115 protein-coding genes, 4 tRNA genes and 3 pseudogenes (2 of these 122 cut by a window edge) are annotated in these 107,625 nt (G+C 66.0%); 72 read left to right on the top strand and 50 right to left on the bottom strand.

What is annotated here, in order from left to right; translation table 11 throughout:
* The 5 genes from XarjCFBP7645_RS17415 to XarjCFBP7645_RS17395 all read right to left on the bottom strand — a co-directional run.
* Positions 1-661 carry the 5' portion of an ABC transporter ATP-binding protein gene (locus XarjCFBP7645_RS17415; RefSeq protein ID WP_104538486.1) on the bottom strand. The gene continues 179 nt to the left of window position 1, outside the view, so 661 of the gene's 840 nt are visible here — the first part of the coding sequence; the start codon lies at positions 659-661; its stop codon lies off the left edge, out of view.
* A gap of 3 nt (positions 662-664) precedes the next feature.
* The gene (locus XarjCFBP7645_RS17410; protein WP_104538485.1) at positions 665-1,708 is read right to left on the bottom strand and encodes an ABC transporter substrate-binding protein; all 1,044 of its coding nucleotides are present in this window, start codon (positions 1,706-1,708) and stop codon (positions 665-667) included.
* A gap of 86 nt (positions 1,709-1,794) precedes the next feature.
* Entirely contained in the window at positions 1,795-2,712 is a 918-nt protein-coding gene (locus XarjCFBP7645_RS17405; protein WP_104538484.1) for a TauD/TfdA dioxygenase family protein, read from the bottom strand.
* Positions 2,713-2,912: 200 nt separating this feature from the next.
* On the bottom strand, positions 2,913-5,396 hold the full coding sequence (locus XarjCFBP7645_RS17400) for an ABC transporter permease (RefSeq protein ID WP_104538483.1): 2,484 nt from the start codon (positions 5,394-5,396) through the stop codon (positions 2,913-2,915).
* Complete coding sequence (locus XarjCFBP7645_RS17395; protein ID WP_258079592.1) at positions 5,393-6,010, bottom strand: ABC transporter ATP-binding protein; 618 nt, start codon at positions 6,008-6,010, stop codon at positions 5,393-5,395. The genes XarjCFBP7645_RS17400 and XarjCFBP7645_RS17395 overlap by 4 nt, the downstream gene beginning before the upstream one ends.
* Positions 6,011-6,101: 91 nt before the next feature.
* Between XarjCFBP7645_RS17395 and XarjCFBP7645_RS17390 the strand changes: the two genes are divergently transcribed.
* The 3 genes from XarjCFBP7645_RS17390 to XarjCFBP7645_RS17380 all read left to right on the top strand — a co-directional run bounded on the left by XarjCFBP7645_RS17390 (position 6,102) and on the right by XarjCFBP7645_RS17380 (position 9,004).
* Positions 6,102-6,770, top strand: coding sequence for an arylesterase (locus XarjCFBP7645_RS17390; RefSeq protein WP_181126369.1), 669 nt, complete (start codon positions 6,102-6,104; stop codon positions 6,768-6,770).
* Positions 6,771-6,874: 104 nt separating this feature from the next.
* The gene (locus XarjCFBP7645_RS17385) at positions 6,875-7,588 is read left to right on the top strand and encodes a response regulator transcription factor (protein ID WP_002811889.1); all 714 of its coding nucleotides are present in this window, start codon (positions 6,875-6,877) and stop codon (positions 7,586-7,588) included.
* Between the two features lie 144 nt (positions 7,589-7,732).
* The gene (locus XarjCFBP7645_RS17380) at positions 7,733-9,004 is read left to right on the top strand and encodes a sensor histidine kinase (RefSeq protein WP_104538480.1); all 1,272 of its coding nucleotides are present in this window, start codon (positions 7,733-7,735) and stop codon (positions 9,002-9,004) included.
* A 235-nt stretch (positions 9,005-9,239) separates the two neighbouring features.
* Here XarjCFBP7645_RS17380 and XarjCFBP7645_RS17375 read toward each other — a convergent pair whose 3' ends face one another.
* On the bottom strand, positions 9,240-9,941 hold the full coding sequence (locus XarjCFBP7645_RS17375) for an SGNH/GDSL hydrolase family protein (protein WP_104538479.1): 702 nt from the start codon (positions 9,939-9,941) through the stop codon (positions 9,240-9,242).
* Between the two features lie 318 nt (positions 9,942-10,259).
* Between XarjCFBP7645_RS17375 and XarjCFBP7645_RS17370 the strand changes: the two genes are divergently transcribed.
* The 7 genes from XarjCFBP7645_RS17370 (at position 10,260) to XarjCFBP7645_RS17340 (ending at position 15,400) form a co-directional block, all read left to right on the top strand.
* Positions 10,260-10,640: a diacylglycerol kinase gene (locus XarjCFBP7645_RS17370; RefSeq protein WP_046345747.1), complete on the top strand. Its 381-nt coding sequence runs from the start codon at positions 10,260-10,262 to the stop codon at positions 10,638-10,640.
* Between the two features lie 263 nt (positions 10,641-10,903).
* On the top strand, positions 10,904-11,527 hold the full coding sequence (locus XarjCFBP7645_RS17365; RefSeq protein WP_104538478.1) for a LemA family protein: 624 nt from the start codon (positions 10,904-10,906) through the stop codon (positions 11,525-11,527).
* Positions 11,528-11,719: 192 nt separating this feature from the next.
* The gene (locus XarjCFBP7645_RS17360) at positions 11,720-12,616 is read left to right on the top strand and encodes a TPM domain-containing protein (RefSeq protein ID WP_104538477.1); all 897 of its coding nucleotides are present in this window, start codon (positions 11,720-11,722) and stop codon (positions 12,614-12,616) included.
* Positions 12,616-13,107, top strand: a complete 492-nt coding sequence (locus tag XarjCFBP7645_RS17355) for a TPM domain-containing protein (RefSeq protein ID WP_104538476.1) — start codon at positions 12,616-12,618, stop codon at positions 13,105-13,107. The genes XarjCFBP7645_RS17360 and XarjCFBP7645_RS17355 overlap by 1 nt, the downstream gene beginning before the upstream one ends.
* A 54-nt stretch (positions 13,108-13,161) precedes the next feature.
* Positions 13,162-14,052: a prolipoprotein diacylglyceryl transferase gene (gene lgt, locus XarjCFBP7645_RS17350; protein ID WP_104538475.1), complete on the top strand. Its 891-nt coding sequence runs from the start codon at positions 13,162-13,164 to the stop codon at positions 14,050-14,052.
* A complete protein-coding gene (locus tag XarjCFBP7645_RS17345; protein WP_104538474.1) occupies positions 14,049-14,843 on the top strand; it encodes a thymidylate synthase in 795 nt (264 codons plus the stop codon). The genes lgt and XarjCFBP7645_RS17345 overlap by 4 nt, the downstream gene beginning before the upstream one ends.
* A gap of 62 nt (positions 14,844-14,905) precedes the next feature.
* Positions 14,906-15,400: a dihydrofolate reductase gene (locus tag XarjCFBP7645_RS17340; RefSeq protein ID WP_104538473.1), complete on the top strand. Its 495-nt coding sequence runs from the start codon at positions 14,906-14,908 to the stop codon at positions 15,398-15,400.
* 207 nt (positions 15,401-15,607) lie between these two features.
* On the opposite strand, the gene XarjCFBP7645_RS17335 is transcribed toward XarjCFBP7645_RS17340, so the two are convergent.
* From XarjCFBP7645_RS17335 to XarjCFBP7645_RS17295, 9 genes are all read right to left on the bottom strand, one after another.
* On the bottom strand, positions 15,608-16,567 hold the full coding sequence (locus XarjCFBP7645_RS17335; RefSeq protein ID WP_104538472.1) for a symmetrical bis(5'-nucleosyl)-tetraphosphatase: 960 nt from the start codon (positions 16,565-16,567) through the stop codon (positions 15,608-15,610).
* 28 nt (positions 16,568-16,595) lie between these two features.
* Positions 16,596-16,979: a Co2+/Mg2+ efflux protein ApaG gene (gene apaG / locus XarjCFBP7645_RS17330; RefSeq protein WP_104538471.1), complete on the bottom strand. Its 384-nt coding sequence runs from the start codon at positions 16,977-16,979 to the stop codon at positions 16,596-16,598.
* Positions 16,980-17,015: 36 nt separating this feature from the next.
* Positions 17,016-17,804 carry a 16S rRNA (adenine(1518)-N(6)/adenine(1519)-N(6))-dimethyltransferase RsmA gene (gene rsmA, locus XarjCFBP7645_RS17325; protein WP_104538470.1) on the bottom strand — a complete coding sequence of 263 codons (789 nt, stop codon included), beginning with the start codon at positions 17,802-17,804 and terminating at the stop codon, positions 17,016-17,018.
* A gap of 115 nt (positions 17,805-17,919) precedes the next feature.
* Entirely contained in the window at positions 17,920-18,888 is a 969-nt protein-coding gene (pdxA, locus tag XarjCFBP7645_RS17320; RefSeq protein WP_104538469.1) for a 4-hydroxythreonine-4-phosphate dehydrogenase PdxA, read from the bottom strand.
* 4 nt (positions 18,889-18,892) lie between these two features.
* A complete protein-coding gene (locus XarjCFBP7645_RS17315; RefSeq protein ID WP_104538468.1) occupies positions 18,893-20,293 on the bottom strand; it encodes a peptidylprolyl isomerase in 1,401 nt (466 codons plus the stop codon).
* The gene (gene lptD, locus XarjCFBP7645_RS17310) at positions 20,290-22,722 is read right to left on the bottom strand and encodes an LPS-assembly protein LptD (RefSeq protein WP_104538467.1); all 2,433 of its coding nucleotides are present in this window, start codon (positions 22,720-22,722) and stop codon (positions 20,290-20,292) included. Before lptD ends, XarjCFBP7645_RS17315 begins: the two co-directional genes overlap by 4 nt.
* A 125-nt stretch (positions 22,723-22,847) precedes the next feature.
* Complete coding sequence (locus XarjCFBP7645_RS17305) at positions 22,848-23,756, bottom strand: histone deacetylase family protein (RefSeq protein WP_104538466.1); 909 nt, start codon at positions 23,754-23,756, stop codon at positions 22,848-22,850.
* A 37-nt stretch (positions 23,757-23,793) separates the two neighbouring features.
* Positions 23,794-24,351: a cob(I)yrinic acid a,c-diamide adenosyltransferase gene (locus XarjCFBP7645_RS17300; protein WP_039515447.1), complete on the bottom strand. Its 558-nt coding sequence runs from the start codon at positions 24,349-24,351 to the stop codon at positions 23,794-23,796.
* A 1-nt stretch (position 24,352) separates the two neighbouring features.
* The gene (locus XarjCFBP7645_RS17295; RefSeq protein ID WP_039515445.1) at positions 24,353-24,931 is read right to left on the bottom strand and encodes a hypothetical protein; all 579 of its coding nucleotides are present in this window, start codon (positions 24,929-24,931) and stop codon (positions 24,353-24,355) included.
* A gap of 284 nt (positions 24,932-25,215) precedes the next feature.
* On the opposite strand from XarjCFBP7645_RS17295, the gene ubiH reads away from it, so the two are divergent.
* The 5 genes and pseudogenes from ubiH (at position 25,216) to XarjCFBP7645_RS17270 (ending at position 30,118) form a co-directional block, all read left to right on the top strand.
* On the top strand, positions 25,216-26,424 hold the full coding sequence (ubiH, locus tag XarjCFBP7645_RS17290) for a 2-octaprenyl-6-methoxyphenyl hydroxylase (protein WP_104538465.1): 1,209 nt from the start codon (positions 25,216-25,218) through the stop codon (positions 26,422-26,424).
* Complete coding sequence (locus XarjCFBP7645_RS17285) at positions 26,421-27,602, top strand: UbiH/UbiF family hydroxylase (RefSeq protein ID WP_104538464.1); 1,182 nt, start codon at positions 26,421-26,423, stop codon at positions 27,600-27,602. The genes ubiH and XarjCFBP7645_RS17285 overlap by 4 nt, the downstream gene beginning before the upstream one ends.
* Before the next feature lie 537 nt (positions 27,603-28,139).
* A pseudogene (locus tag XarjCFBP7645_RS17280) lies at positions 28,140-28,670 on the top strand (protocatechuate 3,4-dioxygenase); the annotation flags it as partial.
* Positions 28,671-28,713: 43 nt separating this feature from the next.
* Positions 28,714-29,051: pseudogene (locus tag XarjCFBP7645_RS17275) on the top strand (protocatechuate 3,4-dioxygenase).
* 65 nt (positions 29,052-29,116) lie between these two features.
* A complete protein-coding gene (locus XarjCFBP7645_RS17270; RefSeq protein WP_104538463.1) occupies positions 29,117-30,118 on the top strand; it encodes a LysR substrate-binding domain-containing protein in 1,002 nt (333 codons plus the stop codon).
* Positions 30,119-30,309: 191 nt separating this feature from the next.
* On the opposite strand, the gene XarjCFBP7645_RS17265 is transcribed toward XarjCFBP7645_RS17270, so the two are convergent.
* The 6 genes from XarjCFBP7645_RS17265 to XarjCFBP7645_RS17240 all read right to left on the bottom strand — a co-directional run bounded on the left by XarjCFBP7645_RS17265 (position 30,310) and on the right by XarjCFBP7645_RS17240 (position 36,021).
* Positions 30,310-31,788: an AMP-binding protein gene (locus XarjCFBP7645_RS17265; protein WP_104538462.1), complete on the bottom strand. Its 1,479-nt coding sequence runs from the start codon at positions 31,786-31,788 to the stop codon at positions 30,310-30,312.
* A gap of 438 nt (positions 31,789-32,226) precedes the next feature.
* Positions 32,227-33,054, bottom strand: coding sequence for a p-hydroxycinnamoyl CoA hydratase/lyase (locus tag XarjCFBP7645_RS17260; protein WP_104538461.1), 828 nt, complete (start codon positions 33,052-33,054; stop codon positions 32,227-32,229).
* A 34-nt stretch (positions 33,055-33,088) separates the two neighbouring features.
* Entirely contained in the window at positions 33,089-33,562 is a 474-nt protein-coding gene (locus XarjCFBP7645_RS17255; protein WP_104538840.1) for a MarR family winged helix-turn-helix transcriptional regulator, read from the bottom strand.
* Between the two features lie 144 nt (positions 33,563-33,706).
* A complete protein-coding gene (locus XarjCFBP7645_RS17250; protein ID WP_104538460.1) occupies positions 33,707-34,102 on the bottom strand; it encodes a hypothetical protein in 396 nt (131 codons plus the stop codon).
* 212 nt (positions 34,103-34,314) lie between these two features.
* A complete protein-coding gene (locus XarjCFBP7645_RS17245) occupies positions 34,315-35,037 on the bottom strand; it encodes a hypothetical protein (protein WP_104538459.1) in 723 nt (240 codons plus the stop codon).
* An 81-nt stretch (positions 35,038-35,118) separates the two neighbouring features.
* A complete protein-coding gene (locus XarjCFBP7645_RS17240) occupies positions 35,119-36,021 on the bottom strand; it encodes an SMP-30/gluconolactonase/LRE family protein (RefSeq protein WP_104538458.1) in 903 nt (300 codons plus the stop codon).
* A gap of 265 nt (positions 36,022-36,286) precedes the next feature.
* Here XarjCFBP7645_RS17240 and XarjCFBP7645_RS17235 point away from each other — a divergent pair, with 265 nt between their 5' ends.
* Complete coding sequence (locus XarjCFBP7645_RS17235; RefSeq protein WP_104538457.1) at positions 36,287-37,396, top strand: Gfo/Idh/MocA family protein; 1,110 nt, start codon at positions 36,287-36,289, stop codon at positions 37,394-37,396.
* A 271-nt stretch (positions 37,397-37,667) separates the two neighbouring features.
* Here XarjCFBP7645_RS17235 and rlmM read toward each other — a convergent pair whose 3' ends face one another.
* From rlmM to XarjCFBP7645_RS17210, 5 genes are all read right to left on the bottom strand, one after another.
* Positions 37,668-38,711: a 23S rRNA (cytidine(2498)-2'-O)-methyltransferase RlmM gene (gene rlmM / locus XarjCFBP7645_RS17230; RefSeq protein WP_104538456.1), complete on the bottom strand. Its 1,044-nt coding sequence runs from the start codon at positions 38,709-38,711 to the stop codon at positions 37,668-37,670.
* 36 nt (positions 38,712-38,747) lie between these two features.
* The gene (locus XarjCFBP7645_RS17225) at positions 38,748-39,308 is read right to left on the bottom strand and encodes a nucleoside deaminase (RefSeq protein ID WP_024938261.1); all 561 of its coding nucleotides are present in this window, start codon (positions 39,306-39,308) and stop codon (positions 38,748-38,750) included.
* Entirely contained in the window at positions 39,308-39,724 is a 417-nt protein-coding gene (locus tag XarjCFBP7645_RS17220) for a hypothetical protein (RefSeq protein WP_104538455.1), read from the bottom strand. The genes XarjCFBP7645_RS17225 and XarjCFBP7645_RS17220 overlap by 1 nt, the downstream gene beginning before the upstream one ends.
* A 233-nt stretch (positions 39,725-39,957) precedes the next feature.
* Complete coding sequence (locus tag XarjCFBP7645_RS17215) at positions 39,958-40,887, bottom strand: DMT family transporter (RefSeq protein ID WP_104538454.1); 930 nt, start codon at positions 40,885-40,887, stop codon at positions 39,958-39,960.
* Between the two features lie 224 nt (positions 40,888-41,111).
* On the bottom strand, positions 41,112-42,851 hold the full coding sequence (locus XarjCFBP7645_RS17210; protein WP_104538453.1) for a glutamine--tRNA ligase/YqeY domain fusion protein: 1,740 nt from the start codon (positions 42,849-42,851) through the stop codon (positions 41,112-41,114).
* A 243-nt stretch (positions 42,852-43,094) separates the two neighbouring features.
* On the opposite strand from XarjCFBP7645_RS17210, the gene XarjCFBP7645_RS17205 reads away from it, so the two are divergent.
* Together XarjCFBP7645_RS17205 and XarjCFBP7645_RS17200 are read left to right on the top strand one after the other, a co-directional pair.
* On the top strand, positions 43,095-43,736 hold the full coding sequence (locus XarjCFBP7645_RS17205) for a glutathione S-transferase family protein (protein ID WP_104538839.1): 642 nt from the start codon (positions 43,095-43,097) through the stop codon (positions 43,734-43,736).
* Between the two features lies 1 nt (position 43,737).
* A complete protein-coding gene (locus XarjCFBP7645_RS17200; protein WP_039409981.1) occupies positions 43,738-43,968 on the top strand; it encodes a DUF2007 domain-containing protein in 231 nt (76 codons plus the stop codon).
* Positions 43,969-44,260: 292 nt separating this feature from the next.
* Here the strand turns inward: XarjCFBP7645_RS17200 and XarjCFBP7645_RS17195 are convergent, their stop codons facing one another.
* A complete protein-coding gene (locus XarjCFBP7645_RS17195; protein WP_104538452.1) occupies positions 44,261-44,968 on the bottom strand; it encodes a helix-turn-helix transcriptional regulator in 708 nt (235 codons plus the stop codon).
* A gap of 180 nt (positions 44,969-45,148) precedes the next feature.
* Between XarjCFBP7645_RS17195 and msrA the strand changes: the two genes are divergently transcribed.
* Positions 45,149-45,799 carry a peptide-methionine (S)-S-oxide reductase MsrA gene (gene msrA / locus XarjCFBP7645_RS17190; RefSeq protein WP_104538451.1) on the top strand — a complete coding sequence of 217 codons (651 nt, stop codon included), beginning with the start codon at positions 45,149-45,151 and terminating at the stop codon, positions 45,797-45,799.
* A 329-nt stretch (positions 45,800-46,128) separates the two neighbouring features.
* Here msrA and XarjCFBP7645_RS17185 read toward each other — a convergent pair whose 3' ends face one another.
* The 6 genes from XarjCFBP7645_RS17185 to ahpC form a co-directional block, all read right to left on the bottom strand.
* Positions 46,129-46,698, bottom strand: coding sequence for a type 1 glutamine amidotransferase family protein (locus tag XarjCFBP7645_RS17185; protein ID WP_016900730.1), 570 nt, complete (start codon positions 46,696-46,698; stop codon positions 46,129-46,131).
* 341 nt (positions 46,699-47,039) lie between these two features.
* Positions 47,040-48,008: a transaldolase gene (gene tal / locus XarjCFBP7645_RS17180; RefSeq protein ID WP_104538450.1), complete on the bottom strand. Its 969-nt coding sequence runs from the start codon at positions 48,006-48,008 to the stop codon at positions 47,040-47,042.
* Between the two features lie 75 nt (positions 48,009-48,083).
* Entirely contained in the window at positions 48,084-48,506 is a 423-nt protein-coding gene (rnk, locus tag XarjCFBP7645_RS17175) for a nucleoside diphosphate kinase regulator (protein ID WP_104538449.1), read from the bottom strand.
* A gap of 425 nt (positions 48,507-48,931) precedes the next feature.
* Positions 48,932-49,873: a LysR substrate-binding domain-containing protein gene (locus XarjCFBP7645_RS17170; protein ID WP_104538448.1), complete on the bottom strand. Its 942-nt coding sequence runs from the start codon at positions 49,871-49,873 to the stop codon at positions 48,932-48,934.
* Positions 49,874-49,952: 79 nt separating this feature from the next.
* Positions 49,953-51,545 (bottom strand): alkyl hydroperoxide reductase subunit F, encoded by a 1,593-nt coding sequence (gene ahpF, locus XarjCFBP7645_RS17165; RefSeq protein WP_104538447.1) that lies wholly within the window; start codon positions 51,543-51,545, stop codon positions 49,953-49,955.
* A 215-nt stretch (positions 51,546-51,760) separates the two neighbouring features.
* Complete coding sequence (gene ahpC, locus XarjCFBP7645_RS17160; RefSeq protein WP_016900725.1) at positions 51,761-52,324, bottom strand: alkyl hydroperoxide reductase subunit C; 564 nt, start codon at positions 52,322-52,324, stop codon at positions 51,761-51,763.
* Between the two features lie 200 nt (positions 52,325-52,524).
* On the opposite strand from ahpC, the gene prmC reads away from it, so the two are divergent.
* Positions 52,525-53,376, top strand: coding sequence for a peptide chain release factor N(5)-glutamine methyltransferase (gene prmC / locus XarjCFBP7645_RS17155; protein ID WP_104538446.1), 852 nt, complete (start codon positions 52,525-52,527; stop codon positions 53,374-53,376).
* Between the two features lie 97 nt (positions 53,377-53,473).
* The gene (pip, locus tag XarjCFBP7645_RS17150; protein WP_104538445.1) at positions 53,474-54,415 is read left to right on the top strand and encodes a prolyl aminopeptidase; all 942 of its coding nucleotides are present in this window, start codon (positions 53,474-53,476) and stop codon (positions 54,413-54,415) included.
* A 127-nt stretch (positions 54,416-54,542) separates the two neighbouring features.
* On the opposite strand, the gene XarjCFBP7645_RS17145 is transcribed toward pip, so the two are convergent.
* Genes XarjCFBP7645_RS17145 through XarjCFBP7645_RS17130 form a run of 4 tightly spaced genes read right to left on the bottom strand, consistent with a single transcriptional unit; the run spans position 54,543 to position 57,427 of the window.
* Positions 54,543-55,328, bottom strand: coding sequence for an N-formylglutamate amidohydrolase (locus XarjCFBP7645_RS17145; protein WP_104538444.1), 786 nt, complete (start codon positions 55,326-55,328; stop codon positions 54,543-54,545).
* A complete protein-coding gene (locus XarjCFBP7645_RS17140; protein ID WP_047125938.1) occupies positions 55,321-55,872 on the bottom strand; it encodes an NUDIX hydrolase in 552 nt (183 codons plus the stop codon). The genes XarjCFBP7645_RS17145 and XarjCFBP7645_RS17140 overlap by 8 nt, the downstream gene beginning before the upstream one ends.
* Entirely contained in the window at positions 55,869-56,855 is a 987-nt protein-coding gene (locus XarjCFBP7645_RS17135) for a 5'-3' exonuclease (RefSeq protein WP_104538443.1), read from the bottom strand. Before XarjCFBP7645_RS17135 ends, XarjCFBP7645_RS17140 begins: the two co-directional genes overlap by 4 nt.
* A complete protein-coding gene (locus XarjCFBP7645_RS17130) occupies positions 56,852-57,427 on the bottom strand; it encodes a nitroreductase family protein (RefSeq protein WP_104538442.1) in 576 nt (191 codons plus the stop codon). Before XarjCFBP7645_RS17130 ends, XarjCFBP7645_RS17135 begins: the two co-directional genes overlap by 4 nt.
* Before the next feature lie 130 nt (positions 57,428-57,557).
* Between XarjCFBP7645_RS17130 and XarjCFBP7645_RS17125 the strand changes: the two genes are divergently transcribed.
* The 3 genes from XarjCFBP7645_RS17125 to XarjCFBP7645_RS17115 all read left to right on the top strand — a co-directional run bounded on the left by XarjCFBP7645_RS17125 (position 57,558) and on the right by XarjCFBP7645_RS17115 (position 63,817).
* Complete coding sequence (locus XarjCFBP7645_RS17125) at positions 57,558-59,804, top strand: DUF1631 domain-containing protein (protein ID WP_104538441.1); 2,247 nt, start codon at positions 57,558-57,560, stop codon at positions 59,802-59,804.
* 220 nt (positions 59,805-60,024) lie between these two features.
* A complete protein-coding gene (locus XarjCFBP7645_RS17120; protein ID WP_104538440.1) occupies positions 60,025-62,379 on the top strand; it encodes a DUF1631 domain-containing protein in 2,355 nt (784 codons plus the stop codon).
* A 346-nt stretch (positions 62,380-62,725) separates the two neighbouring features.
* Positions 62,726-63,817, top strand: a complete 1,092-nt coding sequence (locus tag XarjCFBP7645_RS17115) for an NAD(P) transhydrogenase subunit alpha (RefSeq protein ID WP_104538439.1) — start codon at positions 62,726-62,728, stop codon at positions 63,815-63,817.
* Positions 63,818-63,989: 172 nt separating this feature from the next.
* Here XarjCFBP7645_RS17115 and XarjCFBP7645_RS17110 read toward each other — a convergent pair whose 3' ends face one another.
* Genes XarjCFBP7645_RS17110 through XarjCFBP7645_RS17100 form a run of 3 tightly spaced genes read right to left on the bottom strand, consistent with a single transcriptional unit; the run spans position 63,990 to position 65,388 of the window.
* Positions 63,990-64,478, bottom strand: coding sequence for a DUF3106 domain-containing protein (locus tag XarjCFBP7645_RS17110; protein ID WP_104538438.1), 489 nt, complete (start codon positions 64,476-64,478; stop codon positions 63,990-63,992).
* Between the two features lie 5 nt (positions 64,479-64,483).
* Positions 64,484-64,828 carry a hypothetical protein gene (locus XarjCFBP7645_RS17105; RefSeq protein WP_104538437.1) on the bottom strand — a complete coding sequence of 115 codons (345 nt, stop codon included), beginning with the start codon at positions 64,826-64,828 and terminating at the stop codon, positions 64,484-64,486.
* On the bottom strand, positions 64,825-65,388 hold the full coding sequence (locus tag XarjCFBP7645_RS17100) for an RNA polymerase sigma factor (protein WP_104538436.1): 564 nt from the start codon (positions 65,386-65,388) through the stop codon (positions 64,825-64,827). The genes XarjCFBP7645_RS17105 and XarjCFBP7645_RS17100 overlap by 4 nt, the downstream gene beginning before the upstream one ends.
* A 123-nt stretch (positions 65,389-65,511) precedes the next feature.
* Here XarjCFBP7645_RS17100 and XarjCFBP7645_RS17095 point away from each other — a divergent pair, with 123 nt between their 5' ends.
* Together XarjCFBP7645_RS17095 and XarjCFBP7645_RS17090 are read left to right on the top strand one after the other, a co-directional pair.
* Positions 65,512-65,817, top strand: coding sequence for an NAD(P) transhydrogenase subunit alpha (locus XarjCFBP7645_RS17095; RefSeq protein WP_104538838.1), 306 nt, complete (start codon positions 65,512-65,514; stop codon positions 65,815-65,817).
* Entirely contained in the window at positions 65,814-67,271 is a 1,458-nt protein-coding gene (locus XarjCFBP7645_RS17090) for an NAD(P)(+) transhydrogenase (Re/Si-specific) subunit beta (protein ID WP_104538435.1), read from the top strand. The genes XarjCFBP7645_RS17095 and XarjCFBP7645_RS17090 overlap by 4 nt, the downstream gene beginning before the upstream one ends.
* Positions 67,272-68,041: 770 nt before the next feature.
* Here XarjCFBP7645_RS17090 and XarjCFBP7645_RS17085 read toward each other — a convergent pair.
* Positions 68,042-68,461 carry a hypothetical protein gene (locus XarjCFBP7645_RS17085; RefSeq protein WP_024940819.1) on the bottom strand — a complete coding sequence of 140 codons (420 nt, stop codon included), beginning with the start codon at positions 68,459-68,461 and terminating at the stop codon, positions 68,042-68,044.
* A gap of 174 nt (positions 68,462-68,635) precedes the next feature.
* On the opposite strand from XarjCFBP7645_RS17085, the gene sufT reads away from it, so the two are divergent.
* From sufT to XarjCFBP7645_RS17060, 5 genes and pseudogenes are all read left to right on the top strand, one after another.
* Positions 68,636-69,190 (top strand): putative Fe-S cluster assembly protein SufT, encoded by a 555-nt coding sequence (gene sufT, locus XarjCFBP7645_RS17080; protein ID WP_017156958.1) that lies wholly within the window; start codon positions 68,636-68,638, stop codon positions 69,188-69,190.
* A 64-nt stretch (positions 69,191-69,254) separates the two neighbouring features.
* Positions 69,255-70,340 (top strand): branched-chain amino acid aminotransferase, encoded by a 1,086-nt coding sequence (locus tag XarjCFBP7645_RS17075; RefSeq protein WP_104538434.1) that lies wholly within the window; start codon positions 69,255-69,257, stop codon positions 70,338-70,340.
* A gap of 314 nt (positions 70,341-70,654) precedes the next feature.
* Complete coding sequence (locus tag XarjCFBP7645_RS17070) at positions 70,655-72,400, top strand: S8 family peptidase (protein ID WP_104538433.1); 1,746 nt, start codon at positions 70,655-70,657, stop codon at positions 72,398-72,400.
* Positions 72,401-72,660: 260 nt separating this feature from the next.
* The gene (locus XarjCFBP7645_RS17065; protein ID WP_181126368.1) at positions 72,661-74,070 is read left to right on the top strand and encodes a S8 family peptidase; all 1,410 of its coding nucleotides are present in this window, start codon (positions 72,661-72,663) and stop codon (positions 74,068-74,070) included.
* 129 nt (positions 74,071-74,199) lie between these two features.
* A pseudogene (locus tag XarjCFBP7645_RS17060) lies at positions 74,200-74,745 on the top strand (S8 family serine peptidase); the annotation flags it as partial.
* A gap of 52 nt (positions 74,746-74,797) precedes the next feature.
* Here the strand turns inward: XarjCFBP7645_RS17060 and ybaK are convergent.
* From ybaK to wrbA, 4 genes are all read right to left on the bottom strand, one after another.
* Positions 74,798-75,271, bottom strand: coding sequence for a Cys-tRNA(Pro) deacylase (gene ybaK / locus XarjCFBP7645_RS17055; protein WP_104538431.1), 474 nt, complete (start codon positions 75,269-75,271; stop codon positions 74,798-74,800).
* Between the two features lie 4 nt (positions 75,272-75,275).
* Positions 75,276-75,761, bottom strand: a complete 486-nt coding sequence (locus XarjCFBP7645_RS17050; protein ID WP_104538430.1) for an asparaginase domain-containing protein — start codon at positions 75,759-75,761, stop codon at positions 75,276-75,278.
* A gap of 85 nt (positions 75,762-75,846) precedes the next feature.
* A complete protein-coding gene (locus tag XarjCFBP7645_RS17045) occupies positions 75,847-76,191 on the bottom strand; it encodes a DUF2069 domain-containing protein (protein WP_104538429.1) in 345 nt (114 codons plus the stop codon).
* The gene (gene wrbA, locus XarjCFBP7645_RS17040) at positions 76,188-76,784 is read right to left on the bottom strand and encodes an NAD(P)H:quinone oxidoreductase (RefSeq protein WP_016900701.1); all 597 of its coding nucleotides are present in this window, start codon (positions 76,782-76,784) and stop codon (positions 76,188-76,190) included. The genes XarjCFBP7645_RS17045 and wrbA overlap by 4 nt, the downstream gene beginning before the upstream one ends.
* 112 nt (positions 76,785-76,896) lie before the next feature.
* On the opposite strand from wrbA, the gene XarjCFBP7645_RS17035 reads away from it, so the two are divergent.
* From XarjCFBP7645_RS17035 to XarjCFBP7645_RS17020, 4 genes are all read left to right on the top strand, one after another.
* Positions 76,897-78,174 carry a YihY family inner membrane protein gene (locus XarjCFBP7645_RS17035; protein ID WP_104538428.1) on the top strand — a complete coding sequence of 426 codons (1,278 nt, stop codon included), beginning with the start codon at positions 76,897-76,899 and terminating at the stop codon, positions 78,172-78,174.
* On the top strand, positions 78,171-78,779 hold the full coding sequence (locus XarjCFBP7645_RS17030) for a TlpA family protein disulfide reductase (protein ID WP_104538427.1): 609 nt from the start codon (positions 78,171-78,173) through the stop codon (positions 78,777-78,779). The genes XarjCFBP7645_RS17035 and XarjCFBP7645_RS17030 overlap by 4 nt, the downstream gene beginning before the upstream one ends.
* Positions 78,779-79,045, top strand: coding sequence for an acylphosphatase (locus XarjCFBP7645_RS17025; RefSeq protein ID WP_104538426.1), 267 nt, complete (start codon positions 78,779-78,781; stop codon positions 79,043-79,045). The genes XarjCFBP7645_RS17030 and XarjCFBP7645_RS17025 overlap by 1 nt, the downstream gene beginning before the upstream one ends.
* 84 nt (positions 79,046-79,129) lie before the next feature.
* Complete coding sequence (locus XarjCFBP7645_RS17020; RefSeq protein WP_104538425.1) at positions 79,130-80,356, top strand: hypothetical protein; 1,227 nt, start codon at positions 79,130-79,132, stop codon at positions 80,354-80,356.
* Here XarjCFBP7645_RS17020 and ppk2 read toward each other — a convergent pair.
* The 5 genes from ppk2 to hemA all read right to left on the bottom strand — a co-directional run bounded on the left by ppk2 (position 80,338) and on the right by hemA (position 85,894).
* Positions 80,338-81,120 carry a polyphosphate kinase 2 gene (gene ppk2 / locus XarjCFBP7645_RS17015; protein ID WP_104538424.1) on the bottom strand — a complete coding sequence of 261 codons (783 nt, stop codon included), beginning with the start codon at positions 81,118-81,120 and terminating at the stop codon, positions 80,338-80,340. The two genes, XarjCFBP7645_RS17020 and ppk2, sit on opposite strands and share 19 nt — an antisense overlap.
* A 32-nt stretch (positions 81,121-81,152) precedes the next feature.
* Positions 81,153-81,671 (bottom strand): molybdenum cofactor biosynthesis protein B, encoded by a 519-nt coding sequence (moaB, locus tag XarjCFBP7645_RS17010; protein WP_104538423.1) that lies wholly within the window; start codon positions 81,669-81,671, stop codon positions 81,153-81,155.
* A 158-nt stretch (positions 81,672-81,829) separates the two neighbouring features.
* Positions 81,830-83,536 carry a tetratricopeptide repeat protein gene (locus XarjCFBP7645_RS17005; RefSeq protein WP_104538422.1) on the bottom strand — a complete coding sequence of 569 codons (1,707 nt, stop codon included), beginning with the start codon at positions 83,534-83,536 and terminating at the stop codon, positions 81,830-81,832.
* Entirely contained in the window at positions 83,533-84,618 is a 1,086-nt protein-coding gene (gene prfA / locus XarjCFBP7645_RS17000) for a peptide chain release factor 1 (RefSeq protein WP_104538421.1), read from the bottom strand. The genes XarjCFBP7645_RS17005 and prfA overlap by 4 nt, the downstream gene beginning before the upstream one ends.
* The gene (hemA, locus tag XarjCFBP7645_RS16995; RefSeq protein ID WP_104538420.1) at positions 84,596-85,894 is read right to left on the bottom strand and encodes a glutamyl-tRNA reductase; all 1,299 of its coding nucleotides are present in this window, start codon (positions 85,892-85,894) and stop codon (positions 84,596-84,598) included. The genes prfA and hemA overlap by 23 nt, the downstream gene beginning before the upstream one ends.
* Before the next feature lie 65 nt (positions 85,895-85,959).
* Between hemA and XarjCFBP7645_RS16990 the strand changes: the two genes are divergently transcribed.
* From XarjCFBP7645_RS16990 to rpsD, 37 genes are all read left to right on the top strand, one after another.
* Complete coding sequence (locus XarjCFBP7645_RS16990; protein ID WP_104538419.1) at positions 85,960-87,648, top strand: tetratricopeptide repeat protein; 1,689 nt, start codon at positions 85,960-85,962, stop codon at positions 87,646-87,648.
* Positions 87,645-88,298 carry a lipoprotein insertase outer membrane protein LolB gene (gene lolB / locus XarjCFBP7645_RS16985; protein WP_104538418.1) on the top strand — a complete coding sequence of 218 codons (654 nt, stop codon included), beginning with the start codon at positions 87,645-87,647 and terminating at the stop codon, positions 88,296-88,298. Before XarjCFBP7645_RS16990 ends, lolB begins: the two co-directional genes overlap by 4 nt.
* Positions 88,280-89,167: a 4-(cytidine 5'-diphospho)-2-C-methyl-D-erythritol kinase gene (gene ispE, locus XarjCFBP7645_RS16980; protein WP_104538417.1), complete on the top strand. Its 888-nt coding sequence runs from the start codon at positions 88,280-88,282 to the stop codon at positions 89,165-89,167. Before lolB ends, ispE begins: the two co-directional genes overlap by 19 nt.
* A gap of 3 nt (positions 89,168-89,170) precedes the next feature.
* Positions 89,171-89,247, top strand: a tRNA-Gln gene (locus XarjCFBP7645_RS16975).
* A gap of 185 nt (positions 89,248-89,432) precedes the next feature.
* Entirely contained in the window at positions 89,433-90,392 is a 960-nt protein-coding gene (locus tag XarjCFBP7645_RS16970) for a ribose-phosphate diphosphokinase (RefSeq protein WP_002811729.1), read from the top strand.
* Between the two features lie 109 nt (positions 90,393-90,501).
* Complete coding sequence (locus XarjCFBP7645_RS16965; protein ID WP_016900688.1) at positions 90,502-91,137, top strand: 50S ribosomal protein L25/general stress protein Ctc; 636 nt, start codon at positions 90,502-90,504, stop codon at positions 91,135-91,137.
* 49 nt (positions 91,138-91,186) lie between these two features.
* Positions 91,187-91,765 (top strand): aminoacyl-tRNA hydrolase, encoded by a 579-nt coding sequence (pth, locus tag XarjCFBP7645_RS16960; protein WP_104538416.1) that lies wholly within the window; start codon positions 91,187-91,189, stop codon positions 91,763-91,765.
* A 77-nt stretch (positions 91,766-91,842) separates the two neighbouring features.
* Positions 91,843-92,934: a redox-regulated ATPase YchF gene (gene ychF, locus XarjCFBP7645_RS16955; protein WP_104538415.1), complete on the top strand. Its 1,092-nt coding sequence runs from the start codon at positions 91,843-91,845 to the stop codon at positions 92,932-92,934.
* A 154-nt stretch (positions 92,935-93,088) separates the two neighbouring features.
* Positions 93,089-93,174: transfer RNA gene (locus tag XarjCFBP7645_RS16950), tRNA-Tyr, on the top strand.
* Between the two features lie 29 nt (positions 93,175-93,203).
* A tRNA-Gly gene (locus tag XarjCFBP7645_RS16945) sits at positions 93,204-93,277 on the top strand.
* Between the two features lie 33 nt (positions 93,278-93,310).
* Positions 93,311-93,386: transfer RNA gene (locus tag XarjCFBP7645_RS16940), tRNA-Thr, on the top strand.
* A 46-nt stretch (positions 93,387-93,432) separates the two neighbouring features.
* On the top strand, positions 93,433-94,623 hold the full coding sequence (gene tuf, locus XarjCFBP7645_RS16935; RefSeq protein WP_104538414.1) for an elongation factor Tu: 1,191 nt from the start codon (positions 93,433-93,435) through the stop codon (positions 94,621-94,623).
* 458 nt (positions 94,624-95,081) lie between these two features.
* Positions 95,082-95,393 carry a 30S ribosomal protein S10 gene (rpsJ, locus tag XarjCFBP7645_RS16930; RefSeq protein ID WP_003486723.1) on the top strand — a complete coding sequence of 104 codons (312 nt, stop codon included), beginning with the start codon at positions 95,082-95,084 and terminating at the stop codon, positions 95,391-95,393.
* An 11-nt stretch (positions 95,394-95,404) separates the two neighbouring features.
* Complete coding sequence (rplC, locus tag XarjCFBP7645_RS16925) at positions 95,405-96,055, top strand: 50S ribosomal protein L3 (protein WP_006450633.1); 651 nt, start codon at positions 95,405-95,407, stop codon at positions 96,053-96,055.
* Between the two features lie 12 nt (positions 96,056-96,067).
* The gene (gene rplD / locus XarjCFBP7645_RS16920) at positions 96,068-96,673 is read left to right on the top strand and encodes a 50S ribosomal protein L4 (protein ID WP_016900669.1); all 606 of its coding nucleotides are present in this window, start codon (positions 96,068-96,070) and stop codon (positions 96,671-96,673) included.
* On the top strand, positions 96,670-96,969 hold the full coding sequence (rplW, locus tag XarjCFBP7645_RS16915) for a 50S ribosomal protein L23 (RefSeq protein ID WP_002811694.1): 300 nt from the start codon (positions 96,670-96,672) through the stop codon (positions 96,967-96,969). Before rplD ends, rplW begins: the two co-directional genes overlap by 4 nt.
* 10 nt (positions 96,970-96,979) lie before the next feature.
* Positions 96,980-97,807 (top strand): 50S ribosomal protein L2, encoded by an 828-nt coding sequence (gene rplB / locus XarjCFBP7645_RS16910; protein ID WP_003486715.1) that lies wholly within the window; start codon positions 96,980-96,982, stop codon positions 97,805-97,807.
* Between the two features lie 6 nt (positions 97,808-97,813).
* Complete coding sequence (rpsS, locus tag XarjCFBP7645_RS16905) at positions 97,814-98,083, top strand: 30S ribosomal protein S19 (RefSeq protein ID WP_005993369.1); 270 nt, start codon at positions 97,814-97,816, stop codon at positions 98,081-98,083.
* A gap of 12 nt (positions 98,084-98,095) precedes the next feature.
* Positions 98,096-98,431 (top strand): 50S ribosomal protein L22, encoded by a 336-nt coding sequence (gene rplV / locus XarjCFBP7645_RS16900; protein WP_002811686.1) that lies wholly within the window; start codon positions 98,096-98,098, stop codon positions 98,429-98,431.
* A 17-nt stretch (positions 98,432-98,448) separates the two neighbouring features.
* The gene (gene rpsC / locus XarjCFBP7645_RS16895; RefSeq protein WP_024938565.1) at positions 98,449-99,183 is read left to right on the top strand and encodes a 30S ribosomal protein S3; all 735 of its coding nucleotides are present in this window, start codon (positions 98,449-98,451) and stop codon (positions 99,181-99,183) included.
* 5 nt (positions 99,184-99,188) lie between these two features.
* On the top strand, positions 99,189-99,602 hold the full coding sequence (gene rplP, locus XarjCFBP7645_RS16890; RefSeq protein WP_011036127.1) for a 50S ribosomal protein L16: 414 nt from the start codon (positions 99,189-99,191) through the stop codon (positions 99,600-99,602).
* Positions 99,602-99,787, top strand: a complete 186-nt coding sequence (gene rpmC / locus XarjCFBP7645_RS16885; protein ID WP_006450638.1) for a 50S ribosomal protein L29 — start codon at positions 99,602-99,604, stop codon at positions 99,785-99,787. The genes rplP and rpmC overlap by 1 nt, the downstream gene beginning before the upstream one ends.
* 11 nt (positions 99,788-99,798) lie before the next feature.
* Positions 99,799-100,068 carry a 30S ribosomal protein S17 gene (rpsQ, locus tag XarjCFBP7645_RS16880; protein WP_016900663.1) on the top strand — a complete coding sequence of 90 codons (270 nt, stop codon included), beginning with the start codon at positions 99,799-99,801 and terminating at the stop codon, positions 100,066-100,068.
* A gap of 14 nt (positions 100,069-100,082) precedes the next feature.
* Positions 100,083-100,451: a 50S ribosomal protein L14 gene (gene rplN, locus XarjCFBP7645_RS16875; RefSeq protein WP_003486699.1), complete on the top strand. Its 369-nt coding sequence runs from the start codon at positions 100,083-100,085 to the stop codon at positions 100,449-100,451.
* Positions 100,452-100,466: 15 nt separating this feature from the next.
* The gene (gene rplX / locus XarjCFBP7645_RS16870) at positions 100,467-100,784 is read left to right on the top strand and encodes a 50S ribosomal protein L24 (RefSeq protein WP_003486696.1); all 318 of its coding nucleotides are present in this window, start codon (positions 100,467-100,469) and stop codon (positions 100,782-100,784) included.
* Positions 100,785-100,795: 11 nt separating this feature from the next.
* Positions 100,796-101,338 carry a 50S ribosomal protein L5 gene (rplE, locus tag XarjCFBP7645_RS16865; protein WP_010371090.1) on the top strand — a complete coding sequence of 181 codons (543 nt, stop codon included), beginning with the start codon at positions 100,796-100,798 and terminating at the stop codon, positions 101,336-101,338.
* 18 nt (positions 101,339-101,356) lie between these two features.
* Entirely contained in the window at positions 101,357-101,662 is a 306-nt protein-coding gene (gene rpsN, locus XarjCFBP7645_RS16860; protein ID WP_005917137.1) for a 30S ribosomal protein S14, read from the top strand.
* A gap of 205 nt (positions 101,663-101,867) precedes the next feature.
* On the top strand, positions 101,868-102,266 hold the full coding sequence (gene rpsH / locus XarjCFBP7645_RS16855) for a 30S ribosomal protein S8 (protein WP_010371096.1): 399 nt from the start codon (positions 101,868-101,870) through the stop codon (positions 102,264-102,266).
* 15 nt (positions 102,267-102,281) lie between these two features.
* Entirely contained in the window at positions 102,282-102,809 is a 528-nt protein-coding gene (gene rplF, locus XarjCFBP7645_RS16850) for a 50S ribosomal protein L6 (RefSeq protein ID WP_016900656.1), read from the top strand.
* Between the two features lie 88 nt (positions 102,810-102,897).
* Positions 102,898-103,257: a 50S ribosomal protein L18 gene (rplR, locus tag XarjCFBP7645_RS16845; protein ID WP_016900655.1), complete on the top strand. Its 360-nt coding sequence runs from the start codon at positions 102,898-102,900 to the stop codon at positions 103,255-103,257.
* 159 nt (positions 103,258-103,416) lie between these two features.
* The gene (gene rpsE, locus XarjCFBP7645_RS16840) at positions 103,417-103,959 is read left to right on the top strand and encodes a 30S ribosomal protein S5 (protein WP_003486682.1); all 543 of its coding nucleotides are present in this window, start codon (positions 103,417-103,419) and stop codon (positions 103,957-103,959) included.
* Positions 103,952-104,143, top strand: a complete 192-nt coding sequence (gene rpmD / locus XarjCFBP7645_RS16835; protein WP_024938563.1) for a 50S ribosomal protein L30 — start codon at positions 103,952-103,954, stop codon at positions 104,141-104,143. Before rpsE ends, rpmD begins: the two co-directional genes overlap by 8 nt.
* A 4-nt stretch (positions 104,144-104,147) precedes the next feature.
* Positions 104,148-104,591, top strand: coding sequence for a 50S ribosomal protein L15 (rplO, locus tag XarjCFBP7645_RS16830; RefSeq protein WP_016900650.1), 444 nt, complete (start codon positions 104,148-104,150; stop codon positions 104,589-104,591).
* A gap of 7 nt (positions 104,592-104,598) precedes the next feature.
* Positions 104,599-105,966 carry a preprotein translocase subunit SecY gene (secY, locus tag XarjCFBP7645_RS16825; RefSeq protein ID WP_016900648.1) on the top strand — a complete coding sequence of 456 codons (1,368 nt, stop codon included), beginning with the start codon at positions 104,599-104,601 and terminating at the stop codon, positions 105,964-105,966.
* Positions 105,967-106,298: 332 nt separating this feature from the next.
* Complete coding sequence (rpsM, locus tag XarjCFBP7645_RS16820; protein WP_003486672.1) at positions 106,299-106,655, top strand: 30S ribosomal protein S13; 357 nt, start codon at positions 106,299-106,301, stop codon at positions 106,653-106,655.
* Positions 106,656-106,665: 10 nt separating this feature from the next.
* A complete protein-coding gene (gene rpsK / locus XarjCFBP7645_RS16815) occupies positions 106,666-107,058 on the top strand; it encodes a 30S ribosomal protein S11 (protein WP_003486671.1) in 393 nt (130 codons plus the stop codon).
* 15 nt (positions 107,059-107,073) lie between these two features.
* On the top strand, positions 107,074-107,625 hold the 5' portion of the coding sequence (gene rpsD, locus XarjCFBP7645_RS16810; RefSeq protein ID WP_002811641.1) for a 30S ribosomal protein S4. It continues 75 nt past the right edge of the window; 552 of the gene's 627 nt are visible here — the first part of the coding sequence; it begins with the start codon at positions 107,074-107,076; its stop codon lies off the right edge, out of view.

The raw sequence follows: 107,625 nt of genomic DNA, 5'->3' as shown, positions 1-107,625 counted from the left end.
CCTGGCCCGGATGCGGCGACAACAGCAGCACGCGATTACCGACCACCAGCGCCTCCTCGATCGAATGAGTGACGAACAACAAGGTGAAGCGCAATTGCTCCCACAACTCCAGCACCTGCTCCTGCATGCGCGAACGCGTCAATGCATCGAGTGCGGCGAACGGTTCGTCCATCAACAACACGCGTGGGCGCATCGCCAATGCACGCGCAATCGCCACGCGTTGTTTCATGCCGCCGGACAAGGTGTGCGGGTAAGCCCCGGCGAACGCGCTCAGCCCGACCTGGGCCAGGCTGTCGTCGGCACGTTCGCGCGCCTCGGCACGCGACAGCTTGCGGGCTGCGCGCAGGCCGAACACCACGTTCTCGCGCACGGTCTTCCACGGCGCCAGCTGGTCGAATTCCTGGAAGACGACCACCCGGTCCGGCCCCGGCCCGGTGACCGCGTTGCCATCCAGACGGATCTGCCCCTCGCGCGGGGTGACGAAGCCGGCCACCGCCTTGAGCAGGGTGGATTTGCCGCAACCCGACGGCCCCAGCAGCACGAAGCGATCGGCTTCGTGCACATCGAAGCGCACGCGGTGGGTGGCGCGCACCACGCGTTGCGCGGAGGCATATTCCAGGCTGACGTGATCGACCTGCAGCAATGGTGTGGACGGACTCATCGCTCAGCTCCCACCGGCAATCAGCGGATCGTCGAAGAAGTAGTCGCTCAGCTTGCTCGGGGTCTGCTTGATCGCGCCGCTGTGCTGCATGAACTTGCCCAGTCCCAGCGTGTTCTGCGGTACCACGGTGAACTGCACTTTCGGGTCCTTGAGGATCTGCAACACCAGTGCGCGATCGATGCTCGAGCCATTGCGACGCAGAAAGATATCCGCCGCCTGTTCCGGATGCGCGGTGACGAAGCGTGCGGCCTGATCCAGCGCCGCGACGAAGGCGCGATAGGTCTTGGGATTGTCGCGGCGGAATGTCTCGGTGGCATACAGCACGGTGGCCGACGAGGGGCCGCCTTCGATCTCGTAGGAGCTGGTCACGATGTGTGCGGCCGGATTGCGCGCCAGTTCCTGCTCCTGGAATGGCGGGCTGGCGAAATGCGCGGTGATCTCGGTGCGGCCACGGATGATTGCGGCGGCCGCGTCCGGGTGCGGTAACGCGACCTGCAGTGGATCCAGTTGATGGGTGCCCTTGTCGCCCCAGCGTTGTTGCGAAGCATGCTGCAGGAAACGCGACTGCACCGACACGCCGGTGGCCGGCACCGCAATGCGGTCCTGCGGAGTGAAATCGCCGATGCTCTTGATGCGCGGATTGTTGCTGATCAGGTAGTACGGGAAGTTGCCCAGCGAGGCCACACCGCGCACATTCTGGCGGCCATGCGTACGGTCCCAGATGGTGAACAACGGCCCGACACCGGCGCCGGCGATATCGATCGAACCGGTCAGCAGGGCATCGTTGACTGCCGCACCACCGGACAACTGCAGAAACTGCACGTCGATGTCCACGCCGGCCGCCTTGCCCTGCTGCTCGATCAGCTTCTGATCCTGTGCCACGTCCAGCAACAGATAGACGATGCCGAACTGCTTGGCGACGCGCAGCTTTCCTTCGGCCTGCGCATGCGCGCTGTGCAGCAACGGCAATGCGGCCAGGAGCAGCAGCGCGACACGTCGGGAAAAACGTCCGCGCGGACGTGCGTGAGAGGTAACGGTCAAACGCATGCGGCGCTCCAGTCGAGGGGGGGAGGAAGAGGGCGCGTTTCCCAGCGCACTACGTGCTGCCAGACGCGCGCAAGGCAGCACCTTGGCTAGAACGGCGCATCGCCTTCGATGGTGGTGCGGTTGAGCCGACGGCGCAGGTGATCGGGCGTGCCGGCGGCCAGATGTATGACCGAGCGGTTGTCCCAGAACACCATGTCGTGCGGCTGCCAGCGGTGCCGATACACCAGGGCACTGCCGGTGCTGTGTGCGAACAGGGCCTGCAGCAGTGCATCACTTTCGTAGTCGGGCAAGCCGACGATACGGGTGGTGAAATGCTCGCTGACGAACAACGCTTTCTGCCCGGTTTCCGGGTGTGTGCGCACGATCGGATGCTGCACGGGTTTCACTTCGGCGATCTGTTCAGGCGTCAGCGCCGGGCGCCACGGATTGCGCGCACGCAGTTCTTCGTACTTGGCCAGATAGCTGTGCTCGGCACGTAGATCCTGTACCGTGTGCTTGAGCGCGTCGGGCAGGGTCTGCCAGGCCAGGTGCTGATTGGCGAACAAGGTGTCGCCGCCCTCGCTGGGCAGTTCCTGCGCATGCAGCAACGAGCCCAGGCTGGGCGTGTCCTTGTACGACAGGTCCGAATGCCAGTAGTGCCCGGCATCGCCCAGACCGATCGGCTCGCCGTGCTCCTTGATGTTGGACACCACCAGCACTTCCGGATGTCCGCGCAGCTGGAAGTTACGCAGCACATGGATCTGCAGCGGGCCGAAGCGACGGCTGAAAGCGACCTGCTGCGCCGGCGTGATGCGTTGCTCGCGGAACACGAGCACGTGGTGGTCCAGATGCGCCTGATGGATGCGCGCAAAGGTATCCGCATCCAGAGGCTGCGACAGATCCAGACCGATCACTTCGGCGCCCAGCGGGGCATCGAACGGCACGATCCGGACACCGGAAGGGTGCTCTGTGGAAATCGCATCGCGCGGCGGTTGCGCACGCGCAGCGGAAGTGACGCTGGCCATGACGGTGGCACCTCGACGGCAACGAATGGCCGCCTTGGCCGGCAGCCGGACATATCACTGTAGGCAGTCCGGTCGCGGCTGCGAACGTACGATTGGCAAGGTGCTTATGCGCTGCCGGTATATGCGGCAGCGCGACGGAACGCGAACGGGCGACGCCTGCGCGCCGCCCGTTCGCGGGTTGAACCGATCGGGATCGGGCCTTACTCGGTGCGCAGCGCCAACGCCGGCGGCGTGGACAGGATGCGTCGCGTGCCCGACCAGCCGGCCAGCAGACTCAACACCAGGCCAAACGTGCCACCGATCAGCAGGCGCGGCCAATCCGGCGTCAACGCGATCTCGAAGGCTTTTTGCCCGACCACCGCTCCGATCACCGCGGCGGCGGTCACCGCCAGCGTTGCCGCCAACAGGCCGAGCGCGCCGAATTCCACCAGCACCGCGCCACGCAACTGCCCGCGACGCGCGCCCAGCGTGCGCAGCACCGCACTGTCATAGCGACGCTCGCCGGCGGTGGCCTGCAAGGCCGCCAGCAGCACCAGCACGCCGGCCAGCAGGCTGAAACCCATGACCAGTTGCACCGCCTGCGCCACCTGGTCGATCACCTCGCGCACGCGGCCGAGGATCGCATCGATGTCCAGCACCGAAATGTTGGGGTAGTCGCGGCTCAGCGACGCCAGCCTGGGCGCGTTGCCGGGCGGCAGATGGAAGCTGGAAATCAGGTTGTACGGTGCATCGCCGACCGAGCCCTGATTGAGCAGCAGGAAGAAATTGACCCGGAACGAATCCCAGTCGGCCTTGCGGATGCTGGTGACGGTGAAGCTGCGCTGCTGCTCGCCCAGCAGCAGGGTGATGCGGTCGCCCAGTTTGAGCTGGTACCGTTGCGCCCAGCCTTCTTCCACCGAGGCCTCCGGCGCAGTACTGTCGGCCGCCCAGAATCTGCCTTCCAGCAGGGTGTTTGCCGGCGGAAATGCATGCCGCCAGGAGAAATTGACCGGGCGGTTGTCGCCATCGCCATCGTCGGCCGGATCGCGGTCGCCGCGTAGTGGCGGCCTGTCGTTGATCGCCACCAGGCGCCCGGTCGAAAACGGCTCCACGGCCGCATCCTCCACGCCCAGGCCGCGCAGCGTCTGCAGCACCGGCTCGGTCTGCTCGGGCTGGATGTTCATCAGGAAATAGTTGGGCGTGTCCGCCGGCAGGCGGTTGCGCCACTGCCCGAGCAGGCCGGGGCCGACCACCGCCAGCAGCAGCAGCGCGCACAACGACAGCGACAGCCCGACCAACTGCACCACGCTCAGCCCGCGTCGCCGCGTGAGCGAGGCCAGGCCCAGCTTCCAGGCGCCGCGCAGGCGGTGCTGGATCGGCCGCAGCAAGGCCAGCAGGCCCAGTCCCAGCGCCATCGCCACCAGCGCCAGTGCGGCCAGGCCGCCCAGGACCCAGCCGGCCAGCACCAGGTTGCCGGTCGCGTACAAGGTCAGCGCCAGCGTGGCCGCCAACGCCGCGGCGTAGACCAGCAAGGAACTCGGCGGCACCGCGGCAAAGCTGCGGTTGAGCACGCGCATCGGCGGCACGTTGCGCAGCCGCAGCAACGGCGGTAGGCCGAAGCCCAGCAACAGCACCAGGCCGATGCCTGCACCGGCCAGCGCAGGGGTGGCCTGCGGCAACGGCAGCCGGTTCGGGATCAGGCTACCCAGCGCCTGCACCAGGCCTTCCTGGGCCAGCATGCCCAGCCCGATCCCGACCAGGCAGGCCGGAATCGCGGTCAGCAGCAGTTGCAGCGACAGCATCGCCAGGATGTCGCGCTGGCGTGCGCCCAGGCAGCGCAACACCGCCACCGTGTCGATCCGGCGCATCGCAAAGCGGTTGGCTGCCAAGGCAGTGGCCACACCTGACAACAGCACCGCCAGCAACGCCGACAGGGCCAGGAAACGGCCCGCGCGATCGAACGCCGCACGCATGCCGCGCTGGGTGTCCTCGATGCCGACCAGGCGGTATTCGCTGGCGCGCGGTTTCAGCCACGCACGCAAGTCGGCGATGGCATCGGGCGCGCCGGAGAACATCAGCCGGTACGAGGCGCGGCTGCCCGGGCCGAGCAGGCCGGCACCATCGATATCGGCGCGATTGACCAGCAGCGGCGGCGACAGCTGCATCAGCTCACCGGACGCATCCGGTTCGGCACGCAACACGCCGGTGATGGTGAGATGGCCGGCGCCGAATTCCAGCTGTTCGCCCACGCGCAGGCCCAGGGCCTCCAGCAGGCGGGGATCGGCATAGGCCTGGCCCGGCGGTGGTGCGCCCGCCGGCTTGCCCTGCATGCCGGCACTGTCCGTGGACACCAGCAATTGCCCACGCAATGGGTAGCCCGCGCCGACCCCGCGGATATTGGCCATCTGGCTGGCGTCGCCATGAAACAGGACGCTGGGGAAGCTGACCATGCGCGTGCTCCGCAAGCCACGCCGCTGCGCTTCTTCGGCGAAGTCGGCCGGGATCTCCTGGCGGCCGGTCACGCCCAGATCGCCACCGAGCACTTCGGCCGCGCTGGAGGTCAGCGCCAGGGTCACCCGATCGACCAGCGTGCCGACCGCCGTCATCACCGCCACGCCCAGCACCAGCGCGGCGAACACGGTCAGCAGGTCGCCGGCCAGGAATTCGCGGCGCACGGCGCGCGCGGCTTGACGCAGTACGTTCATGCGGCCGAACCGGGCTGGGCGTGCAGGCGGCCGCTGTCGATGCGGTAGACGTGATTGCAGCGCTGCGCCAGCGTCGTGTCGTGAGTCACCAGCACCAGCGTGGTGTCGCTGGTGGCATTGAGCGCGAACAGCAGGTCGCTGATCTGCGCACCGGTGGTCTGGTCCAGGCTGCCGGTGGGCTCGTCCGCAAACAGGATGCGCGGTTTGGCCACGAACGCGCGTGCCAGCGCCACACGTTGCTGCTCGCCGCCGGACAGCTGGCGCGGGTAGTGGCGCGCGCGCGCGCTCAGGCCGACCGCTTCCAGCACCTCGCGCACCCGCGCCGCATCCTCGCGTCCGGCCAGTTCCAGCGGCAGCGCGATGTTTTCTTCGGCGGTGAGCGCCGGCAGCAGATGGAAGCTCTGGAACACGAAGCCCACCTCGCGCGCGCGCAAGGCGGCGCGGGCTTCCTCGTCCAGCTGGCCCAGATCCTGCCCGGACAACGCGATGCTGCCGCGGCTGGGCAGGTCCAGGCCGGCAAGCAGTCCGAGCAGGGTGGTCTTGCCCGAGCCGGACGCGCCGACGATGGCGATACTGTCGCCTTCACCGACCGTCAAGCTGACGTTGTCGAGGATGTGGAGCGTTCCCTCCGGTCCATTGACGGATTTACCGACCTCGCGGACGTCGATGGCGGTGCGGGTGCTGGAGCGGGGGGCCAGACTGTCGATGAGGAATCTCCGAATGCGTGAAAGAACACTGCGATATGGCGCGCTAGTCCTGTGGCTGCTGACACTGTCCCTGCTTGCGCCAGGAATTGCCTCTGCCAAAAGTCCGGTGGCGACTGCACCGATCCTGGTGGTCGGCGACAGCCTGAGCGCTGCACACAACATCCCGGTGCAGTCCGGTTGGGTCAACTTGCTGGACCAACGTCTCAAGCGTGACATGGCGACGCCACCGGCGGTCGTCAATGCCAGCATCAGCGGCGAAACCACATCCGGTGCGTTGACACGGCTGCCCGGCCTGCTGCAGAAGCATCGCCCCGGTGTGATAGTGATCGAACTCGGCGGCAACGATGCGCTGCGCGGCCTGACCCCGGCCCAGCTCAAGGGTAATCTGGAAAAGATGATCCGGCTCAGCCAGCAGGCCGGCGCGAAGGTGCTGTTGCTCGGCATCGACGTGCCGCCGAATTACGGCCCCGCCTACCGCGAGCGCCTGAAGGCGGCCTACGCCGATCTGTCCGGGCAGTACAAGACGGCGCTGGTGCCGTTCTTCCTCGAAAAGGTCGCACTGCAGCCAGGCCTGATGCAGGCCGACGGCCTGCATCCCACTGCCGCAGCCCAGCCCAAGGTGCTGGAAACGGTGTGGCCGGCGCTACGCCCCTTGCTCGGGCGTTGACGGCCGGCAGCGCCCGCATGCCGTTACAAAGCGTTATTTGATCTTCACGCCCTTTCCACTGCCGATCCGGCATGTTTCACAAAGCTGAAGACCGAGGAAAGTCCATGCGTCAGACCAAGGAAACGTCCGGCCTCGTGCTGGTCGTCGAAGACAACCGCAATATTTCTGAAATGATCGGCGAGTACCTAGAAGGCCGTGGCTTCGAGGTCGACTATGCACAGGACGGACTCGACGGCTATCGTCTGGCCGCCGAGAACAGCTACGACGTGGTCGTGCTGGATCTCATGCTGCCACGTCTGGACGGCATCGAAGTGTGTCGTCGCCTGCGTAACGATGCACGCAAGTCCACCCCGGTGCTGATGTTGACCGCCCGCGACACGCTCGACGACAAGCTTACCGGCTTGGGTTTCGGTGCGGATGACTACCTGACCAAGCCGTTTGCGATCCAGGAACTGGAAGCGCGCCTGCGTGCCCTGATCCGCCGCGAGCGCCGCCAGGTCGGCTCGGAAGTGCTCAAGGTCGCCGACCTGGTGCTCGATCCGGTCAGCATGCGCGCCACCCGCGCCGGCACCGAGCTGCAGCTCTCGCCGATCGGCCTGCGCCTGCTCACCATCCTGATGCGCGAGTCGCCGCGTGTGGTCACCCGCCAGGAAATCGAGCGCGAGATCTGGGGCAACGGGTTGCCGGATTCGGACACCTTGCGCAGCCATCTATACAACCTGCGCAAGATCATCGACAAGCCGTTCGACCGCCCGCTGCTGCACACCGTGCAGAGCGCCGGCTACCGCATTGCCGACATCGCTCAGCCGATGGCCTGATGTCACCGGCCGGCCGCCGTTCTGGCGGTCGGTCACCTCCTGTAGGCGCCCACGCGCCTGTCGCTTCCGCGTGCTGCCGTCTGGCTGCACGACGGGCTTACGGAAGCGTTGCCTATAATCCGGCGCTCTCCCCTGGATGCAGCAATGCCGCACGGGCTTTCACGAAAAATACGTCTGGCCTTTCTTCTGCAGGTCGCTCTGGCGGGCCTGGCGATCGTGCTGGGCGGCTATCTGCTGTCCTTCGTCATCAAGTACAGCCTGGTGCGGACCGTGCTTGCCGACGAGGCAGTGCATTTCTGGCGCCTGCACAAGAGCGCGCCGAGCAATCCGCCGCCGAATACACGCAACATCCAGGGCTATTTTTCGCCCGCCGGCCAGGGCCGCGATCCTGCGCCCGCGGCGTTGCGGCAGTTGTCGCCGGGCTTCAGCGAAGTGGCCGCCGCCGACGCCCTGGTGTATGTCGATCAACGTCCGGAAGGGCGCTTGCACCTGGTGTTCCCACGCTCGCGTGCGGCGCACCTGACACTCTGGTTCGGGGTGGTGCCGGCGATGCTGGTGCTGCTGGCGATCTATGGCGTGTTCTGGGTGACCTACCGGATTTCCAAGCGGCTGGTCTCGCCGGTCAGCTGGCTGGCGCGGCGCGTGTCGCAGTGGGATCCGCGCAATCCCGATGTCGACGAACTGGCGCCGGAGCGGTTGCCTGCCGATCTGCAGGGTGAGACGCGGCAATTGGCCGCCGCGCTGCATGCGCTGGGGCAGAGGGTCAGCGACCATGTCGCACGGGAGCGCAATTTCACCCGCGATGCCAGCCATGAGCTGCGCACACCGTTGACGGTGATCCGGGTGGCCAGCGACATGGCGCTGGCCGACGACGAACTGTCGCAGCGCACCCAGCGCAGCCTGCGCCGGATCCAGCGTGCCGGCCGCGACATGGAAGCGGTGATCGACGCCTTCCTGATCCTGGCGCGCGAGGCCGAGATCGACCCGCAAAGCGAAACCTTCGATGCCGCCGAACTGGCCAGCGAGGAAGTCGACAGCGCCCGCGAACTGCTGGGCGACAAGCCGGTGTCCTTGACGATGGTCGGCGACCGCAGCCTGCAGATGTTCGCCCCGCCGCGGGTGATGCGGGTGGTGCTCAGCAACCTGCTGCGCAATGCCTGCGCCTATACCGACACCGGCAGCATCGAAGTGGAAGTCGCCCAGGACCGCATCATCGTGCGCGACACCGGCATCGGCATGAGCGAGGAAGCGCGCGCGCGCGCATTCGAGCCGTTCTTCCGCGCCGATCCCACCCGCCCGCAGGGCACCGGTCTGGGCCTGTCGATCGTGCGCCGCCTGTGCGATCGCTTCGGCTGGCGGATCGAGCTGCATAGCGAGTCCGGTGTCGGCACCTCGGTTGCAGTGGTGGTGGCCTGAGGTCGTGGTGGCGTTAGCGACATGCGGGTCGCCTGGAATCGTCTGCTGACGAGGCAGGCGCGCTGCATGCGCCTGGGGCGCCATTTGCGGTTGCGATGATGGTGTTTTCGACTGCGCTGCATTGATCCCGCGCGCTGTGGCGATCCACCGCAGAGGCCAGCTGCATCTGCAGGATCGCTTGCCGCAATTGATCGACCGATCTGGCAAGCACCTCGCCAGATCGATCCGCAGGGCGCTACTTCTGCTCCAACACCGGGGCCACCGCCTTGCGCCAGATGGCATAGCCATCGGCGGTCATATGCAGCATGTCCTGGCGAAACAGCTCGGCGCGCGGTTTGCCGTCGGCGTCGAGCATCGGCGTGTAGACGTCCACGTAGTCCACGCGCGGCAGCGGCGCGAGTGCGTCCTTGATCAGGCGGTTGGCATTGACGATCGAAGGCAGCAGATGCGCGCGCGACGGGCTGGGTTTGATCGACAGATAGCTGATGCGCGCGGTGGGCAGATCACGGCGGATGCGCTGCACGAATGCCAGCACGTCATCGCGCACCTGCTGCGGCGTGCGGCCGCTGTTGAGATCGTTGTCGCCGGCATACAGCACCACCTGGCGCGGCGCATACGGGATCACGATGCGGTCGGCGTACCAGGTGCTGTCGCGCACCTCCGAACCGCCGAAGCCGCGATTGATCACCGGCATGCCGGGGAAATCCTGGGTCAGCGTGTCCCAGAAACGGATCGACGAACTGCCGACGAAGACGATGCCGTGCTTGGGCGGCGGTTGTTGCGCATCACTGTCGGAAAAGCGCCGCATGTCGTCTTCCCAGGCGGGATTGGACACCTGCGCCGGTATCTGTGGTGCGGTGTGCGGGGCGGCGGCGTGGACGTGGCCGGACAACAAGGCAAGTGCGCACAGCAGCGTGCGCAAGGGATGTTTGGTCATGCGAAAGAACCTGCGACAGTGAAGCGGACCACCATGGTGCGACAGGCTGGAAGCCGAGGGCAAACCGGCGGGCGTCCAGCGCCTGCCACGGGTTGCTCGCAGAGCCTGCCGCCGGGCCTGCACCGGCAATGTGGAAAAGATTGCGCCATGCGGCAGCATCTGACGGCCTTGCAGGCCCAACGCCAGCTGTTGCGGCACCTGGTCACGCCCTGGCGGCGCGCTGCACGACGGTGCAAGATTCGCACTTTCCCCAGCAGTGACCACGCCATGCGTTCGAGCCGTCCCCAGATATGCCCTTGCGGCCGGAAGCACTGACGCATGGCCGATCAACTGGGACACGTGCCACGCGGTCCGCGCCGCATGCTCAAGGCAGCGGTCTGGTCATGGCAGGGCCTGCGCGCGGCATGGCTGCACGAATCCTCGTTTCGGCTGGAGGTGTGCCTGGCGGTAGTGCTGCTGCCGCTGGGGCTGTGGCTTGGCCAGTCCGGCCTGGAACGCATTGCGCTGATCGCGCCGTTGCTGATCGTGCTGGCCGCCGAACTGCTGAACTCGGCCATCGAGGCGGTGATCGAACGTTACGGCCCCGAGCACCACGTGCTGGCCGGCCGCGCCAAGGACATGGGCTCGGCTGCGGTGTTCCTGCTGCTGATCAATGTGCTGCTGTGCTGGGGACTGATCCTGCTGCCGCGCTTGCTCTGAAGAGTGTGGTCTGCGCGACGCGCAGCTGCCAGTCGGCTTCTGTAGGCGACTGGATTGGCAGATGCATGGAGACCTTCGTTGCGATGGGACGCACCGGATCGCGCCAGCTGACGTATCAACCTGTCACGCGGCATGCAGCGACTGCTTCTGCCGATGGCCGGGCGTCATCGTGCCTGGTCGAATCGCCTGCCAGGCGCACGCGTGCATGCCGGCTTGACTCGCCGCGTGGCATGCTGCGGCTCTCTTTCAACGGAATCGCCTGCATGCCCGTCCTGATTCGCGCCCTGGTGTTGCTGATCCTGACCGTCTCGCTGTCCGGTTGCGGCTACAACGCGATCCAGCAGAAGGAAGAAGGCGTCAAGGCAGGTTGGTCGGAGGTGCTGAATCAGTATCAGCGTCGCGCCGACCTGATTCCCAATCTGGTGCGCACCGTGCAGGGCTATGCCCAGCAGGAGCGCCAGGTGCTGACCGAGGTGACCAATGCGCGCTCGCGGGTCGGGCAGATCCAGGTCAATGCCGACGACGAAGCCTCGCTCAAGCAGTTCCAGCAGGCGCAGGGCGAACTCGGCAGCGCACTGTCGCGCCTGTTGGTGGTCAGCGAAAACTATCCGCAGCTGAAATCCGACCAGTCGTTCCGCGATCTGCAGGTGCAGCTGGAAGGCACCGAAAACCGCATCACCGTGGCGCGCGGTCGCTACATCCAGACGGTGCAGGAGTACAACACCTACATCCGTTCGTTTCCGCAGGTGATCACCGCCAAGATCTTCGGCTACCAGCCCAAGCCCAATTTCAGCGTGGAAAACGAGGCGCAGATTTCGCGCGCACCGCAGGTGGATTTCGGCAATCAGCAGGCGCCGCAGCAATCGCAGCCGCAACCTGCGCAGTAAGCCATCGCAACCTGCGCATCGTTAAGAGGAGTTGGGGTGAGGGGACGGGGCGAAGCCTTTGGGTTGTCCAATGACACAAGGCTTGGCTCGTCCCCTCATCCGCCCCTTCGGGGCAGCTTCTCCCGCAGGTAGAAGGGTCAACCAAGTGCCAGTGCCTATGAAGCGCCAGTGCTCATCAGGTAGGAGTTGCGAATGCGGAAGAACTACATGCGGGTGTTCTGGATGGTGGCGCTGTTGCTGCTGCCGGCCTCGCTCCTGGCGCAGGATCTGGCAGCCATTCCGCCACTGCGCTCGCCCGTGGTCGACACCACCGGCACCTTGGATGCCTCGCAGACCCAACAACTCGAGCAGCAGGCGCTGGCCTTGCAGCAGCGCAAGGGCGCGCAGTTGCAGGTCCTGATCGTGCCGACCACGCAGCCGGAGGCGATCGAGCAGTACACCCAGCGCGTGTTCGACCAGTGGAAGATCGGCCGCAAGGGCGTGGACGACGGCGTGTTGCTGCTGGTGGCCAAGGACGACCGCCGGGTGCGGATCCAGCCGGGCTATGGCCTGGAAGGTGCGATCCCCGACATCACGGCCAACCGCATCATCCAGGAGTACCTGGCGCCGCGCTTCCGTGAAGGCGACTACGCCGGCGGCATCAGTGCGGCGACTGCGACGCTGGCCGGCCTGATCGAAGGCGAGGCCCTGCCGGCGCCGGTCAGCGGGCACGCCGATGGCGGCGCCGGTAATGGCTCGGGTGGCGGCGGCTGGATCATGGCCTTGTTCATCGGTTTTGTGGTCGCGATGGTGGCGCGCGGCATTCTCGGTGCTTTGCCACGGCCGCTGCGCGCGCTGCTGACCGGCGTCGCCGCCGGTGGCGCCGCCCTGCTGTTTACCTCGCTGCTGTTCGCCAGCGCCGGCGCTGCGGTGATCGGGCTGCTGGCAGGCCTGGCGTCCGGTTCGCCGGGGCGCTTTGTCGGCGGCGGTGGCTGGGGCGGTGGCGGATTCGGTGGCTTTGGAGGCGGTGGCCGCGGCGGTTTCGGTGGCGGCGGCTGGGGTGGTGGTGGCGGATCATCGGGAGGCGGTGGCGCCTCGGGGAGCTGGTAATGCGGTGGCTCAGGCATGTCTTCGCGCCCTCGGCGCAGCGCAGTTTTCCCGCCAGCTGCATGGACGCGATCGCCGCGGCGGTTGCCGCCAGCGAGCGCACCCATACCGGCCAGGTCATGGTGGCAGTGGAAGCCGACCTGCCGCTGGACGCGCTATGGCGCGGGCACACCGCGCGCCAGCGCGCCGAGCAGGCCTTCGCGCAATTGCGCACCTGGGACACCGAAGCCAACAACGGGGTGCTGCTGTATCTGCTGCTGGCCGACCACGCCATCGAAGTGGTCGCCGACCGCGGGCTGCGCAGCCGGGTGCCGGAAGCGCAGTGGGCCGAGGTGTGCCGGCGCATGCAGCAGTTCCTGCGCGAGGGCGAGCACGAGGCGGCGGTGCTGGCCGGGATCGAGGCGGTAACCGAGCTGTTGACCGAGCATTTTCCTGCCGCTGCCGGCTCCCAGCATGAAGATGAGCTGCCCGATCGTCCCCAGCTCTTAGGCTGAACGCGTGCGAGGTGTCAGAATAGACGCCTCGCTTTTTCGTGATCCGCGGTCCGCATGATCTATCTGCACGCCATCGACCCCATCGCCTTCTCGCTTGGACCGGTGCAGGTGCACTGGTACGGGTTGATGTACCTGGCCGCGTTCTTCTCTGCCTGGGCACTGGGGCGCTCGCATATCCTGCGCGGCCGCCTGCCTGGCGTGGACATGGACGGATTTTCCGACCTGCTGTTCTACGGCATGCTCGGCGTGGTGCTGGGCGGGCGCATCGGCTACATGCTGTTCTATGCGTTCGACAGCCTGCTGGCCAACCCGTTGATCCTGTTCAAGGTGTGGCAGGGCGGCATGAGCTTCCACGGCGGCCTGCTGGGCGTGCTGATTGCCTGCGGGCTGTGGGCGCGCAAGCACCGGCTGCACTTCTTCGACGTGATGGATTTCGTGGCGCCGCTGGTGCCGCTGGGCCTGGGCTTCGGGAGGCTCGGCAATTTCGTCGGCGGCGAGTTGTGGGGCAAGTTCACCGACGCTGGCTGGGGCGTGATCTTCCCGCTTGCGCCGGAACTGGCCGGGAAGTTGCCGGCAGAACTCCAGGCGCAGTACGCCGCCGGTGCATTGAACCAGTTTGCGCGGCATCCTTCGCAACTCTACGAGGCGGCGCTGGAAGGGGTGGTGATGTTCGTGGTGCTGTGGACCTTCTCGATGAAGCCGCGCGCACGCTATGCGGTGTCGGGGATGTTCGCGCTGCTGTACGGCGTGTTCCGTTTCATCGTGGAATTCGTGCGCGTGCCGGATGCACCGATCGGCTACCTGGCCTTCAACTGGCTGACGATGGGGCAGATCCTGAGCCTGCCGTTGATCATCGGCGGCCTGGTGTTGCTGGCGATGTCGCGCCGCGCGCCGGTGTTGCAGCCGGTACTGGTGCAGACCGCGGGCGCGGAGGCGGCCAAGTGAAGCCCTATCTGGACCTGCTGCAGCATGTGCTGGACCATGGCGCCGAGAAGTCCGATCGCACCGGCACCGGCACGCGCAGCGTGTTCGGCTGGCAGATGCGCTTCGACCTCAACGACGGTTTTCCGCTGGTGACCACCAAGAAGCTGCACCTGCGCTCGATCATCCACGAGCTGCTGTGGTTCCTGCAGGGCGACACCAACATCGGCTATCTCAAGGACCACCAGGTTCGGATCTGGGACGAATGGGCCGACCACAACGGCGATCTCGGCCCTGTGTACGGCAAGCAATGGCGGCGCTGGACCGGCCCGGACGGCGTCGAGATCGACCAGATGCAATGGCTGGTGGACGAGATCAAGCGCAACCCGGATTCGCGCCGGCTGGTGATCAGCGCCTGGAACGTCGGCGAGCTGCCGCAGATGGCCCTGATGCCGTGTCACAGCCTGTTCCAGTTCTATGTGGTGAACGGCAAGCTCAGCTGCCAGCTGTATCAGCGCAGCGGCGACATCTTTCTCGGCGTGCCGTTCAATATCGCCAGCTACGCACTGCTGACGCACATGGTGGCGCAGGCCACCGGCCTGGGCGTGGGCGACTTCGTGCATACGCTGGGCGATGCGCACCTGTATTCGAATCACTTCGCGCAGGCACGCGAGCAACTGGCGCGCAGCGCGCGTGCGCTGCCGACCTTGCGCCTGAATCCTGCCGTGACCGACCTGTTTGCATTCCGCTTCGAGGACATCGCCATCGAGGGTTACGACCCGCATCCGGCGATCAAGGCGCCGGTGGCGGTGTAAGCGTCGCTTCGCTGAGTGATGCCACACGTGGATTTGATGTTCGAAGGGATACTGTCGGCCGTATGAAACTGACCCTGATCGTCGCCTTCGACCGCAACAATGCCATCGGCTGCGACAACGCATTGCCGTGGAAGTTGCCGGACGATCTCAAGCGCTTCAAGGCGCTGACCTTGGGCAAGCCGATCCTGATGGGGCGCAAGACCGCGCAGTCGCTGGGGCGTGCCTTGCCGGGGCGAGTGAACCTGGTGCTGACGCGTTCGGGGCAGGTGCCGTTCGCGGACATGCAGGCGGTGGTGTCGCTCGATGAGGCGATTGCGCAGGCCGAGGCGGCCGGTGCACAGGAGCTGTGCGTGATCGGTGGTGGCGAGGTCTATCGCCTGACCATGGAGCGTGCGGACCTGCTGGCCGTCACCGAAGTGGACACCACCGTGGAACGGGCCGACACCTACTTTCCGCCGATCGACCCGGCCGTGTGGGAGCCGGTGCAACGCGAGTCGCACGCGGTCGATGCGCGGCATGCCTTCGCATTCGATTACGTGGACTATCGGCGGCGCTGAACTCAGTTAGCCGCGCATGCACGATGGTGCTGCCGAGTGCATGCAGTCCGGCGGTTTTGAGGCAGCGATGCGAATCAGTGCGTTCGCATGCCGGAAGGCCCAATGTGCAAGCGTGCCAGTCGCGTGGCGGATGCACGATCGGGCTGATCGCAAGCGCCGAGGCACTGCCTCGGCATGCTGCAGCAGTGCGCCGACCGCGCCCGTTATTCAGTCCGCAGCGGCAGCGGGCGGAGCGGCACCGGGTGCGGTGGAACCGGCGTTCGCATTCGCATTGTCCCCGCCACCGCCGCGCTGGCGTTGTCGACGGCGCGGCGACCGGCTACGTTGCGCGGTCTGCGATGGCTGCGTGATCGGGATTCCCGGCACCTGCACCACGCGCAGTTCGTCGGTATCCAGCTGCAGGGCGGTGAGTTTGCCGCCCCATACCGCACCGGTATCGATGGCGTGCACGCCCTGGGTGATGGTCAGCCCGAGTGCGGACCAATGCCCGCACACGATCTTGAGATCGCGCTCGACCCGGCCCGGTACTTCGAACCACGGATACAGGCCCTGCGCCTGCGTGCCCGGCGTGCCCTTGTCGTCGGTGGCGATGCGCCCGCGTGGGGTGCAATAGCGCATACGCGTGAACAGGTTGATGATCGCACGGCTGCGGTCGTACCCGCTCAGGCCCGGCGACCAGCCCGGCTGATCGCCGTACATGTTGCGCAACAGCTTGCGATAGCCGCCGCCCTGCAGCTGCTGCTCGACCTCGCGCGCATGTTTCTCGGCCATCTGCGTGGTCCACTTCGGCGCCAGCCCGGCGTGGATCATCATCCAGCCCAGTTCGCGGTCCAGGTGTGCCAGCTTCTGCATCCGTAGCCAGTCGAGCAGCAGGTCGCGGTCTTCGGCCAGCACGATGCGCAGCAGATCCGGATTGACCTTGCGCTGCTCTTCTTCAGAACGCGCGCCGATCGCCAGCAGCGACAGATCGTGGTTGCCCAGCACCACCACGCTATGTGCGCGCAGCGAATGCACCAGGCGCAGCGTTTCCAGCGACTGGCCGCCCCGGTTGACCAGGTCGCCGCAGAACCACAACGTGTCCTGCGCGGGATCGAAGTTGATTTTTTCCAGCAGGCGCTGGGTGATGTCGTAACACCCCTGCAGATCGCCAATCGCCCAGACGCTCATCGCTTGCGCTCCATCAGTCCAGCATCCATCAGTGCAGCGTCCTGGGTACGCTCAGCACGAAGGCGGCGATCGGGGCGGTGAATTCGGTGCCATCGTCGGCCACCATGTCGTAATGACCTTGCATCTGTCCCTGCTCGGTCTCAAGCAGCACGCCAGAGGTATAGCTGAATGCCTCGCCGGGGCGTAGCCAGGGTTGCTCGCCGACCACGCCTTCGCCATCCACTCGTTCGGTGCGTCCGTTGGCGTCGGTGATCTGCCAATGACGTGCGATCAGGCGCGCAGGCACGACGCCCGCGTTGTGGATGCGGATGCTGTAGGCGAAGGCGTAGCGGCCTTCGTCGGGGGTCGATTGATGGGCGAGGAAGCGGGGCGACACCTCGACCTCGACCCGGTAGCGCGGATCATCGTGCATGCGGAAAGTCTAAATAAAACCGTGTGGGAGCGGCGCTCAAGCCAGCTCGACATTGGCCAGACGGACAAAATCCGCGACCTCGAGTTGTTCGGCGCGCGCATCCGGGCGCACCTGCGCGGCCTCGAAATGGGCGGGCTCGCAGACGTTGGACAAGGCATTGCGCAGGGTCTTGCGGCGCTGACCGAAACCGGCGCGCACCACGTCGGCAAAGCGACGCCGGTCCCTGATCAGCACCGTGGCCGGATCGCGCGGCACCAGCCGTACCACCGCCGAGTCCACCTTCGGCGGCGGCCGGAATGCGCCCGGCGGTACCACGAACAGTGCGGTGACCTCGCAATAGGCCTGCAGCATCACGCTCAGGCGCCCGTATACCTTGCTGCCGGGGCCGGCGGCCATGCGGTCGACCACTTCCTTTTGCAGCATGAAGTGCATGTCGGCCAGCGCGCCGGCATGGTCCAGCGCATGGAACAGGATCGGCGAAGAGATGTTGTAGGGCAGGTTGCCGACCAGCCGGATCGGCGTGCCATCGGCCAGCGCGGTGAAATCCACGCCAAGCACATCGCGATGGATGATGCTCAGCGCGCCGAGCGGTGCAGCGGCGTCGGTCAATGGTGCGATCAGGTCGCGGTCGAACTCGATCACGGTCAGTGCGCCGTGCTTGCGCAGCAGCGGAAAGGTGATCGCGCCCTGGCCGGGGCCGATTTCGACCAGGTGCTGGCCGGCGCGCGGGTCCACTGCCTGCACGATGCGGTCGATGTAATACCGGTCGGCAAGAAAGTGCTGGCCAAGCGACTTCTTGGCCGGTGCGCTGAAAGAATGATTCATGCGCGCAGTTTAACGTGGCAGCGCCTGCACGCGGTGCCGGTCCTGCACCTGGGAGACGCGGCAGATGGGATGCGTGCACGATGCGCATCGTCCAACGCAGGCAATCGCCTCTCGCTCAGCGGCGTGCTGCCAGACGCGCGCACAGGTCGGTCGCCGCCATCAGGCTGGACGGGTCGGCGATACCGCGCCCGGCCAGCTCCAGTGCAGTGCCGTGATCGACCGCCACGCGCGGGTAGGGCAGGCCGAGCGTGATGTTGACCGCTTGTTCGAAGCCGCTGTACTTGAGCACCGGCAGGCCCTGGTCGTGATACATCGCCACCACCGCATCGAAGCCGGTGAGTTTCTGCGGTAAGAATGCAGTGTCGGCCGGTAGCGGGCCGATCAGCTGCATGCCGTCGCCGCGTAGCTGCTCCAGTACCGGGATGATGATGTCCAGTTCCTCGCGGCCCAGGTGCCCGTCTTCGCCGGCATGCGGGTTGAGGCCAAGCACCGCGATGCGCGGGCGTTCCAGGCCGAAGTCGCGTCGCATCGCGGCATCGGTAATGCGCAGGCAGCGCGTCACCGCGTCGGCGGTGATCGCATCGGCGACTGCGCGCAATGGCAAATGGGTTGTCACCAGGGCGACGCGCACGACGGCATTTGCCAGCATCATCACCACCGGGCAGCCCGCCTGTTCGGCCAGCAGCTCGGTGGTGCCGGTGTAGGGAATGCCACCGGCATTGATCGCTGCCTTGTGTACCGGGCCGGTGACGATGCCCTGCAGCTTGCCGGACAGGCAGTCGCCGGCAGCGCCACGCAGGCCGGCAATGACCGCTGCCGCATTGGCGGGATCAGGTGTCCCGAAGTGGGTAGGCACGGCTTGGCGGATCGGATGCAGCGGCAAGTCGCCGGGCGCGCGCGCGCGCTGGTCCGGATCGAGCAGCCGCACAGACAAAGACAGCGCCTTTGCGGCGCTGTGCAGGGTGTCCGGATCGGCGTAGGCGATCAGGTGGGCGTCCGAGCGCGGCCGTTGGGCGAGCCGGACGCACAGCTCCGGCCCGATCCCGGCCGGCTCGCCTGGCACCAGCGCGAGCGACGGGAGCATCGAATCAGCGCGTCGGCCGCGCCGGCGGCGGTGTCGGTGCGGCAGGCGCCGCAGGGTCGGCCGGCTTGGCTGGAGCGGCGGTGGCATCGCCGTCGGCGCGGTCGCCGGTACGGAAGCTCACATACGCTTCGCCACGCAGCTCCTGCAGATAGCGGTTGTACTCTTCTTCCAGCTTGCGACGGCCGATCGTTTCACGGATCTGCGCACGCTGGCTTTCGGCACTGACGTCGGTCTGACGGCTACCCACGCGTTGCACGATGTGCCAACCCGCCTGGGTGCGGAACGGTTCGGACACCGCGCCGTCGGCCAGGCCTTCGACCTGCTTGCCGAAGTCAGGGCCGAACGCATCGGCCGGGAACCAGCCCAGATCGCCACCCTGGCCACGGCTGTTGGTATCTTCGGAAGATTCCTTCGCGGTGGCCTGAAAGTCGGCGCCGCCAGTGATGCGCGCACGTAGCGTGTCGATCTTGGCCTTGGCCTGCGCCTCGGTCTGGCTGTCGTTGATGCGCACCAGGATGTGGCGTGCGTTGTATTCGGTGACCAGCTTCTTCTCGCCGCCGGCATTGGCGTCGCGCATTTCCACCAGCTTGAGCAACTGGAAACCGCTGGGACCACGCAGCGGACCGGCGACCTGGCCAGGCTGCATGTCACGGATCAGCTGGGCGAATGCGTTGGGGATTTCGTCCAGGCTGCGCCAGCCCAGATCGCCGCCTTCCAGCGCGTTCGGGCTGTCGGAATACCGCACTGCCGCTGCCGAGAAGTCCAGCTCGCCTTTGTCGATCAATGCCTTCACGCCATCGACCTTTTTCTGGCCAGTGGCGATCTGGTCGGCCGTCGCACCTTCCGGCAGGCCAACCAAAATGTGCGCCAGGTGATATTGGCTGCCGGTGGTGGCCTGCTGTGCCAGCGCAGTGTCCACTTCGCCTTCGCTCACGCTGATGCGGCTCTGCGCAAAGCTCTGACGCAGGCGCTGCACGATGATTTCGTCACGCACCGAAGCGCGGAAATCGCCATAGCCCATGCCGTCGGCTGCCAGTTTCTGGCGCAGACCATCGACAGTGGTGCCGTTCTGCTGAGCGATGCTGGCAATTGCCCGGTTGAGTTCCTCGTCGCTGACGCGGATACCGCTGCCATCGGCACGACCGACCTGCAATTTGACCAGGACCAGACGCTCGAGCACCTGGCGCTGCAGGACATCGTCCGGCGGCAGCTGGTTTTCCCGGCCGGCGTACTGCGACTTGACGTTGCGTACGGCGCGATCGAGCTCGCTCTGCAGCACCACGTCTTCATCGACGATGGCGGCAATGCGATCCAGCGGCTGGGATTGCTGTGCCGAGGCCAACGGCGAGAGCGTGCTGGTGAGTACCAGCAGCGAGGCAAGAACAACAGAGAAAGGCTTGGTCATGGAATCAAGTTCGGATCGTAATCGTCCGGATTAGTCGTGGTATTGCTGGGCGGGACCAGATACAGGTCGTCGCGGTAATAGCCGAGAATAGCACGGCGCAAAGTGCGGTCCGTGTTCTGCCCGAACGAGCTCAGGCCCTTCAGCACGAACTCCACCTGGATGGAGTTGTCCATCTCGCCATTGCGGTTGCGCACGAACCGGCGCACCAGCGCGCGCACCGCCAGGCAGCAGCTGTCCCATTGCACGCCACCGATGATTTCCAGTGGCTTGCGGTCCAGCAGCGAGTAGTAATAACGGCCGACCGCACTCCAGCTGGGGTTGATCGGGTACAGGAAGGAGAAGTCGGCCTGCTTGAGCTGGTCGCTGTCATCGATCAGGTTGCGACGGTAGCGATACGCCAGATTGATGATGCCGTCGTTGTTGAGCAGGTAGCGCGTCCGCAGGCTGGCCAGATCTTCCTTGCGCGAATTCGGGTTCCATTGATAGGTGGCGCCCATCGACCAGCGGTCGTTGATCATGTAGTTGGCGTCGGCCACCCAGGCGGACTTGCCCTGCTCGATCGGCTGCTCGCTGCCGCCAGTGGCAGTGTTGGTGCTGTTGTTGATGGTGACTAGTGAGTCGTTGAAGTACAGGATCTGCCCCGCACTCAGCGACAGTTTCTCGCGGCCATCGTCCTGGCGCAGCCAGCGCGAGGTCACTGCCAGGGTCAGCTGGTTGGCATCGTTCTGACGGTCCGCACCGGTATAACGCGAGTCACGAAACAACTGGCCATAGCTGAAGGTGAACGGGCGGGTATCGAAGACCGGCAGGTCGTCCTGGTCGCGGTACGGCACGTACAAATAGTACAGGCGCGGCTCCAACGTATTGAGATAGTTGGTGCCGAATACCGAAGTCTCGCGGTCGAAGTACAGGCCGGCATCCAGCGAGGCGATCGGCAGGCTGCGTGAGGGGGAACGGTCACCGGTCAGCGGCGCGGTGTTGGCCAGCGTCGAATCCAGCTGATACGCGGTGTAGCGCCATGCCACGGTCGGAGTGAAGAACCAGGCTGCGCCGGACAGCGGCATCGAGATATAGGGCTTGATGTCAAAGCGCGAACCGCTGCCGTATTCCTTGTTGCGGATGTTGGTGCGCACGTAATCATCGCCGTCGTCACCGTTGGTGTTCCCGTCGGTTGGAGGCCTGACAAAGTAAGAGTCGTCGTGGTTGAAGCGCACCGCTTCGGCGTACACGCCGGCCTCGAAGATGCCGAATGGCTTGTCCCAGGTGAAATAGGCGCGCGGCTGGCGGTTGTAGGGCAGCGCCTGCTCGTCCAGCGTGTAGTCGGTCAGCTGCCAGCGATCGGCCATCAGGCCGGCGGTCCAGGTTTCGCCGGTACCGTAGATGCCCACGGTACTCTGCAGGCTGGAGGCCGAGCCCATGCCGTTCAGGCGGCTGGTGAAGTCTTCCACATAGCGGGTGTCGCTGACCCAGGAGATGCTGGCACGCGCCTGCCAGTACTTGTTGACGTTGTGGTAGCCGCTGTAGAAGACGCTGCCGCGGTCCTTGTCGCGCAACTTGTCGTTGGGCAGATAGTTGCCTGTGATCTCGCCGCGACCGCCTTCGTACAGATAGCGGAACTCGGTGCCGAACATGAAACCGCGCTTGCTCATGTAGCGTGGCAGCAGGGTCGCGTCGTAGTTCGGCGCCAGGTTCAGGTAGATCGGCTGCAGGTAGTCGAAGCCATTGCGACCGGACAGGCCGAACTGCGGGAACAGCAGGCCGGTCTGGCGACGGTCGTCGATCGGGAACTTGAACCAGGGGAAATACAGCACCGGCACCTTGCCGATCTGCAGCACGGCGTTGCGGGCGGTGCCGAAGCCTTCTTCGTTGTCGACGTCGATCTCCGGCGCGCGCACGCGCCAGATCGGCTGCGAGGGATCGCAGGTGGTATAGGTCGAGCGGTGCATCTGCCCGACCTGGCCCTGCAGGTCCACCGACTCGGCCGCGCCGTTGCCGCGCCGGTCCACCAGCTGGTACTGGATGTTGGTGACCTTGTGGGCGTCGGTGTCCTGATTGCCTTCGGCGCGGTCGGCGACCATGCGGAAGGAGGTGTCCTGGTAGCGGACATGGCCTTCGGCGATGTAGTTGCCGGTCTCGGTGTCCATGCGCAGGTTGTCGGCGCCCAGGAACTGGTCGCCGCGCTTGAGCGCCACATTGCCCTGGTACTGCGGGGTGGTGCTGGTGCCGGACAGCTGGTCGCCTTCGATGTCGGTCGGCAACTGCTGGCGCATTTCGGCGGCCTTGGCATCTGCGGCGGGCGCGCCGTCAAAGCCTGGCAGCGGATCCACGGCCGGGCACAGTCCCCAGTTCAACGGCTTGTCGGCAGCCATGGCCGGGAGGCAAATGGCGATGCTCAAAGGCAGGGGCAGCAGGCGGAGAACTCGGCGCACGCGTGATTCAACCAATAAAATGGCGACTAGCTTGCCGCATACCCCGCATAGGGGCAATGAAGAGCTCCCTGGTCGGGAGGGCGAGGTTCATCGCGATGGGGGCGCGAGCAAGGCGCTGGTAGGGTTCAACGCAGCGCGGCCACGTGCGCTACGCTGCTTTCGCGCAAGGCCTGCAGGTCGTAGCCGCCTTCCAGCATGGATACCACCCGGCCACGGGCATGCCGCTCGGCCAGGGTGCGCAGCGCGCCGGTCAGCCAGGCGAAGTCGTCGGCATCGAGCATCAGATCGGCCAGCGGATCGCGCAGATGCGCATCGAAGCCGGCCGAGATCAGGATCAGCTGCGGGCGGAAGGCATCCACCAGCGGCAGCATCTCGTCTTCCCACGCGTTGCGGAAGCGCAGCCCGTCGCTGCCTGGTTGCAGTAGCAGGTTGTGAATGTTGCCGATGCCGCGCTCGTAAACGCTGCCCGAGTGCGGATAAAGCCCGGACTGGTGGGTGCTGAGATACTGCACGCTCGGGTCGCGCTCGAAGATCGCCTGCGTGCCGTTGCCGTGGTGGACGTCGAAATCCACGATGCTGATCCGTTCCAGCCCATGCCGGTCGCGCGCATGCGCGGCGGCCACGGCAATGTTGTTGAACAGGCAAAAGCCCATCGACACCTGCGCGGTGGCATGGTGCCCGGGTGGGCGCACGGCGCAGAAGGCGGTGCGGGTGGCGTCCTGCATCACCGCGTCCACCGCGGCGATGCCGGCACCTGCCGCGCGCAATGCTGCCGCGCGCGAGCCGGGAGACATCACGGTGTCCACGTCGAGCCGATGGTGGCCTTCGAAGGCGGTTTCCAGCACCGCGTCGACCTGTTCGCGCTCATGCACCCGGCACAGGTCGCCGAGCTTGGCCAGCGGCGCCTCGCGCCAGTCCAGGTCCGGGAACGCGTCGCGCAGGGCCCCCACCACCGCTTCCAGGCGGGCGGGGCTCTCGGGGTGCTCGGGGCCGGCGTCGTGCCCGAGGCAGGCGGGATGGGTAAAGACCAACATGGGGCAAATCTAGCCTGTCCGCCGTGCCATGTGCAGGTCAGCCGCGCCGGCGGTCGTGCCGCCACAGCACTTCCTGCTGGCCATCGGCGCGCGCCAGCACGCGCGCCAGCACGAACAGCAGGTCGGACAGCCGGTTCAGGTAACCGATCGCCTCGCTGCGCACGGTCTCCTGGCGCGATAGCGCAACGGTCTCGCGCTCGGCCCGACGCACGATGGTGCGGGCCAGGTGGCAGCGCGCAGCGGCCTCGCCTCCGGCCGGCAGAATGAACTCCTTCAGCGGGGGCAGCGTGTCGTTGAAAAGGTCCAGCTGGCGCTCCAGCGCATCGATATCGGCGCTATCGATGGCGGCGTGGCCGGGGATGCACAGCTCGCCGCCCAGATCGAACAACTGGTGCTGGACGGTGGTCAGCAGCTCGGCGATCGGTTCCGGCACGCCGGGAGCGGCCAGCAGCACGCCGATGGCCGAATTGGCCTCGTCCACGGTGCCGTAGGCGTTGACCCGCAGCGCGTCCTTGCCGGTACGGCTGCCGTCGCCCAGCCCGGTGCTGCCGTCGTCGCCGGTGCGCGTATAGATCCGCGAGAGCCGGTTGCCCATCTCAGCCGGCCTGGGTCTGGCCGGGCGCGCTGGTCAGGCGCTCGGCGGCCACCTGGATTGCCGCGGCAGCGGCGACATACAGCGCGGCACTGCGCAGATACGGCCCCAGCCAGTCGGTGTAGTTCTTGAACCAGCCGGCCACGGTCGGCTCGGCCACGCTGGCACTGATCCAGTAGAAGCTGCCCTGGGCGATCAACTGGCACAGCGCCACCGAGAGCAGCAGCGCCGGCACCAGCCGGGCCAGCGCACTCCACTGTGCGCCGTGATACTGCCGACGCAGCCACACGCCGCCGGCCCACAGCGCGAAATACGCCGGGATCAGGCACCAGTACGCCGGCGACACGCAGTAGTGCTGCCAGAAGCTCAGGCCCTGGTTGGTGATCACCAGCCAATCCACCGCCACTGCCAGCAGCATCAGCAGCGGGAACGCCAGCCTGGTGCGCGCGGCCAGATGGAAGCCGCCGATGAAGAACACCGCCCAGGACGCGTCCGGGATCGGCGCGAAGTGATTGATCCGCGTGGCCGCCATCAGGACGGCAAGCAGACTCAAAACCAGGGTGTCGTGCGAGCGAGGAGTCATGCGCGGAGGTGGCCGGATCACAGGCTGGCGAGTGTAGCGTGGAACCCGGCACGCCCGCGCCATTGGCGGCCTTGCGGTGGCCCGCCTGGCGCAAGCAACTGCCTAGCGCCCCGTTGCCGAACACGGCGGACGCAAATCGGTGGGTGTCCGGATGCGCCCTGCACCGGCAAGGGTCGGCACTGCTCCCTGCGCGATCAGCCGGCCGCGCCAGACCAGCTAGGGCGCGGCAAGCTGTCCCACCCGGGCGCGGCAACGGGTCACGGGCGAAGGCTTATCATGTGGCAATGACACATCCACATGACGTTCTGATCGTCGGCGGCGGCCTGGTCGGCTCCAGCCTGGCGATTGCGCTGGACCGCATCGGCCTGGATGTCGGGCTGGTGGAAGCCACCCCGGCCGGCACGCCGCCAGCGGTGTTCGACCAGCGCAACCTGAGTTTTGCCGCCGCCACCGTCAATGCGCTGAGCGTGCTGGGGGTGATGGCCAAGCTGCGCAGCGCCCCCGGGCCGATCCGGCGCATCCACGTCAGCCGGGCCGGCGACTTCGGCCGTGTGCAGCTGGACGCGGCCGATTACGGCCGCGACAGCTTCGGCCAGGTGGTGGTGGCGCGCGATTTCGGCGAGGCCTTGCAGGCACGCCTGGACGAACTGACCCGGCTGCGCCGCTATCGCCCGGCACGCTGCATCGGGGTCGAGCCGGTGCAGGACGGTCTGCGCGCGCTGCGGATCACTACCGCTGATGGCGAGCAGTGCGTGCAGGCCCGGCTGGTGGTCGGCGCCGACGGCACCCATAGCGCAGTGCGCGAGCTGCTGCATATCGGCAGCGACGCGCACGACTTCCTGCAGACCTTGTTCGTGGCGCGGGTCCGTGCCTCCCGCCCACCGGATGGCACCGCCTGGGAGCGCTTTGGCGAGCACGGGCCGACCGCGCTGTTGCCGCGCGGCGATCGCCATTACGGCGCGATCCACTGCGTGGCGCGTGCCGAGGCCGAGGCAGTGGCAGCGCTCGACGCCGCTGGCTGGCTGGCGCGGTTGCAGCGCGCGGCCGGATGGCGCGCCGGGCGCTTTGTCGCCAGCGGCGAACGCAGCGCGTATCCGCTGGTGCAGGTGCTGGCCCACGCGCTGGTCGCCGAGCGCGTGGTGCTGCTGGGCAATGCCGCACAGACGCTGCATCCGATCGGCGCCCAAGGCTTCAACCTCGGCTTGCGCGATGCGCTGACGCTGGCCGAATTGATCGAGCACGATCGCAGCGATGCCGGTGCAGGGGCACTGTTGGCCAAGTATCTGGCACGTCGACGGGTGGACCGCGAGCAGACCATTGGATTCTCCAGCGGGCTGGCGCGGCTCACCGGCAACCCGGCGCCGCTGCTGAGGCCGTTGCGCAGCCTCGGCCTGCTCGCCACCTCGCAGGCGGCGCCGTTGCAGTCGATGCTGGTCGGCGGGGCGATGGGTTTCCGTGGCGATGTGCCGCAATTGTGCAGGGGAGTCGCATGAGTCGCCGTGGTACCCGCGATGCGTTGATCGTCGGTGGCGGCGTGGTCGGTGCCGCCTGCGCGTTGGCCTTGGCCGATGCCGGCCTGAGCGTGGCGCTGGTCGAAGGCCGCGAGCCCGCGCGCTGGCGGGCCGACCAGCCCGATCTGCGCGTCTATGCCTTCGCCGCCGACAATGCCGCGTTACTGGACAGCCTGGGCGTATGGGCCTCGGTGCGCGCTGCCCGCGTGCAGCCGTACCGGCGCATGCGGGTCTGGGACGCGGCAGGTGGCGGCGAACTGAGCTTCGATGCCGACACATTGGGCCGCGAACAACTCGGTTGGATCATCGAACACGCGGTGCTGGTCGATCGCTTGTGGGCCGCCGTGCATGCGGCCGGCATCGAGGTGCATTGCCCGGCACGCGTGGTCGAGCTGGAACAGGATGCAAGCAGCGTGCGCCTGCGCCTGGACGATGGCAGCCGCCTGGAAGCGGCGATGGCGATTGCCGCCGATGGCGCCGCATCGACCTTGCGCGAGCTCGCCGGTGTGCCGGTGTCGCGGCATGCCTACGCGCAGCGCGGCGTGGTCGCCTTCGTGGAGACAGAGCAGCCGCATCAGGCCACTGCCTGGCAGCGCTTTCTGACCACCGGCCCGCTGGCATTGCTGCCGTTTGCCGATGGCCGCAGTTCGATCGTATGGACCTTGCCGGATGCCGAGGCCGCGCGCGTGCTGGCGCTGGACGATGCCGACTTCTCGCGCGAGCTGACCCAGGCCTTCGCAGCGCGGCTGGGGCAGGTGCGGGTGGTCTCCGCGCGCGCGGCGTTTCCGCTGCAACGGCAATTGGTGGAGCAGTATGTCAGCGGCCGCGTGCTGACCCTGGGCGATGCTGCGCATGTGGTGCATCCGTTGGCCGGGCAGGGCGTCAATCTGGGCCTGCGCGATGTCGCTGCGTTGCGCGCCGAGGTGCGTGATGCGCTGGCAAGGCGTGCTGACTGGGCTGCCCCGCATCGGCTGCAGCGCTGGGCGCGCACCCGCCGCAGCGAGAACACCGTGGCTGCTTATGGCTTCGATGCGATCAACACGGTGTTCTCCAACGACGACATGCACCTGACCCTGTTGCGCGGGTCGGTCCTCGGGCTGGCCGGCAGGTTGCCGCCGCTGGTCGATGTGCTGTGGAAGCGTGCCTCCGGCAGCGCGTGATCGCGCGCGCAGCGCGCGGCACCGGTGTGGCTTACCCCCACATAAGGCATGCGGGCGCTCGCCCGGCAGGCTGCCGCCGAACTAGCGCGGCAACACGCCCGGATCCGCGGCATGCATGCTGCTGCGTCGGCGTGCGTGCTGCGGAGGCGGATGCGGCACGCTGATGCAGACAGCGCTGCATGCAGTGCCAGGCCGGGTCGCCAGACTGCCAAGGTCCGAAGCCGTGCGGGTGGCTCGCGCCAGCCAGTGTGCGGGTCAGATGCCTATGCTGTGGCGCTGGGTAGTGGCGGGCTCGGCACGAAATGGCCAGTCGCGCTGCCAGCACGGCCGCGGTGATGCGCTCAACTTGCAGTACCGGTATAAAAATCTTGCAGATGAGATCGCTTGGTGGCACTTTGGATCCCGAGGAGATCGTTTCGGCGGTCCGCAGTGGCTGGCCGGCGTTGGTGAGATCCCATGGCGGGACGCATTTCGATTCAATCAGCGACGCGCAATCGGCCACCGGCAAATGGCCAGCGCGCATCGCAGGAGTGCAGCATGGCAAGCATCATCGGCGGCATTGGAACCTCGCACGTTCCCGCCATCGGGGTGGCCTACGACAAGGGCAGACAACAGGATCCATTGTGGAAGCCGTTGTTCGACGGCGACACGCCCGTGGCTGGCTGGTCGGCCAAGCGGCGGGCCGCTGGGCTGGTGTTGTTCTGCAACGACCATTGCACGCCATTCTTCATCTGCCCATATCCGGCCTTCGCAGTGGGCATCGGCGAGCGCATTTGCGTCAACAACACCGGGTGGGGCTTGGAATTTCTGGACCGTTCCCAGCATGCGCCGGGAGCGCTGACCGATCTCACCCACAGCGATGACGTGTGCCAGGGGGGCGACGGGAGCGTGCAGCAGATCATGTGGCTGGCGCTGCGCAGTGCGCTGGGCGGGCCGATCCGCACGCTGCATCAGAACCACTGCCTGATGAGCGCCACCGCGATGACGGTGGTGCTGTACGAGCCGGGCATCGAAACCGCTGACGCGCCGTCTTCAGCGCAGTTGCTCGCACATACCGCGCATACCGCAAATGCGGCACGGGGGGCGGCCTACGATTCCGCAAGTACGCGGCATGCGCCAGATCGGCGGCACTTACCTGTTCGATCTGCGTACCGGCAACCGCGCGTTGCGCATCGATCGATTCTTGTGGCATATGATTCGCGCCCGGTGGCGCGATCGCTTGCTTGAAAATTCCGAAACACTGATGCAGGAGGCCGGCCTCACCGAGCATGAAAGGCGCTGATCCTCGCACGCGGCCGGCTCGGACTGGTGCGGTACCGCGCCAACGTCTTCGTCATCGAAAAATTCGCCCGTCTGGTGCGTATGACCAATCTGCAGGTCGACGCCATCATGCGTGGCGAATCCTTCGAAGACGCCATGCAGACCCGGCGTGTGCCCGATGCACGCTGATCTGCAGGGGCGGCCAGGTGCCGTCCCGCCGCATTACCCGACTTCCCAACGTAAGGTCCATCCCCATGACCATGTCCTCCGTGTTCTTCGAACACCGTATCAAGGTCCGGCATCTACGTGTGATCGAGGCGCTGGATCGGCAGAAAAGCCTGCTCCGCGCCTCACGCGTGTTGAACGTCACCCAGCCCGCATTGACGCGTGCCCTGCAGGAGATCGAAGAGATCGTCGGCGCGCCGCTGTTCGAGCGTCATTCGCGCGGCGTGCGCCCCAACGCGATGGGCGAGGTGCTGGTACAGACCGCGCATGTCGTGCTCGGCCAGTTGCGCCGCGCGCAGGACACCTTTGAGGGTCTGCTGCAAGACGATGCGCTCACCATCACCGTGGGCGCGTTGCCGGTCGCTGCCAGCGGCCTGTTGCCGGCCGTGCTGGCCGCGTTGTATCGCGCCGAACCTACCTTGCGGGTGCGCCTGCTGCATGGGCGCACCGACGAACTGCTGCCCAAGCTGGCCGGCAACGAGATCGATCTGGTGGTGGGCCGGCTGTATCCGCTGGCTCGCTACGACGGGTTGATCCGCAAGGTGCTGTACCAGGATCCGATCGCGCTGGTGGCGCGCAGCGACCACCCGCTGTTTGCCAACGGCCAGGTGCGTATCGCCGAAGCCGCTGCGTATCGCCAGGTGCTGCCGACGCTGAGCCAGCATGTCGAGCGCGATGTGGGGCAGGTGATGCGCGAACACGGGCTGGCCACGCGCGATCAGCTGCGTTCCAGTTCGGCCAGCTTTACCCGCGAGATTCTGCTCGGCACCGACAGCATCGCCGTGATGCCGAGCATGATGGTGGCCGGGGATATCGCACGTGGCGAGTTGCGCGCCTTTCAGCTGCAACAGCCGTCGCAGGCGCGCGCAGGCGGGGTGATCTATCGCGATGGCAGTGCCATCCACAAGCCTGGCGTGCGCTTGCTGATGCGCGAACTGGAACGCCAATTGGCGGCCATGGCCGAGCAGGGGGCGGTGTGGGTGGACGACCAGATCAGCGAGGACACCCTGTTGCTGGACGAGTCCGCGTGATCGATTGAGCGCGGCATGCGCGGCACAAGCGCTGCCGCGTCTGGGTGGTGCTGCACTGGCGTGATGCACGCACACGGCAGGCAGCTCGGGCCCGCCTGTTGCGCTGTCGGGCATGGTTCGCCGCCGTGGCTCGGCAGCGAAGCTGCGGGTCGCTGCCAGCTGCGCGCGGTGCGATCCACATTCCGTGCGCATCACGCCCCGGTGACCAGGGCGTCTTTCAGGCGCGCTTTCTGCAGCTTGCCGGTCGCGGTGCGCGGCAGCGCCTGGACCACGCGCAGATGCTTGGGCACCTTGTACTTGGCCAGTCGTTCGATCAGATAGGCGCGGATCTGTTCCAGATCCGGCGCGTCGTCGGCCGGCACGATCGCCAGGTAGCCCACCTCTCCCCATTGCGGGTCGGCGATCCCCACCACCGCGCATTCGCGTACCTGCGGATGGTCGGCAAGCGCCGCTTCGATCTCGGCCGGATACACGTTCTCACCGCCGGAAATGAACATGTCCTTCTTGCGATCGACGATCCAGAAAAACCCGTCGGCATCGTGCCGCACGATGTCGCCGGTGCGGAACCAGCCGCGCTCGTCGAGCGCGGCGGCGCTTGCCTGCGGATCGCGCCAGTAACCGGGGCTGAGGTTGGGGCCGCGCAACAGCAACTCGCCTGGCACGCCGACCGGGCAGTCGTTGCCATCGCCATCGACCACGCGTGTCTGCACCGCAGGGGGCGAAATGCCGACCGCGCCCAGCTTGGCGCGGATCACCGCGCAGTCCACCGACATGCCGAACACCGTGCCGGCCTCGCTCATGCCAAAGCCGCTGACCATCGGGATGCCGTCTTCCAGCCAGCCGAGCAGGTCATCGCTGGCGTGCGGCGCGCCGCCGCTGACCAGCGCGGTGAGATGCCGCAGCGAGGCCGCATCGAAACCGGGCTGGCTGCGGAACGCCTGCATCATCTGCGGCACGCCGACGTAATGCGTGATGCCCAGCGACCGGTTGCCCAGCCAGCCCAGGGTGCGCTTGGGTTCGAAGCCGTTGGAGACCTGGATCGAGCCGCCTACCGCCAGCGCCGGGCGCACATTGGTGGCCAGGCCGATGATATGGAACATGGGCGCTTCGCACAGGAAACTGCTGCCCGCATCCACGCGCGTGGTGACGCCAAAGTTGTGCGCCACCTGCTGCAGATTCTGCTCGCTCAGCATCACGCCCTTGGGCTGACCGGAGGTGCCGGAGGTGAACAGGATCAGGCTGATGCGGTCGGGTGGGATCGACGCAGTGTCTGCCGGTTCGAGCAATTTCGCCGCGTCGATGAAGTCGGCCAGCGACGCGACATCGGCGCGCCCTGCAGCAACGTCGTCGCCCAACAGCAGGCGCGGCTCGGCGCGTTGTAGCAATGCATCCAGTTCGCCTGCACTCAGCCGCCAGTTGAGCGGGACGTAAATCGCACCGACGCGTCCGCAGGCGAAATGCAACGCCACCTGCCAGACCGAATTGCGTGCCAGTGTGGCAAGCCGTTCGCCATCGACGCAGCCGCGCGTCTGCAGCAATGCAGCCAGACGGCCGATCAATGCGTCCAATTCTGCGTACGACCATTGCTGATCCAGCAGCAGGTCGCGTGCAGCAAGCCGATGAGGGCTAAGGCGGGCGTGGAGAGAGATCGAGTCGGTCGGCATGGTCATGGCGCTGTCTTCCGAATGCAGATGAGTGGGTGACTGACGTGACGACGGCGGCTGCGGCTGAAGGTTGACGCGCGCCAGAACACCTAGCGAACGTTCACCCGACGCTGCGGACGCAGCGCAGGAGGCGATGGACAACGCAGTGCCTGCCGCATCGCGTTACGACCGCGCCATGGTCGCGGCGCGGTCGGCGTGCTGAAGGGCTTGAGTGGGATTGATGGCTTTGGGTTCGAGAAACGCGTGCGGTTCTTCGATGCCGTCTTCGCGGCCGCTCCCGGAGTGCTTGAACCCGCTGGATGAGCAGGCCCGACGGCCCACGCGCGGCGATCCCGCGCAGCGTTGCGGACACGGCTTCCATCCTCCCTCCTCGGTGCAGAAAACCACGGGCAGCGCCAGCGATGCGCGTGGTGCACGCATCGTTTCAGGCACCGTAGGACCCGCTCAGGCGCTGGTCTTGGTCAGATCGTATGCGCCCAGGCCGGGCTTGTAGCTCTTCTCGTCGATGAACTGGCGGATGCCTTCCTTGCGGGCGTTGTTGTCGAACGAATTGGCCGCCTCCTGCATGCGCACTAGATAATCTTCGGCTTCGTCGTAGGTCATGGTGCCGACCCGACGCACCGCATCCTTTGCGTATTTCAGCGCAACCGGGTTCTTTTTGAGCAGCAGCTCGGCCACCTCGCGGGTGCGCGCCTCCAGCCGTTCCAGCGGCACGCTTTCGTTGACCAGGCGCCATTCGGCGGCCTTCTTGCCGTCCACCATTTCGCCCGTCAGCGTCATCCACATCGCATCGCGCATCGACAGCAGCTCCACCGCGACCTTGGTGACGCCGCCGCCGGGCAGGATGCCCCAGTTGATTTCCGACAGGCCGAACTGCGCCTCGTCGGCGGCGATCGCCAGATCGCAGGCGAACAACGGCCCGAAGCCGCCGCCGAAACACCAGCCGTTGACCATCGCGATGGTGGGCTTCTGGTACCAGCGCAGGCGGCGGAACCAGCCGTAGGATTCGCGCTGCGAGCGACGCACGCCGCGCAGGCCCTGGGCTTCGGTTTCGCGGAAATATTCCTTCAGATCCATGCCGGCCGACCAGGCGGTGCCTTCGCCACCGAGCACCAGCACGCCGACGTTGTCGTCGAATTCCAGCTCGTCCAGCACGTCCATCATGCGGCGGTTGAGCGCCGGGCTCATCGCGTTGCGTTTGTCGGGGCGTGCAAACTTTACCCAGGCAATGCGGTGTTCGATGCGGACCGATACCACGTCATGCTCGTTCAAGCGGCGTCTCCTTCGAGTGGGTACAGAGTGGAAATCACAGTGCGTCGGCGAGCGCGGTGTCCGGCACTCCGGCCCGTTCCAGCGCGGCGCTGGCGTTCAACTTGCAGAGCAGGCGCAGCAAGGTCTGCTGCTCGCTGGCCTGCAGGCCGGTGCAGGTACGCGCGACCGCCCGCGCCAGACAGCCCTGGGCGGTGCCGAGCGTGCGCTCGCCAAGCGGGGTGAGGTACAGGCCCTTGCTGCGCCGGTCGCGGCCGGCCAGGCGTTCGATCAGGCCCTGCTCGGCCAGTGCGTTGGCGATCTTCATGCCGGCAGCGCGATTGACCAGCAGGCGGTTGCCCAGTTCGGTCTGGTCGCAGCCGGGCTGGTCGCGAATGTGGATCAAGGCGGTGACGCGCGCCGGGGTCAGATGCAGTTCGGCCAGTTCCTGGCGCGCGGCGTGGCTGGAGGCCAGGGTCGCCAGTTGCAATTGATAGCCAAGGTCTGCGGCAAGGGTCAGGCGAGCGCTCATCAAGCCATCCAAATTGTATCCGTTAAATACAATCTAGCCGACCGAAGCGGGCACTGCAAGAGGTCGTGGCGGTCGCAAGCAGAGGGCTCTGCGCGCCTGTGTAGCGCGGGCGCGCAGGACTTGTCTGCGGTGCTGCCGGATGATTTACCGGATCAACCAGCCGCTCAGCTGTTCGCGGCTCAGGTGTCCGCTGTGCCGTGTGTCGAGCGCATCGAATTCATCTGCCAGTGCCGGGTTGGCCTGTGCCTCGGCGCGACTGATGTTGCCGTCGCCGTCGGTATCCAAGGCCTGGAAGTCGATGCGGTAGCTGCCGACCACGCTGTTGGGCTGGATCGAGCGCACGATCACGCTGGATTCGCCGCGTGGACGCTCCAGCTGGGCCTGATGGGTGACCTCGCCGCTGGACAGCGGCTGGGTGCGAATCACATTGGGCACATCGATCAGCGGCATGCTGCTGGCCGGCGTCGGCGCCTGTTGCGCGAGCGCGTGGCCGCCGAGCAGCAGCAACACGGAAAACGAAACGGTACGCATGGTGGTCATCAGATCCCCCTGACGTGGAACAGCCCGCAAGCATAGAGGCTGTCGGGCGTCTTGAGGTGCGTGCACCGCGTGCTCGCCGTATGGCGACAGTGCCTGCGTATGCCCAGGCCGGCGGTCTGTGCGGCGTGCGCGATGCGCCATCGGCCAACCGCGACCGGAGCCGGAACCCATGGCCGCACCGCAACCTCGCACATTGCACCCGGTACGGCAGCTCAGCCGGGGATGAACGGAAACACGATCTTCAACAAGCCCTTCAGACCGCCCTCGGCAGTGCTGGCCACGGCCTTGGCGCCAAGGCTGTTGAGCGCGCGCCGTACATCGTCCCAGCGCACCTGCGCGATGTCCTTCTTCAGCAGGTCCGCCACTTCCTCGGCGGTTGGCGTGAGCTTTTGCAATTGGCGCACGGTGGCCTGCGGGTCCGGCTGCAGATAGCCCCAGCGTTCGGCGACTTTCAGCAGCGTGTCGAAGCGCACCGCGACCACTTCGCGATTGCGCTCGTACACCGGCAAGGCTCCGACATCCAGGATGGCCTGTTCGAATTGCTGCGCGTCGTCCGGGTGTTCGATGCGCACCGCCAGAAAGCCTTCCTTGCGGCTGCGTTCGCTGACGTGCTTGGCACCGGAGCGCAGATTGTCTTCGGTGAGCACGTTGGCGACGATACGCTGCATCGCCGCGTCGCCTTCCTCGGGCACCAGCGAGCGCCAGCGCGCATAGCCGTCGCGACGCAACGCCTTGACCTTGGCCGAGGTCACCCGCAGTTGCAGCGCGACCATCGCGTTGGAGCTGTTGCGCGAGATAGCGCCGTCGCGTTCGAGCAGCACGAAGATCAGCAATTCCAGATCGCGCTTGGTCAGCGATTGGAATCCCTGCAGCAGGGTCAGGCGCAGGAATTCGTTGCCGAAGGCCGCCGCGTCCTTGAGTTCGATCGGTTGCATGGGGAGTCCTCCACGGGTGACCTGCAGGATGCCAGGGCGCTGTTGCGCGACCTGAGAACCGTTGCGACGCGCGCAGCAGTTTCAGTGTCCGGTTTCGCGGCCCGGGCGATCGGACCTGAACGTTTCAACTGCGCCACGATCCTGCAAGGTCACGAACACCTGTTTGCCATCGGTGCCGCCGAAGGCGACGTTGCTGGCCTTGCGGCCCTTCAACACGACCGTGCGCAGCAACTTGCCCTGCGGCGAGACCACCGCGATCTGCCCGGCATCGTAGCGGGCGATATAGAGATTGCCGTCGGCATCGCAACGCATGCCATCCATGCCGAAGTCGGGGAAGCTGATCAGCAGGCGCTTGTTGCGCAGGCCGCCATCGAGGCGGTCGTAGACCCACACCTTGCGCGACACGCTTTCGTTGACGTAGAGATGCTTGCCGTCGGGGCTGACGTCCAGCCCGTTGGGCGTGGTCATGCCCGATTCCATCAACGCGACGACGCCCTCGCGGCTGATGTGCCACAGGCGGCCGCTGTTGTCTTTCCAGTTCGGATCGCTTGCATAGACGCTGCCATCGGGCGCAATCGCCAGATCGTTGGGGCCGTCGGCGTCGGGCAGCGAGGCGAAGGTGCTGACCGCGCGCGTCTGCAGGTTCACCTGCAGGATCTTGTGGCCGGTGTAATCGGCCACGTACATCGTCCCGTCGCGGAAGCGGATGCCATTGCCGGTGCTGCCGTCGGGCAAGGTCACGAAGACCTCTGCCTTGGCGCTGCCATCGGCGTGCAGGGCAATGCGCGCGATGGTGCCGTCCTTGCCCAGATTCACCGCGTAAAGCGCGCCATCCGGTCCGGCCGCAGGACCCTCGGCATTGTGGGTGAAGGCGCCATCGCCGATCAGGTCGCGCGCAACGAACGGCGCATCGGCAGCGACCGCAAGCGAGCTGGACAACAGTAGCGCCAATGGCAGGAAACGGCGGCGGGCGATGGCGGTCATGCGGCGTGCTCCGGATGGGATCGTTGCCAGTGTGCCAGAACGTGCGCAGCGGCCATGGCGGTAATCACGCACGATCAAGTAAGGTGCCCGGGCAGCATTGGCCGACGAGCGACCAACAGCAGCACTGCGCCCATCTGCGGGCAGTGCGAATGGGCCGCGGTGCGGCACGTGTCCACTGACACTCCGGTGCGAGTGCTGTCGTCGTCATCGCTGACGACCGCACGCGACGGTGTCAGCCGCTCTCAATCTTGCCAAGGAGGTTTGCATGTCCGTGGAATCGATCACACGTCGTCGTTTGCTCGCCGCATTCGGCGGTGCAGGCGTCCTGCTTGCTGCACCCGGCTGGGCATTGCCGAAGAAAAAGCCGGGCAAACCGCTCAACGTGGCATTGGCCGGCCTGGGCAGCTATGCCAGCGAACAGCTCGCGCCGGGCCTGGCATTGACCAAGCATTGCCGGCTGGCCGGCATCGTCACCGGCACGCCCGCGAAGATTCCGCAGTGGCAGGCCAAGTACGGCATCGCCGATCGCAACATCTACAACTACGAGAACTTCGACCGGATCGCCGACAACGACGACATCGACGTGGTGTACATCGTCACGCCGACCCATCTACATGCGCCGCTGACCCTGCGCGCGGCGGCGGCCGGCAAGCACGTCTGGTGCGAGAAGCCGATGGCGATGCATGCCGGCGAATGCGAGGCGATGATCGCGGCGTGCAAGCGCAACAAGGTGGCGCTGACGATCGGTTACCGCATGCAGCACGAACCCAACACGCGTCGCCTGATCGCGATGGCCAGCGACAAGCCGTTCGGCGCGATGCAGCGTGTGCGCGCCGAGGCCGGCTACAACGGCTATCACGATGCGACCAAGGCCGATCGTCCGTGGCGCTTGCGCTCCCAGTTCGGCGGCGGGGCGATGTACGACATGGGCGTGTATCCGCTCAATGCCGCGCGCTACACGGTGGGCAGCGAGCCGCTGGCCGTGACCGCCAAGCGCTGGACCGATCGTCCCGAATTGTTCGACGAAGTCGACGAGCATATGGACTTCACCCTGGAATTCCCGAACGCGGTGCGTGCACAGTGCAAGACCAGCTTCGGGAACAACATGAATGTGCTGCGCGCCGAATGCGAGCGCGGCTGGTACGAGTTGTCGCCGTTTCAGAGCTACCAGGGCGTGACCGGCAAGGCCAGCGACGGGCGCGTGTTCGACGCCAAGGTGCCGCACCAGCAGGCATTGCAGATGGACGAGGACGCGCTGGCCATCATCAACGGCACTCCGCTGCGTGCGCCCGGCGAAGAAGGCCTGCGCGACATCCGCATCGTCGATGCGATCTATCGCTCGGCCCGGGAGGGCAGCAAGCGGATCGTGCTGTGATCGCGCCTCGCTCCGTCAATCGATGGAGCAGGCCCGCCTGAGCCAGGCGAGCAGGCTGGCACGCACCAGCCTGCCACGATGAAGTCCCCACAGGCCCTGCAGTCCAGCACCGAAAGCGGCTGCCCAGCAATCACACCGGACTGCCATCAGCGCGACTGGCGCAGGTGAATCACCACACCAACTCACGCGATACCCGCCAGCACCCACAGCAACAACGCCACCAATCCCCCGCTTTTACGACTCCCGATTCCCCAATCCCGAATCCCAGCTCCTAACCCCGCATCGCCAGCACCGTGATCTCCTCACGATCGTGATACAGCTGCTTGGCACGCACGATCAGCGATTTCTCGGCCTGCTGCTCGAACAGGTCCAGGCACAGGCGGGTCTCGTCCCAGCGCTTTTTCATCGGCAGCTTGAGGTTGAAGATGGTGTTGCGGCACCAGCCTTCGCGGATCCAGGTGGCCATGCGTTCGGCCACGCGGCGCGGTTGCTCTACCATGTCGCAGACCATCCAGTCCAGCGCCTGCGCAGGCTTCCAATGAAAGCCGTCGGCGCGCAGATGCTCGACCAGGCCGGTCTCCAGCACATGCTCGCGTAGCGGGCCGTTGTCGACGCTGGTGACATGCAGGTGCTGGCGGGTGAGCACCCAGGTCCAGCCGCCGGGAGCCGCGCCCAGGTCGGCGGCGCGCATGCCGGGTTTGACCAGCGCTTCGCGTTCCTCCGGTGCGAGCAGGGTGAGCAGGGCTTCGTCGAGCTTCAGCGCCGAGCGCGATGGCGCCTCCGGCAACAGCTTCAAACGTGGAATGCCCAGAGGCCAGGGCGCGCTGTCGGCACTGTCGGCCACCGCCAGCAAGGCGTGGTCGCCATCGAGAAAACAGATATGCAGCCGTGCCAGGCGCGGCTGCGGCTTGTCGGTGAGCAGGCCGGCCTTGCGCAAGGCCGGGCGTAAGGCATTGCCGAAGCTGCGCGCCAGCCCTGCCAGCGGCTTGCCTGCGTCCGAATCCGGGTGCTCCACCCACAGATCGCCGAAACGCGGCTGGCCTTCCAGTGCGGCCAGGATCGGCGTGATGCGGTCCTTCGGGTCGATGCCCTTGAGTTCGGCGACCACCACCAGCTTCTGCCGCGCGAAGATCAGCTCGCGCCAGTGCAGCTTGGTGGCCAGTTGTGCGGCCTCATCGCAGACGAACAGCACATAGCCGTCGTTGCGCTGGGTACGCGCATAGCCGGCGATGCCGACGAATGCGGCGCGCGCGCTCAACTCGGCGGCCAGCTCCGGCTCGAAGCCCTGGCGGCAGTAACACAGCAGGCCGCTCATCGCGGTGCCCGGCGTGCGCGACCGCTGCGGGGCAGCTCAATAATGGTCACCGCCGCCCTCGCCATAGTTGCGCAGCACCGCGCAGGCCTGGTCGCGATGCACGTCGCGCACCACCTCGATGCCGCGGCGGGTGAGCTCGCCCACCCAGTCGGCAGGCAGCGGGCCTTCGTCGAATTCGGTCAGCGCCATCACGTCTTCGGCGCGTGCGCCGATCAGCAGGCGGTCGATGCCGGCCCACACCGTGGCGCCGTAGCACTGGCAGCACGGCTGCGCCGAGGTGGCCAGCGTCACCGGCGACAGCACATCGTTCAGACGCGGCGTCTGCAGGCGCTGCTGCGCGAGCATGTAGGCCATGTTTTCGGCATGCGCCAGCGAGGTGGTCTGCGGCACCACGCGGTTCACCGCCGCGGCGATGATGCGGTGGTCCGGGCCGAACACGACCGCACCGAACGGGCCGCCGCTGCGCTCTTGCACATTCATCCGCGACAGTTCGATTGCCAGCGCCACCTTGTCCTCGTCGCTGGGATAGGCGCGGCTGTCGTCGACATGCGCGTGGATCCAGTCGGGCAGCGTGAGGTGGACTTGCGCGTAAAGCATCAGTGGACCATTTCCGTAGAGGGGGGAGCGGGGCGCAGTGTATCGGCCTGGGCGTCCTTTGCGGCACATTGCCCGGCCACGCACTGGCAGGCGCTGATCTCGCGGAAGCCGCACACGCTCATCATGCCGCTGGCCTGGCACTGCGCCATCACGCCCTTGGGGTCGGTGGCACTGTCGACGTTGACGCAGGCCGGGAATGCGCCGCAGCAGTTGCCGACGTTCTTCACCGTGCAATCGGCGTCGGTGCGGCAAGTGGTCGTCACGGTGACCGGTTTGCCGGTTGCCGGGCCGCTGGCCGCGTTGGTCGCCGGAGTCGGCGTGGCCGTATCGGCCGGTGGTGCGGCCACGCAGCCGATCGACACACCACAGGCCAGCAGCAACAGCGTGCTCAGACACCGGGACAAAAGACGGGACATGCGGCCGCTCCGATCGGGACAGGTAAGCGGCCATGGTAAGCCCCGGATGTGCGCAATGCGGCGAGCGCTGGATCAACTGCGCAAACGCGCGGGGGCAGTATCCCGCGCGCGTTGCTGCGGTTGGCGCTGGCCAGGGCGCGGCATGTGATTGAAATACGCCTGCAGCGCATATGGCGGCGCTCCTGACGGCCACAGCCTGCAATCCAGGTTGGTGCGTGCATCAGGTGCCGGCGTCATTCCGCTTTTGCATGCAGTGCTGCGCACCACAGCACGCCGACCAGCAGGCAGGCGATGGCGGCCAGCTCCAACGGCGTGGGCAGGCGCATTTCCCAGGCAAAGCCGTACAGCAACGCAAAGATCGTTTCGAACACGATCATCTGGCCAACCAGGGTCAGCGGCAGCACGCGGCTGGCCCGGTTCCACAACGCGTTGCCGATCACCGAGGCCAGGATGCCCAGCAGCAGCGAAATGCCCCAGAAACTGGCCCAGTCGATCGGCGCATGTGGCGCGCTGCCGATCACTGCGACCGGCGCCAGCAACAGCGACAATGCGCCGGTGACGACGCCGGTCAGCAGCGACCAATCGCCACCGGACAGGTCCGGGCGCCGCCGCAGCCAGCGCGCATTGCCGATGGAGTAGGCCGACCACGACGCCAGCGCACCGAATGCACAGAGCAGGCCGGCGATGCGGGTGGCGCGATCGCTGGCGTGGTGACCGGCATCGTGTTGCACGGTGTCCACGGCGACCAGCGCCACGCCGATGACGCACACGACGCATGGCGCAGCCAGGCGTCGCAGTTGCACCGCGCCTGCGGCACGCGTGCCGATCACGGTGACCACCACCGGCAACAGGCCGATGATCAGCGCGGTTGCCGCGCTGCCCGCCCACTGCACCGCGCTGCCGAGCAGCACGTAATAGATCAGGTTGCCCAGCAGGCTCAGACGCAGCAGCGCCCACCATTCGGCGCGTCCGAGCCGTGCAGCGGTCTGGCGCGCGCGCGGTGCCAGCACCAGCGCCGCGACCGCCCCATACGACAGATAACGGGCGACGGCCAGTTGCAACGGCGTAAACGCCGCCAGCAATTGCGGCGCCAGAAACACCAGTCCCCATAACGCGCCTGCACCGATGCCACAGGCAACACCCACCATCAAGCGCTCACGCATCGTGCTGCTCCTTACCTGCCACGCAGCATGCAATGAAGTGCGGCACGCAGCTCCATTGCGCTTGTTCATTAACTCAGAAGACACCGCTCTGAAGCAGCGTCACTCTTGCTGCATCCCGCAGTGACAAGCATCCATCAGCGCGCCGATCGTCGCAGGCCGGGCCTCGCTACGGCTGCCTGCCGTCGTATCTGCACCGGAGGGCTGGCATCCGGCGCAGGCCCGGTTCACTTGGCCCAGGTGTCGCGCAGGGTTACGCTGCGGTTGAACACCGGCGTGGCGGCGCTATGGTCGCGGCGATCGGCAACGAAGTAGCCGGTGCGCTCGAACTGGAACGACTGCTCGGGCGCGGCCTGTGCCGCGCTCGGCTCCACATAGCCGCGCACGCTGCGCTTGGACTCGGGGTTGAGATGATCGCGGTAGGTCTTGCCCTCGGATTCGTCATCGGGCTTCTCCACCGAGAACAGGCGGTCGTACAGGCGGATTTCCGCTTCCACCGCATGCGCGGCGCTGACCCAATGGATGGTGCCCTTGACCTTGCGGTTGGCGCCTTCCATGCCCGGACGCGATTCCGGATCCAGCCAGCCACGCAGCTCGACGATCTCGCCGGCGTCGTTCTTGATCACCTCGTCCACGCGCGCAATGCCGGCGCCGCGCAGGCGGATCTCGCCACCGGGCACCAGACGCTTCCAGCCCTTGGGCGGGACTTCGGCAAAATCCTCGCGCTCGATCCACAGCTCGCGCGCGAACGGCACCTCGCGCGTGCCGAAGGATTCGTCCTTGGGATGGTTGGAGAAGCTCAGCGTCTCGCTGTGGCCTTCGGGCAGATTGGTCAGCACCAGCTTGAGCGGGTCGATCACCGCCATGCGGCGCGCCGCGGCCGCATCCAGATCCTCGCGCAGACAGCCTTCCAACACCGAGAAATCGATCAGCGAGTTCTGCTTGCTGATCCCCACCCGATCCACGAACAGGCGCATCGCCGCCGGCGTATAGCCGCGCCGGCGCAGGCCCTGCAGCGTGTACATGCGCGGGTCGTCCCAGCCATCCACCAGCCGTTCTTCCACCAGCGCGGTGAGCTTGCGCTTGCTCATCACCGTGTAGTTGATGTTCAGGCGCGAGAACTCGATCTGGCGCGGTTTGGCGGCCTCGCGCGGCAGGCCCTGGTCCAGCAGCGGCTGCAGCAGCTCCGGATGCGCGGCCAGGTCCACCTTGTCCACGCACCAGTCGTAGAGCGGGCGGTGATCTTCGAATTCCAGCGTGCACAGCGAATGGGTGATGCCTTCCACCGCGTCGCCCAGCGAATGCGCGAAGTCGTACATCGGGTAGATCGGCCACGCGTTGCCGGTATTCTGGTGCTCGACATGCTTGATGCGGTACAGCGCCGGGTCGCGCAGGTTGATGTTGCCGCTGGCCATGTCGATCCTGGCGCGCAGCGTGCGCGCGCCATCGGGGAACTCGCCGGCACGCATGCGCCGGAACAGGTCCAGGTTTTCGGCGACGCTGCGCTCGCGGAAGGGCGAATTGCGGCCGGGCTCGGTCAGCGTGCCGCGGTACTCGCGCACCTGCTCGGCGGACAGGTCGCAGACGAAGGCATGGCCATCGCGGATCAGTTTTTCCGCGGCCAGGTAATACACCTGGAAATAATCCGATGCGTGGCGCAGCTGCGCCCACTCGAACCCCAGCCAGCGCACGTCGTCCTGGATGGCGACCACGAACTCGGGGTCTTCCTTGGCCGGGTTGGTGTCGTCCAGGCGCAGATTGCACAGCCCGCCGAATTCGGAGGCCAGGCCGAAATCCAGGCAGATCGCCTTGGCGTGGCCGATATGCAGATAGCCGTTGGGCTCGGGCGGGAAGCGGGTGCGGATGACCGTGTGCTTGCCGCTGGCCAGATCCTCGCGGACGATCTGGCGGATGAAGTCTTTCTTCTCCGCCGGGGCGGTGGCGTCGGTGGCTAGGGTCTGGGACATGCGTGCATCAGCAATAGGTAAACCGCAAGTTTAGGCGGTGGCACGGGTTAGGGGTAGGCGGCGTGTCGGGCGCGGACAGCGAGCGTCGCCCGTGCGCGCTGGTCCCGCGTGCAAGCGCCGCACTACCGGGGCCTGCATCTGCTGACTGCACGCGGGACGGGCGCCATTGGCAGGCGGCATGCCGGGCTGGCCGGCACCGCCGACGGCGCGTACGCTGCGGCGATCCTTCGGAGTTCCCCACGCATGCCTTTGCCCCGCCTGGTGATCGGCGATAAGACCCGGTCTTCCTGGTCGCTGCGCCCGTGGCTGCTGCTGCGACATTTCCATGTGCCGTTCGAAGAGATCGCGCTGCCGCTGGATACGCCGCAATTCCAGGCCCGCATCGCCGGTTATTCGCCGACCCGGCAGGTGCCGGTGCTGTGGGACGACGCCTTGCATGTCTGGGACTCGCTGGCGATCTGCGAATACGTCAACGAACGCTGGCTGGATGGCCGCGGTTGGCCGGCCGGGCCGTCCGTGCGCGCGCAGGCACGCGCGGCGGCGGCGGAAATGCATTCGGGCTTCGTTGACTTGCGCACCCAGCTGCCGATGAATCTGGGCCGCACGCCTGGCCCGGCGCGCTGGGACGCGGCTGCCGAGCGCGACATCGCCCGCATCCAGGCGCTGTGGGCCAGCCTGCGCGCCGAGCACGGCCATGGCGGGCAGTTCCTGTGCGGCGACTTCGGCATCGTCGATGCGATGTTCGCCCCGGTCGCGCTGCGTTTTGCCAGCTACGGCGTGCCGTTGTTCGAGGCTGCCGGCGATTACCTGGCCGCACTGGATGCGCTGCCGGCACTGCGCGAGTGGAAGCAGGACGCCGAGCGCGAACGCCTGGAGCGTGGCTGACATGCAGATCGCGTACCGCGCCAGCCACATCATCGACGCACACCTGGCCAAGCACGCACTGGAAGATGCCGGCATCACTGCATTCGTGTTCGGCGAGTCGCTATTGGGTGGTGCCGGGGAACTGCCTGCCTTCGGCGTGCTGCAGGTCTGCGTGGCCGACCTGCACCTGAGCCAGGCGCAGGCGGTGTTGGCGGACATCGGCCTGTGCGGCGAGGTCACCCGCGCGCTGTAGCGGCCAGACGCCAGGGCAGTGCCTGTCGTAGGAACGCACCTGGACGCGATGAGGCGCTCCTGGAAATGCCCGTCGTGCCCAGGCGCGCTCCTATGAGGGAATTGCTCGAGACAGCACGCATCACATCGCCACTGGCGCCACCCTGGCGGTGCTGCAGCTGTCGGCGGCGATATTCCGCCGCTCCACGCTGCAGATCGCGATCAACCCGGCCGCCAGCGGCAGCAGGTCAGGGGCAGCGCCGCCAGGCTCCTGCCGATGGTCGGCCAATCGTTGCGGTGCACCGCCAATGCCTTCATGGCGCCAGTCCGGCCTGGACCGCGTAGACCGCGGCCTGGGTGCGATCTTTCACCTCAAGCTTCTGCAGGATGCGTTCCACATGCACCTTGACCGTGCCCGGAGAAATCCCCAGTTCAGCTGCGAGCGTGGCATTGGTCAGGCCACGCGGCAGCAGTGACAACACCTGTTTCTCGCGTTTGCTGAGCGCGCCAAGGCGGTCGTCCTGGATCGGCTTGCGCCGACGCGTGGCAGGCGGTTTTGCCGGTTCGGCCACCATCGCCGGCAGCAGCAGGGCGAAGGCCTGCAACGCCTGGACATCATCGTTACCTGGGACGGGACGGTTGTCGTTCCAGGCCACGCACAGCATGCCGAGAGTGCTGCCCAGCGCATGGATCGGCACCTTGGCCTCGCAGGTATCGGCCGGGCGCGTTGGCATCAGCCAGGCCGCTTCATGGCTGTCGCCGGCTACGCTGGCTCCGGAGGGCAATGCGTGGCCGCGGCTGGCCAGCACCTGCGCGCGTGGCCCGCGTTGTGCCAGCACCGCGCCATGTTCCAGACCCAGCAGGAGCAGCACCCGGCCCAGCACCGCATCACAGGCCTGCTCCGGCGTCCGTGCCTGGCGCAGCGCCACCGCGGCTTCGCACAGCGCCTGCCAGTGCGCGCTGTCGGATGCCTGGTGTGGTGACGCCGGACGCCAATCGCCAGTATCGGTGAGGGTTTGCATGGGCTAGCTCTAGGCCGATCAGCATATTCGAGTATATGCCAGCCGGCAACATTGTTGGGGTCGCTTGGTTTCGATGTTGAGCTTGGACCAGGAAGTAATGCCGTATTGGCCGAGGTGGCTTGAAAGCCGCCACGGCCGGCGCCATCCAGCAGGCAATCCTCACACCTGCGGAGTTGCACCATGCTGGGAATCGGCGCTTTCAAACAACGCATGCCACGTCCGGGCGAGGCGTTACCCGGACGCGAGCAAGCACTGCCGCTCCACAACACCCACCTGATCAACGGCCACCCGTTACGCGGGGAGTTCTCCGGCCTGGCCCAGGTACAGTTCGGGCTCGGCTGTTTCTGGGGCGCAGAACGCAAGTTCTGGAACCTGCCAGGGGTGTACACCACGGCGGTGGGTTACGCCGGCGGCGAAACACCCAATGCGACTTACGGCGAAGTGTGTTCCGGGCAGACCGGCCACACCGAGGCGGTGTTGGTGGTGTACGACGAAGCGTCGGTGTCGTTCGCACAGTTGCTGCGCACGTTCTGGGAAAGCCACGACCCCACCCAGGGCATGCAGCAGGGCAACGACGTCGGCACCCAATACCGCTCGGCGATCTATTGCACCACGCAGGCGCAGTACGACGCCGCGCTTGCCAGCCGCGATGCGTACCAGCAGCAACTGGACGCAGCCGGGTACGGCGCGATCACCACAGAGATCCGTTTCCCGGCGCCCACGTTCTATTACGCCGAAGACGACCACCAGCAATATCTGGCCAAGCATCCCAATGGCTACTGCGGGCTTGGCGGAACGGGAGTGAGCTGCCCGATCGGGCTGGATGCCTGACGGAAAGGCAGGCCGGATTGAAGCGCTGCCATCCACGTGATCGTGGCGGCGCGCCGGTGGCTGACAGTGGCCGGTAGCGTCATCACGATCGGGCAGCGCATGGGAGTGCATGCCGGGCAAGGTGAAGGGCAACGTCGGAAACGACGTCGCCATCTTTTTTTGCCGCGTGCGCAAGACGCGCCAGCACCGCCCCGTGTGGCTGAGAGGCGAACTGGCCCAGCGGATCATTGCGGTCAATCCCTACAGCCAGTCGGTGCAATGGATCGGTGCGGCGACTCAGTGCGTCCAGTCAGTGCAGCCAGTGCGCCAGGCGTGCCTGAACCGCTGGGTCAGACGAACTCTCCGGCGAACATGCCGCGCAGCTGGGCCAGCATGTCGGTGCGTTCGGGATGCAGCAGTCGCATGCAGGCAAGCGCGAAGCCGACCGGGCTTGTGCCGGGTGCGGTGATCACGCCATCGGCGGTCACCACCTTTTCGTGCCGGTATTGCGCGGCACCGGCGTACGGCACCACGTGTTCCTGCAGGAAGGCCAGCGCGTTGCTGGTATGCGCGCGCTGGTCGAGCAGGCCGGCATAGGCCAGGGCGATGGTGGCACCGCAGATCGCCGCGACCGGACGCTGGTGCTGCACGCGCTCGACCAGCAGGCCGCTCAGGCCGGGGATTTCGCCGGCCTGCCAACGCTCGCTGCCAGGCAGGATCCATAGATCGGCGTCCAGCGGCGCCAGATCGGAGAGGGCGAAATCCGGGGTGATGCGCAGCCCGCCGATCGACTGCACCGGCTGACCGTCGATGCTGGCGATGGCGACCTGGTCGCCGAACCATTCGCGCGCCGCCGGCAGGACAACGCCAATTTCCCAATCGGCCACGCCGTCGACCATCACCACTGCAATGTTTGCCATTGTCCGCTACGCCAGTTGAGGAACCCGGATTCTAGGCAGTGCGGGGTGCGCGGGTGTAAGCGACGTGTGCAGAGCCACATCGATCCGCGCACTGATCAGGCCAAGACGCGCGCATGCCAGCTCAGTGGCGGCTGCGCAGGCGTCAATGCGCCCGCCAGCTCAGCGGTGCCCAGAAAGTACGGTAGCCCAGGCCGGCAGCCGCAGTTTCCAACGCCAGCGTCGCAGGCCAGTGTTGCCTTACGCGTCATGGCTGCGGCGTGCTGTGCAGCCAGACTGCAAGAACCAAAACGCCCACAGCCATCAGGCTGCAGGCGTTGGTATTGCGACCCGCGGCGTTGCAATCAGCCGGCGAGCTTGTCGGTGATGGTCTTGCGCAGTGCCTGCAGATCCTTGGCAAAGGCGTCGATGCCGCTGGCCAGCTTTTCGGTGGCCATCGGGTCGGCTGCCAGATCGGTGGCGAAGCCGTCGCTGTCGATCGGGACGATCTGCGCATTGTCGGGCTGCGCAGGCGAGAGCTTGCGCGGCAGCTCGCCGTGTTCGGCGTCGAGCTTTTCCAACAGCTCCGGCGAGATGGTCAGGCGGTCGCAACCGGCCAGGGCTTCGATCTGCGCGGTGGAGCGGAACGAGGCGCCCATCACCACGGTGGACGAGCCACGCTGTTTGAACGCGTTGTAGACCGTGCGCACGAACACCACACCCGGGTCCTCGTCGATGCTGGCCGGGGTCTGTCCCTGGGCGACGTAGTAATCCAGGATCCGGCCGACGAACGGCGAGATCAGGAACACGCCGGCTTCCGCACAGGCCAGCGCCTGCGAGCGGTTGAAGATCAGGGTCAGATTGCAGTCGATGCCTTCGCGCTGCAGCTGACGCGCGGCTTCAATGCCTTCCCAGGTGGCCGCGATCTTGATCAGGATCTTGTCCTTGGACACGCCACGCTCGGCATACATCGCGATGAACTTGCGCGCCTTGGCGACGGTCGCCTCGGTGTCGTGTGCCAGGTCGGCATCGACCTCGGTGGAGACGCGGCCGGGCACCAATTCGGCCAGCTTGACGCCCAAGCCGACGGTGAGGCGGTCGGCCACTTCGTTGACGGTGCTGGCGCGGTCTTCGCCGCCGTGCTCGCGGCCCCAGGCCAGCTCGCGCTCGATCAGATCGGCATACACCGGCAGGTCCAATGCTTTCTTGACCAGCGTGGGATTGGTGGTGCAGTCGACCGGCTTCAGACGTTTGATGGCGTCGTAGTCGCCGGTGTCGGCAACGACGACGGACAGGTCACGCAACTGGGCAAGCTTGGAGGCAGATGCAGTCATGCGGGTTCTCTCGAATCGTGGAACGGGTCGTGGATAGGACACAGCGCGCTACGGTAGCGCGCCTGGCGTGGGAAGTCAGGCGTCGCCCAGTGCATGTTGATCATGTACGGCGCTCACGCGCAGACGCAGGTCGCGCCCATCGGGGGTGCGCCAGTCGATGCTCTGACCGACCGACAGCCCGAGCAGCGCGCTGCCGACCGGTGCCAGCACCGAGATGCGGCCCTGCTGCACATCGGCCTCGTGCGGATACACAAGGGTGAGCGTATGTCGTTCGCCATGCAGCGCATCTTCGCAATCGATGCGGGAGTGCATGGTGACGACATCGCCGGGAATCTGGTCGGGCGGCACGACGCGTGCACGGCCCAGTTCGTCACTCAGCGCGGTGGCAGCCGGGTGCTTGTTGAATGCGGGGGAATCGAGCAAGGCCTCAAGCCGGGCGAGGTCGTGGCTGGAAACCAGGATGGACGGCGGCAAGCCGCTGTGGTGCTGCGAAGTCATGACAATCTCCTTGACGACTACGGCTCGCCAACATGGCAAGCGTCACTCACCAGATGAGGGCGCCATTGCCCGATCGCAATGCATGGCGAGATGGCGCAGCGCACGGCAGCTGTCGGGTATGGCAGGCGTGGCACCGCAAGTAACGGGCCGTGGCCAGCGCATCAGGCAGGCAGCGTTGCAGCGCCCAGGTGCGTGCCATCTGCCATCACCCAGCGACTGACTTGAAGTGCCTCGTGGGAGTCCACCACGTGCCAATGACGCCGCAACCGCCATGTGCTTCCAGATACATCGCGTCATAACCACCCACCAAACAAAAAACGACGCTTGCGCGTCGCTTCTGTCCGAGAACAGGTGGAAAAACATGACGCCAAGCAACCGCAGCCATGCAACGATCTTGCGATTCCCGATTCCCGATTCCCGATTCCTCAGGCCGCAACTGCCTTAGGGCCGGTCGCCGGCTGGTCCAGCGTAAATAGGCTCTCCGGCAACTCCTTGAACAACTGCGCCAGTTGCTCCAGGAACGCGGTCATGGCCGAACTGCGGCGCCAGGCCATGGCGATACGGCGGCTGGGCTGCTTGTCTTCGCGGAAGCGGATCAGGCGGATGTTCTCCGAGCGGGCGACCGGCGGTTTGACCGCCAGCAGCGGCAGCAAGGTCACGCCGACGTTGGCAGCCACCATCTGGCGCAGCGTCTCCAGGCTGGTGGCCTGGAATTCGGATTTTTCCAGGGCACCGGCAAGATGGCAGACATCCAGCGCCTGTTCGCGCAGGCAGTGGCCATCTTCCAGCAGCAACAGCCGCTGCTCGGACAGATCGTCCAGCGTCATGCTGTCATAGCGCGACAGCGGATGGCCTTCCGGAACGGCCAGCACGAAGGGTTCTTCGAACAGGAATTCGGCATGCAGCTGCTCATCCTGCAACGGCAGCGCGAGCAGCGCCGCATCCAGGCGGCCTTCGCGCAGCTGGTGCACCAGCTGATCGCTTTTTTCCTCGATCAGCAGCAGTTCCAGACGCGGAAATCGCTCGCGGATCCGCGGGACCACATGTGGCAACAGATACGGCGCCAGGGTGGGAAAGATGCCCAGCCGCACGGTGCCCGCTTCCGGATCCTGGCTGCGCCGCGCCGCTTCCTTCATCTGTTCCACTTCGGCCACGATGCCGCGTGCGCGCATCGCTGCCTCGCGGCCGGCAGGGGTCAGCATCACCTTGCGCGGCGCACGTTCCACCAGCGGCACGCCGAGCTCGTCTTCGAGTTTCTTGATCTGTGTGGACAGCGTCGGCTGACTGACGAAGCAGGCCGTCGCAGCACGGCCGAAATGCTTGTGGTCGGCCAGGGCGACCAGATATTTCAGGTCACGCAGGTTCATGTGCAGCAGCCCTCATTGCGGTGACGGGGTACGACTGGAGCTTAGCGCCCGGGCTGGCCGGGCGCTGGCTTGCGTGCTCTTATGCTGCCTGGGCGACGTTGTCGGCGCTGACCGGTGCACTGGAGCGGATCAGGTAATCGAACGCGCTCAACGCAGCCTTGGAACCTTCGCCCATCGCGATCACGATCTGCTTGTACGGCACCGTGGTGGCGTCGCCGGCAGCGAACACGCCCGGAACATTGGTCTGGCCACGGTCGTCGACGATGATCTCGCCGCGCGGCGACAACGCAACCGATCCCTTGAGGAATTCGGTGTTGGGCAGCAGGCCGATCTGCACGAACACGCCTTCCAGATCCACGTGCTGGATGTCGCCGCCGGTGCGGTCCCTGTAGACCAGGCCGGTGACCTTCTGGCCATCGCCCAGCACTTCGGTGGTCTGCGCGCTGGTGATGATGCGCACGTTGTGCAGGCTGCGCAGCTTGCGTTGCAGCACTTCGTCGGCGCGCAGCTTGTCGTCGAATTCCACCAGCGTGACATGCGCCACGATACCGGCCAGATCGATCGCGGCCTCGACGCCCGAATTGCCGCCGCCGATCACCGCCACGCGCTTGCCCTTGAACAGCGGGCCATCGCAATGCGGGCAATAGGCCACGCCCTTGTTCTTGTACTGGTCTTCGCCCGGCACGTTCATCTGCCTCCAGCGCGCGCCGGTGGACAGGATCACGGTCTTGCTCTTGAGCGAGGCGCCGTTGGCCAGCTTGATCTCGATCAGGCCATCGGCACCGGCCGGAACCAGCTGCTCGGCGCGCTGCAGGTTCATGATGTCCACGTCGTACTGGCGCACATGCTGCTCGAGCGCGGCGGCCATCTTCGGGCCTTCGGTTTCCGGCACCGAGATGAAGTTTTCGATCGACATGGTGTCCAGCACCTGGCCACCGAAGCGCTCGGCGGCCACGCCGGTACGGATGCCCTTGCGTGCGGCGTAGACGGCCGCTGCCGAGCCGGCCGGGCCACCGCCGACCACCAGCACATCGAAGGCGTCCTTGGCCGCGATCTTGGCGGCGTCGCGCTTTGCGGCATTGGTGTCGAGCTTGGCGACGATCTGCTCCAGCGTCATGCGGCCCTGGTCGAACAGCTCGCCGTTCAAGTAGACGGTAGGCACCGACATGATCTGGCGGGTTTCGACCTCGTCCTGGAACCACGCGCCGTCGATGGCCACGTGCTTGATGCGCGGGTTGAGCACGGCGGCAAGATTCAGCGCCTGCACCACGTCCGGGCAGTTCTGGCACGACAGCGAGAAATAGGTTTCGAACTGGTAGTCGCCATCCAGGTGCTGCACCTGCTCGATCAGCTCGGCGGCGGCCTTGGACGGGTGGCCGCCCACCTGCAGCAGCGCCAGCACCAGCGAGGTGAACTCGTGGCCCATCGGCAGGCCGGCAAAGCGCAGCGAGATGTCCTGGCCCGGCGTGGTCAGCGCGAACGAGGGCTTGCGCTGGTTGTCATCGCGGTGGATGTCCAGGCTGATCTTGTCCGACAGCAGCACCAGATCCTCGAGCAGGTCGAGCATTTCGCGCGAGCCGGCGCTTTCGTCGATCGAGGCATTGATCTGGATCGGACGGGTGACCCGTTCCAGGTAGGCGGTCAGCTGGGTCTTGAGGTTGGCATCCAACATGGAGAACTCCTGGGAATGGGCAAGGGGAGGGCGTGGCGTCGCTGCGCTGAGGCAGGTCGCCGGGGAGGAGGGGATGAACCGCAGCCGGCGCGATGTCGGGAATGCGTGCTGGCGATGGCTGGCGGGCAGCCCGGCACCGGCTCCGGTTCACCCCCGGCCCAGTGCTGGGCCGGAGATGCTCCGGCCTCAACCACAGGCCGGAGGTGTCAGTCGGTTTAGATCTTGCCGACCAGGTCCAGCGACGGAGCCAGGGTCTTGGCGCCTTCCTTCCACTTGGCCGGGCAGACCTGGCCGGGATTGTTGGCGACGAACTGGGCAGCGGTCAGCTTGCGCAGCGTCTCGGTGACGTCGCGGGCGATCGCGTTGTCGTGGATTTCGAGGGTCTTGATCACGCCGTCCGGATTGATGATGAAGGTGCCGCGCAGGGCCAGGCCTTCTTCTTCGATGTGCACGCCGAACGCACGGGTCAGCTTGTGGGTCGGGTCGCCGATCAGCGGAAACTGCGCCTTGCCCACGGCCGGCGAGGTTTCGTGCCACACCTTGTGCGAGAAGTGCGTATCGGTGGTGACGATATAGACCTCGGCGCCTGCCTTCTGGAACGCGGCATAGTTGTCGGCGGCGTCTTCCACTTCGGTCGGGCAATTGAAGGTGAAGGCGGCCGGCATGAAGATCAGCACCGACCACTTGCCCTTCAGGCTGGCCTCGGTGACTTCGATGAAGTTGCCGTTGTGGTACGCATTCGCCTTGAACGGCTGGACCTGAGTGTTGATAAGAGACATTGAGTTTCCTCGTGCGATGAAGGGGGCGGGGGATGGAACAGTCGCCATGGTAGGTAGGATCGATAGATTTCTCAAATCGATTGATGGAATTGTATAGATAGGCTGTGGCTATCGAGTTTGCAGACGGCGTCTGCCGCTGCAGGGGCCGATTCCATCTCCGATAATGGTCGGCCGATGTTGCGCATGAGTGAATGATCCGTATGAGCGAGGACCCAGCCGGTCTTGCCGCCGAGCAGCTGTTGCGGCGCGCAGTCGAACGGATCGAGCGCAGCGATGCCGAGCCGCTGCTGCTGCACGCGCTGGGCCGCGACCGCGCCTGGCTGTTTGCGCATGGCCGCGATCCGGTCGAGGCGTCTGTCGCGCAGGCGTTCGAGGCGCTGGTGCAGCGGCGCCAGGCCGGCGAACCGGTGGCGTATCTGACCGGCCGGCGTGGGTTCTGGACGCTGGATCTGGCGGTCTCCACTGCCACGCTGATCCCGCGCGCCGACACCGAGGTGCTGGTCGAGCTGGCACTTGAGCGCCTGGATGCTCTGCCGGGCCGCCGCGCTGCCGATCTGGGCACCGGCAGTGGTGCGATCGCGTTGGCCATCGCCAGCGAGCGGCCGCAGGCACAGGTGATCGCCACCGACGCCAGTGCGGCGGCGCTGGCGGTTGCCCAGCGCAATGCCGACAGTCACCGGTTGCGCAATGTCGAATGCCGTCAAGGCAGCTGGTTCGCGCCGCTGGCCGGAGAGTGCTTTGATCTGATCGCTAGCAATCCGCCGTATATCGCTACGCAGGACCCGCATCTGGGTGAAGGCGATCTACGCTACGAGCCGGCCAGTGCGCTGGCTTCCGGCCCCGATGGCCTGGACGACATCCGCCTGATCGTCGCCGATGCCCCTGCGCATCTGCTGCCGGGCGGCTGGCTGCTGCTCGAACACGGCTGGGACCAGGGCGCGGTAGTGGCCGGGCTGATGCAAGCGCGTGGCTTCGAGGCGGTGGCCACGCATCAGGATCTGGAGCAGCGTGACCGGGTGACAGCGGGGCGCTGGTCGCCCGCTGCGGGCTAGCGCGGCGGGCCACGAAGCGGTCGCCCTCGATTGCATGGGGCGCCCGCGTGTGCAGACCGGGTGCCGATACACTAGCGGTTTCCCGCAGGACCGACGCATGCGCACGCTCTATCCCGAGATCACGCCGTACGACCACGGCACCCTCCAGGTCGACGACCGCCACACCCTGTATTTCGAGCAGTGCGGCAATCCGCAGGGCAAGCCGGTGGTGATGCTGCACGGCGGCCCCGGTGGCGGTTGCAACGACAAGATGCGGCGTTTCCACGACCCGGCCAAGTACCGCATCGTGCTGTTCGATCAGCGCGGCGCAGGCCGTTCCACCCCGCATGCCGATCTGGTGGACAACACCACCTGGGACCTAGTCGCCGATATCGAGCGCCTGCGCGAACACCTGGGCATCGCGCGCTGGCAGGTGTTCGGCGGCAGCTGGGGTTCGACATTGGCGCTGGCCTACGCGCAGACCCATCCGCAGCAGGTCACCGAGCTGGTGCTGCGCGGCATCTTCCTGCTGCGCCGTTTCGAACTGGAGTGGTTCTATCAGCAAGGCGCCAGCCGGCTGTTTCCTGACGCCTGGGAGCATTACGTCAACGCGATTCCGGTGGTGGAACGCGCCGATCTGATCTCCGCCTTCCACCGTCGCCTTACCAGCGACGACGAAGCCACCCGTCTGGCCGCAGCCAAGGCATGGAGCGTGTGGGAAGGTGCCACCAGCTTCCTGCATGTGGACGCCGATTTCGTCACCGGGCATGAAGACGCGCACTTCGCCCTGGCGTTTGCGCGCATCGAGAATCATTACTTCGTCAACGGCGGTTTCTTCGAAGTCGAAGATCAGCTGTTGCGCGACGCGCACCGCATCGCCGACATCCCCGGTGTGATCGTGCACGGTCGCTACGATGTGGTGTGCCCGTTGCAAAGCGCCTGGGACCTGCACAAGGTGTGGCCGAAGGCGCAGTTGCAGATCAGCGCGGCGTCCGGCCATTCCGGATTCGAGCCGGAAAATGTCGATGCGCTGGTGCGCGCGACCGACGGGTTTGCCTGAGCGACGACGTCCGGCGCAGCCGGGTCATGCGCTGGCATGACCTGTCGGAGCATGCCTGCGCGCGATGAGGCGTTACCGATGACGCCTCATCGCGCGCAGGCACGCTCCTACGCGGATTTCAGGTGTTTTAACGCGGCAGCAGCGCGTCTGCCAGCGGCGGCAGGATGCGTGCCAGGCGCTGTGCCCACGCCTGTTGCCCGGCCGCGTCGGCAATCAGGTCCTGGCGCAGTTCCAGCTCCACATGCAGCAGCCCGCGGCCTTCGCCGTAGACCGGAATCGCATAGTCGCTGGTGTCGCTGACCGCATAGGGCTGGTTGTCGCCGACCACCAGATCCGGCTCGTTGCGCAAGGCCTGCAGCAGGCGGTGCGCCAGCCGCGTGTCGCGGTTGTACAGCACGCCGGCATGCCAGGGCCGCGCGTTGCCGGCCATGATCGGCGTGAAGCTGTGCATCGACACCAGCACGGTCGGTTGCCTGCGCTGTGCGCGTGCATCCAGTTCTGCCGCAATGCGCGCGTGGTACGGCGCGAAGATCGCATCGATGCGCTGCTGCCGATCGGCCGCCGATAGCTGCTGGTTGCCGGGAATCGAGGTGCCGTCGCTGACCTCGGGCATCAGCGTGGCCGACCCATGCGGACGATTGCAGTCGATCACCAGGCGCGAATAGGTCTGCGCGATGGCGACCGCATCCAGCGCATCGGCCAGCAAGCGGGTGACCTCGGCAATGCCGATATCCCAGCCGATGTGGCGGTCCAGCTCCTGCTGCGGCAGGCCGAGATTGGCCAGCCGCGCCGGCACGCGTTGACCGGCGTGGTCGGCGATCAACAGCCATGGCGAGGCGGCCTGCGGGCTGTGCACGCTGAACGGTGCGGGATCGTCGGTGCCCAGCAGGCGGGCAGCGGTCGCTTCACCCACGCGCGGTGCCGTCCAGCGCGTGATCGACCAGATACAGCCCGGCCCACAGCTTGGGGTCCATCTGATAACCCTCGGCCATCTTCTGCACCAGCCAGGCGCCGACCTGTGCGCGCGGGATTTCGTGCACGGTGATGTCTTCGCTGGCATCGCCGCCGCCGGCGCCGACCTTGCGCAGGCCGGTGGCGCGCACGAAGGCGATCTTCTCGCTGCTGGCGCCGGCCGAGGTGGGGCCGATCATCAGCACTTCGGCATGTTCGGCGGTCCAGCCGGTTTCTTCTTCCAGCTCGCGAATGGCCGACAGCTCGATCGACTCGTCGGCGTGCACGTCGCCGACCAGGCCGGCCGGCATCTCGATGGTGCGTGCCTGCAGCGGCACGCGGAACTGTTCGACGAACAGCATCGCATCGTCCGGGGTCACCGCCACGATGATCGCGGCCAGGCCGCCGGCATGCACGCGTTCGGAATACTCCCAGGTGCCACGCACGACCATGCGCTGGTACTTGCCTTCGTAGACCACGGTGGGCGGGGTGTCGTGTCGGTTCATGGATGCAGACCTTGTTCCAGGGAAACGGGAGTGCGCGGTACCTGCGCGCCGCTGCACGCGGCCAGTAGCCGGCGCCGGGTGAGCGGGCCAAAGCGCAGGCTCTCGCATAATCCTGCCAGCATGTCCGCATCGGCTTGCGCGCGCGTGAAACCGGCAGCGGTCAGCGCCAGCGGCGCGTCTAGTGCGATGGTGGTGAGCTGACGCCACAACAGTGCGTGTTCGCGTTGCTCGCGCAGGCGCGCGGCCATCTGCGCCGCGCCGCGCAGGCGCAGGAACGGGATTTCGTCGATGCGTTCCAGCAAGGCATCCAGGCTGCCGAAATGCGCCAGCAGGACTGCCGCCGATTTGGCGCCGATGCCGGTGACGCCGGGGATGTTGTCGATCGCATCGCCGCACAGCGCCAGGTAGTCGGCGATCTGATGGGCATGCACGCCGTGGCGCGCCTTGACCCCGTCCATGCCCCAGCGCAGGTTGCGCGCGTAATCCCACTGCTCGTCGTGCTCGAGCAGCAGCTGCGACAGATCCTTGTCGGCCGACACGATCACCCCGCGCAGGCCGTGCGCACGCACGCTGTGCAAGGCGCTGCCGATCAGATCGTCGGCCTCGTAATCGCGGTGCGCCAGCACGCTCAGGCCCAACGCTGCGCACAGTGCCTTGCAATGCGCGAACTGGCGCCGCAACGCATCCGGTGCCGGGGTGCGATTGCCCTTGTAGGCCGGGTAGATCGCATGCCGAAAACAACTGTCCAGCGCCTCGTCGAAGGCAATGGTGATGTGCTGGGGATCCTCGCGTTCGAGCAGGTCGAGCAGGAAGCGCGCAAAGCCGTGCACCGCATTGGTCGGCCAGCCTTGCGCATCCTGGAATTCGTCCGGGATCGAATGCCAGGCGCGGAACACGTACAGGCTGGCATCGACCAGATAGAGCGGGATCGGGCGATTGATCGCCGATGGTGCGCCTGCAAGCGGAGGGGTATGCGTGGTCACGGTGTCCAGTCGCGCAGCAGCGCACGCGGATCCGGGCGCTCGCGCTCGGGCACCTGCAGGCGCGGGGTGCCGATATGGATGAAACCGGCGATGCGCTCGTTCTGCTCCAGGCCCAGATAGCCGGTCACCGCCGGGTCGTAGGCCATCCATGCGGTCAGCCACTGCGCGCCGAAGCCATGCGCCTGCGCGGCCTGCAGCAGCGCAAAGCACACGCAGCCGGCGGTGAGCAGCTGTTCCTGCTCGGGCACCTTGTGCCCGGGGCGCAGCGCGGCGATCACCACGATCACCAGTGGCGCATCGTTGAAACGGTTGCGGTCTTTTTCGACCGCTGCGGGCGGCGCCAGCGGGTCGGCGGCCAGGCTGCGCTCGGCCAGGAAATCGCCCAGTGCCTGGCGTGCATCGCCGTTGATGCGCAGGAAGCGGAACGGCACCAGCTTGCCGTGGTCCGGCACGCGCACGGCCGAGGCGAGCATGCGCAGCAGGGTGTCTTCATCCGGGCCGGGCTCGCCAAGCTGTTTGGAGGGGACCGAGCGGCGCGCGTCCAGCGCCTGGAGCGAATACGGTGCGTGCATAATTCCGGGTCAAGGCGAGGATGCGGGCAATTATAGACAGGCCCTTCCCAACGCCCGCCGCATCATGGCCAGTGGGCCGATGCCGGCCCGGCCGTGACATCCCTTCCGTGTTCGTCCTGCGTGCTCCCCGATGACCCAGTTCGTTTCCACCCCTATGCTTCCCAGCCACAATCCGCACCTGCTCGATCAGGTGCGCGAGATCGTGCTGGTGCCGCTGGCCGATGCATTTGTCGAATTTCAGGATGCACTGGCCGAGGCGCTGTTCCGGCTGGCGGCCGATGCCGGCGCGGCCCAGAACGACTTCCTGGAGGCCATCCAGGCGGTGCGGCAGCAGCGCGAGCCGATCACCGCACGTTTTCGCGGGCACCTGGCCAAGGCCTGGCAGGGGCTGGAATCCGGGCGGCCGTTGTCGGCCGATCGCAGCCTGGGACGCGGCGCGGCCGGGCTGACCCTGCTGCCCGAGCAGGATCTGGAGGTGCGCCTGGCGGTGCGCAATCTGGCTGGCGCGCTGCAGCACCAGTGGCGCCCGGAGCTGATGCGGCTCAATCGCTATCTCGGCTTCATTGCCGGCGGGCTGCGTATCGACGGCGACAGCAATCCGTTTGGGCCGGACCATCTGGGCGTGGCCTTGTACGACGCCTTTCAGGGCGTGACGCTGGCGCCAAAGGTGCATCTGGCGGTGATCAAGGTCTGCGAGCAGCACCTGATGGAACGCGTCGGTCAACGCTACGGCGCGCTGGAGCAGGCGCTGGTGCAGGTGGCGCGATTGCGTGATTTGCCGCAGCCGCGCAGCCGGCGGCACGGCATTCCTCGGCAGGACGAAGGCGCAGGTGAGCAGGCCGCCGAGACGCCGGACTGGATTGCGCGCTTCTTCACCGATTGGTCGGGTGGGCAGGGTGCGTTGGTCGGCGTCGAGGCGATCGACGTGCATGTGCGCAGCGGCCGCGAGCTGTTGCCGCCTGGCCTTCACCACCTGCTGCAGCATGCACGTCGCCAGCGCGAACCCGAAGCCGATACGCCCGTCTCTGCAGAGCGACGCTTGCTATCGCCGCGTGAGGTGGTCTCGGCGCTGTCGCTGCTGCAGACCATGCCTGCAGCCGGTTTCGATGCCATCGACGGCACCGATCGGGGCCTGGCGCGTGGCTTGCGTCAGCAGGTCAGGCGCGCCGCCGCCGCGCTTGGCGTGGATCCGGCCACCACCTGCCTCAATCCCGACGACGAAGACGCGCTGGATCTGGTGGCCTTGTTGTTCGCCGCGATCCTGATGCAGAGCCATCTGTCCGATGCGCAGCGCAGCCTGGTCGGCCAGTTGCTGGTGCCGATGGCTAAGCTGGCGATGCTGGACGGCCACCTGTTCGTGCGCGAAAGCCATCCGGCGCGCCGCCTGCTCAACCTGTTGGTCGACGCCTGCGATGGCAATGGTGGCGAAACCGCGGCAGAACAGGCCTTGCTCGGCCAGGTGCAGGCGGTGATCGACACGGTCGTGCGCGATTTCGACGAGCATCCGGGGCTGTTTCTGGCGCTGCAAGCCGAATTTGGCGCCAGCTACGAGCACTATCAGCGCCGGGTGGAAATCGCCGAGCGCCGCGCCAACGAATTGCAGCGCGCAGAAGAACGCCGCGAACGCGCGCGCAGCAACGCCGCGCAGGCGCTGGCCGAACGCCTGGCGCGCGGGCCGCTGCCGCCGTTGGTCGAGCATTTTCTCGTTCGTGTCTGGCAGCCGTATGTGCAACAGGCGGCATTGCGTAGCGACGGCGCCGGCCCGGCATTGGAGGCCGCCGTGGCAATGGGCGATATGGTGCTGGCGCAACTGGCTGCTGCGCCTGGCGACGCTGCGCTGGAGGCGCAACGTGCGCAGCTGTTGCAGGCCTTTACGCTGGCCGGGCTGGCGCAACGCGACGCCGAGCTGGCTCTGAAGGAACTGCAGCGCGCGCTGGTGCCCATGCCATCGTTACCTGCTGCGGGACCGCCCGATCCAGCTCCGCTTGCGCCGAGCTTGGCCGCGCTGCGCCTGAGCCCCGGTCCGGCCGATCCGGTCGGCGAGCCGCTGACCCCGATGCTGGATGCCACCGCGCAGGTGGAATTTGATCGCGTCACCGCCGATTTCTTCCGTGGCATGGCGATCGGCACCTGCCTGGAGTTCATCGACCGGCACGGCCGCGTGCAGGCCGGCAAGCTGTCCTGGATCAGCCCCATTTCCGGGCGGTTGATGTTCGTCAACCGGCGTGGTGGGCGGCTGTGCGTGTCCTCGCCGGAGGAACTGGCAATGATGGTGTGGCTGGACCGCCTGCGGCTGCATCGCGACGACGACGCGTTCTACAGCGCGATGCAGGACGTGGTCGATGCGCTGGACCGGCCGCCTAAGCTGAAGGCTTAACCCCCGCAGGCGGTGAACGCGCTTTGGCAAGCGCCACCGCAGCGATGCAAGCTAGGATGTCGACTGACACGCAAACCTTGGCGGTCACGACTAAAGTGCAAATTGCGTCACATTTAACGAACAAGCGAAACGCCTACCATGCGCTGGCGGAATGTGGGGCCGCGTCTGTTTCTTTTCGTTTGGATATTTTCACGCCTGCAGGGGCGGGGAGCCTTTGCGCATGACTTTTCAGCCCAGTCCGTCGGGACATCCGGGCCGTGACCAACGCTTGCTCGAACAGGCATACGCCGTGTTCGTGCCCGCGCTCGCGCAGGTTTTTGCAGCTGCAGTCGCACACTTCGACGATGTGCTGTTCGATCGCGCCGAATCCGCGGGCGCATCCCAATTGCTGTTTCTCGATGGTATGCGCGAGTTGCGCCGCAAGCGCGACGAAGTGTCCACACGGTTCCGCCAGCAGCTGGACGACGGCTGGCAGGCGCTGCTGCTGGGCGAGCCTTTGTCGGCCGAAGTGGTCCTGGCAGGTGACATTGGCACCGGCCCGCTGAGTCTGGTGCCCGAACACGTGCTCGAATCGCGGCTGGCGGTGCGCAATCTGGCCACCGTGCTGCTGCGTGACTTCAAGCAGGTGCTGGCGCGGGTGGACCGCCGCCTGGGCTGGATCGCCGGCGGCCTGGAGCTGGTGGCCGACACCAACCCGCTCGGTCCGGAACATCTGGGCGTGGCGATCCACGAAGCCTTCGCCACCTGCGACCTGGCGCCGGAAGTGCGCCTGGTGCTGATCAAGCTGTGCGAGCGCGACCTGGCCGAGCCGATCGGCAAGTTGTATGCGCGTCTGGACGAGACGCTGGCCAAGGCCGGCGTCATGCCCGAAATCTCCCAGCCCAAGCGCCCGCCGCCGCGCGTGCAGCCACGTGGCGACACCGCCGAAGAGCGCGCGCAGGCCGAGGCGCAGGGCGCGGTTGCCGAGATCGGCGGCGACGACCAGAACGACCAGTACGCACCGGCCTGGGCCAACCGCTTTCTGGACCGCTGGGCGCATAGCCGTGGCCGCATGCAGGCCGCAGCCCAACGTGACCATGCCGGCGGCGCTGCCGGCGGCATGGACGGGGATGAGGCCGGTCATCCCGGCGGCAGCCAGGGCATGTTGCTGGAAGCACTGCACGAACTGCTGCAGCAGACCCGCAGCGTGCGCGACAACACTGCCTCTGCCGCATCGGTGGCGGTGGGCCAGCAACGCCCGCTGAGCCAGCGCGAGATGATGTCGGTGCTGTCGCTGCTGCAGGCCACGCCGAGCGCGACGCTGCAGGCGGCCATCGGCGACGACACCGAGTCGCTTGCCCAGCGGCTGAAGAACGAGGTGCTGTCCAGCGCCACACGGCTGGGCGTGGACCCGGCGACCGCGCGTCTGGACCCGATGGACGAGGATGCGATCGATCTGGTCGGCATGCTGTTCGACGTGATGCTGGATGAACGCGATCTGGAAAACCGGTCGCGCGAAATGATCGGCCGGCTGGTGGTGCCCTTCGTCAAGGTTGCGCTGCTGGATCGCAAGATGTTCGTCCAGAAGACCCATCCCGCGCGGCGCCTGCTCAATTCGCTGGCCGAGGCCTGCGAGGGCAACAACGGCGACACCGCTGCCGAGCGCGTGCTGATGGGCAAGGTCGAGGAAATCGTCGACCGCCTGGTGGCCGAATTCAACGAGAACCTGGCGATCTTCCTGACCCTGGAAGAGGAATTCCGCGATTTCCTGTCGCAGCACCGGCGTCGGGTGGAAATCGCCGAGCGGCGCGCCACCGAAACCCAACGCGGTCAGGAGAAGCTCGAACTGGCACGCAGCCGCGCGCTGTCGGAGCTGGAACAGCGCACGCAAGCGGGGGCGCCGCTGCCCAAGGCCGTGGAGGATTTCCTGCGTCAGCCGTGGCTGCACCATCTGACCATGGCGATCCTGCGCGACGGCGACGAAGGTCCCGGCACCGTCGAGGCATTGGCCCTGGCCGATGGCGTGCTCGAGGAACTGGCCGAGGCGCGCCGCCATATCGTCGGCAAGCCGTGGCTGCAGGTCTGGCAGCCGGCCTTGCACCGCGTGTTCGCCAGCGTCGGCCTGCATGGCGATGCAGTGGTGGTGGCGATCGGTGCGCTGCACGACACCCTGCAGGCGATCGCCGAGGCGCGTCCTGAGCTGGAAAAGGCCTTGCCGGAACTGCCCCAGGTCAACCTGCCGCCCCCGGCTGCCGAAAGCGTCAGTGTGGTGCTGGGTGCCGAGGCGGTGGCGCAGAGCATCGACAGCGCCGATGCCGAGCGTTTCCGCGCGATGGGTATCGGCACCTGGCTGGATTTTGTCGACAAGGACGGCAAGGTGCAGGCGGGTAAGCTGTCCTGGGTGAGCCCGATCTCGCAGCGGTTGCTATTCGTCAATCGCCGCGGCGTGCGCTTCTGCGTCGCCTCGCCGGAGGAACTGGCGGTGATGGTGCGTCTGGGCCGGCTGCGCGAGCACATCAACGACGGCGCCTTCGACAGCGCCATGCAGGGCGTCATCGACCGCCTGGACCCGCTGCACAACAGCACCGTGCACTAGCGGGTGACGCGCGATGCGCTCGACGCATCGCCTTACGGTCAGGCGCGCACCTGGCCGATAAGAACCCAGCGCTGCCGCGATGACCGAGCCAGCCCCTGCTCAGCCCTGGCCCGGGCTGGTCGAAGGCCGCCACCGCATCGCCCCAGGCATGTACCGCAGTATCGATGCCATCGATGCTTGGGCTGTCTCGGCCAGCAGTGTCGCCTTGCCATCGACCACCGCACCGAAGCGGTGGCGCTGATGCCGCCCCTAGCAGTTGCTCGCTCCCGATGCTGCCGGCCGGAGCGTGACTGCCGCACGCTCTGCTAGCATCGCCCCGACCAAAGGCGCGCGAGCGGAGCAATGCATGGCTGTGCAGGTGCTGGTGCTGAAAGAACACGCGGCAGGCGAGCGCCGTGTCGCCGCCACGCCGGAAACGGTCAAGAAACTGGTCGCGCTCGGCGCCAGCGTGTGGATCGAGCCTGGCGCCGGCTGCGCCAGCAGCATGGCCGACGCAGCGTATCTTCAGGCCGGGGCGCGGCTCGCCACGGCAGACACCCTGGGCCAGGCCGAGGTGCTGCTGAGCGTGCAGGCACCGCCCACCGAGGTGCTGCAGCAGTGTAAGCCCCGCGCGGTGCTGATCGGCATGCTGGCGCCGGACGCCGACCCGGCACGTGCGCAGGCGATTGCCACCGGGGAGCTGGTCGCGTTTCCGCTGGAGCGCCTGCCACGCACTACGCGTGCGCAATCGATGGACGTATTGAGTTCGCAGGCCGGCATGGCCGGCTACAAGGCCGTGCTGATCGCCGCGCAACTGACGCCGCGCTTTTTTCCGATGCTGACCACCGCCGCCGGCACCATGCGCCCGTGCAAGGTGCTGGTGATCGGTGCGGGCGTGGCCGGGCTGCAGGCGATCGCCACCGCCAAGCGGCTGGGCGCGCAGGTCGAAGGCTTCGACGTACGCCCGGAAACGCGCGAGCAGATCGCCTCGCTGGGTGCGCGTTTTCTGGATCTGGGCGTGAGCGCGGCCGGCGAGGGCGGTTATGCGCGCCAGCTCACCGACGACGAACGCGCCGAACAGCAACACCGGCTGGCCGAGCATCTCAAAAGCGTTGACGTGGTGGTCTGCACCGCCGCCGTGCCCGGCCGGCCGGCGCCCAAGATCCTGAGCACGGAGATGCTGCACGGCATGCGCGCCGGCAGCGTGATCGTCGATCTGGCCGCCGAAGCCGGCGGCAATTGCGCCGCCACCCGGCCAGGCGACACCTACGAGCGCGACGGCGTGGTGATTGCCGGCCCGCTCAATCTGGCCAGCCAGGGCGCGATACACGCCAGCGAAATGTTCGCGCGCAATGTCTACGCGTTCGCCGCGTTGTTGATCAAGGATGGCGCGCTGGCGTTCGACTGGGACGACGAACTGCTGGCGAAAACGCGCTGGTCGGCGCCAGCGACTGCGTAGCCCCGCCGAGCCCATGCGCCTTGCGCGTTTGCGTTTCCGGATAGGAGCGCATTGGCGCGCGATGGCGCTTTATCGGTAATGCTCCGTCGCGCGCCAGCGCGCTCCTACGGTGGCCGCGCGCGACCGGGGACCCGTGCGATGGCGTGCCGCACTCGCCGCGGTGGCGCTGCCGTCAATCGTCGGTTGACGGATGCTCGCGCAACCAAGTGTTGCGCTCGGCCGGGCTCATCTTCTGCCAGCGTTGCTGCAGCTCATTGCGTTGTTGCTGGTTGAGCGTGCGCATGCGTTCGAACAAGGCCTTCGCCTCGCGGCGTTGCGCCGGATTCATGTTGCGGAAGCGGTCCATGCCGGCCTTGGCCTGTTTGCGTTGCTCCGGGGTCATGTCCAGCCAGCGGCGCGCGTGGCGATACGTGCGCGGGCGTTCTTCCGGCACATCGTTCCAGCGCTGGCGCAGCGCATCGATCAGCACCTGCTGCTGCTGCTGTGTGAGCTTGTCCCACTCGGGCATCGGCGTGTCTGCCTCGCGCGGGCCGGGACCTCGCAGACCGGGGCCATCCGGCGGCGGTCCCGGCGGTTCCGGGGGATGGGCCTGGGCCAGCAAGGAGGCGCAGGGTGCGGCGCACAGCAGCAGAGTCAACAACAGGCGGGTGGTGCGGGTCATCGTGCTTATTCCATGGCCAGGGCGGTGTCGGACCCCAGCCAGACGTACAGGTCCGGATTCTGGGTCAGCATGTCGTCGGTATCGGTGGTGGTGCCGGCGACCGCTTGGGTCGGGGCGGGGCCGGGCGCGGTGCGCTCGCCCGGCCGCAGTTGCAGGCCGATGCCGATCGCCAGCAGCCCGGAACACGCGGTCGCCAGCAGCCAGTAGCCGCGTCGGGCGCGCGTGGGAGCGGTCGCGTGACGGGCCTGGCGCAGGCGCGCCAAGGTCTGCGGCGGCAGGCTGGCGAGTGCGGTGGCATGCAGGTGGCGCAGGTGCGCGTCCAGCTGGGCCGGGTCGTGGGAGCGGTTCACAGCAAATCCTCGAACTGTTTCTGCAACGCGTCGCGCGCACGCGACAGGTGGGTTTTGACCGAGCCTTCCGAGCAGCCCATCGCCTTGGCGGTGGTGGCCACGTCCAGGTCTTCCAGCACCCGCAGCGTGAACGCTTCGCGCTGGCGCGCCGGCAATCCGCGCAGGGCCTGGACCAGCCGTTGGTAGGCCTGTTGATGCCGTTGTTCGTCCACCGGGCCCGTGCCGGGGTCGGCCCAGTCGATGGTGCCTTCATCGTCGTCGCGTTCGGCCGGCGCCCAGAACTTCAGGCGGAAGCTGCGCCGGCGCTGCAGGTCGATGATGCGGCTGCGCAGGATGCTCCAGAACAGCGGCGTCCATTCGGCGGCCGGGCGCTCGCGGTAGCCGAGCAGCTTCACCATGGCGTCCTGCACGGCGTCCAGCGCATCTTCGCGGTGACGCAGGCCGGCCTCGGCAAACCGGAACGCACGCGGGCCGATGCCGGCCAGGAAGGCGTCCAGCGAAACCGGCGCGGTGGCGGCCGGTGCGGCAGGTTGCGGATCGAAAGGGGTTCCCACCAGCACAGCGTAGCTTCCGCAGAGACGATACGACGTCAACGGCCGAGTGCCGATTCGGTTGACACGCGCCCGGGCACGCACGGCGTGGGTATGATCGGCGGGCCGCACCGGCCAGTGGAGCGAAAGACCATGAGCGACGGGTTCGTAGCGCTGTACATCTTCATGCTGGCGGCCATCGCCGGCCACGTGATCATTTCGCGGGTGCCGGCGATCCTGCATACCCCGCTGATGTCCGGTTCCAACTTCATCCACGGCATCGTGCTGATCGGCGCAATGGTGGTGCTGGGGCACGCCGATACCATGCTGGAAAAAGCGCTGGGATTCGTTGCGGTGATGCTGGGTGCGGGCAATGCGGCCGGGGGTTACGTGGTGACCGAGCGGATGCTGGACATGTTCAAGTCCAGCAAGAAGCCACCGGGCGGAGACGCGCCATGAACGTGTCCACCGCCGCATTGCTGGCGTGGCTGGTCAAGTCCAGCTATCTGGTCGCGGCGACCCTGTTCCTGCTCGGGTTGCAACGCATGGCGTCGCCGTTGACCGCGCGCAGCGGCATCCGTTGGGCCGGGCTGGGCATGCTGATCGCCACGGTGGCGACATTCTTCCTGCCCGAGCTGCATAACGTGCCGCTGATCCTGGCCGCGCTGGCGATCGGCACCGGGGTGGCATGGTGGTCGGCCAGGAAGGTCGCCATCACCGACATGCCGCAGATGGTGGCCTTGTACAACGGCATGGGCGGCGGCTCGGCGGCGGCGATCGGGGCGGTGGAGTTGCTGCGCTTTGCCTTCTTCGCCAACCGCGACACCACCCACTGGAGCGCCCAGGCGGTCGCCGAACTGGCGGCGCGGCGGCCGGACACCACCACGGTGGTGCTGGCGGTGGTCGGCTCGGCGATCGGCGCAGTGTCGTTGTCCGGGTCGATCGTGGCCTGGGCCAAGCTGGATGGCCGGCTCGACCGTCGGGTGACCTTTGCGGGCCAGCAGGCCTTCAATCTGCTGGTGGCACTGGCGGTGCTGGCGCTCGGTATCTGGGCGGCCTACAGCCTGCAGCCGCTGGCAATCATCGCCTTCTTCGTGGTGGCGCTGGCGCTGGGCGTGTTGATGACGCTGCCGATCGGCGGCGCCGACATGCCGGTGGTGATCTCGCTGTACAACGCATTCACCGGCCTGGCGGTGGCTTTCGAAGGCTATGTACTGGGCAACGAGGCGCTGATCATCGCCGGCATGATGGTCGGCGCCGCCGGCATCCTGCTGACGCGCCTGATGGCCAAGGCGATGAACCGGCCGATCAGCGGGGTGCTGTTTTCCAACTTCGGCGGCGGCGGGCAGGCACAGCAGATCGCCGGGGCGCAGAAGCCGATCGAGGCCGGCGACGTGGCGGCGATGATGGCGTTCGCCGAGCGGGTGGTGATCGTGCCCGGCTACGGCATGGCGGTGGCACAGGCGCAGCACAAGATCTGGGAGCTGGCGCAGCGGCTGATCGCGCGCGGGGTCAAGGTGAAGTTCGCGATCCACCCGGTTGCCGGGCGCATGCCCGGGCACATGAACGTGCTGCTGGCCGAGGCCGGCGTGCCCTACGACCTGATCGCCGACATGGACGACATCAATCCCGAGTTCGCCAGCACCGACGTGTCGCTGGTGATCGGCGCCAACGACGTGGTCAACCCGGTGGCCAGGACCGACCCGGCCAGCCCGATCTACGGCATGCCGATCCTGGACGTGGTCAATTCGAAGAACACGGTAGTGATCAAGCGCGGCAAGGGCAACGGCTTTGCCGGCATCGAGAATGCGCTGTTCTACGCCGACAACACCCGCATGCTGTACGGCGATGGCGCGGAAGCGGCCGGCGCGCTGGTCAGCGAGCTGAAGGCGCTGGACGGGGGCGGGCATTGAGGCGTCGTGCGAGCGATTTAGCAGATTAACTTGTGAAGCCACTTGGTCGAGGGCGGTGTACTCGCTGCCAGTTCCTTACAGCTAAGCCGCAGATCGGCTGTTTCACGAGTGTTCTATCCGCACTATCCGGCCAGTCTTAGCAGCCAGCCCGCAACAAGCCACCGAGCTTTCGAGTCACAGCGGTGCTTAGTGACAGTCAAAACGCGGTGAGTCGAGTGCGCGGTGCCCTCACCGCTTGCGGGACACGCCGTGCATCCGTCCGTGGAGGCTCGGTGGCGGCATCCATGCCGCCAAGGGTCCCGCAACCGGTGAGGACACCGCACCAGAAAGTCGGTCGGTGGTCCGGTGGAAACCTGTTGTTGCTTTGGGACGCTGAGAAGTTTGTAGCTGGTCTTTTCAAAGCTTGCGTGTTGCCAGGCTTTGATTGAGAGGTCAACTGGACGCCAATAATCCAAGCAACGCACGTCGCGCATAGATGGAAGGAAGCGCTGGATCCCCCGGGATCTTGCTTGCACCAGCGCACCGACCATCTCGCTTGGTCCTTGCCCGCCCACCGTCGCGTAAGAGCCTACAGGGACGTACTTGCAGCGTGTCCTGCGATGGTGGGCGGGCAAGGGCCCCGCAGCCAAGTCGCGGAGTTCCCCCGGATATCGCTGCGTCAGGAAAATAAAGCGCTAGCGCTAAGTAGGGAGCCACGTGACTTGAGCTGTGCAGACGAAGCATCAGCTTCAACACAATGCCTACTGGTAGCCGTTGCGAACACGTCCGACTCAGCGCGCCGCCCACCATGCCAGGACCAGTGCGGCGGCATAGCACAGCAGGTCGAAGCCGTTGTTGGCCAGTTGCAGCAGGGTCCAGGCCAGCCCGGTGCCCATCTTCTGCGCCGAGGTCCACGGGTCCAGGCCCAGTGCGCCACCCAACTGCGCCGAGGCGATGCCCCAGTTGGCGCCGACGATGATCAGCGCGGTCGCCACGACCGCGATACCGATGCGCAACGGGCCGGCGCCCAGCGTGCCCAGGCGCAGCATCCAGACGATTTCCAGGGCCACCAGCACCGCCATCCAGCCGGCCTGGTTGCCCAGGGCAAGCGCGATGAGCATCCAGGCGATCAGGGCGGTGACGCATCCCAGCAGCAGGAGCGGGGGCCAGAGCCAGTGCGCGGTTCTGGCGGACGCGGTGGTAGGCGGCATTGGAGCTCCTGACAGTGCGCACATGATAAGGCGCGCGCCGTGTTTTGCGTGGTGATGGACGCGCCGATGGAATGCAGCGTCGTCGCTGGCTCCATCCCGCAATGGCAGTGACATTGCCGTGGTCGGCTAGAATGGCGGACTTGCGCGCATCCGCCGCGGCCCCATATCCAGCCCATGTACTCCCGTAGCAGCGAACCCGTCCAGTTCGAACGCGATTGCGATGCCGTCATGGTGCCGCAGGGCGATTCGGTGACCCTGCCCGCAGGCAGTTATGGCTATATCACCCAGGCGCTGGGTGGCAGCTATACCGTCTTTGTCGAGGGCAACCTGTTCCGCATTGCCGGCAAGGATGGCGATGCGATCGGCAAGGAGGCACCGCCGGGGCTGGAACTGCCCGCCAATGCCAGCGACGAAGAGGTGGAGGCACTGGTGTGGCAGCAACTGCGCACCTGCTTCGACCCGGAGATCCCGTTCAACATCGTCGATCTGGGCCTGGTCTACGAGGCGGTGGTCAGCCATCGCGAGGAAGACGACCAGCGCCGGGTGGACGTCAAGATGACCCTCACCGCGCCCGGTTGCGGCATGGGCGAGATCCTGGTCGACGACGTGCGCAGCAAGGTGGAGATGATCCCGACCATTGCCGAAGCCGACGTCGAGCTGGTTTTCGACCCGCCGTGGGGCCGGCATATGATGTCCGAAGCGGCCCGTCTCGAGACCGGCATGCTCTGATCGTCAGGCGCCATGTCCAACAGGTGGCGCCGCGTCCTTCCGCCCGCCATACAGGAATCTTCCGGTGTCCGTGTCCTTCGCTTCCACCCGTTCCCCGTCGCCGTGCAGTGCCGACGAGCTGTCCGTGATCCTGGCCGCACCCGGCTTCGGGCTGCATTTCACCGACCATATGGTCGCCATTTCCTGGACCAACGAGCTCGGTTGGCACGACGCGCAGGTACGTGCGTACGGCCCGCTGCAGCTGGATCCGGCCGCCTCGGTGCTGCATTACGGCCAGGAAATCTTCGAGGGCATCAAGGCCTACCGGCATGCCGACGGCTCGATCTGGACCTTTCGCCCGCAAGCCAATGGCGAGCGGCTGCAGCGCTCGGCGCGCCGGCTGGCGTTGCCGGAACTGCCGGTGGACCTGTTCGTCGAATCGCTGCGCCAGCTGGTGGCAGTGGACGCGAGCTGGGTGCCGTCGGCGCCGGAAACCAGCCTGTATTTCCGCCCGTTCATGATCGCCGACGAGGCGTTCCTGGGCGTGCGTGCGGCGCACAAGGCCTCGTACTACGTCATCGCAAGTCCCGCCGGCCCGTATTTCGCTAAGGGCGTGGCGCCGGTGTCGATCTGGTTGTCCACCGAATACGCACGTGCGGCCAAGGGCGGCACTGGTGCGGCCAAGTGCGGCGGCAACTACGCCGCCTCGCTGCTGCCGCAGCAGAAGGCCTATGCGCAGGGCTGCTCGCAGGTGCTGTTCCTGGACCCGGTAGAAGGCAAGTACATCGAAGAACTGGGCGGCATGAACGTGTTCCTGGTCTACAAGGACGGCACGCTGGTGACGCCGGAACTGTCCGGCAGCATCCTGGAAGGCATCACCCGCGACAGCATCCTGCAACTGGCCCGCGACCGCGGCATGCGGGTAGTCGAGCGCAAGGTCGCCATCGACGAGTGGAAGCAGGGCGTGGCATCGGGCGAGATCAGCGAGGTGTTCGCCTGCGGCACCGCTGCCGTGGTCACCCCGATCGGCGAGCTGAAGGGCGATGGCTTTGCGGTCGGCGATCTCTCCGCCCCGGCCGGCGAGGTGACCATGTCGCTGCGCCAGGAGCTGACCGACATCCAGTACGGGCGTGTCCCGGACCGCCACGGTTGGCTGGTGCGTCTGTCCTGAGCCGACCCGTCGCGTCAAAACAGGCCTCTGCGCAAGCGCGCAGAGGCTTTTTTTTGGCCGCAGCGCAGCAGGTGTGTGCCAATTCATGTCCGAAAGTGTCGTCAACTGACTGAACGGTGCCGTACGGTGTCACAAAACTGATATTTCATTGAGCGAAAGTGCGAACTTGTTATTGTCCAGCCTGGTTGTAGTGCGGTAGGTTCGCTGAACGGATCGATAACAGGGGGTCGATCCGGGACGCTGGTGCTGACCTATGGAAGGCGGCACCGGTTACCACCGCTCCGGCGGTGCTCTTTGATCTAGAAGGGAATTCGATGTCGAACGAGTCTTTCCGCAAGTGCCCCGGTGCACTGACCATCCTGAGCGCAGCTGCGCTGACGTCGTTGTTGTTGGCAACCCCGGCCTTTGCCGGAGAGGTGTACCTGGATGGCCTGGCCACCGCCCAAACCCACCAGAAGTTCATCGTGACCTACAAGGACGGCAGCACCGCGCTGGCCAGTCCAACCGCGTTGAGCACCTCGCTGCGCACCGCCGCGCGCGCTGTTCCGGCCAAGGCCGGCAAGGCGCTGGGCCTGAACTCGGTGCGCCGCCTGGCGCTGGGACCGGAGCTGGTCAAGACCGACCGTGCACTCGACCGCGCCGACGCCGAAACCCTGATGCGCCAGCTGGCCTCCGACCCCAATGTGCAGAGCGTGGAAGTCGACCAGATCCTGCACGCCACACTGACCCCGAACGACACCCGCCTGTCCGAGCAATGGGCCTTCGGCACCACCAACGCCGGCCTCAATATCCGCCCGGCCTGGGACAAGGCCACCGGCGCCAATGTGGTGGTGGCGGTGATCGACACCGGCATCACCACCCATGCCGATCTCAACGCCAACATCCTGCCGGGTTACGACTTCATCAGCGATGCCACCACGGCGCGCGATGGCAACGGGCGCGACAGCAATCCTGCCGACGAAGGCGACTGGTACGCCGCCAATGAATGCGGCACCGGCATTCCGGCCTCCGATTCCAGCTGGCACGGCACCCATGTGGCCGGCACGGTGGCCGCGGTGACCAACAACACCACCGGCGTGGCGGGAACTGCCTACAACGCCAAGGTCGTGCCGGTGCGCGTGCTCGGCAAGTGCGGCGGTTCGTTGTCGGATATCGCCGACGCCATCGTCTGGTCTTCCGGCGGCAGTGTCAGCGGCGTGCCGGCCAACGCCAATCCGGCCGAGGTGATCAACATGTCGCTCGGCGGCGGCGGTACCTGCTCGACCACCATGCAGAACGCGATCAGCGGTGCGGTCTCGCGCGGCACCACGGTGGTGGTGGCGGCCGGCAACGATTCTGCCAACGTGTCCGGTTCGCTGCCGGCCAACTGCGCCAACGTGATCGCAGTGGCAGCCACCACCTCGGCCGGCGCCAAGGCCAGCTATTCCAACTTCGGCACCGGAATCGATGTGTCGGCACCGGGTTCGGGGATCCTGTCCACCCTCAACAGTGGCACCACCACCCCGGGCAGTGCCAGCTACGCGTCCTACAACGGCACCTCGATGGCGGCGCCGCATGTGGCCGGCGTGGTCGCGCTGGTGCAGTCGGTCGCGCCGAGCGCACTCACGCCGGCAGCCGTGGAAACCCTGTTGAAGAACACCGCGCGTGCGCTGCCGGGCGCCTGCTCGGGCGGCTGCGGCGCCGGCATCGTCAATGCCGATGCGGCGGTGACCGCCGCCATCAGTGGCAGCAATGGCGGCGGCGGTGGCGGCACCGGCAACACCCTGACCAACGGCACGCCGGTCACCGGACTGGGCGCGGCCACGGGTGCGGAACTGAACTACACCATCGCAGTGCCGGCCGGTAGCGGCACGCTGACCGTGGCGATCAGCGGCGGCAGCGGCGATGCAGACCTGTATGTGCGTGCCGGCAGTGCGCCGACCGACACCACCTACACCTGCCGTCCGTACCGCAGCGGCAATGCCGAGACCTGCAGCATCAGCGCGCCGTCGGGCACCTACCATGTGCGGGTCAAGGCATACAGCACGTTCTCCGGCGTGACCTTGCGCGCCAGCTACTGAGGCACATCGGCACTGCCTGGCCATGGCCGAGCGGTGCCGATCCCCTGCAGCAGATCCGCTTCACCCCATCAGCGACGTATCGCCCACGTCTGCCGCATCGGCGGGCGCCGGCGATGTGTTGCCGCTCGACCGGAACGGACATCGGTCAGTCGTCTCGCCGGGCGCCCGCGCCCGGGCACTGCCCGACCCGATCCGCAGCACGTGGAGCCGGTTCGGCCATCTCGCCGCAATTGCGGTACCTCTCAAATAAGGAACGATCGATGTCCAATGTGTCGCAACGACGTGCGCCCACGCGCGCGCTGGTGGTCCTGGGTGTGTCCGCGCTGACCTCGCTGCTGGCGGTGCCGGCGTTTGCCGGTCAGGTCAATCTTTCCGGGTTGGATTCGCAGCCCACCCTGGACCGCTTCATCGTCAAGTACCGGGACGGTTCCAGCGCCGCAGTGAGCCCGACCTCGATGCGCGCGTCGCTCAATTCGATCGCTACCGCCGTGCCGGCACGCGCCGGCCGTGCGCTGGGCCTGAATCACGTGCGTCGCACCGCGCTGGGTTCGGAAGTGCTCAAGACCGACCGTGGCCTGGACCGTGCCGAGGCCGAGACGCTGATGCGCCGGCTCGCCGCCGACCCGAGCGTGGAGTACGTGGAAGTCGATCAGATCATGTACCCGACGCTGACCCCCAACGACCCCCGTCTGTCCGAGCAGTGGGGCTTCGGCACCACCGCCTCGAGCATCAACGTGCGTCCGGCCTGGGACACCGCCACCGGTACTGGCGTAGTGGTGGCGGTGATCGACACCGGCATTACCAGCCACCCGGATCTCAACGCCAATGTGCTGCCGGGTTACGACTTCATCAGCGACGCGGCGCGGGCGCGTGACAACAATGGTCGCGACAACAATCCGGCCGACCAGGGCGACTGGCGCGCTGCCGACCAATGCGGCTCCGGTGTGCCAGCGGCCAACTCCAGCTGGCACGGCACCCATGTGGCCGGCACCATCGCTGCGGTCACCAACAACAGCACCGGCGTGGCCGGCACCGCGTTCAACGCGCGCATCGTACCGGTGCGTGCGCTGGGTCTGTGCGGCGGCACCACCTCCGACATTGCCGACGCGATCGTCTGGGCATCGGGCGGCACCGTCTCCGGCGTGCCGGCCAACGCCAATCCGGCCGAAGTGATCAACATGTCGCTGGGCGGCAGCGGCACCTGCTCGAGCACTTACCAGAACGCCATCAACGGCGCGGTGTCGCGCGGCACCACGGTGGTGGTGGCGGCCGGCAACAGCAATGCCAACGTGGCCAACTTCACCCCGGCCAGCTGCGCCAACGTGATCTCGGTGGCGTCGATCACCTCGGCCGGTGCGCGTTCGAGCTTCTCCAATTTCGGCAGCACCATCGACATCTCCGGGCCGGGCTCGGCGATCCTGTCCACGCTCAACAGCGGCACCACCACCCCGGGCAGCGCCAGCTACGCCTCCTATAACGGTACGTCGATGGCAGCCCCGCACGTGGCCGGCGTGGCGGCGCTGGTGCAGTCGGCCGCCAGCCGTCCGCTGACCCCGGCGGCGGTGGAAACACTGTTGAAGAACACCGCGCGTCCGCTACCCGGCGCCTGCTCGGGCGGCTGCGGCGCCGGCATCGTCAACGCGGCCGGTGCGGTCAGTCAGACCCCGTAAGGACCGCACGGTGCCAGTGGCCGAGCCGTTGGCACCGCGTCGGCGTGCGTGATGCAGTGCGGCTGCAGCGCACGCTCGACACCCCCGTTGCCCCGCCCACGCGGGGCAACGGCGTTCTGGAGGCAGGGGGCCGCCGGCAACAGTGATGTCGACGTCGCCCAGAGCGTGCCGGCCAATGGCCCGAACGTGATCGCGGTGGCGACCACCTCGGCCGGGGCCAGGGCCGGCTTTTCCAACTTCGGCCCGGGCGTGGATATCGCCGCGCCCGGGCAGGCCATTCTGTCCACGCTCAACAGCGGCAGCACGGCGGCGGGTAGCCCCGGTTACGCGGTCTACAGCGGCACCTCGATGGCGGCACCGCATGTGGCCGGCGTGGTGGCGTTGATGCAGTCGGTGGCGCTCAATCCGCTCAGTGCGGCCAGTGTCGAAGCGATGCTCAAGAGCACTGCGCGTGCATTGCCGGTGGCGTGTCCGCAGGGATGCGGGGCAGGGCTGGTCAACGCCGATGGTGCAGTGGCTGCGGTGACCGCCTCGACCACCCTGACCAGCGATGCGGCGCGCAACGCCCTGGCCGCAGCCACCGGTGGCTCGCTGTATTACCAGGTCACTGTGCCCGCGGGCACGCGCAGCCTGCGGGTGGCGCTGCCGCAAGCACTAGGTACTTTGCGGATTTCCGAGTGCCGGCTGGCGCCAGCGCACACGCACGCGGCGCGATGTACCGCCGCGTCTAGTCGCAGACACCGCAGGGCCGCGCCTGCAATGCGGCAACGATGCCATCGCCCGGCAACTCCAGCAGCAGGCCGCGTTGCCCGGCGTTGATCCACAGCGACGGCGCATCCAGTGCGCTGGCTTCGATCAGGACCGGCGCCTGGCGTTGTTGCCCGAGCGGGCTGATGCCGCCGACCTTGTAGCCGGTGCGGCGCTCGGCATCGGCCACCTCCATCATGCGCGCCGACTTGCCGTTGCAGGCACTGGCCAGCTTCTTCAGCGACACCCGGCGATCGCACGGGATCACCACGCACACCGCCTGGTCGTCGACCCAGGCCATCAGTGTTTTCAGCACCGTGTGCGGCGCCAGTCCCAAGGCATTTGCCGCCTGCACGCCCTTCGCGTCCGCATCGGCCTGGTAAGCGTAGGGGTGCAATACATAGGCCACGCCGGCGGCATCCAATGCCCTGGTTGCGCGGGTGGCCTTGCTCATGGCGTCAGAGCGATTCGAAGCGGTTGGCGGCGACGTTCTTGCGCACCTTGTCCGGATTCCAGATGCGCCCGTTCATGGCGATGTACACGCCGGCCGGCAGCGACTGCACCGCGCCGACCGCGCAGCCGATGTTGAACTCGGCATCGGAGCCGCGAAAGCGCGCCGGATTGAGCGCGCCGGTCATCACGATGGTCTTGTCGGCGATCGACTGCAGCACCTTGCCGGTTTCCACCATCGAGTCGGTGCCGTGGGTGATCAGCACGTGGCGCGTCGGCTGGGCGGCGATGGTGGCGCGCACCAGTTCGCGGTCGGCAGCGGTGATGTGCAGCGAATCCTTGCGGATGATCGGAATCACCGAGAAGCGGAAGGTCACACCCAGCTCCTTGAGGATCTGGCCGATCTGCGGGTCGCCGATCTGGTAGTCCGATTTGTCGTCGAAGTAGATCTTGTCGATCGTGCCACCGGTGGTGACGATCAGGAGGTCTTCCATTGCTGCGGGTCCTTCAAACGGGCGCGGTGCAGGCCGCGCGAGGGCCGTCATGATACGACCCCGGCGCGGGTGCTGCCCAAGCGGGTCAACGTGGAGGGCGCGGGCGGCCCAAGCGTGCCGCCATGCCGGGGCCACCCACCAATGCCACAACCGCAAGCGCCAGCAGTACTTCCAGCCAGGCCAGCCCACGCGCCTGCGGCTGACTCCAGGCGGCCATCACGCCGTGACTGAACCAGCCCAGCGCGAACACGCCGGCCCAGAAACGCGCACGTGCGCTGCGCAACACCAGCGCGGCCATCAGCGCCGGCGGCAGCGCGAACACCAGCAGCGCCGCGGTGCGGTGGCGGTCGTCGTGAAACCAGCTCACGAACAGCACCGTCAGCGCGATCAGCGCGGCAGTCAGCAGCCAATGCGTGGCGCGCAAGCTCATGGGCTGGCCAGGCGCCGGGCGATATCGGCCACCCGGCGGCCCAGCGCACGCGCCAGCAGCGCTTCGTCCTCGCTCGGTTGCGGGTCGCCGCCGGCGCCGGAGACATGGCTGGCGCCGTAGGGCGTGCCGCCGCTGGTGGTATGGCTGAGCGCCGGCTCGGTGAACGGGATGCCGACGATCAGGCAGCCGTGGTGCAGCAGCGGCAGGTGCATCGACAGCAAGGTGGATTCCTGGCCGCCGTGCATCGAGGCGGTGGAAGTGAACACGCCTGCCGGCTTGCCGGCCAGGGTGCCGCTGGCCCACTCGGCGCCCAGGCCGTCGAGGAAATGCTTCATCGGCGCGGCCATGTTGCCGAAGCGGGTCGGGCTGCCCAGCAGCAAACCGCTGCATTCGGCCAGATCGGCCTTGTCCACATACGGCGCGCCCTCGTCAGGTACCGGCGGGGCGCTGGTCTGGGTGACCGCCGCCACCGGCGGTACCGTGCGCAGCCGCGCGCCCATGCCGGGCACTTCGCCGATGCCGCGCGCGATCTGCCGCGCCAGCCGCGCCACCGAACCGCCACGGCTGTAATACAGCACCAGAATCTCCGCCATCGCGCATCCACCGCCTGTGTGAGTTCGACGCAGTATCGGCCAAGCCACCGTCCGCCTGCACGCCGCAGTTGCGGCAAGGCCGCGAAGACGGCGCATCGGGTACCCTTGCGCGATGTCGCGTGTGAACAAAATCCACCAATGGAAAGAACGGCTGCGCGACCGCGCGCGCACGGTCAGCTTCGGGCGCTTCCTGTGGCGCCGCTTTCTCGATGACCGTCTGTTCCAGGCAGCCGCCTCGCTCGCCTACACCACGGTGTTCGCGCTGGTGCCGCTGGCGATCGTGGTGTTCGGGGTGCTGTCGGCATTCCCGGCCTTCAACGAATGGAAGGACGCGCTGACCGACTTCATCTTCAACAACTTCGTGCCCGGCGCGGCGCGCTCGGTGCAGAACTACCTCAATCGTTCGCTGGAGGATCTGGGCAAGTTCACCGTGGCCGGTATGGTCGCGCTGGTGGCCTCGCTGTTGATCACCCTGCACAGCATCGAGCAGACCTTCAACAGCATCTGGCGGGTGGCCGCCGCACGCCCGAAGGTGACGCGCTTTTTGATCTATTGGACGGTGCTCACCCTGGGCACGATGCTGGCCGCTGCCTCGATGGCGATGGCCGCCTACGTGTTCGCGTTGCCGCTGTTCCGCACCACCGAAGGCCAGTGGCTGGCCGAATTCGCCTGGCGGCTGGCGCCGATGGCGGTGGAATTCGTCTGTATCGTGCTGATCTACCGCGTGGTGCCGCAGCATGCGGTGCGCCTGCGGCATGCGCTGCCGGGCGCATTGCTGGCGGTGATCCTGATGGAAATCGTCAAGTGGGGCTTCGGCTTCTACCTGGGCAATTTCCAGACCTATCAGCGCATTTACGGCGCGCTGTCGGCGCTGCCGATCCTGCTGCTGTGGATCTACCTGAGCTGGGTCTCGGTGCTGCTGGGCGCCTCGCTGGCGTCCTCGATGGCGGCATTCCGCTACCAGCCCGAAGCGATGCGGCTGCCGCCAGGCTTTGAGATCTATGGCTTGCTGCGCCTGCTCGGCCGTTTCCGCCAGGCGCGCATCCACGGCAACGGGCTGGACGAAGACCGCATCCTGGCACTGGAGCCGATGCTCACCGACACCTTGATGCAGGAGTTGCTGTGCGAACTCAAGCGCATCCGCCTGCTGCGGCGCGACGAGCGCGGTCAATGGCTGCTGGCACGCGACCTGGATGTGGTGCCGCTGGCCGAACTCTACGAAAGCTGCCAGCTGCGCGTGCCGATCGAAGACCGCCCCCTGCCGTGCCGCGACGATGCCTATGGCCAGGCCGCGTCCGCTGCGCTGGAACAACTGCGCCAACCCTTGCGCAGTGTGCTGGCGCAACCGGTCGGCGACCTCTACACCCACCTTCCCGGAGACCTTCCATGACCGTGCGCCTTGTGCGCGGCGCCTGTGCGCTGCTGTTGCCGCTGGTGTTGCTGACCGCCTGCAAACCCACCGGCGAGGGCACGCCCGCCGCTGGCGGTGCAGCGCCGGCGACCACCGCACAGACACCGCAAACGCCGGCCGCCCCCGCCGACCCGGCCAGCCCAACCGACACCTCGGTGGTGCAGCAGACCGCCGAGATGCCCAAGCTGTCGCTGCCGACCGTGACCGGCGAGGCCTATGACCTGGCCGCGCATCGCGGCAAGTGGGTGGTGGTCAATTTCTGGGCCACATGGTGCGCGCCATGCCTGAAGGAAATGCCCGAGCTGTCGGCGCTGCACACCATGCGCGACACCATCGAAGTGGTGGGCCTGGCCTATGAAGACATCAGCAGCGCCGACATGCAGGCGTTCCTGAAGGACCACCCGGTGTCGTACCCGATCGCGATCCTCGACCCCTACCAGCCGCCGCAGGACTTCGCCACGCCGCGCGGGTTGCCGATGACGTATCTGATCGGGCCGGACGGCAAGCTCGCCAAGCAGTTCCTTGGCCCGGTGACTGCACGCGACATCGAAACGGCGGTGGGCATCACCGGCAAGTCCGGCTGATGCAGGCGGCGCGCTTTATCGTCACCGGCGTGGTGCAGGGCGTGTGGTTCCGCGCCTTCACCCGCGAGCGCGCGGTTGCGCTGGGCCTGCGTGGGCATGCGCGCAACCAGCCCGACGGCAGCGTGGAAGTGGTCGCTGCCGGGCCCGACGCCGCGCTGGGCGCGCTGGAGACCTGGTTATGGCAAGGCCCGCCGGCGGCCAGGGTCGCGGCGGTGACACGCACGCCGTGCGCGCCGCCGCCGACTGAAGAATTTGTAACTGGCTGAGTCGCTGCCACCGGAGCAGGGCAACAGACTTGCGATGCGTCGCCGATAACCTTGTCAGCGCGATCAGGCGTGCAGGGGGAATGTATGGCTGCTCCATCTCAAGATCACACCGACGGGCGCGAACTGCCTGCCCACCGCCGCAACCGTCACCTGGCCCGGCTCGTGCCATGGTTATATCTGGGCATCGTGGCGGGCAGCGGCTGGTTGCTGTTTTTGCAGCCGCAGACCCGTGTGCTGCAGCCTGGACAGGCGGCCACCAGCTGGCTGCTGGCCTGGATTTTCGGCGGCATCGTGATCGGTGCGGTGCTGTGGAGCCTGAAGCTCGCACATCACGGCCTGGGGTCGTCCGCGGCCAGCTATCCGTTGTCGGCGCGTCTGCCCGATTGCTGGGCCGACGCCTACGCTGCGCTGTTGCGTCCGGCCACCGCTGTGCCGCTATCGGCCAGGCCCGATCCTGCCGGCACCCAGCGCGGTGCCGCCTGGCATCGCTTCGGCGGCGGCATGCTCAGCGTGGAGAATTTCGATCCCGACGACGCCACCCGCGCGCCCTGGGATCACCTGGACGCCCAGGCCTGCATCGCGCGCCTGGACGATGTCCGTCCGGCCTGGCAGAACGCCACCGCCAACCGCGCGCTGCAACAGGAGCGTCGCTACTGGCTGGATGTGGTGCTGTCGCTGCTCGACCACGGCGTGATGCGCCCGCTGCAGGACGGCTACCTGCCCGACACCGCCACGCTGCGTACCGAGCGTTTCCTGCTCGGCGCCGATGCCGGCCCGATCGTCCTGGCCGAGGTGCCGGCGCTGTTCGCACGCCGCCTGGCGCTGGCGATCGAGGCCATGCCGGCCCCGCAGCGCGAGGCCGCCGACGTCCAGTGGCGCCTGCTGCAGCAATTGCAGGGCCTGGTGGCCGAAAGCCGCATGCTGGACGAGCGCTCGCAGGTCATCCAGGTGCTGGCGTGGAATCCGGATGTGGACCTGGATCAGGTCGAGGTGGCCTACATCCTGGCCGCCGAGTACCGCCAGGGTCTGCGCGACTGGCTGCGCCGCGCCGCGCTGGTGCATCTGCCCGACAGCACGCTACGCCTGGACGAAGTGCTGCTGTCGTCCTGCAGCCCGCTCGGCCCGCAGGCCGACGATGTGGATTACATCGAAGCGATGCGCCCGCTGCACCGCGGTTTCATCCAGTTGTTCAGTCAGCGCCTGAGTCAGCTGGTGCTGCAGGCCGAGCAGGCCGAGCGTCAGGCCGGCCTGTATCCCTTGCCACGCGCCACCGCCGCCAGCGACGAGATCTCTCAGGACTGGCCGGCGTAACCGTCGATCGGTTCCAGCACGCCATAACGTTCCTTGTGCGGTTTGCCGTGCAACGGCGGCAACTGCAGCGTGTCATCGGGCACCGCGGTGTCGGGGAGCCGATCCAGCAGATTGCGGATCAGGCTCAGTCGGCCGCGCTTCTGGTCGTGGAAATCCACCAGCGTCCATGGCGCGTCCGGGGTATGCGTCACCGCGAGCATGCGCTCGCGCGCGGCGGTGTAGTCCTCGTACTTGCTGCGTGACTGCAGATCCACCGGCGACAGCTTCCAGCCCTTGAGCGGATCTTCCTGGCGTTCGGCAAAGCGCCGTTCCTGCTCGGCCTGATCCACGCACAACCAGTACTTGAACAGCAGGATGCCGTCGTCGACCAGCAGTTGCTCGAAGCGCGGCGCCTGTTCCAGAAACGCGTCGTACTGCGCGTCGGTGCAATAGCCCATCACCCGTTCCACGCCGGCGCGGTTGTACCAGCTGCGATCCATCAGCACCAGCTCGCCGGCCGCCGGCAGGTGCGCCACATAGCGCTGGAAATACCATTGCGTGCTTTCGCGGTCGTTGGGTGTCGGCAACGCCACCACCCGGCACTGGCGCGGGTTGAGATGGCTGGCGATGGCCTGGATCACACCGCCCTTGCCGGCGGTGTCGCGGCCTTCCACCAGCACCAGCGCGCGCTGGTTGGTATGGCGCAGCCAGCGCGCCATGGTGACCAGTTCCAGCTGCAGCGGTGCCAGCAGCTTCTTGTAGGCCTTGCGTTTCAGGTGCGACATGCGCGTTCCGACACGTGTGGAGAGCGCGCAGGCTATTCGCCCAGACGTGGACGCAATGTCGCCAGATTGCACGGTGTGGTACGCGCATCCAGTTGCGCACGCACGATCTTTTCCCAGGCGGTGCGGCAGGCCGAGGTGGAGCCGGGCAGGCAGAACACGAAGCTGTGATTGGCCAGCCCCGCAAATGCGCGCGACTGCAGCGACGAGGTGCCGATTTCGTCGACACTGACCGCGCGGAACAACTCGCCGAAACCGGGCATGGTCTTGTCCAGCAACGGCGTGATCGCCTCCGGCGTGCTGTCACGGCCGGTGAAGCCGGTGCCGCCAGTGATCAGGATGCCGTCGACCTGCGCATCGGCGATCCACGCAGAGACGATCGCGCGCATGCGGTAGCGATCGTCCGGACACAAGGCGCGCTCGTGCAGCACGTGACCGTCGTGGGTGAGGGCATCGGCCAGATAGTCGCCGGAGCGATCGTCGGCCAGTGTGCGGCTGTCGGACACCGTCAGCACGCACAGGTGCAAGGGAATGAAGTCGGGAGTGGAAGGCATGCCCCAAGCCTAGCGAGCCGGGACGACCGGGTACAGCACCACGGCGTGAAGCCGCACAACGGACGAGTCGCTCTCGAGCTCCTCACCCCCCGGGAAAGAGGTTGGGGTGAGGGTACAGCGGAAGACAGCCATTTACCTTGAAAAAGGCAAGCAGCCCGCTAGTTACCTGACCAACCATGTTGGCGCGCGAGTGCGTGCATCAGTTCCGCGAACCCGTCGGCAAACCCATCCATATCGAACACGCCCGACTCGCGCCGACGCTCCGCCACCCGCTCCCGCAGCGCACGCAACACCGCTGGGTCACCCGCCACCGCCACCGCCTTGGCCACGAACGCAGCGTCATCGGTCACATTCATCTCATCCAGCCCCAGATGATGGTTCAGGCTGCCGGCCACGCGCGCGGCAAATGTCTCGCCGGGCGTCGTCAGCACCGGGCAACCCGCCCATAACGCATCCGATGCGGTGGTATGCGCGTTGTACGGATGCGTATCCAGGAACAGGTCCGCATGCCGGTAGTGCGCCAGATACTGCGCGTGCGGCAGCTTCGGCATGAAGACCAGGCGCTGCGCATCCACGCCTTGTGCCTGCGCCACCGCACGCAGGCGCGCGTCGGCCTCGCCCGGCCCGGACAACAGCCACAGCACGCTGCCCGGCGCCGCACGCAACACCGCCAACATGCGCGCCATGCTGCGTGGATTGAGCTTGTAGCTGTTGTTGAAGCAACACAGCACCACGCCATGCTCGGGCAAGCCGCACTGCGTCCGCGACGGCGGTTCGGCGACCACGCGCGAGGTGTCCGACGGCTGAAACGCACCGTTCAAGCGCAGCACGCGCTCGCGGTAGAACGGCTCCAGCGACGGCGGCAGCGCAAACGCATCGCCCAGCACATAGTCCATCCACGGCGCGCCCGACGTTCCCGGATAGGCCAGCCAGTTGAGCTGCAGCGGCGCAGGTCGCAGTGCGAACACTTCCGGGCGCCCGCCGCCGCCCCAGCCGCGCAGGTCGAACAGCAGATCGATGCCCTGGTCGCGGATGTGCTGCGCGCTGGCCAGGTGCCCGAACTCGGTGACATCGTGCAGCGTGGTGGCTTGCGTCAGGCGCGCGCGAATTTCGCTGCGGTCGTCGTGGCTGGTGGCGAACAGATGCAGCTGCAGCGCAGGCTGCCGGCGCTTTAGCGCTTCGAACAACGCGACCGTCAGCACGCCGGTGGGATGCGCACCAAACCCGTTGGAAACGAAGCCGAGCCGTAACGCGCCCTGGCTGCGCACGGCAGTTGGCGGTAGCGGGCGCAACATCGTGGCCACTGCCTGCGCGCGCGTCCGTGCACACGCCAGCTGTTCGGCAGCGCTGGCGTCCTCGCTGAGAAAGGCGAACGGTTCCACCGCAGCAGCGCCTTGCGCCACGGCGCTGCGCACCTGCGCAGCGAGCGCATCCAGCTCGCGCCAATCGCACAGGCGGCGTCGCCAGTTGAGCAGTTGCGCAGTGATGTACGGCTCGTCGGGCAGCAACTGGTGCGCACGCGTATACGCGGCCGCGGCAGCTTCGGCCTGGCCTGCATCTTCCAATGCATGCCCAAGCCACAACGCGATGCCCGGATGCTGCGGCACCAGGTCCGATGCCTGCTGCAACAGCGTTGCCGCGTCGGCATGCCGTTGCTGTGTCCAGCGCACCCGGCCAAGCCGCGCCAGCGCTTCCGGGTGGCCCGGCTGCAGTGCAAGCGCGCGTTGCACCGCGGCCTCGCCGGCAGCGATTGCGCCCATGCCGAGTTCGGCGTCGGCCAGCATCAGCCAGGCGATGAAATCGCCCGGCTGGCGTCGCACCGCCTCGCGCAGCTGCAGCAGCTCGCGCGGGACCTGCGCACTCACGGGCTGTCGCTCAACCGTGCCAGTTCGTCGGCCTGATGTTCGTGCAGCAGTCGTGCGATCAGTGCATCCAGATCGCCTTCGATGATGTTGGGCAGGTCGTACAACGTCAGGCCTTCCACGCGATGATCGGTGATGCGGCCCTGCGGAAAACTATAGGTGCGGATGCGCTGGCTGCGGTCGCCGCTGCCGACCTGCAACTTGCGCGTCTGCGCTTCGGCGGCGGCCGCCTTGCTGCGTTCGGCTTCCACCAATTGCGCCTTCAGCCGCTTCATCGCCTTGTCGCGGTTGGCGTGCTGGCTGCGCTCGGTCTGGCATTCCACCACCACGCCACTGGGCACATGGGTGATGCGGATCGCCGACTCGGTCTTGTTGACGTGCTGGCCGCCGGCACCGGACGAGCGGAACGTGTCCACCTTCAGGTCGGCCGGGTTGATCACGATCTCTTCCACATCGTCGGCTTCGGGAATGATCGCCACCGTCGCCGCCGAGGTGTGGATGCGGCCCTGTGATTCGGTCGCCGGCACGCGCTGTACCCGATGGGTGCCGGATTCGAACTTCAACCGCGAATACGCGCCGCGTCCGACCACCCGTGCCACCACTTCCTTGTAGCCGCCATGCTCGCCGGGGCTGTCGGATTCGATTTCCACCTTCCAGCCCTGGCGCTCGGCATAGCGCGCGTACATGCGGAACAGGTCGCCGGCAAAGATCGCCGCCTCGTCGCCGCCGGTGCCGGCGCGCACCTCCAGGAACAGGTTGCCGTCGTCGCGCGGGTCGCGCGGCACCAGCAGCAAGGCCAGTTGCGCATCCAGTTCTTCCAGGCGCGCCTGTGCGGCGGCAATCTCCTCTTCGGCCAGCTCGCGCATTTCCGGATCGTTGCGCATCGCTTCGGCCGCGCTCAGGTCGGCCTTGGCGCGCGCTTCGTCTTCCAGGGCCACGGCCACCGGCTCCAGCTGCGACAGTTCGCGCGACAGCGTGCGGAACCTGTCGTTGTTGCTGACCACCTCGGGGTCGGAGAGCAGGTGCTGCAGTTCTTCGCGGCGCTCGGCCAGCGCTTCGAGCTTACGGCGCAGGGTCGGCGTCATCGGTCCTCACGATCGGGGTGGCTACAGGGGGATGTTGGTAACCCGGCTTTTCCGGGAACAGCCGGTCGGCCGCGCTGGTCAATTCCAGGTCGTTGTTGAGCGCGGCCTCGCGCAGCGCGGCGGTGGGCGGATGCAGCAGGCGATTGGTCAGCGCGTGCGCCAGCTGTTCCAGCACTTCGTCGGCCGGCCTGCCGTGGTGCAACTGCTGGCGTGCCTTGGCCAGCAGTTCGTCGCGGGTGCTGTCGCCGAACGCGCGCAAGCGCTTGAGCGGCGCCTGGCGCGCATTGGCCTGCAAGGCTTCGACATAGCGTGCCACCTGCAGGTCGATGATGGCTTCGGCCTGGTCGGCAGCTTCACGGCGGCCGCGGCGGTTGTCTTCCACCGCGCGTTCCAGATCGTCCACGGTGTACAGGTAGGCGTCGCCGAGCTCGGCCACCGAGGCTTCGATATCGCGCGGCACCGCCAGGTCGAACAGCAGCATCGGCTTGCGTTTGCGTGCGCGCAGCGCCAGTTCCACCTGCGCGCGCGTCACGATCGGCTCGCGCGCGGCGGTGGCCGAGAACACCACGTCGGCCTCTGCCAGGTGGCGGTCCAGATCGGTCAGCGGCAGGGCGTAACCGCCGTGCTGGCTGGCCAGCGTCTGCGCATGCGCAAGCGTGCGATTGGCGATCAACAAGCGGCGCACGCGGCCTTCGCTCAGGTGCTTGGCGGCCAGCTCGATGGTTTCGCCCGCGCCGATCAGCAGCACGGTGGATTCGTTGAGCCGCGCGAAGGATTCCTGCGCCAGTCGCACCGCGGTGGAGGCCACCGACACCGGATTGGCACCAACGCGGGTATCGGTACGCGCCCGCTTGGCGACCGAAAAGGTCTGCTGGAACAGGCGGTCCAGCCCACTGCCCAGTGCGCCGTGGGCACGCGCCACTGCCCAGGCGTCCTTCACCTGGCCCAGGATCTGCGGCTCGCCCAGCACCATCGAGTCCAGCCCGGTGGCGACGCGGAACAGGTGGCGCACCGCCGCTTCCTCCTGATGCTGGTACAGATAGCCGCTCAAGCCTGGCGCGTGGGTCTCCAGCCAGGTCACCAGGCTGTGCGGGTCGTCGGACATCGCATACAGCTCGGTGCGGTTGCAGGTGGACAGCAGCGCGGCTTCGCGCACCTGCGGCAGCGCGCACAGGGACTCGAGCGCGCGCGGCAGCGCGTCACCTGCGAACGCCGCGCGTTCGCGCAGGTCCACAGGTGCGGTCTGGTGATTCAGTCCGAGCACCCACAACGTCATTGTTCAGTTGCTTGCGATAAGCTGGCGGCCATTCAGGGCCCCATTTTACGGCCCGGTTGCCCCCGATGCCTGTACCGATTCGCATCCTGTGTGTTCTTTTGCTGGCCGCAGTCTCCGCCAGTGCCACTGCAGCACCCAAGAAGGCACCGCCCGCGCCGCCGTCCGCTCGCGCCGGCACCACCTCGCTGGAGCCGGTGCTCGCCGGCGAATTCGCCTTGCAGGCCGGGCAGTTGGACGATGCCGCCCGCGCCTACCTGGACGCCGCCAAGGCCGAGGCCGGCGACGCCGGGCTGGCCGAACGCGCCGCCCGCATCGCCATGCTGGCCAATGACGACCCGCGCGCGATCGAGGCCCTGGCGCTGTGGCGCGCCCGCGCACCCTCATCGATGTCCATGCGCAGTACCGAAGCCTCGCTGGCCTTGCGCCGCAACGACTTGCGTACCGCCCGCCGCGATCTGCTCGGCCTGCTCAAGGAACCCGACCCGCGCGGCTGGCGCTTCGCCCTGATCGCCCTGGCCAATGGCGGGCGCGAGCCGGAAGCCTCGGCCGACGTACTCGAAGATCTGGTCAAGGCCGGCGCCATCCCCAATCAGATCGAAGCCTGGCAGGAATTCGGCCGGCTCGCCCTGCGCATGGAGCGCCCGGCGCTGGCCAAGCGCATCGTCGACGAGGTGGTGCGCCGCTTCCCCGAAGAGCCGCGCGTGGCCTTGTTGCACGCCACCCAGCTGCAACAGGAAGGCAAGAACGACGAAGCGCTGGCACTGCTGAAGAACGTCGAGCCACAGGCGGTCAAGGATTCCGAACTGCGAGGCGCGCTGGCCTTTGCTTACGATGCCATGGGGCAGACCGAGGCCGCCGCACGGGTGTTGTCGACCGGACCTCAGGACACCCAGACCTACGGGCTGCGTGCCTCCATGCTGGCCAAGGAAAAGGATCGCACCGCGCTGGAGGCGCTGTACGGCGAGCTCAGGAGCAATGCCGCCAAGCCCGACCCGGACCGCCGCCTGCTGCTCGGCAAGATCGCCGAATTCCTCAAGCGCTACGACGAGGCGGTGGAGTGGTATCGCGGCGTGCCCGGGGGGCCGCAGCTGAGCGAAGCGCGCCTGCGCGCCGCCAGCGCCCTGTACGAGCTGGGCCGCAAGCCCGAGGCGCTCGCCGAAGCGCGCGCATTGCAGAGCGATGCCAGCGCCGACGACGACGCGCGTCGCGACGCCTACGTGCTCGAAGCCGAGTTGCACCAGCGCGCCGACGACGCAGCGGGCGAACTGGATGCCTTCGAGCGCGGCCTGGCCGCCTATCCGGACGACGGCGCGCTGTTGTACGCCCGTGGTCTGGCCTGGGAGCGCCGCGACGATGTCGCGCGTGCCGAGGCCGATCTGCGCAAGATCCTGGTGGCCGAACCGGAAAACGTGGCGGCGCTGAATGCACTGGGCTATACCCTGGCCGACCGCACCACCCGCTACAAGGAAGCGCTGGCGCTGATCGACCGCGCCCGCACCGCCGACCCGGACAACCCGGCCATCGTCGACAGTTACGGCTGGGTGCTGTATCGCATGGGCCGCACCAAGGAAGCCCTGGTACAGCTGCGCCGCGCCTGGGCGCTGGTCAAGGATCCGGAAATCGCAGCGCATGTGGGCGAAGTGCTATGGGTCAGCGGCAAGCAGGATGAAGCGCGGCGCTACTTCGATGAGGCGCGGCGTCTGGATCCGGACAACCGTGCGCTGCAACGCGCGGTGGAAAAATTCGGGCTATGAGCAGGGCGATCCGAACACTGGCCCTGAGCGGGCTGGTGCTGGTCGGGCTGTCGGCCTGCGTCAGCGTGCCGCGCGGGCAGGGCAGTGGCGCCGCGGTGGTCGAGCAGGTCTCCGAGGGTGCGCGTCAGGCCGAAGCCGCACGTCAGGCCTGGCTGCAGGCGCATCCGACCTGGTCGTTCCAGGGTCGGGTGGCGATCAGCAAGGGCAGCAACGGCGGTAGCGGCCGCATCGACTGGCAGCAGGACGGTGCGCGGTACCGCGTGCAGCTCAGCGCGCCGGTGACCCGGCAGAGCTGGGTGCTCACCGGCGACACCGCCAGCGGCGCCGGACGCCTGGAAGGGCTGGAAGGCGGTCCGCGCAGCGGTCCGGATGCCGAGCAGGTGCTGCTGGAAGCGACCGGCTGGACCATCCCGGTCAACCAGATGCCGGACTGGGTCCGCGCGCTGCGCATCGCCGACGCGGGCGCCGAACGCGTGGCCCTGGATGCGGCCGGGCGGCCGCGTACCGTGCAGCAGGATGGCTGGACGATCGACTTTCTCGCCTGGGCGCCGGCCGGCGCCGGCCAACCCCAGCTGCCGCAGCGCATCGAAGCCCGCAACGGCGAGGCCAAGGTGCGCTTGCTGGTCGATCAGTGGACGGTATCGCCCTGATGTCCGCGGTGGAGACGGACTGGTCGGCGTGGCCTGCGCCGGCCAAGCTCAACCTGTTCCTGCAGATCGTCGGGCGCCGCGCCGATGGCTACCACCTGCTGCAGACCGTGTTCCGGCTGCTGGACTGGGGGGACACCATTCATCTTCGTGTGCGCAACGACAGCCTGATCCGGCGCATCGGCGACAGCCTGCCCGGCGTGGCGGAAGCCGATGACCTGGTCATCCGGGCCGCACGCTTGCTGCAATCCAGCGCGGGCACACAGGCCGGCGTCGACATCCGGGTCGACAAGCGCATCCCTGCCGGCGGCGGCTTCGGCGGCGGCTCGTCGGATGCCGCCACCGTGCTGGTCGCGCTGAATGCCTTGTGGGGCCTGGGATTGCCGGTCGACACGCTGGCCGAGCTGGGGCTGCGGCTGGGTGCCGACGTGCCGGTGTTCGTGCGCGGGCACAATGCCTGGGCCGAGGGTGTCGGCGAGCAACTGACCCCGATCGGTCTCCCGGCAGCGTCCTACGTGCTGGTCGATCCGGGAATTCACGTGCCCACCCCGGTCTTATTTCAATCACAGGAATTGACGCGGGATGCTGCGCCCGTGAAAATAGCGGACTTCGCTTCGGGTTCTCTGCTCGACAATGCGTTCGAGCCGGTCCTGCGGCGCCGTGAATCCGCCATCGAGGCAGTGTTCCAGGCGCTGTCCAGGATCGGGACGCCGCGTTTGACCGGGTCAGGGGGCGGGTGTTTCGTCGAATTCGCCACGCGCGCTGCTGCAGAGCAGGCCGTGGCGCAGTTGCCGGGCCATCTGAGGGCGTGGGTCGTGGAAGGTGCGCCGCACTCGCCACTGCTCGATGCGCTGGACGCGAGACAGGTTTGATGCAGGGGCGTCGCCAAGAGGCCCAAGGCACCAGGTTTTGATCCTGGCATTCGTAGGTTCGAATCCTACCGCCCCTGCCAGTTGTTGATGCAGGTCCCCTGCGACAGTCGTACATGCAGGTCCCTCTGCAACAGCCGTATATGCAGGTCCCCTGCAACAGCCCGCACATCCATGTGCGGGGATTCACATAAAAGCCCGGCATTTGGTCGGCTTTGTCCAGCTCCACCATCGCCCGCACGCTCTTTGCCGCCGCCCGAGAGATCTCATGCAAGACCAACGTAATCTGCTGGTGTTCTCCGGCAATGCCAACAAGCCGCTTGCCCTGAGCATCTGCAAGGAGCTCGGCGTTCGCATGGGCAAGGCGCTGGTCACGCGCTTTTCCGATGGCGAGGTGCAGGTCGAGATCGAAGAAAGCGTGCGCCGGCAGGAAGTGTTCGTGATCCAGCCGACCTGCGCGCCGAGCGCGGAAAACCTGATGGAACTGCTGGTGCTGATCGACGCGCTCAAGCGCGCCAGCGCCGCGTCGGTGACCGCGGTGATCCCGTATTTCGGCTACTCGCGCCAGGACCGCCGGATGCGCTCCTCGCGCGTGCCGATCACCGCCAAGGTCGCCGCCAAGATGATCTGCGCCATGGAGGCCGACCGCGTGTTGACGGTCGATCTGCATGCCGACCAGATCCAGGGCTTCTTCGACGTGCCGGTCGACAATGTCTATGCCTCGCCGCTGCTGCTGGCCGACATCTGGCGCGCCTACGGCACCGACAACCTGATCGTGGTATCGCCGGACGTGGGCGGTGTGGTGCGCGCGCGCGCCGTCGCCAAGCGTCTGGACGATGCGGATCTGGCCATCATCGACAAGCGCCGCCCGCGCGCCAATGTCGCCACGGTGATGAACATCATCGGCGACGTGCAGGGCAAGACCTGCGTGCTGGTCGACGATCTGGTCGATACCGCCGGTACCCTGTGCGCGGCGGCCGCAGCGCTGAAGCAGCGCGGCGCGCTCAAGGTGGTGGCCTACATCACCCACCCGGTGCTGTCCGGCCCGGCGGTGGACAACATCAACAATTCGCAGCTCGACGAGCTGGTGGTCACCGACACGATTCCGTTGAACGAAGCTGCGCGCACCTGCGCCAAGATTCGTCAGCTCAGCGTGGCCGAACTGCTGGCCGAGACCATTCGCCGCATCGCCTTCGGCGAGTCGGTGAGTTCGCTCTACGTCGACTGATTCCGCATTCGGCGCCCGGGATTCCGGGCGCCGCAATCCGTCTCGCCTGGTCGCGGGTGAGACGCTTCATCGCCGCGAGGCGATATTCCAAACCAGGTAGTGAAATCCAATGGCAAAGACACATGAAATCAAGGTCGAGCGCCGCGCGAACGAGGGGAAGGGTGCGAGCCGCCGCCTACGTCACGCTGGCGTCATTCCGGCCATCGTTTACGGCGGCGAACTCGAGCCGGTCAGCATCCAGCTCAACCACGAGCAGATCTGGCTCGCCCAGCAGAACGAGTGGTTCTACTCGTCGATCCTCGACCTGAACCTCAATGGCGACGTGCAGCAGGTGCTGCTGCGCGACATGCAGCGCCATCCGTTCAAGCAGCTGATCATCCATATCGACTTCCAGCGCGTCAGCGCCAACGAGAAGCTCAGCGCCGCCGTGCCGCTGCACTTCATCAACGAAGCGGCCTCGCCGGCCGGTAAGTCCAGCGAAGTGGTCGTCACCCATGAGCTCAACGAAGTTCAGGTGGTCTGCCTGCCGAAGGATCTGCCGGAGTTCATCGAAGTGGACCTGGGCGCCCTGGAAGTGGGCAACGTGATCCACTTGTCCGAGATCAAGCTGCCGGCCGGTGTGGAAATTCCGGAGCTGAAGCTGGGCAAGGAGCACGACGTGGCGGTGGTTGCTGCCAAGCACGTGCGGATCGAGGAAGAAGACGCTGCCGGTGAAGAAGGCAGCGAAGGCGCCGAGACCAAGTAAGCCGTCGGCCGATCCCTCGCGCTGCGCGGGATCGGCTGCGGTCACTGGCATGTCTGCACTCCGCCTGATTGTCGGACTCGGGAATCCCGGTCCGGAACACGCGCAAACCCGGCACAACGCCGGGTTTCGTTTCGTCGATGCCCTCGTTGAACGCCATGGCGCGCGTTGGGGGCTGGATGCAAAGTTATTCGGCGAGACCGCCAAGGTCGAGATCGCCGGGCAGCCGGTCTGGCTGCTCAAGCCGGCCACCTTCATGAATCTCAGTGGCAAATCGATCACCGCCGCGCTGCGGTTCTGGAAGATCGAGCCGGAGCAGTTGCTCGTTGCACACGACGAACTGGATCTGGCGCCGGGCATCGCGCGGCTCAAGTTCGATGGCGGCCACGGCGGCCAGAACGGCCTGCGCGATACCATCGGCCTGCTGGGGCACGGCAAATTTCATCGCCTGCGGATCGGTATCGGCCATCCCGGCCACAAGGACCGCGTGGTGCCATGGGTGCTGGGACGGGCAGGGCGCGACGACGACGCGGCAATCGGTAATGCAGTGGACGCAGCCATCGATGTGCTGCCGCTGGCAATGGAAGATAATTTCAACGAGGCGATGAAGCGCCTGCATACGGAAAAATAGAGAATGGGGAATCGGGAATGGGAGGAGCGTTGCTCTTGCCATTCTCGATTCCCGATTCTCCATTCACTGGAAAACCCATGGGTATCAAATGCGGCATCGTCGGCCTGCCCAACGTCGGCAAGTCGACCCTGTTCAATGCGCTGACCAAGGCGGGCATCGCTGCGGCCAATTTTCCGTTCTGCACCATCGAGCCGAATGTCGGCATCGTGCCGGTGCCGGATCCGCGTCTCAATCAGCTGGCTGAGATCGTCAAGCCGCAGAAGCTGATTCCGACGGCGGTCGAGTTCGTCGATATCGCCGGCCTGGTGGCGGGTGCGGCAAGCGGCGAAGGGCTGGGCAACAAGTTCCTGGCCCACATCCGCGAAGTCGATGCGATCACCCACGTGGTGCGTTGCTTCGAAAACGACGACGTCATCCATGTGAACAACAAGGTCGACCCGATCAGCGATATCGCGACCATCGACACCGAGCTGGCATTGGCCGATCTGGACAGCGTGGAAAAGGCGCTCAACCGGGCCGAGCGCAGTGCCAAGGGCGGCGACAAGGATGCAGCGGCGCGCAAGCCGGTGCTGGCCAAGCTGCAGGCTGCGCTGGCCGACGGCAAGGCAGGGCGCGCAGCCGGTCTGGACGACGATGAAAAGGCGCTGGTGCGCGACCTGTTCTTGTTGACGCTCAAGCCGGTGATGTACATCGCCAACGTGCTTGAGGACGGCTTCGAGAACAATCCGCACCTGGACGCGGTGCGTGAACATGCATTGGCCGAAGGCGCAGAGGTGGTACCGGTCTCGGCAGCGATCGAAGAAGAGCTGTCGCAGCTCGACGACGCCGATCGCGACACCTTCCTGGCCGACCTGGGCCTGGACGAGCCGGGTCTGAATCGCGTCATCCGCGCCGCCTACAAGCTGCTTGGCCTGCAGACCTACTTCACTGCCGGCGTCAAGGAAGTGCGTGCGTGGACGGTCAGGGCTGGCTCGACCGCGCCGCAGGCGGCAGCGGTGATCCATACCGATTTCGAGAAGGGCTTCATCCGCGCCGAGACGATCGGCTTCGACGACTTCATCAAGCACCGCGGCGAAGCCGGTGCGCGCGATGCGGGGCGCCTGCGTCTGGAAGGCAAGGAATACCGCGTGCAGGAAGGCGACGTGCTGCACTTCCGCTTCAACGTCTGACCGGTTGCGCGCGACCCCGATGGTCGCGCAGATTCGGCACTGACGATTTGCTCAAAATTTTTGTTGACACTGCATGCGTCCCACAACAAAATAACGGGCTGCTTCACCCCGAACCGAATTCGCCTCATCGCGCATCGGTCCGGTCGTAAAAGCTGGAGGGATACCCAAGCGGCCAACGGGGGCAGACTGTAAATCTGCTGGCTTACGCCTTCGGTGGTTCGAATCCACCTCCCTCCACCAGTTTCACGTTGTGGCATGCAGTTCCCGGCGCGGGAGTAGTTCAACGGTAGAACCTCAGCCTTCCAAGCTGATGGTGCGGGTTCGATTCCCGTCTCCCGCTCCATTGAACGCAAATGCATGGCATAATGCAAAACTCGCTCACGTAGCTCAGTCGGTAGAGCACCTCCTTGGTAAGGAGGAGGTCGAAGGTTCGATTCCTTTCGTGAGCACCACTACTCAATCGTCTTCAACTCCAAACGATTACCGAGACACGCACCCATGGCAAAAGCTAAATTTGAGCGCACCAAGCCGCACGTGAACGTCGGCACCATCGGTCACGTCGACCATGGCAAGACCACGTTGACAGCCGCGCTGACCAAGATCGGTGCTGAGCGTTTCGGTGGCGAGTTCAAGGCGTATGACGCGATCGACGCTGCGCCGGAAGAGAAGGCGCGCGGCATCACGATTTCGACCGCCCACGTCGAATACGAATCGCCGAGCCGTCACTACGCGCACGTCGATTGCCCCGGCCACGCCGACTATGTCAAGAACATGATCACCGGTGCGGCGCAGATGGACGGCGCGATCCTGGTGTGTTCGGCTGCCGACGGCCCGATGCCGCAGACCCGCGAGCACATCCTGCTCTCGCGTCAGGTCGGTGTGCCGCACATCGTCGTGTTCCTGAACAAGGCCGACATGGTCGACGATGCCGAGCTGCTCGAGCTGGTCGAGATGGAAGTGCGCGAGCTGCTGAGCAAGTACGACTTCCCGGGCGATGACACCCCGATCATCCACGGTTCGGCGCGTCTGGCGCTGGATGGCGACCAGAGCGAGATCGGCGTGCCGGCGATCCTGAAGCTGGTCGAGGCGCTGGATTCGTTCATTCCGGAGCCGACCCGCGACGTTGATCGTCCGTTCCTGATGCCGGTCGAAGACGTGTTCTCGATCTCCGGCCGCGGCACCGTGGTGACCGGTCGTATCGAGCGCGGCATCATCAAGGTCGGCGACGAAATCGAAATCGTCGGTATCCGCGACACCCAGAAGACCACCGTCACCGGTGTGGAAATGTTCCGCAAGCTGCTGGACCAGGGTCAGGCGGGCGACAATGCCGGTCTGCTGCTGCGCGGCACCAAGCGTGACGACGTCGAGCGCGGCCAGGTGCTGTGCAAGCCGGGTTCGATCAAGCCGCATACCGAGTTCGAAGCCGAAGTGTACGTGCTGTCCAAGGATGAGGGTGGCCGTCATACCCCGTTCTTCAAGGGCTACCGTCCGCAGTTCTACTTCCGCACCACCGACATCACTGGCGCTTGCCAGCTGCCGGAAGGCGTGGAGATGGTGATGCCGGGCGACAACGTGAAGATGGTCGTGACCCTGATCAACCCGGTCGCGATGGACGAAGGTCTGCGCTTCGCCATCCGTGAAGGCGGTCGTACCGTCGGCGCCGGCGTGGTTGCCAAGATCGTCAAGTAAGTGCCTGCAGCCCGGCGGCTTTGGTCGCTGGATCTGCAAAAAAGAGGGTCGGCGCGAGCCGGCCCTTTTTTTTGTGCCAGGTCGGTGCGCGCGCCGACGTCCTTATGGGGAAGGACGCTTGCGCCACTACAATTGCGCCGCTATAATGCGCGGCTCGGTGTCCCTGGGTAGGGCGCTGAGTTACAGCGAAAAGAACGGCAGGATGCCGCTCGTGTTCGCCAGACCGGGAAGGTCGCGTCGCATGGAGCACTCAACAACTCACGTGTTGTTGACCGTGCTCTTGTTGCGCACTATACTTTTCCGTCTGGGCAGGCCGGTTTACCGGTCTGCCTCAGTTTTTGGGCGGAGGAAATGCCCTCGCCAGCAGGATGCGCGGCGAATTCATCTACGTCAGGAATATCGGGGCAGGTATCCCAGAGGCCTTGCCCGTCGCTCTTTTAACGAAGGAAGCTTCCGTCATGTCGGAACAAAAGATCCGGATTCGGTTGAAGGCGTTCGATCATCGTTTGATCGACCGCTCGGCCAGCGAGATCGTCGAAACGGCTAAGCGGACCGGCGCGCAAGTGCGTGGCCCGATCCCGTTGCCGACCAAGATCGAACGTTACACCATCCTCGTATCCCCGCATGCCGACAAGGATGCGCGTGACCAGTACGAAACCCGCACGCACAAGCGTGTGCTCGATATCGTCGACCCGAACGACAAGACCGTGGACGCGCTGATGAAGCTCGAACTCGCGGCTGGCGTCGACGTACAGATCAAGTTGACCTGAGGACTACGACCATGACGAAGAAATATTCGTTGGGCTTCGTAGGCCGCAAGGCTGGTATGAGCCGCGTCTTCACTGAAGACGGTCGCTCGGTACCGGTCACGCTGATCGAAGCAACTCCAAACCGCATCGCGCAGATCAAGACCGTCGAAGCTGACGGCTACAGCGCCGTGCAGATTACCGTCGGTGCCCGTCGTGCCGCGCTGGTCAACAAGCCGGCTGCTGGCCACTTCGCCAAGGCGAAGGTGGAAGCGGGTCGCGGCCTGTGGGAATTCCGCGTTGAAGACGCGCAGCTCGGCGATTTCGCCGTCGGCGGCGAAATCAAGGCGGACATCTTCGAGGTCGGCCAGAAGGTCGACGTCCAGGGCGTCACCAAGGGTAAGGGTTTCCAGGGCACCATCAAGCGCTACAACTTCCGTATGGGCGATGCAACTCACGGCAACTCGCTGTCGCATCGCGCGCCGGGTTCGTTGGGTCAGCGCCAGACCCCGGGTCGCGTTTTCCCGGGCAAGAAGATGTCGGGCCATATGGGCGCCGTGCAGCAAAGCACGCAGAACCTGGAAGTGGTCAAGGTCGACGTCGAGCGTGGTCTGATTGCTATCCGCGGCGCCGTGCCTGGCGCAGCTGGTGGCGACGTGATCGTCCGTCCGGCGAGCAAGGCATAAGGAGAGATGACGATGGAACTCGTTATCACGGGTAGCAACAACAAGGTCTCGGTCTCCGATGCCGTGTTCGGTCGCGAATTCAGCGAAGATCTGGTTCACCAGGTCGTCGTCGCTTATCGCAATGCCGGTCGCGCTGGTACCAAGGCACAGAAGACGCGTTCGGAAGTTGCGGGCACGACCAAGAAGTCGAAGAAGCAGAAGGGCGGCGGTGCGCGTCATGGCGCATTGACGGCTCCGATCTTCGTCGGCGGCGGCGTGACCTTCGCGGCCAAGCCGCGCAGCTTCGAACAGAAAGTCAACCGCAAGATGTACCGTGCGGCCATCTGCGCGATCTTCTCTGAGCTTAATCGCCAGGGTCGCCTGATGATCGTCGATGCGTTCGACGTCGAAACCACCAAGACCCAGGGTCTGATCGAGAAGCTGAAGGGGCTGGATGTGGGCAAGCGCCCGCTGATCGTCACCGAGGAAGCCTCCGAGCACCTGTATCTGTCCGCTCGCAATCTGCCGTATGTGCAGGTGCGTGATGTGCAGGGTCTGGATCCGGTCGCTCTGGTCGGGGCCGATACGGTCGTGATCACCGCCGATGCGGTCAAGAAGGTCGAGGAGTGGCTGGCATGAGCAGCAACGAAAAAATCTTCAGCGTGCTGCGTGCTCCGCGAGTCTCCGAGAAGACCGCGCGCCTGCAGGAAATTTCCAACCAGTATGTCTTCGAAGTTTCGAACGAAGCCACCAAGGCCGATGTAAAGGCCGCGGTTGAGCAGCTGTTCGACGTCAAGGTCAAAGCGGTCAACGTGGTCAACGTCAAGGGCAAGAGCAAGTCCTTCCGTAACCGTGCTGGCAGCCGTGGCAATTGGCGCAAGGCGTACGTCCGCCTGGTTGATGGTCAGTCCATCGACGTAACGGCCAAGGCCTGAGGTCCATCCCATGCCATTGATGAAGTTCAAACCCACCTCTCCCGGCCGTCGTTCCGCCGTGCGCGTGGTTACTCCCGATCTGCACAAGGGCGCACCGCACGCGGCGCTGCTCGACTCGCAGAGCAAGTCCGGTGGTCGTAACCACCATGGCCGCATCACCGTGCGTCACGTCGGTGGTGGTCATAAACAGCACTACCGCATCATCGACTTCAAGCGCAACAAGGAAGGCATTCCGGCGCGTGTGGAGCGGATCGAATACGATCCGAACCGTACCGCTCATATCGCCCTGCTGTGCTATGTCGACGGCGAGCGTCGCTACATCATCGCCCCCAAGGGCTTGAAGGCTGGCGACCAGGTCATTGCCGGTGCCAACGCACCGATCAAGACCGGAAACACGCTGCCGCTGCGCAACATCCCGGTCGGTACGACGGTCCACGGTATCGAGCTGAAGCCGGGTAAGGGCGCTCAGATCGCACGTGCTGCCGGTGCAGCCGTCCAGCTGGTCGCTCGCGAAGGCATCTATGCCACGCTGCGTCTGCGCTCGGGCGAAATGCGCAAGGTGCCGGTCGAGTGCCGCGCCACCATCGGCGAAGTCGGTAACGACGAGCACAATCTCGAGAAGCTGGGCAAGGCTGGCGCCAAGCGCTGGCGCGGTGTTCGCCCGACCGTTCGCGGTGCGGCCATGAACCCGGTCGATCACCCGCACGGTGGTGGTGAGGCCAAGGCTGGCCAGGGTAATCCGCATCCGGTCACCCCGTGGGGTGTTCCGACCAAGGGTTACAAGACGCGCAAGAACAAGCGCACCCAGCAATTCATCGTCCGCGATCGTAGGGGCTAATCGACCATGGCACGTTCACTCAAGAAGGGCCCGTTCGTCGATCACCACCTTGCAAAGAAGGTGGAGTCCGCTGCGGGTAGCAAGAAGCCGATCAAGACCTGGTCGCGCCGTTCGATGATCCTGCCGGAAATGGTAGGCATCACCATCGCCGTGCATAACGGCAAGAACCACATTCCGGTGCTCGTCAACGAGAATATGGTCGGCCACAAGCTCGGCGAATTTGCCGTCACCCGGACCTTCAAGGGTCACGGTGGCGACAAGAAGTCGAGCAGGTAAGGAGAGATGACGATGGAAGCGAAAGCAATCCTGCGCACCGCGCGCATCTCCCCGCAGAAGGCCCGCCTGGTCGCTGACCAGGTGCGTGGACTGTCCGCCGAACGTGCGGTCAATCTGCTGAAGTTCTCGGACAAGAAGGCTGCGCACCTGATCAAGAAGGTTGTGGAGTCGGCTATTGCTAATGCCGAGAACAATCAGGGCGCGGATGTCGACGAGCTGAAGGTCAAGACCATCATGGTTGATGAAGGTCCCTCACTGAAGCGTTTCATGGCGCGGGCGAAAGGCCGCGGTACCCGCATCCTCAAGCGCACCAGTCACATCACTGTGATTGTCGGCGCCGCCAAGTAAGCGGAAAGGAAAAGACCATGGGTCATAAAGTTCATCCGACTGGAATTCGCCTTGGCATCGCCAAGGACTGGAATTCCAAGTGGTACGCAAGCAAGGCCGACTTCGCCGCCTACCTGGCAGCCGACCTGAAAGTGCGTGAAATGCTGCGCAAGAAGCTCGCGCAGGCAGGTATCAGCAAGATCTTGATCGAGCGCCCTGCCAAAACCGCCCGCGTGACGATTCACACCGCCCGTCCGGGCGTGGTGATCGGCAAGCGTGGCGAGGACATCGAAAAGCTGCGTAAGGAAGTGAGCGCGATGATGGGTGTTCCTGCCCACATCAACGTCACCGAAGTGCGCAAGCCGGAGCTGGATGCGCAGCTGGTCGCCGAGTCGATCGCGCAGCAGCTTGAGCGTCGCATCATGTTCCGCCGCGCAATGAAGCGCTCGGTCGGCAACGCGATGCGCTTGGGTGCCCTGGGCATCAAGGTCAACGTGGCTGGCCGCCTCAACGGTGCAGAAATCGCCCGTTCGGAGTGGTACCGCGAAGGCCGCGTGCCGCTGCACACGCTACGTGCCGACATCGATTACGGTTTTGCCGAAGCGTCCACGACGTACGGCATCATCGGCATCAAGGTCTGGATCTATAAGGGCGAGGTCTTCGACTTCTCCCAGGTTGGCCAGGAGAAGCAGGACGACAGCCCGCGCAACGATCGTAACGATCGCGGCGACCGTGGTGACCGTCCTTCGCGCCCGGCTCGTGAAGCGAGGTAACGGCAATGTTGCAACCCAAGCGAACCAAATATCGCAAGATGCACAAGGGCCGTAACGACGGCCTGGCATGGAGCGGAAACGCCGTCAGCTTCGGCGAGTACGGCCTCAAGGCAACCGCGCACGGTCAGCTGACCGCGCGTCAGATTGAAGCAGCACGTCGTACGATCAGCCGCCACGTCAAGAAGGGCGGCAAGATGTGGATCCGTGTGTTCCCCGACAAGCCGATCACCAAGAAGCCGATCGAAGTCCGCATGGGCTCCGGTAAGGGCAACGTGGAGTACTGGGTCGCGCAGATTCAACCGGGCCGCATGATCTATGAAATCGAGGGTATTCCCGAAGATATCGCACGTGAGGCGTTCCGCCTTGCCGCCGCGAAATTGTCGGTGACCACCACTTTCGTGACCCGGACGGTGCGCTGATGGATATCAAACAACTCCGCGAGAAGTCGGCTGACGAACTGAAGGCCCACCTGACCGATCTGCGTAAGGAGCAGTTCTCGCTCCGTATGCAGCAGGTCACCGGCCAGCTGCCGAAGACCCACGATACCCGCCGGGTGCGCCGCGAGATTGCTCGCGTCAAGTACCTGCTCGGCAGCACCAAGTAAGGACGGCCGCGATGAGCGACAACAACGAAAAGCAAGCGCTGCGCACGGTCGAAGGCCGTGTCGTCAGCAACAAGATGGACAAGACGGTCACCGTGTTGGTGGAGCGCCAGGTCAAGCACCCGTTGTACGGTAAGTACATCAAGCGCTCGTCCAAGCTTCACGCACACGACGCCGACAATGCCTGCAACGAAGGCGACGTCGTGCGTGTGACCGAGATTGCTCCAATGTCCAAGACCAAGAACTGGCGGGTGGTCGAAATCGTCACCCGTTCGGCCGAATAAGGGAGATCTGAATCATGATCCAGATGCAGAGCTACCTCGATGTCGCCGACAATTCGGGTGCCAAGGAAGTGATGTGCATCAAGGTGCTGGGCGGCTCCAAGCGCCGCTATGCACACATTGGCGACATCATCAAGGTGACCGTCAAGGACGCCATTCCGCGTGGCAAGGTCAAGAAGGGCGAAGTCTACGACGCCGTCGTGGTGCGTACCCGCAAGGGTGTGCGCCGTCCCGACGGTTCGCTGATCCGCTTCGATGGCAACGCCGCTGTGCTGTTGAACAATAAGCAGGAGCCGATCGGGACCCGCATCTTCGGGCCGGTGACGCGCGAGCTGCGTTCCGAGAAGTTCATGAAGATCGTCTCGCTCGCTCCCGAAGTGCTGTGAGCGGAGGACATATACATGGCTAACCGTATCAAGAAGGGCGACCAGGTCGTCATCAACACCGGCAAGGACAAGGGTAAGCAGGGTGAAGTTGTGCGTGTGGACGGCGATCGCGTGATCGTCTCCAATGCCAACGTCATCAAGCGCCACACCAAGCCGAACCCGCAGGCGGGTGTCGCCGGCGGCGTGGTCGAGCGTGAAGCGTCGATCCATATCTCCAACGTCAATATCGTCAACCCGGCAACGGGCAAGGGCGAGCGCGTTGGCTTCAAGGTGCTGGAGGATGGACGCAAATTGCGTGTGTTCCGCTCCAGCGGTGAGGCGCTCGACGCCTGAGGAATGCGATCATGAACACTCGTCTCGAAAAGTTTTACAAGGAAAACGTGGTGCCGGCCCTGATGAAGGAGTTCGGCTACACCAATCCGATGGAAGTGCCGAAGCTGGTCAAGGTCACGCTCAACATGGGCGTGGGCGAGGCGGCTACCAACAAGAAGATTCTGGAAAATGCGGTCGCCGACATGTCCAAGATCTCCGGTCAGAAGCCGGTGGTCACCAAGTCGCGCGTTTCGGTCGCATCGTTCAAGATTCGTGACGGTTGGCCGATCGGCTGCAAGACCACGTTGCGTCGCGCCAAGATGTACGAGTTTCTGGATCGTCTGATCAACATCTCGCTGCCGCGCGTGCGCGACTTTCGTGGTGTTTCCGGTCGTTCCTTTGACGGTCGTGGCAACTTCAACATGGGTGTGAAGGAACAGATCATCTTCCCGGAAATCGACTTCGACGCCGTCGACGCGATTCGCGGTATGGATATCGCCATCACCACCACCGCCAAGACGGATGCGGAAGCGAAGGCGCTGCTGGCAGCGTTCAAGTTCCCGTTCCGTAACTGACCGTCGAGGACATCCGAAATGGCAAAGACCTCCATGATCCACCGCGACATCAAGCGTGCAAAGCTGGCGAAGAAATTCGCCGGCAAGCGTGATGCGCTGAAGAAGATCCTCTCCAGTCAGGATGCGTCCTACGAAGAGAAGATCGACGCGTCAACCAAGTTGCAGAAGCTGCCGCGCGATTCGTCGCCGAGCCGCCACCGCAACCGTTGCGAGTTGTCCGGTCGTCCGCGCGGTGTCTACCGCAAGTTCGGTCTGGGTCGCAACATGCTGCGCAAGGCCACGATGAACGGCGACGTTCCGGGCCTGCGCAAGGCAAGCTGGTAACAGCATTGCCGGCTGTTCGCGGCCGGCTTGAACAGGATGGTTCTGTTCAACAAGGGAGTCCGACGCAAGTCGGGCTCTTTTGTCGTATACTTCCGCTTCTGTCTTGCCCGCATGGGCCCGGCATGGCGTAAAGGGTCCTGGCCCATCCCCAGGAAAACACAAGATTTTCGCGAAAGCGGATATCGGTGCACTCAAAGGTACTCATATGAGCATGACTGATCCCATCGCCGACCTGCTGGTACGCATCAAGAATGCGGCCGCGGTCGGTAAGCAGACGGTGAAATTGCCGTCGTCCAAGATCAAGGTCGCGATCGCCCAGGTCCTGAAGGACGAGGGTTACATCACCGACCTGCGCGTGACAGCGACCGAGAACAACAAGTCGGAGCTGGAAATCGTGCTGAAGTATTTCGAAGGCCGTCCGGTCATCGAGACCCTGAAGCGTTTCTCGCGCTCGGGCCTGCGCCAGTACCGCGGCAAGACCGAGCTGCCCAAGGTCCTTGGCGGCCTGGGTATCGCCATCATCTCCACGTCGAAGGGCATCATGACCGATGCGCAGGCTCGCGAAGCCGGCGTTGGTGGTGAAGTCCTGTGCTTCGTGGCCTAAGGGAAGGAATCGATCATGTCCCGTGTAGCCAAGAAGCCTGTTTCCCTTCCGAAGGGTGTTGAACTCAAGGTCCAGCCCGAGCTGGTCAGCGTCAAGGGCCCGAAGGGCACCCTGACCCTGCCGAAGCCGGTTGGCGTCGAAATCGCCATCGACGGCGACGTTGCCACGCTGTCGGCCAACGAACCGTCGCAGATTGCCATCACCGGCACCGTGCGCGCCATCCTGGCCAACATGGTCAAGGGTGTGTCCGAGGGCTTCGAGCGCAAGCTCGAGCTGGTCGGCGTCGGTTACCGTGCCGCCATGCAGGGCAAGGACCTGAGCCTGTCGCTCGGTTTCTCGCATCCGCTGGTGTTCGTGGCGCCGGAAGGCATCACGCTGTCGACCCCGACCCAGACCGAAATCGTGGTCCAGGGCGCCGACAAGCAGCGCGTCGGCGAAGTTGCCGCCAAGATTCGCGGTTTCCGTCCGCCGGAGCCCTATAAGGGCAAGGGTGTGAAGTACGCCGGTGAAGTCATCATTCGCAAGGAAGCCAAGAAGGCTTAATGGCGAGTCCCTCGCAAGAGCCCGCACATCCCTGTGCGGACTTTTGATAGGAGCGCGCTTTCCCTTCAGCTTCCGTAGGATAAATATCATGAGCATCAACAAGAACATCGCCCGTCTGCGTCGCGCCAAGTCCACCCGTTCGCACATCCGTGAACTGGGCGTCGCTCGCCTGTCGGTGCTGCGCACCGGCCAGCATCTGTATGCGCAGGTCTTCACCGCCGATGGCTCCAAGGTGATCGCTGCGGCGAACACCCTGCAGGCCGACGTCAAGGAAGGCCTGAAGAACGGCAAGAACAGCGATGCGGCCGTCAAGGTCGGCAAGCTGATCGCCGAGCGCGCCAAGGCTGCGGGCATCGAGAAGGTCGCATTCGACCGCTCGGGCTACCGCTACCATGGCCGTATCAAGGCGCTGGCCGACGCAGCTCGCGAAGGCGGCCTGCAGTTCTAAGCACTGCTGCGGATGTGGCCATCGGCCACATTCGCGTTACCGCCGGCAGGGGAGATGCCGGACCGTCCCGTTCTTTTGCAACGGTGCCGGGAACACAGCGTGACTCCACAACCATAAGCGGCTTCGAGCCGTACATACTCAATCAATCAAGGAATCAAGATGGCAGAAGAACGTGCACCGCGGGGTCGTGATCGCGACCGTAACCGCGAAGAGAAAGTCGACGATGGCATGATCGAAAAGCTGGTCGCGGTCAATCGCGTCAGCAAGACGGTCAAGGGCGGTCGCCAGTTCACCTTCACCGCGCTGACCGTGGTCGGCGATGGTCTGGGCAAGGTCGGTTTCGGTTATGGCAAGGCGCGCGAAGTGCCGGTCGCCATCCAGAAGTCGATGGAGCAGGCGCGCAAGAACCTGGCCACTGTCGATCTGAACAACGGTACCTTGTGGCATGCCGTCAAGTCCGGCCATGGCGCAGCACGCGTCTATATGCAGCCGGCTTCGGAAGGTACGGGCGTCATCGCCGGCGGTGCCATGCGCGCCGTGCTGGAAGCGGTCGGCGTCAAGAACGTGCTGGCCAAGGCGGTTGGTTCGCGTAATCCGATCAACCTGGTCCGTGCAACCCTGAAGGGTCTGTCGGAAGTGCAGTCGCCGGCCCGTGTTGCGGCCAAGCGCGGCAAGAAGGTGGAGGAGCTCAACCATGGCTAAGGACACCAACAAGACCGTGAAGGTGCGCCTGGTGCGTGGCCTGCGTGGAACCCAGTCGCGTCACCGCCTGTCGGTGCGTGCGTTGGGCCTGAATAAGCTCAACGATGTGCGTGAACTGAAGGACAGCCCGCAGGTTCGCGGTCTGATCAACACCGTTCACTACCTCGTCAAGGTTGAGGACTAATCCCATGACTTTGCATCTCAATGACCTCAAGCCCGCCGACGGCGCCCGTACCGAGCGCACCCGCGTCGGTCGTGGCATCGGCTCCGGCCTTGGCAAGACCTGCGGCCGCGGCCACAAGGGTTCGTTCGCTCGCAAGGGCGGCGGCAAGATCAAGGCCGGCTTCGAAGGCGGCCAGACTCCGATGCAGCGCCGTCTGCCGAAGATCGGCTTCCGTTCCAAGATGGCGCGTGACAGTGCCGAAGTGTTGTCCTACCAGCTGGACAAGCTGGAAGCCGGTGAGATCGACTTCGCAGCGCTGCGTGCGGCCAATCTGGTCCCGAGCCGCGCCAAGAAGGCGAAGATCGTGCTGAAGGGCGAGCTGAGCAAGAAGTTCGTGCTGAAGGGTGTCGCCGCAAGTGCGGGCGCCAAGGCAGCAATCGAAGCTGCCGGCGGCAGCGTAGAGGAGTAATCGGCAGATGGCGCAGGCTGGCATTGGTAACCTCGGTGGCGGGCTCGGCAAGTTCACGGAACTTCGCCAGCGGCTACTGTTCGTCCTCGGGGCATTGATCGTCTATCGCATCGGCTGCTATGTGCCGGTGCCGGGCGTGAATCCCGATGCCATGCTTTCGTTGATGCAGGCGCAGGGCGGCGGCATCGTGGACATGTTCAACATGTTCTCGGGCGGCGCCCTGCACCGTTTCAGTATTTTTGCGTTGAATGTGATGCCGTATATCTCGGCATCGATCGTGATCCAGTTGGCCACGCACATCTTTCCCGCCCTCAAGGCGATGCAGAAGGAAGGCGAATCCGGCCGACGCAAGATCACCCAGTATTCGCGCATCGGTGCGGTGTTGCTGGCGGTGGTGCAGGGCGGCAGTATCGCGCTGGCACTGCAGAACCAGACCGCGCCTGGTGGCGCTCCGGTGGTGTACGCGCCGGGCATGGGCTTTGTGCTCACCGCAGTGATTGCGCTGACTGCCGGCACCATCTTCCTGATGTGGGTGGGCGAGCAAGTCACTGAGCGTGGCATCGGTAACGGCGTATCGCTGATCATCTTCGCTGGCATCGTGGCAGGCCTTCCGTCGGCGGCGATCCAGACCGTCGAGGCCTTCCGCGAAGGCAATCTGAGCTTCATTTCGCTGCTGCTGATCGTCATCACCATTCTGGCGTTCACGCTGTTTGTGGTGTTTGTCGAGCGCGGGCAGCGACGTATTACGGTCAATTACGCGCGCCGCCAGGGCGGTCGCAATGCATACATGAACCAGACGTCGTTCCTGCCGCTGAAGCTCAACATGGCAGGCGTGATTCCGCCGATCTTCGCCTCCAGCATCCTGGCCTTCCCGGCCACGCTGTCGATGTGGTCCGGTCAGGCGGCATCCGGCAGTGGCGTGGGTTCGTGGCTGCAGAAGATTGCCAATGCGCTTGGGCCTGGCGAGCCGGTGCACATGCTGGTGTTCGCTGCGCTGATCATCGGCTTCGCGTTCTTCTATACCGCGCTGGTGTTCAACTCGCAGGAAACCGCCGACAACCTCAAGAAGTCGGGCGCACTGATTCCGGGTATCCGTCCGGGCAAGGCGACGGCTGACTATGTGGACGGCGTGCTGACCCGCCTGACTGCGGCAGGTTCGTTGTACCTGGTGATCGTCTGCCTGCTGCCGGAAATCATGCGCACCCAGCTGGGCACCTCGTTCCACTTCGGTGGTACGTCGTTGCTGATCGCCGTGGTGGTGGTGATGGACTTCATCGCGCAGATCCAGGCCCATCTGATGTCGCATCAGTATGAGAGTCTGCTGAAGAAGGCCAACCTCAAGGGTGGCTCGCGCGGCGGTCTGGCGCGCAGTTAAGTGGTACACTAGATCTTCATTGCGTGAAGACGGCCTGGTTCCCGGGCCACGATCTTCCGATCAGAAGGGCGGCTCGCGCGACGTCTCGCGCGCGGGTGTGACGAAGTGGTCCTGTGCGGGAGTAGTACAGGCGATTCGGAGAAGTTTTCTGGATCAACATCGTCCGGCGCCGGAGCGAGGGCACACTCCCCACGCCGGGTCCATGGAACTTTTGGTTCCACGGGCTTCAAAGCAATCCGAGGCCTTGCTACAATTCCGAGTTCACTTTTGATCCATCCTGCCGGATGGCGCCTGGGCGCTGTCGGGCCATCACTCAGTTGGAGAATCGCGTCATGGCGCGTATTGCAGGCGTCAACCTGCCAGCCCAGAAGCACGTCTGGGTCGGGTTGCAAAGCATCTACGGCATCGGCCGTACCCGTTCGAAGAAGCTCTGCGAATCCGCAGGCGTTACCTCGACCACAAAGATTCGTGATCTGTCCGAACCCGAAATCGAGCGCCTGCGCGCCGAGGTCGGCAAGTATGTCGTCGAAGGCGACCTGCGCCGCGAAATCGGTATCGCGATCAAGCGACTGATGGACCTGGGCTGCTATCGCGGTCTGCGTCATCGCCGTGGTCTCCCGCTGCGTGGTCAGCGCACCCGTACCAACGCCCGCACCCGTAAGGGTCCGCGCAAGGCGATCAGGAAGTAAGGGATAGATCATGGCAAAGCCAGCAGAAAAGAAAACGAAGAAGAAGATCAAGCGCGTCATCACTGACGGCGTCGCTCACGTCCACGCTTCGTTCAACAACACCATCGTCACCATCACCGATCGCCAGGGCAATGCACTGTCGTGGGCTACGTCCGGCGGCGCCGGTTTCCGTGGTTCGCGCAAGTCGACCCCGTTCGCTGCTCAGGTTGCCGCCGAAAAGGCTGGCCGCGCTGCGCTCGACTATGGCGTGAAGTCGCTGGAAGTACGTATCAAGGGTCCGGGTCCGGGCCGTGAGTCGGCCGTGCGTTCGTTGAACAACGTGGGCTACAAGATCACCAACATCATCGACGTGACGCCAATCCCGCACAACGGGTGCCGTCCGCCGAAGAAGCGTCGCGTCTAAAGGGAGCGATAAGAAATGGCTCGTTATATCGGTCCTACCTGTAAGCTCGCCCGCCGCGAAGGCGCCGACCTTTCCCTCAAGAGCCCGGCGCGTGCGCTGGACTCCAAGTGCAAGCTTGAGCAGAAGCCCGGCCAACACGGCGCGGCTCGCAAAGGCAAGCTCTCCGACTACGCTACCCAGCTGCGTGAAAAGCAGAAGGTCAAGCGTATCTACGGTTTGCTGGAGCGTCAGTTCCGCAACTACTACAAGAAGGCCTCGACCAAGAAGGGCAACACCGGCGAGAACCTGCTGCAGTTGCTGGAAACCCGTCTGGACAACGTCTGCTACCGCATGGGCTTTGCCGTCACCCGTCCGGCCGCGCGCCAGCTGGTGTCGCACCGTGGCGTGCTGGTCAATGGCAAGTCGGTGAATCTGGCTTCGTACCAGATCAAGGCTGGCGATGCGATCACGCTGTCGGAAAAGGCACAGAAGCAGCTTCGCGTGCAGGAAGCCCTGACCGTGGCTGAGCAGCACGACATGACGCCGTCGTGGGTCGAAGTCGATTCGAAGAAGTTCAGCGGCGTGTTC

Source organism: Xanthomonas arboricola (genome assembly GCF_002940665.1).
GTDB classification, from domain to species: domain Bacteria; phylum Pseudomonadota; class Gammaproteobacteria; order Xanthomonadales; family Xanthomonadaceae; genus Xanthomonas; species Xanthomonas arboricola_B.
Note: the sequence above shows the minus strand (reverse complement) of the source record. Positions and strands in the feature narration are given on the sequence as shown.

Bases quoted from the DNA above. Each gene is read 5' to 3' on its own strand.
- pth (WP_104538416.1), top strand. From the start codon at position 91,187: ATGTCTGCACTCCGCCTGATTGTCGGACTCGGGAATCCCGGTCCGGAA.
- XarjCFBP7645_RS17195 (WP_104538452.1), bottom strand. From the start codon at position 44,968: ATGCAAACCCTCACCGATACTGGCGATTGGCGTCCGGCGTCACCACAC.
- ahpC (WP_016900725.1), bottom strand. From the start codon at position 52,324: ATGTCTCTTATCAACACTCAGGTCCAGCCGTTCAAGGCGAATGCGTAC.
- ychF (WP_104538415.1), top strand. From the start codon at position 91,843: ATGGGTATCAAATGCGGCATCGTCGGCCTGCCCAACGTCGGCAAGTCG.
- XarjCFBP7645_RS17240 (WP_104538458.1), bottom strand. From the start codon at position 36,021: ATGACCGCCATCGCCCGCCGCCGTTTCCTGCCATTGGCGCTACTGTTG.
- rplB (WP_003486715.1), top strand. From the start codon at position 96,980: ATGCCATTGATGAAGTTCAAACCCACCTCTCCCGGCCGTCGTTCCGCC.
- XarjCFBP7645_RS17220 (WP_104538455.1), bottom strand. From the start codon at position 39,724: ATGTCCCGTCTTTTGTCCCGGTGTCTGAGCACGCTGTTGCTGCTGGCC.
- moaB (WP_104538423.1), bottom strand. From the start codon at position 81,671: ATGCCTTCCACTCCCGACTTCATTCCCTTGCACCTGTGCGTGCTGACG.
- XarjCFBP7645_RS17235 (WP_104538457.1), top strand. From the start codon at position 36,287: ATGTCCGTGGAATCGATCACACGTCGTCGTTTGCTCGCCGCATTCGGC.
- rpmD (WP_024938563.1), top strand. From the start codon at position 103,952: ATGGCTAAGGACACCAACAAGACCGTGAAGGTGCGCCTGGTGCGTGGC.
- rpsS (WP_005993369.1), top strand. From the start codon at position 97,814: ATGGCACGTTCACTCAAGAAGGGCCCGTTCGTCGATCACCACCTTGCA.
- prfA (WP_104538421.1), bottom strand. From the start codon at position 84,618: ATGACGCCGACCCTGCGCCGTAAGCTCGAAGCGCTGGCCGAGCGCCGC.
- ybaK (WP_104538431.1), bottom strand. From the start codon at position 75,271: ATGAGCAAGGCCACCCGCGCAACCAGGGCATTGGATGCCGCCGGCGTG.
- XarjCFBP7645_RS17250 (WP_104538460.1), bottom strand. From the start codon at position 34,102: ATGACCACCATGCGTACCGTTTCGTTTTCCGTGTTGCTGCTGCTCGGC.
- XarjCFBP7645_RS16990 (WP_104538419.1), top strand. From the start codon at position 85,960: ATGCCTGTACCGATTCGCATCCTGTGTGTTCTTTTGCTGGCCGCAGTC.
- XarjCFBP7645_RS17210 (WP_104538453.1), bottom strand. From the start codon at position 42,851: ATGTCCCAGACCCTAGCCACCGACGCCACCGCCCCGGCGGAGAAGAAA.
- XarjCFBP7645_RS17340 (WP_104538473.1), top strand. From the start codon at position 14,906: ATGAAACTGACCCTGATCGTCGCCTTCGACCGCAACAATGCCATCGGC.
- XarjCFBP7645_RS16970 (WP_002811729.1), top strand. From the start codon at position 89,433: ATGCAAGACCAACGTAATCTGCTGGTGTTCTCCGGCAATGCCAACAAG.
- XarjCFBP7645_RS17020 (WP_104538425.1), top strand. From the start codon at position 79,130: ATGGCTGCTCCATCTCAAGATCACACCGACGGGCGCGAACTGCCTGCC.
- apaG (WP_104538471.1), bottom strand. From the start codon at position 16,979: ATGCACGATGATCCGCGCTACCGGGTCGAGGTCGAGGTGTCGCCCCGC.
- rplR (WP_016900655.1), top strand. From the start codon at position 102,898: ATGAGCATCAACAAGAACATCGCCCGTCTGCGTCGCGCCAAGTCCACC.
- XarjCFBP7645_RS17115 (WP_104538439.1), top strand. From the start codon at position 62,726: ATGGCTGTGCAGGTGCTGGTGCTGAAAGAACACGCGGCAGGCGAGCGC.
- pdxA (WP_104538469.1), bottom strand. From the start codon at position 18,888: ATGCTCCCGTCGCTCGCGCTGGTGCCAGGCGAGCCGGCCGGGATCGGG.
- XarjCFBP7645_RS17200 (WP_039409981.1), top strand. From the start codon at position 43,738: ATGCAGATCGCGTACCGCGCCAGCCACATCATCGACGCACACCTGGCC.
- rplD (WP_016900669.1), top strand. From the start codon at position 96,068: ATGGAACTCGTTATCACGGGTAGCAACAACAAGGTCTCGGTCTCCGAT.
- XarjCFBP7645_RS17120 (WP_104538440.1), top strand. From the start codon at position 60,025: ATGACTTTTCAGCCCAGTCCGTCGGGACATCCGGGCCGTGACCAACGC.
- XarjCFBP7645_RS17390 (WP_181126369.1), top strand. From the start codon at position 6,102: ATGAGGAATCTCCGAATGCGTGAAAGAACACTGCGATATGGCGCGCTA.
- rpsM (WP_003486672.1), top strand. From the start codon at position 106,299: ATGGCGCGTATTGCAGGCGTCAACCTGCCAGCCCAGAAGCACGTCTGG.
- msrA (WP_104538451.1), top strand. From the start codon at position 45,149: ATGCTGGGAATCGGCGCTTTCAAACAACGCATGCCACGTCCGGGCGAG.
- rlmM (WP_104538456.1), bottom strand. From the start codon at position 38,711: ATGAGCGGCCTGCTGTGTTACTGCCGCCAGGGCTTCGAGCCGGAGCTG.
- XarjCFBP7645_RS17375 (WP_104538479.1), bottom strand. From the start codon at position 9,941: ATGACCAAACATCCCTTGCGCACGCTGCTGTGCGCACTTGCCTTGTTG.
- XarjCFBP7645_RS16965 (WP_016900688.1), top strand. From the start codon at position 90,502: ATGGCAAAGACACATGAAATCAAGGTCGAGCGCCGCGCGAACGAGGGG.
- lgt (WP_104538475.1), top strand. From the start codon at position 13,162: ATGATCTATCTGCACGCCATCGACCCCATCGCCTTCTCGCTTGGACCG.
- ahpF (WP_104538447.1), bottom strand. From the start codon at position 51,545: ATGTTGGATGCCAACCTCAAGACCCAGCTGACCGCCTACCTGGAACGG.
- XarjCFBP7645_RS17050 (WP_104538430.1), bottom strand. From the start codon at position 75,761: ATGGAAGACCTCCTGATCGTCACCACCGGTGGCACGATCGACAAGATC.
- XarjCFBP7645_RS17035 (WP_104538428.1), top strand. From the start codon at position 76,897: ATGTCGCGTGTGAACAAAATCCACCAATGGAAAGAACGGCTGCGCGAC.
- XarjCFBP7645_RS17225 (WP_024938261.1), bottom strand. From the start codon at position 39,308: ATGCTTTACGCGCAAGTCCACCTCACGCTGCCCGACTGGATCCACGCG.
- XarjCFBP7645_RS17360 (WP_104538477.1), top strand. From the start codon at position 11,720: ATGCGGAAGAACTACATGCGGGTGTTCTGGATGGTGGCGCTGTTGCTG.
- XarjCFBP7645_RS17385 (WP_002811889.1), top strand. From the start codon at position 6,875: ATGCGTCAGACCAAGGAAACGTCCGGCCTCGTGCTGGTCGTCGAAGAC.
- XarjCFBP7645_RS17265 (WP_104538462.1), bottom strand. From the start codon at position 31,788: ATGACCATGCCGACCGACTCGATCTCTCTCCACGCCCGCCTTAGCCCT.
- XarjCFBP7645_RS17045 (WP_104538429.1), bottom strand. From the start codon at position 76,191: ATGAGCTTGCGCGCCACGCATTGGCTGCTGACTGCCGCGCTGATCGCG.
- hemA (WP_104538420.1), bottom strand. From the start codon at position 85,894: ATGACGTTGTGGGTGCTCGGACTGAATCACCAGACCGCACCTGTGGAC.
- XarjCFBP7645_RS17335 (WP_104538472.1), bottom strand. From the start codon at position 16,567: ATGAGCGTCTGGGCGATTGGCGATCTGCAGGGGTGTTACGACATCACC.
- rpsQ (WP_016900663.1), top strand. From the start codon at position 99,799: ATGAGCGACAACAACGAAAAGCAAGCGCTGCGCACGGTCGAAGGCCGT.
- XarjCFBP7645_RS17300 (WP_039515447.1), bottom strand. From the start codon at position 24,351: ATGGGCAACCGGCTCTCGCGGATCTATACGCGCACCGGCGACGACGGC.
- XarjCFBP7645_RS17285 (WP_104538464.1), top strand. From the start codon at position 26,421: ATGAGTCGCCGTGGTACCCGCGATGCGTTGATCGTCGGTGGCGGCGTG.
- XarjCFBP7645_RS17365 (WP_104538478.1), top strand. From the start codon at position 10,904: ATGCCCGTCCTGATTCGCGCCCTGGTGTTGCTGATCCTGACCGTCTCG.
- XarjCFBP7645_RS17270 (WP_104538463.1), top strand. From the start codon at position 29,117: ATGACCATGTCCTCCGTGTTCTTCGAACACCGTATCAAGGTCCGGCAT.
- rnk (WP_104538449.1), bottom strand. From the start codon at position 48,506: ATGACTTCGCAGCACCACAGCGGCTTGCCGCCGTCCATCCTGGTTTCC.
- ubiH (WP_104538465.1), top strand. From the start codon at position 25,216: ATGACACATCCACATGACGTTCTGATCGTCGGCGGCGGCCTGGTCGGC.
- wrbA (WP_016900701.1), bottom strand. From the start codon at position 76,784: ATGGCGGAGATTCTGGTGCTGTATTACAGCCGTGGCGGTTCGGTGGCG.
- XarjCFBP7645_RS17025 (WP_104538426.1), top strand. From the start codon at position 78,779: ATGCAGGCGGCGCGCTTTATCGTCACCGGCGTGGTGCAGGGCGTGTGG.
- ppk2 (WP_104538424.1), bottom strand. From the start codon at position 81,120: ATGTCGCACCTGAAACGCAAGGCCTACAAGAAGCTGCTGGCACCGCTG.
- XarjCFBP7645_RS17315 (WP_104538468.1), bottom strand. From the start codon at position 20,293: ATGACCAAGCCTTTCTCTGTTGTTCTTGCCTCGCTGCTGGTACTCACC.
- tal (WP_104538450.1), bottom strand. From the start codon at position 48,008: ATGACTGCATCTGCCTCCAAGCTTGCCCAGTTGCGTGACCTGTCCGTC.
- rplC (WP_006450633.1), top strand. From the start codon at position 95,405: ATGACGAAGAAATATTCGTTGGGCTTCGTAGGCCGCAAGGCTGGTATG.
- rpmC (WP_006450638.1), top strand. From the start codon at position 99,602: ATGGATATCAAACAACTCCGCGAGAAGTCGGCTGACGAACTGAAGGCC.
- rpsE (WP_003486682.1), top strand. From the start codon at position 103,417: ATGGCAGAAGAACGTGCACCGCGGGGTCGTGATCGCGACCGTAACCGC.
- XarjCFBP7645_RS17140 (WP_047125938.1), bottom strand. From the start codon at position 55,872: ATGAACCGACACGACACCCCGCCCACCGTGGTCTACGAAGGCAAGTAC.
- XarjCFBP7645_RS17185 (WP_016900730.1), bottom strand. From the start codon at position 46,698: ATGGCAAACATTGCAGTGGTGATGGTCGACGGCGTGGCCGATTGGGAA.
- rpsK (WP_003486671.1), top strand. From the start codon at position 106,666: ATGGCAAAGCCAGCAGAAAAGAAAACGAAGAAGAAGATCAAGCGCGTC.
- XarjCFBP7645_RS17130 (WP_104538442.1), bottom strand. From the start codon at position 57,427: ATGCACGCACCGTATTCGCTCCAGGCGCTGGACGCGCGCCGCTCGGTC.
- secY (WP_016900648.1), top strand. From the start codon at position 104,599: ATGGCGCAGGCTGGCATTGGTAACCTCGGTGGCGGGCTCGGCAAGTTC.
- rplE (WP_010371090.1), top strand. From the start codon at position 100,796: ATGAACACTCGTCTCGAAAAGTTTTACAAGGAAAACGTGGTGCCGGCC.
- XarjCFBP7645_RS17380 (WP_104538480.1), top strand. From the start codon at position 7,733: ATGCCGCACGGGCTTTCACGAAAAATACGTCTGGCCTTTCTTCTGCAG.
- XarjCFBP7645_RS17170 (WP_104538448.1), bottom strand. From the start codon at position 49,873: ATGAACCTGCGTGACCTGAAATATCTGGTCGCCCTGGCCGACCACAAG.
- sufT (WP_017156958.1), top strand. From the start codon at position 68,636: ATGTACTCCCGTAGCAGCGAACCCGTCCAGTTCGAACGCGATTGCGAT.
- XarjCFBP7645_RS17215 (WP_104538454.1), bottom strand. From the start codon at position 40,887: ATGCGTGAGCGCTTGATGGTGGGTGTTGCCTGTGGCATCGGTGCAGGC.
- XarjCFBP7645_RS17085 (WP_024940819.1), bottom strand. From the start codon at position 68,461: ATGCCGCCTACCACCGCGTCCGCCAGAACCGCGCACTGGCTCTGGCCC.
- lolB (WP_104538418.1), top strand. From the start codon at position 87,645: ATGAGCAGGGCGATCCGAACACTGGCCCTGAGCGGGCTGGTGCTGGTC.
- XarjCFBP7645_RS17030 (WP_104538427.1), top strand. From the start codon at position 78,171: ATGACCGTGCGCCTTGTGCGCGGCGCCTGTGCGCTGCTGTTGCCGCTG.
- XarjCFBP7645_RS17305 (WP_104538466.1), bottom strand. From the start codon at position 23,756: ATGTTGGTCTTTACCCATCCCGCCTGCCTCGGGCACGACGCCGGCCCC.
- rpsH (WP_010371096.1), top strand. From the start codon at position 101,868: ATGAGCATGACTGATCCCATCGCCGACCTGCTGGTACGCATCAAGAAT.
- rsmA (WP_104538470.1), bottom strand. From the start codon at position 17,804: ATGAATCATTCTTTCAGCGCACCGGCCAAGAAGTCGCTTGGCCAGCAC.
- XarjCFBP7645_RS17410 (WP_104538485.1), bottom strand. From the start codon at position 1,708: ATGCGTTTGACCGTTACCTCTCACGCACGTCCGCGCGGACGTTTTTCC.
- rplX (WP_003486696.1), top strand. From the start codon at position 100,467: ATGGCTAACCGTATCAAGAAGGGCGACCAGGTCGTCATCAACACCGGC.
- XarjCFBP7645_RS17090 (WP_104538435.1), top strand. From the start codon at position 65,814: ATGAACGTGTCCACCGCCGCATTGCTGGCGTGGCTGGTCAAGTCCAGC.
- XarjCFBP7645_RS17070 (WP_104538433.1), top strand. From the start codon at position 70,655: ATGTCGAACGAGTCTTTCCGCAAGTGCCCCGGTGCACTGACCATCCTG.
- XarjCFBP7645_RS17110 (WP_104538438.1), bottom strand. From the start codon at position 64,478: ATGACCCGCACCACCCGCCTGTTGTTGACTCTGCTGCTGTGCGCCGCA.
- rplF (WP_016900656.1), top strand. From the start codon at position 102,282: ATGTCCCGTGTAGCCAAGAAGCCTGTTTCCCTTCCGAAGGGTGTTGAA.
- rplP (WP_011036127.1), top strand. From the start codon at position 99,189: ATGTTGCAACCCAAGCGAACCAAATATCGCAAGATGCACAAGGGCCGT.
- rpsC (WP_024938565.1), top strand. From the start codon at position 98,449: ATGGGTCATAAAGTTCATCCGACTGGAATTCGCCTTGGCATCGCCAAG.
- rplV (WP_002811686.1), top strand. From the start codon at position 98,096: ATGGAAGCGAAAGCAATCCTGCGCACCGCGCGCATCTCCCCGCAGAAG.
- rplO (WP_016900650.1), top strand. From the start codon at position 104,148: ATGACTTTGCATCTCAATGACCTCAAGCCCGCCGACGGCGCCCGTACC.
- XarjCFBP7645_RS17405 (WP_104538484.1), bottom strand. From the start codon at position 2,712: ATGGCCAGCGTCACTTCCGCTGCGCGTGCGCAACCGCCGCGCGATGCG.
- pip (WP_104538445.1), top strand. From the start codon at position 53,474: ATGCGCACGCTCTATCCCGAGATCACGCCGTACGACCACGGCACCCTC.
- XarjCFBP7645_RS17065 (WP_181126368.1), top strand. From the start codon at position 72,661: ATGTCCAATGTGTCGCAACGACGTGCGCCCACGCGCGCGCTGGTGGTC.
- XarjCFBP7645_RS17095 (WP_104538838.1), top strand. From the start codon at position 65,512: ATGAGCGACGGGTTCGTAGCGCTGTACATCTTCATGCTGGCGGCCATC.
- rplN (WP_003486699.1), top strand. From the start codon at position 100,083: ATGATCCAGATGCAGAGCTACCTCGATGTCGCCGACAATTCGGGTGCC.
- rplW (WP_002811694.1), top strand. From the start codon at position 96,670: ATGAGCAGCAACGAAAAAATCTTCAGCGTGCTGCGTGCTCCGCGAGTC.
- rpsJ (WP_003486723.1), top strand. From the start codon at position 95,082: ATGTCGGAACAAAAGATCCGGATTCGGTTGAAGGCGTTCGATCATCGT.
- XarjCFBP7645_RS17400 (WP_104538483.1), bottom strand. From the start codon at position 5,396: ATGAACGTACTGCGTCAAGCCGCGCGCGCCGTGCGCCGCGAATTCCTG.
- XarjCFBP7645_RS17355 (WP_104538476.1), top strand. From the start codon at position 12,616: ATGCGGTGGCTCAGGCATGTCTTCGCGCCCTCGGCGCAGCGCAGTTTT.
- XarjCFBP7645_RS17125 (WP_104538441.1), top strand. From the start codon at position 57,558: ATGACCCAGTTCGTTTCCACCCCTATGCTTCCCAGCCACAATCCGCAC.
- XarjCFBP7645_RS17205 (WP_104538839.1), top strand. From the start codon at position 43,095: ATGCCTTTGCCCCGCCTGGTGATCGGCGATAAGACCCGGTCTTCCTGG.
- XarjCFBP7645_RS17245 (WP_104538459.1), bottom strand. From the start codon at position 35,037: ATGCAACCGATCGAACTCAAGGACGCGGCGGCCTTCGGCAACGAATTC.
- XarjCFBP7645_RS17295 (WP_039515445.1), bottom strand. From the start codon at position 24,931: ATGACTCCTCGCTCGCACGACACCCTGGTTTTGAGTCTGCTTGCCGTC.
- XarjCFBP7645_RS17370 (WP_046345747.1), top strand. From the start codon at position 10,260: ATGGCCGATCAACTGGGACACGTGCCACGCGGTCCGCGCCGCATGCTC.
- tuf (WP_104538414.1), top strand. From the start codon at position 93,433: ATGGCAAAAGCTAAATTTGAGCGCACCAAGCCGCACGTGAACGTCGGC.
- XarjCFBP7645_RS17255 (WP_104538840.1), bottom strand. From the start codon at position 33,562: ATGAGCGCTCGCCTGACCCTTGCCGCAGACCTTGGCTATCAATTGCAA.
- rpsN (WP_005917137.1), top strand. From the start codon at position 101,357: ATGGCAAAGACCTCCATGATCCACCGCGACATCAAGCGTGCAAAGCTG.
- prmC (WP_104538446.1), top strand. From the start codon at position 52,525: ATGAGCGAGGACCCAGCCGGTCTTGCCGCCGAGCAGCTGTTGCGGCGC.